Annotated in this window: 94 protein-coding genes and 7 pseudogenes (3 of these 101 running past the window's edge); 50 read left to right on the forward strand and 51 right to left on the reverse strand. The window is 66.9% G+C overall.

Annotated features, from left to right (window positions below; translation table 11 throughout):
- The 5 genes from KY49_RS32435 to murI all read left to right on the forward strand — a co-directional run.
- On the forward strand, positions 1-132 hold the 3' portion of the coding sequence (locus KY49_RS32435) for a type II toxin-antitoxin system RatA family toxin (RefSeq protein WP_042588355.1). Its footprint begins 321 nt before the window's first position; the window shows 132 of its 453 coding nt (coding positions 322-453); the start codon falls outside the window, past its left edge; the stop codon is at positions 130-132.
- A gap of 72 nt (positions 133-204) precedes the next feature.
- Positions 205-996 (forward strand): lysozyme inhibitor LprI family protein, encoded by a 792-nt coding sequence (locus KY49_RS34725; RefSeq protein ID WP_052495818.1) that lies wholly within the window; start codon positions 205-207, stop codon positions 994-996.
- Between the two features lie 243 nt (positions 997-1,239).
- Positions 1,240-1,992 carry an N-acetylmuramoyl-L-alanine amidase family protein gene (locus KY49_RS32445; RefSeq protein WP_042588356.1) on the forward strand — a complete coding sequence of 251 codons (753 nt, stop codon included), beginning with the start codon at positions 1,240-1,242 and terminating at the stop codon, positions 1,990-1,992.
- 50 nt (positions 1,993-2,042) lie between these two features.
- On the forward strand, positions 2,043-2,432 hold the full coding sequence (locus KY49_RS32450; RefSeq protein WP_042588357.1) for a lysozyme inhibitor LprI family protein: 390 nt from the start codon (positions 2,043-2,045) through the stop codon (positions 2,430-2,432).
- 6 nt (positions 2,433-2,438) lie between these two features.
- Positions 2,439-3,260 carry a glutamate racemase gene (gene murI, locus KY49_RS32455; RefSeq protein WP_042588358.1) on the forward strand — a complete coding sequence of 274 codons (822 nt, stop codon included), beginning with the start codon at positions 2,439-2,441 and terminating at the stop codon, positions 3,258-3,260.
- A gap of 18 nt (positions 3,261-3,278) precedes the next feature.
- On the opposite strand, the gene KY49_RS32460 is transcribed toward murI, so the two are convergent.
- From KY49_RS32460 to KY49_RS37940, 5 genes are all read right to left on the reverse strand, one after another.
- Positions 3,279-4,625 carry a glutamine synthetase family protein gene (locus KY49_RS32460; RefSeq protein ID WP_042588359.1) on the reverse strand — a complete coding sequence of 449 codons (1,347 nt, stop codon included), beginning with the start codon at positions 4,623-4,625 and terminating at the stop codon, positions 3,279-3,281.
- 138 nt (positions 4,626-4,763) lie between these two features.
- A complete protein-coding gene (locus tag KY49_RS32465; protein ID WP_042588360.1) occupies positions 4,764-5,321 on the reverse strand; it encodes a helix-turn-helix domain-containing protein in 558 nt (185 codons plus the stop codon).
- A gap of 18 nt (positions 5,322-5,339) precedes the next feature.
- Positions 5,340-6,629, reverse strand: a complete 1,290-nt coding sequence (locus KY49_RS32470; protein ID WP_042588913.1) for an NAD(P)/FAD-dependent oxidoreductase — start codon at positions 6,627-6,629, stop codon at positions 5,340-5,342.
- A 138-nt stretch (positions 6,630-6,767) separates the two neighbouring features.
- On the reverse strand, positions 6,768-8,003 hold the full coding sequence (locus KY49_RS32475) for a peptidoglycan DD-metalloendopeptidase family protein (RefSeq protein WP_042588361.1): 1,236 nt from the start codon (positions 8,001-8,003) through the stop codon (positions 6,768-6,770).
- A gap of 167 nt (positions 8,004-8,170) precedes the next feature.
- Positions 8,171-8,323: a hypothetical protein gene (locus KY49_RS37940; protein ID WP_156162660.1), complete on the reverse strand. Its 153-nt coding sequence runs from the start codon at positions 8,321-8,323 to the stop codon at positions 8,171-8,173.
- A 420-nt stretch (positions 8,324-8,743) separates the two neighbouring features.
- Here KY49_RS37940 and KY49_RS32480 point away from each other — a divergent pair, with 420 nt between their 5' ends.
- Positions 8,744-8,998, forward strand: coding sequence for a hypothetical protein (locus tag KY49_RS32480; protein WP_231636605.1), 255 nt, complete (start codon positions 8,744-8,746; stop codon positions 8,996-8,998).
- 73 nt (positions 8,999-9,071) lie between these two features.
- Positions 9,072-11,201 (forward strand): Agd3-related carbohydrate deacetylase, encoded by a 2,130-nt coding sequence (locus KY49_RS32485; RefSeq protein ID WP_231636607.1) that lies wholly within the window; start codon positions 9,072-9,074, stop codon positions 11,199-11,201.
- A 131-nt stretch (positions 11,202-11,332) separates the two neighbouring features.
- On the opposite strand, the gene KY49_RS32490 is transcribed toward KY49_RS32485, so the two are convergent.
- On the reverse strand, positions 11,333-11,632 hold the full coding sequence (locus tag KY49_RS32490) for a LysR substrate-binding domain-containing protein (protein WP_080415922.1): 300 nt from the start codon (positions 11,630-11,632) through the stop codon (positions 11,333-11,335).
- Between the two features lie 221 nt (positions 11,633-11,853).
- Here KY49_RS32490 and KY49_RS32495 point away from each other — a divergent pair, with 221 nt between their 5' ends.
- The 4 genes from KY49_RS32495 (at position 11,854) to KY49_RS32510 (ending at position 15,137) form a co-directional block, all read left to right on the forward strand.
- Entirely contained in the window at positions 11,854-13,392 is a 1,539-nt protein-coding gene (locus tag KY49_RS32495) for an FAD-dependent oxidoreductase (protein WP_042588363.1), read from the forward strand.
- Between the two features lie 31 nt (positions 13,393-13,423).
- Positions 13,424-13,651, forward strand: coding sequence for a DUF2945 domain-containing protein (locus KY49_RS32500; protein ID WP_042588364.1), 228 nt, complete (start codon positions 13,424-13,426; stop codon positions 13,649-13,651).
- A complete protein-coding gene (locus tag KY49_RS32505; protein WP_042588365.1) occupies positions 13,648-14,250 on the forward strand; it encodes a DUF488 domain-containing protein in 603 nt (200 codons plus the stop codon). The genes KY49_RS32500 and KY49_RS32505 overlap by 4 nt, the downstream gene beginning before the upstream one ends.
- Before the next feature lie 149 nt (positions 14,251-14,399).
- A complete protein-coding gene (locus KY49_RS32510) occupies positions 14,400-15,137 on the forward strand; it encodes a sulfite exporter TauE/SafE family protein (protein ID WP_010099321.1) in 738 nt (245 codons plus the stop codon).
- 72 nt (positions 15,138-15,209) lie between these two features.
- Here KY49_RS32510 and KY49_RS32515 read toward each other — a convergent pair whose 3' ends face one another.
- The 5 genes and pseudogenes from KY49_RS32515 to KY49_RS36600 form a co-directional block, all read right to left on the reverse strand.
- Entirely contained in the window at positions 15,210-15,788 is a 579-nt protein-coding gene (locus KY49_RS32515) for an NnrU family protein (RefSeq protein ID WP_042588366.1), read from the reverse strand.
- Positions 15,789-15,920: 132 nt separating this feature from the next.
- Complete coding sequence (locus KY49_RS32520; protein WP_042588915.1) at positions 15,921-16,304, reverse strand: TfoX/Sxy family protein; 384 nt, start codon at positions 16,302-16,304, stop codon at positions 15,921-15,923.
- Positions 16,301-16,573 (reverse strand): annotated as a pseudogene (locus KY49_RS32525) (malate/lactate/ureidoglycolate dehydrogenase); the annotation flags it as partial. The gene KY49_RS32520 and the pseudogene KY49_RS32525, both read right to left, overlap by 4 nt.
- Positions 16,574-16,596: 23 nt before the next feature.
- Entirely contained in the window at positions 16,597-18,051 is a 1,455-nt protein-coding gene (locus KY49_RS32530; RefSeq protein ID WP_042588368.1) for a M20 family metallopeptidase, read from the reverse strand.
- Positions 18,052-18,140: 89 nt separating this feature from the next.
- A pseudogene (locus KY49_RS36600) lies at positions 18,141-18,344 on the reverse strand (2-nitropropane dioxygenase); the annotation flags it as partial.
- Positions 18,345-18,466: 122 nt separating this feature from the next.
- On the opposite strand from KY49_RS36600, the gene KY49_RS32535 reads away from it, so the two are divergent.
- The gene (locus tag KY49_RS32535) at positions 18,467-19,321 is read left to right on the forward strand and encodes a DUF1460 domain-containing protein (protein ID WP_042588369.1); all 855 of its coding nucleotides are present in this window, start codon (positions 18,467-18,469) and stop codon (positions 19,319-19,321) included.
- A 9-nt stretch (positions 19,322-19,330) separates the two neighbouring features.
- Here the strand turns inward: KY49_RS32535 and ftrA are convergent, their stop codons facing one another.
- A complete protein-coding gene (gene ftrA, locus KY49_RS32540; RefSeq protein ID WP_010099328.1) occupies positions 19,331-20,299 on the reverse strand; it encodes a transcriptional regulator FtrA in 969 nt (322 codons plus the stop codon).
- Between the two features lie 93 nt (positions 20,300-20,392).
- Between ftrA and KY49_RS32545 the strand changes: the two genes are divergently transcribed.
- Together KY49_RS32545 and KY49_RS32550 are read left to right on the forward strand one after the other, a co-directional pair.
- On the forward strand, positions 20,393-20,812 hold the full coding sequence (locus KY49_RS32545) for a rhodanese-like domain-containing protein (RefSeq protein WP_042588370.1): 420 nt from the start codon (positions 20,393-20,395) through the stop codon (positions 20,810-20,812).
- A 90-nt stretch (positions 20,813-20,902) separates the two neighbouring features.
- Complete coding sequence (locus KY49_RS32550; protein WP_010099330.1) at positions 20,903-21,229, forward strand: superinfection immunity protein; 327 nt, start codon at positions 20,903-20,905, stop codon at positions 21,227-21,229.
- A gap of 21 nt (positions 21,230-21,250) precedes the next feature.
- Here the strand turns inward: KY49_RS32550 and KY49_RS32555 are convergent, their stop codons facing one another.
- Both KY49_RS32555 and KY49_RS32560 read right to left on the reverse strand, forming a co-directional pair.
- A complete protein-coding gene (locus KY49_RS32555; protein ID WP_042588371.1) occupies positions 21,251-22,429 on the reverse strand; it encodes a cytochrome P450 in 1,179 nt (392 codons plus the stop codon).
- 116 nt (positions 22,430-22,545) lie between these two features.
- Positions 22,546-22,812 carry a YodC family protein gene (locus KY49_RS32560; RefSeq protein WP_029226212.1) on the reverse strand — a complete coding sequence of 89 codons (267 nt, stop codon included), beginning with the start codon at positions 22,810-22,812 and terminating at the stop codon, positions 22,546-22,548.
- Here KY49_RS32560 and KY49_RS37945 point away from each other — a divergent pair.
- Positions 22,811-23,092: a hypothetical protein gene (locus KY49_RS37945; RefSeq protein WP_143134504.1), complete on the forward strand. Its 282-nt coding sequence runs from the start codon at positions 22,811-22,813 to the stop codon at positions 23,090-23,092. The genes KY49_RS32560 and KY49_RS37945 overlap by 2 nt on opposite strands.
- Before the next feature lie 52 nt (positions 23,093-23,144).
- Here KY49_RS37945 and KY49_RS32565 read toward each other — a convergent pair whose 3' ends face one another.
- The 3 genes from KY49_RS32565 to KY49_RS32575 all read right to left on the reverse strand — a co-directional run bounded on the left by KY49_RS32565 (position 23,145) and on the right by KY49_RS32575 (position 25,400).
- Complete coding sequence (locus KY49_RS32565; RefSeq protein ID WP_042588372.1) at positions 23,145-24,005, reverse strand: isocitrate lyase/PEP mutase family protein; 861 nt, start codon at positions 24,003-24,005, stop codon at positions 23,145-23,147.
- Positions 24,006-24,130: 125 nt separating this feature from the next.
- Positions 24,131-24,991, reverse strand: a complete 861-nt coding sequence (locus KY49_RS32570) for a MurR/RpiR family transcriptional regulator (RefSeq protein WP_010089806.1) — start codon at positions 24,989-24,991, stop codon at positions 24,131-24,133.
- A 55-nt stretch (positions 24,992-25,046) separates the two neighbouring features.
- Positions 25,047-25,400: a YgiW/YdeI family stress tolerance OB fold protein gene (locus tag KY49_RS32575; protein WP_042588373.1), complete on the reverse strand. Its 354-nt coding sequence runs from the start codon at positions 25,398-25,400 to the stop codon at positions 25,047-25,049.
- A 245-nt stretch (positions 25,401-25,645) separates the two neighbouring features.
- Between KY49_RS32575 and KY49_RS32580 the strand changes: the two genes are divergently transcribed.
- The 3 genes from KY49_RS32580 to KY49_RS32590 all read left to right on the forward strand — a co-directional run bounded on the left by KY49_RS32580 (position 25,646) and on the right by KY49_RS32590 (position 28,815).
- Positions 25,646-26,692, forward strand: coding sequence for a PDDEXK nuclease domain-containing protein (locus KY49_RS32580; protein WP_042588374.1), 1,047 nt, complete (start codon positions 25,646-25,648; stop codon positions 26,690-26,692).
- Between the two features lie 93 nt (positions 26,693-26,785).
- Positions 26,786-27,448, forward strand: coding sequence for a response regulator (locus tag KY49_RS32585; RefSeq protein ID WP_042588375.1), 663 nt, complete (start codon positions 26,786-26,788; stop codon positions 27,446-27,448).
- On the forward strand, positions 27,445-28,815 hold the full coding sequence (locus KY49_RS32590; RefSeq protein ID WP_042588376.1) for a sensor histidine kinase: 1,371 nt from the start codon (positions 27,445-27,447) through the stop codon (positions 28,813-28,815). The genes KY49_RS32585 and KY49_RS32590 overlap by 4 nt, the downstream gene beginning before the upstream one ends.
- A gap of 222 nt (positions 28,816-29,037) precedes the next feature.
- Here the strand turns inward: KY49_RS32590 and KY49_RS38920 are convergent, their stop codons facing one another.
- Positions 29,038-30,105 carry a DUF6708 domain-containing protein gene (locus KY49_RS38920; RefSeq protein ID WP_231636609.1) on the reverse strand — a complete coding sequence of 356 codons (1,068 nt, stop codon included), beginning with the start codon at positions 30,103-30,105 and terminating at the stop codon, positions 29,038-29,040.
- Complete coding sequence (locus tag KY49_RS32600; RefSeq protein ID WP_331456584.1) at positions 30,102-32,855, reverse strand: T6SS effector BTH_I2691 family protein; 2,754 nt, start codon at positions 32,853-32,855, stop codon at positions 30,102-30,104. The genes KY49_RS38920 and KY49_RS32600 overlap by 4 nt, the downstream gene beginning before the upstream one ends.
- Before the next feature lie 480 nt (positions 32,856-33,335).
- Between KY49_RS32600 and KY49_RS39390 the strand changes: the two are divergent.
- A pseudogene (locus tag KY49_RS39390) lies at positions 33,336-33,539 on the forward strand (hypothetical protein).
- A gap of 481 nt (positions 33,540-34,020) precedes the next feature.
- Here the strand turns inward: KY49_RS39390 and blaPEN-bcc are convergent.
- Positions 34,021-34,914, reverse strand: a complete 894-nt coding sequence (gene blaPEN-bcc / locus KY49_RS32610; protein ID WP_042588377.1) for a PEN family class A beta-lactamase, Bcc-type — start codon at positions 34,912-34,914, stop codon at positions 34,021-34,023.
- Positions 34,915-35,028: 114 nt separating this feature from the next.
- Between blaPEN-bcc and penR the strand changes: the two genes are divergently transcribed.
- Positions 35,029-35,919, forward strand: coding sequence for a beta-lactamase transcriptional regulator PenR (gene penR, locus KY49_RS32615; protein WP_042588378.1), 891 nt, complete (start codon positions 35,029-35,031; stop codon positions 35,917-35,919).
- Positions 35,920-36,426: 507 nt separating this feature from the next.
- On the opposite strand, the gene KY49_RS32620 is transcribed toward penR, so the two are convergent.
- From KY49_RS32620 to KY49_RS32635, 4 genes are all read right to left on the reverse strand, one after another.
- Positions 36,427-36,678 carry a hypothetical protein gene (locus KY49_RS32620; RefSeq protein WP_010089816.1) on the reverse strand — a complete coding sequence of 84 codons (252 nt, stop codon included), beginning with the start codon at positions 36,676-36,678 and terminating at the stop codon, positions 36,427-36,429.
- Positions 36,679-36,784: 106 nt separating this feature from the next.
- Positions 36,785-39,004 (reverse strand): amylo-alpha-1,6-glucosidase, encoded by a 2,220-nt coding sequence (locus tag KY49_RS32625; RefSeq protein ID WP_042588379.1) that lies wholly within the window; start codon positions 39,002-39,004, stop codon positions 36,785-36,787.
- A 169-nt stretch (positions 39,005-39,173) separates the two neighbouring features.
- Positions 39,174-43,946 carry an autotransporter domain-containing protein gene (locus KY49_RS32630; protein WP_042588380.1) on the reverse strand — a complete coding sequence of 1,591 codons (4,773 nt, stop codon included), beginning with the start codon at positions 43,944-43,946 and terminating at the stop codon, positions 39,174-39,176.
- Positions 43,947-44,702: 756 nt separating this feature from the next.
- Positions 44,703-45,737, reverse strand: coding sequence for a rod shape-determining protein (locus KY49_RS32635; protein ID WP_042588381.1), 1,035 nt, complete (start codon positions 45,735-45,737; stop codon positions 44,703-44,705).
- Between the two features lie 257 nt (positions 45,738-45,994).
- Between KY49_RS32635 and KY49_RS32640 the strand changes: the two genes are divergently transcribed.
- On the forward strand, positions 45,995-48,385 hold the full coding sequence (locus tag KY49_RS32640; RefSeq protein ID WP_042588382.1) for a patatin-like phospholipase family protein: 2,391 nt from the start codon (positions 45,995-45,997) through the stop codon (positions 48,383-48,385).
- A 25-nt stretch (positions 48,386-48,410) separates the two neighbouring features.
- Here KY49_RS32640 and KY49_RS32645 read toward each other — a convergent pair whose 3' ends face one another.
- Together KY49_RS32645 and KY49_RS32650 are read right to left on the reverse strand one after the other, a co-directional pair.
- Positions 48,411-49,541: an ATP-binding protein gene (locus KY49_RS32645; protein ID WP_042588383.1), complete on the reverse strand. Its 1,131-nt coding sequence runs from the start codon at positions 49,539-49,541 to the stop codon at positions 48,411-48,413.
- A 76-nt stretch (positions 49,542-49,617) separates the two neighbouring features.
- A complete protein-coding gene (locus KY49_RS32650; protein ID WP_042588384.1) occupies positions 49,618-50,328 on the reverse strand; it encodes a response regulator in 711 nt (236 codons plus the stop codon).
- A 223-nt stretch (positions 50,329-50,551) separates the two neighbouring features.
- On the opposite strand from KY49_RS32650, the gene KY49_RS32655 reads away from it, so the two are divergent.
- On the forward strand, positions 50,552-51,466 hold the full coding sequence (locus KY49_RS32655; protein ID WP_010089825.1) for a glutaminase: 915 nt from the start codon (positions 50,552-50,554) through the stop codon (positions 51,464-51,466).
- A gap of 74 nt (positions 51,467-51,540) precedes the next feature.
- Here KY49_RS32655 and KY49_RS32660 read toward each other — a convergent pair whose 3' ends face one another.
- Together KY49_RS32660 and KY49_RS36605 are read right to left on the reverse strand one after the other, a co-directional pair.
- Entirely contained in the window at positions 51,541-53,172 is a 1,632-nt protein-coding gene (locus tag KY49_RS32660; RefSeq protein ID WP_063840500.1) for a hypothetical protein, read from the reverse strand.
- Between the two features lie 422 nt (positions 53,173-53,594).
- A pseudogene (locus KY49_RS36605) lies at positions 53,595-53,753 on the reverse strand (IS5/IS1182 family transposase); the annotation flags it as partial.
- Here KY49_RS36605 and KY49_RS38355 point away from each other — a divergent pair.
- From KY49_RS38355 to KY49_RS32680, 5 genes are all read left to right on the forward strand, one after another.
- Positions 53,681-54,106 carry a hypothetical protein gene (locus tag KY49_RS38355; RefSeq protein WP_177313300.1) on the forward strand — a complete coding sequence of 142 codons (426 nt, stop codon included), beginning with the start codon at positions 53,681-53,683 and terminating at the stop codon, positions 54,104-54,106. The pseudogene KY49_RS36605 and the gene KY49_RS38355 overlap by 73 nt on opposite strands.
- A 105-nt stretch (positions 54,107-54,211) precedes the next feature.
- Entirely contained in the window at positions 54,212-54,670 is a 459-nt protein-coding gene (locus KY49_RS32665) for a hypothetical protein (RefSeq protein WP_042588385.1), read from the forward strand.
- Positions 54,671-54,791: 121 nt separating this feature from the next.
- Entirely contained in the window at positions 54,792-56,642 is a 1,851-nt protein-coding gene (locus KY49_RS32670; RefSeq protein ID WP_042588386.1) for a GMC family oxidoreductase, read from the forward strand.
- Positions 56,639-57,865: a ferritin-like domain-containing protein gene (locus tag KY49_RS32675; protein WP_052495820.1), complete on the forward strand. Its 1,227-nt coding sequence runs from the start codon at positions 56,639-56,641 to the stop codon at positions 57,863-57,865. Before KY49_RS32670 ends, KY49_RS32675 begins: the two co-directional genes overlap by 4 nt.
- Positions 57,866-57,965: 100 nt before the next feature.
- Positions 57,966-59,354, forward strand: coding sequence for a heme-binding protein (locus KY49_RS32680; protein WP_197083629.1), 1,389 nt, complete (start codon positions 57,966-57,968; stop codon positions 59,352-59,354).
- A gap of 159 nt (positions 59,355-59,513) precedes the next feature.
- Here KY49_RS32680 and KY49_RS32685 read toward each other — a convergent pair whose 3' ends face one another.
- Complete coding sequence (locus KY49_RS32685; RefSeq protein ID WP_042588387.1) at positions 59,514-60,182, reverse strand: helix-turn-helix transcriptional regulator; 669 nt, start codon at positions 60,180-60,182, stop codon at positions 59,514-59,516.
- 19 nt (positions 60,183-60,201) lie between these two features.
- The gene (locus KY49_RS32690) at positions 60,202-61,140 is read right to left on the reverse strand and encodes a S1C family serine protease (protein ID WP_042588388.1); all 939 of its coding nucleotides are present in this window, start codon (positions 61,138-61,140) and stop codon (positions 60,202-60,204) included.
- Positions 61,141-61,411: 271 nt separating this feature from the next.
- Here KY49_RS32690 and KY49_RS36610 point away from each other — a divergent pair.
- A pseudogene (locus KY49_RS36610) lies at positions 61,412-61,729 on the forward strand (zinc-binding dehydrogenase); the annotation flags it as partial.
- A 93-nt stretch (positions 61,730-61,822) separates the two neighbouring features.
- On the opposite strand, the gene KY49_RS36615 reads toward KY49_RS36610, so the two are convergent.
- The 5 genes from KY49_RS36615 to KY49_RS32705 all read right to left on the reverse strand — a co-directional run bounded on the left by KY49_RS36615 (position 61,823) and on the right by KY49_RS32705 (position 69,951).
- Positions 61,823-63,121: a cytochrome c gene (locus tag KY49_RS36615; RefSeq protein WP_231636610.1), complete on the reverse strand. Its 1,299-nt coding sequence runs from the start codon at positions 63,119-63,121 to the stop codon at positions 61,823-61,825.
- A complete protein-coding gene (locus KY49_RS32695) occupies positions 63,118-65,376 on the reverse strand; it encodes a xanthine dehydrogenase family protein molybdopterin-binding subunit (protein WP_042588389.1) in 2,259 nt (752 codons plus the stop codon). The genes KY49_RS36615 and KY49_RS32695 overlap by 4 nt, the downstream gene beginning before the upstream one ends.
- Entirely contained in the window at positions 65,373-65,867 is a 495-nt protein-coding gene (locus KY49_RS36620) for a (2Fe-2S)-binding protein (RefSeq protein ID WP_071738658.1), read from the reverse strand. Before KY49_RS36620 ends, KY49_RS32695 begins: the two co-directional genes overlap by 4 nt.
- Before the next feature lie 394 nt (positions 65,868-66,261).
- Complete coding sequence (locus tag KY49_RS32700; protein ID WP_042588390.1) at positions 66,262-67,257, reverse strand: alpha/beta hydrolase fold domain-containing protein; 996 nt, start codon at positions 67,255-67,257, stop codon at positions 66,262-66,264.
- Positions 67,258-67,407: 150 nt separating this feature from the next.
- A complete protein-coding gene (locus tag KY49_RS32705) occupies positions 67,408-69,951 on the reverse strand; it encodes an ATP-binding protein (protein ID WP_042588391.1) in 2,544 nt (847 codons plus the stop codon).
- 260 nt (positions 69,952-70,211) lie between these two features.
- Here KY49_RS32705 and KY49_RS32710 point away from each other — a divergent pair, with 260 nt between their 5' ends.
- The 3 genes and pseudogenes from KY49_RS32710 to KY49_RS38925 all read left to right on the forward strand — a co-directional run.
- Positions 70,212-71,183 (forward strand): LysR family transcriptional regulator, encoded by a 972-nt coding sequence (locus KY49_RS32710; protein ID WP_042588392.1) that lies wholly within the window; start codon positions 70,212-70,214, stop codon positions 71,181-71,183.
- A gap of 40 nt (positions 71,184-71,223) precedes the next feature.
- Positions 71,224-71,433: a hypothetical protein gene (locus KY49_RS32715; RefSeq protein WP_059886676.1), complete on the forward strand. Its 210-nt coding sequence runs from the start codon at positions 71,224-71,226 to the stop codon at positions 71,431-71,433.
- Positions 71,434-71,497: 64 nt separating this feature from the next.
- A pseudogene (locus tag KY49_RS38925) lies at positions 71,498-71,692 on the forward strand (alpha/beta fold hydrolase); the annotation flags it as partial.
- Between the two features lie 92 nt (positions 71,693-71,784).
- On the opposite strand, the gene KY49_RS32720 reads toward KY49_RS38925, so the two are convergent.
- Positions 71,785-73,365: an MFS transporter gene (locus KY49_RS32720; RefSeq protein WP_042588394.1), complete on the reverse strand. Its 1,581-nt coding sequence runs from the start codon at positions 73,363-73,365 to the stop codon at positions 71,785-71,787.
- A 44-nt stretch (positions 73,366-73,409) separates the two neighbouring features.
- Between KY49_RS32720 and KY49_RS32725 the strand changes: the two genes are divergently transcribed.
- A complete protein-coding gene (locus tag KY49_RS32725; protein ID WP_231636611.1) occupies positions 73,410-74,477 on the forward strand; it encodes an HlyD family secretion protein in 1,068 nt (355 codons plus the stop codon).
- On the forward strand, positions 74,474-75,859 hold the full coding sequence (locus KY49_RS32730; protein WP_042588395.1) for an efflux transporter outer membrane subunit: 1,386 nt from the start codon (positions 74,474-74,476) through the stop codon (positions 75,857-75,859). Before KY49_RS32725 ends, KY49_RS32730 begins: the two co-directional genes overlap by 4 nt.
- 343 nt (positions 75,860-76,202) lie before the next feature.
- On the opposite strand, the gene KY49_RS32735 is transcribed toward KY49_RS32730, so the two are convergent.
- From KY49_RS32735 to KY49_RS36630, 3 genes and pseudogenes are all read right to left on the reverse strand, one after another.
- Positions 76,203-77,024 carry an alpha/beta fold hydrolase gene (locus KY49_RS32735; RefSeq protein WP_042588396.1) on the reverse strand — a complete coding sequence of 274 codons (822 nt, stop codon included), beginning with the start codon at positions 77,022-77,024 and terminating at the stop codon, positions 76,203-76,205.
- Between the two features lie 258 nt (positions 77,025-77,282).
- Positions 77,283-78,269 (reverse strand): MBL fold metallo-hydrolase, encoded by a 987-nt coding sequence (locus tag KY49_RS32740; protein ID WP_042588397.1) that lies wholly within the window; start codon positions 78,267-78,269, stop codon positions 77,283-77,285.
- A 74-nt stretch (positions 78,270-78,343) separates the two neighbouring features.
- Positions 78,344-78,562: pseudogene (locus KY49_RS36630) on the reverse strand (fumarylacetoacetate hydrolase family protein); the annotation flags it as partial.
- 389 nt (positions 78,563-78,951) lie between these two features.
- Between KY49_RS36630 and KY49_RS32745 the strand changes: the two are divergent.
- The gene (locus tag KY49_RS32745; RefSeq protein ID WP_042588922.1) at positions 78,952-79,827 is read left to right on the forward strand and encodes an alpha/beta fold hydrolase; all 876 of its coding nucleotides are present in this window, start codon (positions 78,952-78,954) and stop codon (positions 79,825-79,827) included.
- A 319-nt stretch (positions 79,828-80,146) separates the two neighbouring features.
- On the opposite strand, the gene KY49_RS32750 is transcribed toward KY49_RS32745, so the two are convergent.
- Both KY49_RS32750 and KY49_RS32755 read right to left on the reverse strand, forming a co-directional pair.
- Positions 80,147-81,652, reverse strand: a complete 1,506-nt coding sequence (locus KY49_RS32750; protein ID WP_052495821.1) for a winged helix-turn-helix domain-containing protein — start codon at positions 81,650-81,652, stop codon at positions 80,147-80,149.
- A 190-nt stretch (positions 81,653-81,842) separates the two neighbouring features.
- Positions 81,843-87,029: a trifunctional serine/threonine-protein kinase/ATP-binding protein/sensor histidine kinase gene (locus KY49_RS32755; RefSeq protein ID WP_052495822.1), complete on the reverse strand. Its 5,187-nt coding sequence runs from the start codon at positions 87,027-87,029 to the stop codon at positions 81,843-81,845.
- A gap of 163 nt (positions 87,030-87,192) precedes the next feature.
- Here KY49_RS32755 and KY49_RS32760 point away from each other — a divergent pair, with 163 nt between their 5' ends.
- Positions 87,193-87,588: a response regulator transcription factor gene (locus KY49_RS32760; RefSeq protein WP_042588398.1), complete on the forward strand. Its 396-nt coding sequence runs from the start codon at positions 87,193-87,195 to the stop codon at positions 87,586-87,588.
- A 79-nt stretch (positions 87,589-87,667) separates the two neighbouring features.
- Positions 87,668-88,327: a response regulator transcription factor gene (locus KY49_RS32765; RefSeq protein ID WP_042588399.1), complete on the forward strand. Its 660-nt coding sequence runs from the start codon at positions 87,668-87,670 to the stop codon at positions 88,325-88,327.
- Between the two features lie 405 nt (positions 88,328-88,732).
- On the opposite strand, the gene KY49_RS32770 is transcribed toward KY49_RS32765, so the two are convergent.
- Entirely contained in the window at positions 88,733-89,464 is a 732-nt protein-coding gene (locus tag KY49_RS32770; protein WP_042588400.1) for a ribonuclease T2, read from the reverse strand.
- 531 nt (positions 89,465-89,995) lie between these two features.
- Between KY49_RS32770 and KY49_RS32775 the strand changes: the two genes are divergently transcribed.
- From KY49_RS32775 to KY49_RS32795, 5 genes are all read left to right on the forward strand, one after another.
- The gene (locus KY49_RS32775) at positions 89,996-90,553 is read left to right on the forward strand and encodes a helix-turn-helix domain-containing protein (RefSeq protein ID WP_042588401.1); all 558 of its coding nucleotides are present in this window, start codon (positions 89,996-89,998) and stop codon (positions 90,551-90,553) included.
- Positions 90,554-90,650: 97 nt separating this feature from the next.
- A complete protein-coding gene (locus tag KY49_RS32780) occupies positions 90,651-91,232 on the forward strand; it encodes an HD domain-containing protein (RefSeq protein WP_042588402.1) in 582 nt (193 codons plus the stop codon).
- A 154-nt stretch (positions 91,233-91,386) separates the two neighbouring features.
- Complete coding sequence (macA, locus tag KY49_RS32785; RefSeq protein WP_042588403.1) at positions 91,387-92,577, forward strand: macrolide transporter subunit MacA; 1,191 nt, start codon at positions 91,387-91,389, stop codon at positions 92,575-92,577.
- A 2-nt stretch (positions 92,578-92,579) separates the two neighbouring features.
- The gene (locus KY49_RS32790; RefSeq protein ID WP_042588404.1) at positions 92,580-94,619 is read left to right on the forward strand and encodes a MacB family efflux pump subunit; all 2,040 of its coding nucleotides are present in this window, start codon (positions 92,580-92,582) and stop codon (positions 94,617-94,619) included.
- An 11-nt stretch (positions 94,620-94,630) separates the two neighbouring features.
- Positions 94,631-96,019, forward strand: coding sequence for an efflux transporter outer membrane subunit (locus KY49_RS32795; protein WP_442854663.1), 1,389 nt, complete (start codon positions 94,631-94,633; stop codon positions 96,017-96,019).
- Positions 96,020-96,062: 43 nt separating this feature from the next.
- Here the strand turns inward: KY49_RS32795 and KY49_RS32800 are convergent, their stop codons facing one another.
- Positions 96,063-97,601, reverse strand: coding sequence for an MFS transporter (locus KY49_RS32800; RefSeq protein ID WP_042588406.1), 1,539 nt, complete (start codon positions 97,599-97,601; stop codon positions 96,063-96,065).
- Positions 97,602-97,722: 121 nt separating this feature from the next.
- Between KY49_RS32800 and KY49_RS32805 the strand changes: the two genes are divergently transcribed.
- Positions 97,723-98,628 (forward strand): LysR family transcriptional regulator, encoded by a 906-nt coding sequence (locus KY49_RS32805; protein WP_042588925.1) that lies wholly within the window; start codon positions 97,723-97,725, stop codon positions 98,626-98,628.
- 9 nt (positions 98,629-98,637) lie between these two features.
- On the opposite strand, the gene KY49_RS32810 is transcribed toward KY49_RS32805, so the two are convergent.
- From KY49_RS32810 to KY49_RS32835, 6 genes are all read right to left on the reverse strand, one after another.
- On the reverse strand, positions 98,638-99,777 hold the full coding sequence (locus KY49_RS32810) for an enoyl-CoA hydratase/isomerase family protein (protein ID WP_042588407.1): 1,140 nt from the start codon (positions 99,775-99,777) through the stop codon (positions 98,638-98,640).
- Positions 99,774-100,565 (reverse strand): enoyl-CoA hydratase, encoded by a 792-nt coding sequence (locus KY49_RS32815; RefSeq protein ID WP_042588408.1) that lies wholly within the window; start codon positions 100,563-100,565, stop codon positions 99,774-99,776. The genes KY49_RS32810 and KY49_RS32815 overlap by 4 nt, the downstream gene beginning before the upstream one ends.
- Entirely contained in the window at positions 100,562-101,464 is a 903-nt protein-coding gene (mmsB, locus tag KY49_RS32820; protein ID WP_010089837.1) for a 3-hydroxyisobutyrate dehydrogenase, read from the reverse strand. Before mmsB ends, KY49_RS32815 begins: the two co-directional genes overlap by 4 nt.
- 13 nt (positions 101,465-101,477) lie before the next feature.
- The gene (locus tag KY49_RS32825; protein ID WP_042588409.1) at positions 101,478-103,007 is read right to left on the reverse strand and encodes a CoA-acylating methylmalonate-semialdehyde dehydrogenase; all 1,530 of its coding nucleotides are present in this window, start codon (positions 103,005-103,007) and stop codon (positions 101,478-101,480) included.
- 99 nt (positions 103,008-103,106) lie between these two features.
- Positions 103,107-104,813 (reverse strand): AMP-binding protein, encoded by a 1,707-nt coding sequence (locus tag KY49_RS32830; RefSeq protein WP_042588410.1) that lies wholly within the window; start codon positions 104,811-104,813, stop codon positions 103,107-103,109.
- Positions 104,814-104,937: 124 nt separating this feature from the next.
- Entirely contained in the window at positions 104,938-106,071 is a 1,134-nt protein-coding gene (locus KY49_RS32835; protein WP_042588411.1) for an acyl-CoA dehydrogenase family protein, read from the reverse strand.
- 139 nt (positions 106,072-106,210) lie between these two features.
- Between KY49_RS32835 and KY49_RS32840 the strand changes: the two genes are divergently transcribed.
- From KY49_RS32840 to KY49_RS32850, 3 genes are all read left to right on the forward strand, one after another.
- A complete protein-coding gene (locus tag KY49_RS32840; RefSeq protein WP_042588412.1) occupies positions 106,211-107,245 on the forward strand; it encodes an AraC family transcriptional regulator in 1,035 nt (344 codons plus the stop codon).
- A 149-nt stretch (positions 107,246-107,394) separates the two neighbouring features.
- Complete coding sequence (locus KY49_RS32845) at positions 107,395-108,945, forward strand: NfeD family protein (RefSeq protein WP_042588413.1); 1,551 nt, start codon at positions 107,395-107,397, stop codon at positions 108,943-108,945.
- The gene (locus KY49_RS32850) at positions 108,942-109,715 is read left to right on the forward strand and encodes a slipin family protein (protein WP_042588414.1); all 774 of its coding nucleotides are present in this window, start codon (positions 108,942-108,944) and stop codon (positions 109,713-109,715) included. The genes KY49_RS32845 and KY49_RS32850 overlap by 4 nt, the downstream gene beginning before the upstream one ends.
- A 28-nt stretch (positions 109,716-109,743) precedes the next feature.
- Here KY49_RS32850 and KY49_RS32855 read toward each other — a convergent pair whose 3' ends face one another.
- Together KY49_RS32855 and KY49_RS32860 are read right to left on the reverse strand one after the other, a co-directional pair.
- Positions 109,744-111,021, reverse strand: coding sequence for an HAD family hydrolase (locus tag KY49_RS32855; protein WP_042588415.1), 1,278 nt, complete (start codon positions 111,019-111,021; stop codon positions 109,744-109,746).
- Positions 111,022-111,307: 286 nt separating this feature from the next.
- A complete protein-coding gene (locus KY49_RS32860; RefSeq protein WP_042588416.1) occupies positions 111,308-112,402 on the reverse strand; it encodes a DUF6765 family protein in 1,095 nt (364 codons plus the stop codon).
- A gap of 143 nt (positions 112,403-112,545) precedes the next feature.
- On the opposite strand from KY49_RS32860, the gene KY49_RS32865 reads away from it, so the two are divergent.
- On the forward strand, positions 112,546-113,565 hold the full coding sequence (locus KY49_RS32865; protein WP_082062489.1) for an esterase/lipase family protein: 1,020 nt from the start codon (positions 112,546-112,548) through the stop codon (positions 113,563-113,565).
- A gap of 26 nt (positions 113,566-113,591) precedes the next feature.
- Positions 113,592-114,476 (forward strand): acetoacetate decarboxylase family protein, encoded by an 885-nt coding sequence (locus tag KY49_RS32870; RefSeq protein ID WP_231636613.1) that lies wholly within the window; start codon positions 113,592-113,594, stop codon positions 114,474-114,476.
- Entirely contained in the window at positions 114,473-114,961 is a 489-nt protein-coding gene (locus KY49_RS32875; RefSeq protein WP_042588418.1) for an anthrone oxygenase family protein, read from the forward strand. Before KY49_RS32870 ends, KY49_RS32875 begins: the two co-directional genes overlap by 4 nt.
- A gap of 2 nt (positions 114,962-114,963) precedes the next feature.
- Positions 114,964-115,343: the 5' portion of a hypothetical protein gene (locus tag KY49_RS32880; protein ID WP_042588419.1), read on the forward strand. The gene runs 1 nt beyond the window's last position; only the first 380 of its 381 coding nucleotides appear in the window; its start codon is at positions 114,964-114,966; its stop codon straddles the right edge of the window (only 2 of its three bases are visible, at positions 115,342-115,343).
- On the forward strand, positions 115,341-115,343 hold the 5' portion of the coding sequence (locus KY49_RS32885; protein WP_042588420.1) for a patatin-like phospholipase family protein. The gene runs 1,575 nt beyond the window's last position; 3 of the gene's 1,578 nt are visible here — the first part of the coding sequence; it begins with the start codon at positions 115,341-115,343; the stop codon falls past the right edge of the window. The genes KY49_RS32880 and KY49_RS32885 overlap by 4 nt, the downstream gene beginning before the upstream one ends.

Raw genomic sequence — 115,343 nt, forward strand, 5'->3', positions numbered from 1 at the left:
CACTTCCGTGCGCGGCCGGCCTGGCTGCGCTGGCTCGTCGAGCCGCTGATCGGCGCGTTCTATCTCGTGCACACGCGCCGGCGGCTCGATGCGTTCAAGCGCTGGGCCGAAGCGGAGGCCGCGCCGCGTTGACAGGGGCGGAAACCGGCCGGACACTTCAACGCCAGCCGGTTCGCCGATTTCCCCCATGACGAGGACGAGTACGTGTTCAGCTTCCGTTACCTTTATCTCGCGGTTGCCGCGATGAGCATCACGCTTTCCGCGCATGCCGCCGGCATCGACTGTTCCGCCGCGAAGACGCGCACCGACCGCCTGATCTGCGGCGACAAGGCGCTCGTGTCGGCTGACGGCGCACTGGCGAGCGCCTACGATGCAACCGTCGACGCCGCCGCCGACCCTCGCGCTGTGATCGTGTCGCAGCGCGCGTGGCTCAAGCAGCGCGATGCGTGCGGCGATGCCGCGTGCGTCGCCGCCGCGTATCGCGACCGCGCGGCCGCGCTGAAGCAGGTGAAGCCGGCGGGCTGGAAGACCTATCGCGATCCGGCGCTCGGCATCTCGTTCGAATACCTCGCGAACCGGCAGGTGAAAAAACCGTGCCCGGTGCTCGGCGGCGACCGCTGCGTCGCGATCGTCGGCCGCAACATGACGAACAGCAACTATTTCATCGCATTCGAGATCGTCGACGGCGCGCTCGAACCGGTCGCGGAAAAGGAAGCCGGGTTCGAGCGGCAGGACGACGGCAAATGGATGTCGACGTTCGGCCGCGGCACGCCCCAGGAAGTCGAGCGCTTCACGGGCCCGGGCTGGCGCGGCATGCGCGCGACGATCACGTGCGGCATCAGCGATCCGGAAACCGGCTTCCATGCGGCGGGCGGCGAATGCTACTGGGCCGTGCTGAGCAACGGCAAGCGGGCAGCCGTCGCGAATACGCAGGGAATCGTCGGCACGGACGACGCGACGATGCACAGCGTCTCGACGTTCCGCTTCGACCGCTGACGCGAACGAAAGGGCGACGCGGCGCTCACGCGCGCCCGACGATATGCGCCGCGCAGCGCGTGCTCGCGCAACGAGCGCCGCCGCATGTTTTACAACCCGCTTTCGGCCGGGCTTGCACCCGCGGTTTTGTCATTGCGGGGCGGCCGGCAGCCGCTATAATCGCGCCACATTCCGACTGCATCATGCAGGCCGACGGCCGCGCGCCGCTTCGTCGAGCGCAGCCGCATTCACGCGACAACAACAATGAACCGAACCGTCCAACGCCTTCGCCCGTTCGCAGGCGCCGCCGCGCGCGCACTCGCCTGCGCGGCCCTGCTCGGCATGCCGCTCGCGCTGCGCGCCGCTGACGCCGCGCCGGCCGCCAGCGCACACGCTCCGTACATCGTGATCGACACAGGCCACACGCTCGCACGCCCCGGCTCGACCGGCGCGAGCGGCCGCGTCGAATACCTGTACAACCTCGACCTGTCGAGCGCCGTTGCCAAGCGGTTGAGCGACGACGGCGCCCGCGTGCTGCGCACGGCCGCGGACGGTCGCGAGATCAAGCTGGACCAGCGCTCGACGCAGGCACCCGATGCCAACCTGTTCGTGTCGATCCATCACGACTCGATGCAGCAGCAATTCATCGACGCCGGCCGGCAGCGCGAATTCCGCGGCTTCTCGGTGTTCGTGTCGGAGCGCAATCCGCATTACGAACAGAGCCTGCGCTGCGCGAAGGCGATCGCCGGGAAGCTCGTCGCGGCAGGCGAAACGCCGTCGCTCTATCACGCGCAGCCGATCCGCGGCGAGAACCGTCCGCTGATCGACCCGCACCTCGGCATCCACCGCTTCGACGATCTCGTCGTGCTGCGCACCGCGCCGATTCCGGCCGTGCTCGTCGAAGCCGGCGTGATCGTCAATCCCGACGAAGAGAAGCGGCTCGCGCAGCACGACACGATCCAGCGCCTGTCCGCCGCGATCGCGGGCGGCATCGAGGCGTGCACCGCGTCCGAATGACGACGCGGCGCACGCGCGTCACCGGTTTTTACCCAGCCAGGAGCATCCATATGAAAAAGAATCTGCTCGCCGCATCCTGCGCGCTGTTCGCGCTTGCCGTTCCGTTCGCCGCGCACGCGGCCGGCTGCGCGAAGCCGCGCGGCGCATTCGACCAGGTGTACTGCAGCAGCACGCAGTTCTCGCAGCTCGACCGCGAGCTGAACGACCAGTACGGCCGCCTGCGCAAGCAACTGAGCGGTGACCAGCAGGCGTCGCTGAAGACGGGCCAGCTCGCGTGGCTCAAGCAGCGCGACGACAAGTGCAGCACGACACGCGACGACGGGTATTACGTGAACCTCGAATGCGCGATCGACATGACACAGTCGCGCCTGTCGTTCCTGCGTGAGCGCGATCGCGAGTGTTCGAGCACCGGGTGCGTGGCGTCGAAGATCGGGCAGTAACGCTTCATGCACAACGGCGTCGCCCCCATCGGCGTATTCGATTCGGGCCTGGGCGGATTGTCGGTTGTCGAGGCGATCCGTCAGCGTCTTCCGGGCGAAGCCATCCTGTATATCGCGGACTCCAGGTACGCGCCCTATGGCGAAAAGTCCGATGCGTTCATCAGGGCGCGCAGCCAAGCACTCACGGATTGGCTGGTGCAGCACGGCGCAAAAATGCTGGTGATTGCATGCAATACGGCAACGACGCACGCAATCGCGCATCTCCGAAGTCAGTTCGCGATCCCGATCATCGGCGTGGAGCCCGGGATCAAGCCCGCCGTGCAGGCGTCGGTTTCAAAAGTCGTCGGCGTGCTCGCGACTGCCGCAACGCTGCGCAGCCAACGATTGCAGGCGCTGCTGGCGGAGAACGATCACGCGTGCCGCTTCGTGTGTCAGGCGGGGCATGGCCTCGTGGAAAGTATCGAACAAGGCGAAGCCACGGGATCGGCCGTCGAGTCGCTGCTCGACGCATACCTGACGCCGATGATCGAAGAAGGCGCGGATACGCTCGTGCTGGGCTCGACGCATTACGCGTTGCTCATGCCGAGCATTCGAAGGATCTTCGGTTCACGGTTCCGCCTGATCGAGACCGCGACCGCAATCGCACGGCGGGTCGAGCATCAGCTTGCCGAGTTCCGGTTGCACAACGATGCGAATCCCGCCAACGCTCCGCTGCAATTGTGCTCGACCGCGACATCGGCAGAGCAGCGGGCGCCTTTGGCCAAACTCGCTCAGGGACTTGCGCTGGCCGGACATCGGGTGGCCGCCATCGACATCGAGACGAGCTGACCGATCGTCCGGCCCGCGTCACAGAAACCACCGGTACTCCCGCGCCCCGATCTCGTTCATGAAATCGATCTGCTCCTGCCGCTTGTTCTCGCAGTAGACCATCACGAACTCCCCGCCGAGCCCTTCGCGCACGGCGGGATGCGCGTGCATCGCGGCGACCGCCGACAGCATGTCCTTCGGGAAATCGATGCCGCTGCCGCGATCGTCGTTGAGCGGCGCGATCGGCTCCTTGCCCGCGTCGAGCCCGTATTCCATCCCGGTCAGGATCGCCGCCAGCACGAGATACGGATTTGCGTCCGCGCTCGCGAGGCGATGCTCGATCCGCAGGTTGCCCGCATCCGACTCGGGAATCCGGATGCACGCGTCGCGATCCTCGAATCCCCAGCTCGCGCGGCTCGCCGCGTTCACCATCGACCCGTAGCGCCGGAACGCGTTGTGGTTCGGCGCGAACACCGGCATGCAGTGCGGCAGCAGCGCGAGGCAGCCCGCGACCGCATGGCGCAGCGGGCGCTGCCCGTGCGCCGCGAGCAGGTTGCGCCCCGCTTCGTCGTACAGGCTCACGTGCACGTGCATGCCGCTGCCCGGCGCATGCAGGTACGGCTTGCCCATGAAGCTCGCGCGATAGCCGTGCCGCAGCGCGACGCCGCGCGTGCTGCGGCAGAACAGCGCCGACCAGTCCGCCGCGCGCAGCCCGTCGTCGATGTGGCCGAAGTTGATCTCGAACTGGCCGGGCCCGAGCTCGGCGGTGATCACCGTCGCGTCGACGCCCTGCTCACGCGCAGCCTCGACCATCTCGTGCAGCACGTCGGAGAACCGCGACAGCCGCTCGATATGCATGTTCGGCTGATCGTCGCGGTCGTCGCTCAGGCGGTCGCGCGGATACTGCGGCAGGCCGTCCGCGAGCTGCGCGGCGAACAGGTAGAACTCGAGCTCGAACGCGACGACCGGGCGAATCCCCCGCTTCGCGAAGCGCCGCAGCACGCGCGCGAGCACTTCGCGCGGCTCGAACTCGATCGGTGCATCGGTGCCGTCGGAGCTGATCAGCATCTGCGCGAGCGGCTGGCTTTCCCAGCGCACCCGCTTCAGCGTGCCGGGAACCAGCCGGCGCGGCGCGTCCGGATCGCCGTCGTTGAAGCAGTAGTCGCCGATCCTGTACAGGCCGCCCTGCGTGCCGAGCAGCACGCAGTTCTGCGGCAGCTTCAGCAGCGAGCCCGATGCGACCTTCTCGAGCGCGTCGATCGGATAGCGCTTGCCGTAGAAATGGCCGGGCAGGTCCAGGCAGATCAGGTCGACATAGCGAATCTCGGGGTGCGCGTGGCGGAATGCACGGACTTCATCGACCAATGCGGAAACGACGTCAGCCATGATTCATCTTCCATTCGAGTGTGACGATGCCGCGTCGCGGCGAACTGGGGCCGAACGGCCTGTGCAGCGCCTCACGTCCCCATCGATCAGTACGTCAAACCATCTGCTTCGAACGCGGCATGCCGCCGCGACGACGACTCAGGTGAACACCCAGATGACCCGCGTGGGCTGGTCGGTCAGGTTCGCGTAGCGGAACCGCTTGTGGGCGGGCAACTGGAATGCATCGTTCGGGCCGAGCGTGACGGGCGTGTCGTCGCCGTCTAGCCAGATCGTCAGTTCGCCTTCGAGCACGAAGCCGCCCTGCTCGTCGCTGTCGTCGACGGGCCGGTCGCCGCTGCTCGCGCCCGGCGCGAGATGGCTCTCGAGAACCGAGAAGCGCGCGCGCATGCTGGGCGACACGAGGATGTCCGTGATGCCGGCCGCGTAGTACACGGTGCGGCGCTCGCCGGGCCGCGTGACCCACGGCACGGAGCGCGGCTTGTCGAGGCTGTAGAAGTACGTGGTCGGCACGCCGAGCGCCTCGCCGATCGCCGTCAGGTCCGCGACGGTCGGACGCGACAGCCCCCGCTCGACCTGCGACAGGAAGCCGACCGAGCGGCCGATCCGGTCGGCCAGCTCGTTCAGCGTGACCTTGCGGTGCTTGCGCAGATCGCGGATCAGGATCGCCAGGCTTTCGATTTCTTCCTGTTCGTTCATCGTGTGCTCCGGGGAAATTCAGACGGTGTCGCGCAGCCGGTACCAGGCCTTGCCGATCGCCTCCAGCGGCGCGGCGAACCGGCCGCCGCCGGGAAAGCGCGGGTTGCGGATGCGCTGGTACAGCGCGAGGAGCCGGCCGTCGCCGAGCACCGCGTCGGCGACGGCGCGCGCGCCCGCGAGCGTCGGCAGCACGCCGTGGCCGGAAAAACCCTGCAGCCAGTAGCGCTGCCCGCAACGGCCGAGGTCCGGCGTGCGCCGCATGCTGATGTCGATGTGGCCGCCCCATGCGTAGTCGAGCGGCACGCCGCGCAGTTGCGGAAACACGCGTTCGAGATGCGGCCGCGTCGCCGCCGCGATGTCCGCGGGAATGCCGCCGAGATACGTGCAGCCGCCGCCGAACAGCAGGCGCCCGTCGGGGCTCAGGCGGAAGTAGTCGGGCACGAACTGGTTGTCGATCACGCAGCTGTCGCGCGGCAGCAGCGAGCGCGCGAGCTCGGGCGCGAGCGGCGCGGTCGCGACCTGGTAGGTGCCGACCGGCAGCAGCCGGCGCGACAGTCCGGGATCGAGCCGGTCGACGTACGCGTTGCACGCGAGCACCAGCACGTCCGCGCGCGCTTCGCCGGCGGCGGTGCGCGCGACGTAGCCGCCGGCCGTCTCGCTCAGGTCGAACACGCGGCTCTGCTCGAAGATGCGGCCGCCCGCGCGCTCGATCGTCTGCGCGAGACCGAGCGCGAGTTTCAGCGGATTCAGGTGCCCGGCCTCGGGATCGTAGAGCGCCGCGAGATAGCGCGCGCTGCCGATCCATTCGGGCATCTCGGCGTGCGGAATCACGCGCAGCCGGTCGTAGCCCCAGCGCTCGGCCGCTTCGTCGCGCGCCTGCGCGAGCATCGCGACGCGGCGCGGCCGCACCGCCGCCCACAGGCTGCCCGGCCGGTAATCGATGTCGAAGCCGTGGCGCGCCGGCAGGTCGCGCACCTCGGCCGCGGCCCAGCGCATGCTGTCCCACAGCGCGCGTGCGCCGTCGCGGCCGAGCGCATCCTCGAGCGGCGGCATGTCGCACGACCAGCCGAGCAGCGCCTGCCCGCCATTGCGCCCCGACGCCGCCCACGCGACCCGGCTCGCTTCGAGCATCACGACGCGCTTGCCCCCGAGCGCAAGGCGCAGCGCCGTATGCAGCCCGCTGAAGCCCGCGCCGACGATCAGCACGTCGGCGTCGACACGCGACTCCAGCACCGGGCGAACCGGGATCGGCGCCGGGTGCGTGCCGGCGTAGTAGCTTGCGACGTGGCGGTCCGACTGCAGGAACATGCGCGCCCCCATGAAATTTCGGATGCGAAATTTCATGAAAAACTAGCACGGCAATTTCACGGGGGCAAGCGTGCGGTTGTCGTGCCCCCTTGCACAGTGGCGGCCGTGCACACCTTCATGCGTGACGGCGCACCCTCGCTAGCTCACGCATTCCGGCACCACCGGGTCGTTGCTGCCCGTGTAGACAAATCCGTCCGATATCCATTGATTCGAGTCGAGCCGATACCAAAGCCGTGTGACGCCCCAATTGCCCTCCACCGGGTCGCCGTACTTGTAGCAAGCGAGCTGCACGGTGCGGCCGTTCTCGACCGAACCGACAATCGCTGCCGACAAAGAAGGCGCGCTGCGCAGATTCGCCTGACTCGGCGCCTGTACGCGCGCACTGACGGGCGGTGACGGGTCGACCGGACCGCCGGAATCCTCGCCCCCGTAGTTGACGAGCCATGCCTGCGGGGAGACGCGTCGCTGATTGCGAACGGCGTACCCGGCGTACGGTTCGGCGCCCGCGAAAAATTGCCAGCCGCCGATCGTCATCCCGTTGATCGGAACGTCATTGCCGTCCTTGCTCAGCGAGAAGTGAACATGCGGCCCCGTCGTTTGTCCGCCGCACGGCAGCCCGTTTCCGACGCTGCCGAGATAATCGCCCTGACGGACCCGCGTGCCGCTATTGAGCGAGGTCAACTGGACCATGTGGTAATAGGTCGTCGCGTATCCGTTGTCGTGAACCAGCTTGACGATTGCACTGCCGTTTCGCTCGCAGCTCTTGTAAAGATAGCCGTCCCGAGCCGCCAGTACGCGACCATTGCCGCCCGAGAAATCGAGGGAGTTGTACGGCCTGCTTTGTCCGGACCAGCCGTGCGCTCCGCCCGTCCAATACCATCCGGCATTCAGTTGCCACGGCAACGCAAGGCCCGGCTGCGGCAATGCCGCCGACCGTGGTGCGAATGAGCGCCTTACCGCCAGATTTTTCCGTTCGTCGCCAGCGAGCAGCGTTGACGGCGCCGAGTTGAGTAATTCTCCAAACTGGCTGCTGCCCTCGACACCTGCGATCCATCGGCCATTGACGTTGCGCGCAAGGAACAGCTTCGTGACGGGATCGACGGATTCGTCTTCTCGCAGGATTTGGGTAGCAGCGCCAAATACCCACCCGGAAGCTTCATCCGTTTTCAATGCCTCGACCAGGTTGCCGCCCGTCTGGGCCGGCAGCGCCGACTTTCCGCTCGATCGGGATTCAAGCGCCTGCTCGATCGAGCGTTGCAACGACGCCTCGATGGGCGCCGCATGGGCGAAGTTGACGAGGCAGGCTGCGACGAGCTGAATTCCGATGAGGCATTTGATCGATTTCGATACATGACGACCGGCGAAATTACGCATATGCAAATTCCCCATATCGATGACCTTCAGATAATCAATAAATTGAAATAAATTTCAGATTCATTCGCTATTGGCGATTCTCTTTTTTTGCCACGCACGGCATCGCCAGCGCAACTCTAGCAAACATCCTACAAAAGATCATTTTGGAATTTTTTTGCAAAACACTCTCATTGCAATTCCATATTTACGGAATAGTTCACAAATTCTTTTTTCCATTCATCTTTCTTGAATTGGACCGCACCGGGGATCATGGAAACCGGCGGGTTCAAGACAACCGTCCGACGCAGGCCGGCTTGACGCTCGGAGCCGGAGCGGTTCACCGCCCTTCGCCGCCGAACGGCCGCTCCCTTGTTGCAAGGGCGAAACGTCTTTCCGGCGGATCGCCGCGCAATCGATCATGGATGAAACATTTTCAGCCGGTCAGCTTTCATTACGTAACGTTACTTCAACGAAATGAAGGGTTTCCGGCCGTTGGCACATAGTTCGCTTTGCAGATCAACCGGATGCGAACGCATGCCGGGCGGTCATCCCCGCCTGCATGCGCAATCGGTCCGCAGTCGCCCGTTCCCGTCCATGTTCGTCAGGCCCGATCGCTAGACTTGACCTGCACGGAAGCGCTCGGGTCCGAACGCCGCGGCGTTCGCGGCAACGGCCCGGCCCGACATGCCGGCCCGTCCGCGCCGCCCATCTGATCATTACTGAAACGCGCCGCATGACACCGGCAGCGTCGGGAGGACACCATGCAAACCCTTGGACCGAAACAGCCGTCGCGCTGGCCGGGCGTCGTGCTCTGCGGCGTTTTCTCGGGGCTGGTCGCGGCGGCCGCGCTCGCGCCGCCGAACGCCTGCGCGGACGGCAAGCCCCCGCCGCACGGTCACGGCCAGCTCCCGTCCGGCAAGGAAGGCTGGGGCAAGCCGGCCTATCCGCCATCGGGCCCGCATCCGGACGACACCGTCAGCAAGTCGACGCCGAAGAATCGGACTTCGAATCAATAAAGACAGACGCCACATCTTTCTCGATTGTCGGGGGACTCGTCCGAACCTTCGGACACGACGCGTGAGGTTTGACATGAGCGTTTTGCGAACCCTATCCAGCCGGTTCGGGATGCTGTCGCACTGTGCGGCCGCGGCAGGACTTCTTGCGGCGGCCGGCGTCTGCCATGCAGTGCCGAGCGATGCCCAGATCGACCTGAAGATCCTGATCGTCGCGAGCCAGCAGGCCGGCAGCTCGCCCGAACTGGCCGCCGCCCAGTCGATCCTCGATCGCGTGGGCATCCCGTACACGGTCTACTCGTACGACACCAGCAACCCGACCCTGCCGCCGCTGGAAAACGGCGACCACGCGCTGTACCAGGGCATCATCATGCCGATCAGCGACTACCGCTACATGAACCCGTTCGCCGGCGGCGCGCTCGCGCAGACGCTCGCGCGCTACCAGTTCAAGTACAACGTGCGGCTCGCGAGCTTCTACACGTGGCCGAGCGACAGCGGCTGCCTGCAGTACGTCAACTACCAGGACACGACCGCGACGCCGCTGCCGTCGACGCTGACGTCGACGGGGCAGAGCCTGTTCCCGTACATGAACGCGGGCACGTCCTCGGGCAACCCGCTGACGATCGCGAACGCGTGGACGTATTTCGCATCCCCGGCCAGCCCGCTGCCGACCGGCACGACCGTCACGCCGATCGTGCAGGCCACCGCCCCGGGCAGCACGACCTACCCGATCGGCGCGACCTGCCTGTTCGCGAACACGGCGCCGCTGGCCGGCGACAGCACGTCGCGCGAAACGATGTCGCTGATGTTCGACAACAGCCAGTACCTGACGCACTCGATCACGCTGTCCTACGGGATCGCGAACTGGCTCACGCGCGGCCTGTTCCTCGGCAGCCGTCACGTGTACGTCGATCCGCAGGTGGACGACAACGGCATTCCCGACGAAATCTTCCCGTACGCGCAATCCGCGTACACCGGCCTGTGGTACGACGTGAGGACCGGCGCCACGACCAGCACGAACCCGCCCGGCCAGTGCCCGCTCGGTTCGACGAACCCGTCGACCGGCCTCACCGCTTGCGAATACCGGACCACCGGCGCGGACTTCGCCAACGCCGTGACCTGGCAGTCGCTCCTGAACGTGACGACGGCGAACGCGTCCGCGGTCAAGCTCACGCTGGCGTTCAACGGCGAAGGCTACAGCACGGCGTATGGCGGCCAGGGCCCCTACCCGCCGGGCGGCATCGATTCGCTGTCGCTGCAGACGGCCTTGCAGCAGGGCAATTTCAAATGGGTCAGCCACACCTACGACCACGAACTGCTGGACCCGCCGTTTACGACGACCGCTGCGCAAGTCCAGACCGAGATGCAGAACAACGTGAAGGTGTCGAACAGGTTCAAGTTCACGAACTTCAGCAAGTGGACGCTCGTCACGCCGGAAATCTCCGGGCTGTACAACCCGACGACGCTCGGCGCGCTCGTCGCGTTCGGCACGCAGGTGCTCGTGTCCGACAGCTCGAAGCCGACGCCGCCCGTCGGCACGGCCGGCTGCCCGACCAACAACAACGGCGTGGCGTGGTCGCTGCCGGCATTCAACGCGGGCAAGTACAACTGCGTGAACCAGGGCATCTTCGAAGTGCCGCGCTATGCGACCGCGCTGTTCTACAACGTGTCGCAGCCGGCGGAATGGGTCGCCGAATACAACTACTTCTATGGCGCGAACGGGATCGACCCGACTCGCTGGGGCTATGACCTCACCTACGCACAGGTGCTCGACAAGGTGTCCGACCAGCTCGTCACCTATCTGCTCACGTTCGACAACCGGCCGATGATGTTCCACCAGTCGAACCTGCGCGCGTACAGCGGCACAAGCACGCTGCTGGGCGACCTGCTGAACGCGACGTTCAAGAAGTACAACACGTACTACAAGAACCTGCCGATCCAGAGCCCTTCGCTGCTGACGATCGGCACGCTCGCGAACCAGCGGATGGTGTACAACTCGTCGAACGTCGCGGCGACGCTCACGCCCGGCAAGTCGATCGTCGTCAGCGCTTCGCGCTCCGACGGGCGGGCGGTCGCCGTGCCGGTGACGGGCGTCACGTTCGGCTCGTCGACCGAAACCTATGGCGGGCAGAGGATTTCCAACCTCACGCTGCTGCCGGCAACCGCCTATACGACGCAGATCACGCCGGCGCCGGCGTGGCGGTAATCTGCCGCCCCTGCTGCGAGCACGCGACCCGAGAAAGCGCTTCACAGGGTGGACGCCCGCCGCAAGGCGGGCGTTTCGCTTGACTTGCTACTGGCCCGATCGCGCGACGTGTAGCGTGCCCGCCGCCTCCGTCAGATGATCGATGAACGCCCGCACCGTTGCCGGCAGGTGCCTGCGCTGCGATAGGCGGCATACATCTCCAGCGGCGCGGCCGGCTTGTCGAGCGCGATCGGCACCAGTTCGCCGCGCTCGACCAGGCCGCGGCACGCGGCCTCGACGACGATCGCAAAGCCGACGCCGCGCAGCGCGACCGCCACCGCAAGCGTGCCGCTGTCGACACGCAGCCGCTCCTGCGCACGCAGCGTGATCACGCGCCCGCCCGCGCCCAGGAAACGCCATGGCCTGCCATCCAGCGCGCCGGCGGCCGTGATGCCGGCCTATCTCCGGCTGCTGCGCACCGGGCGCGCGTGAACGAACACCGCAACGGTATGCGCCGTGATGCACTGCGGCATCACCGATGCGGAAAATCGGCTTCCCGCGCCTGGGTCTCGAACGGGTCTCGAACACCCCGCCCCGCTTCGTGACTGTGTCTTTCCCGCCGAGGGATCGAGGTTGATAATGTTGGAGTTCCCGACCCGAGAGGAGCGCAGCCATGACCGAACACGCTTCGTCACCCGGCGATCCCGATCTCGCTCAAGGCGTGCCGCTGGCCGATATTCCGGACGGCGGCATGGTGGCAGGCCACGTCGGCGATGAGCCGGTCCTGCTCGTGCGCCGCGCAGGCACGTGCTTTGCAGTCGGCGCGACCTGCACGCATTACGGCGCGCCGCTCGCCGACGGCCTGCTGGTCGGCGACACGCTCCGCTGCCCGTGGCATCACGCGTGCTTCAGCGTCCGCACCGGCGAGGTGCTCGGCGCGCCGGCGCTGACCGACCTGACATGCTGGCGCGTCGAGCAGCAAGGCGACAAGGTCTACGTGCGCGACGCGCAGCCGGCAGCGAAGGCGCCGATCTCGTCGGCAACGTCGGCGGCGGCGCACCCCGAATCGGTGGTGATCGTCGGCGGCGGCGCGGCCGGCAACGCGGCGGCCAGCACGTTGCGGCGGCAAGGGTATCAGGGCCCCATTACGCTGCTGAGCGCCGATCGCGCGATGCCGTACGACCGCCCGAACCTGTCGAAAGACTATCTCGCCGGCACCGCGCAGCCCGACTGGCTGCCGCTGCATCCTCCGACGTTCTACGCGGATCACGACATCTCGATGCACTGCGGCATGCGCGCGATCAGTCTCGAGCCCGGCCGGAAAACCCTCTCCTTGTCGGACGGCAGTCAGCTCGAGTACGGCGCGTTGCTGCTCGCCACCGGCGCCGAACCGGTGCACCTCACGGTTCCCGGCGCCACGCTGGCGCACGTCGCGGTGCTCCGCACGCTGGCCGACTGCAATGCGCTGATCGCGCAGCTTGGCGCTGCACGCCGATGCGTGGTGGTGGGCGCGAGCTTCATCGGGCTCGAAGTCGCGGCCGCATTGCGCACGCGCGGGCTCGACGTGCACGTGGTCGCCCCCGAAGCGCGCCCGATGGAGCGCGTGCTCGGCACGGCGCTCGGCGACATGGTCCGTGCGCTGCATGAAGCGCACGGCGTCGTGTTTCATCTGGGGGCGACGGTCGCCGCGATCGAAGTGGATCGCGTGACCTTGTCGACCGGCGTCGCGCTGCCCGCCGATCTGGTCGTGGCCGGCATCGGCGTGCGCCCCGACCTCGCGCTCGCCGAGGACGCCGGCCTCGCGACGGATCGCGGCGTGACGGTCGACGCGTTCCTGCAGACGAGCGCGCCGGACGTCTACGCGGCGGGCGACATCGCCCGCTGGCCGGACCCGCGCACCGGCGAGCGCATCCGCGTCGAACACTGGGTGGTCGCCGAGCGCCAGGGCGCGACGGCCGCGCGCAACATCCTCGGCGAGCGGCAGCGCTTCGTGGCGGTGCCGTTCTTCTGGAGCCAGCACTACGACGTCGCGATCAACTACGTCGGCCACGCGGCGCAATGGGATCGCGTCGACGTCGACGGCGATCCGGCCGCGCACGACTGCACGGTCACCTACTGGCGCGACGGCAAGCAGCTTGCGGTCGCCACCGTCGGGCGCGACCGGGCGAGTCTCGAAGCGGAAGCCGCGTTCGAGCAGGCGACGCCGGCATGATCGCGAACCGGACGACAGGAGGACGCTCACGATGGCGACGACGTTCAAGCTGGGGGACCGGGTCCGCTGGAATTCCGAGGCCGGTCACGTGACGGGCAGGATCGTCGCGATCCATACGCAGGATTTCGATTACAAGGGGCATCGGCATCATGCGTCGCCGGACGATCCGCAATACGAAATAAAAAGCGACCGGACCGATCATGTCGCCGCGCATCGGGGCCGCGCGCTCACGCGCATCGCCGGCGAGGACGATGCATGAAGCTCCCGTTCTTCACGGTCGGCCATTCCGACCGCTCGCTCGAAGCCTTCATCGGCCTGCTGAACGACGCCGACATCGCGCTGCTCGCGGACGTCAGGAAGATGCCGAGGTCGCGCACCAATCCGCAGTTCAACGAAGCGACGCTGCCGGTCGCGCTGGCGCCGTTCGACATCGCCTATGAGCACGTCGCCGCGCTCGGCGGCCTGCGCGGCCCGTCGCGGGCCGTGCCGGACGACGTCAACGGCTTCTGGACCAACGACAGCTTCCATCGCTACGCCGATTACGCGCTGTCCGCGGCATTTCGCGCGGGCCTCGATCACCTGGTCGAACAGGGTCGTCGGCGTCGCTGCGCCGTCATGTGCGCGGAAGCCGTGTGGTGGCGCTGTCATCGGCGCATCGTGGCCGACTACCTGATCGCGCGCGGCGAGACGGTCTTCCACATCATCGGGCCGAACCGCATCGAGCCTGCACGCCTCACGCCGGGCGCCGCCGTTCAACCGGACGGAACGATCGTCTATCCGCGCACCGATGCCAACGCCGATGCCGACGCCGACGCCGGCATCGAGGCGCCGGACGCGGGCTCGCGCCGAACCGAATGAACCGGCGCGCGTGCGGCCGCACGACGCGCGCGCCAACCCGCCGCAGCCGGGCCTTCCGGCGTCCGCGATCCTGCATTACCATCTCGCGTCCGCCTCGCCCGGCCGCGCATCGCGCGCCGACACCCAGGCCAACCTTCCGCTCCGCACCGATGCTCACGCTCGTCATCCTCGCCGGCCTCTGGGCCGGCCTGCAGAACTCCCTCGCGGGCGGCGGCTCGTTCGTCACGCTGCCCGCGCTGATCGTGTCGGGCCTGTCGCCGCTCTCCGCGAACATCACGTCGACGGTCGCGCTCTTTCCCGCGCAGGTGACGACCGGCTGGGCCAGCCGCCATCATGTGCGCGGCGCGGGCCAGTTGCCGTTTCGCGCGCTGTTCCTGATCAGCATCGTCGGCGGCGCGCTCGGCGGCCTGCTGCTGCTGAAGACGCCTTCGTCGATCTTCTCGCGGCTCGTGCCGTGGCTCGTGCTGTTCGCGACGGCCGTGTTCGCGTGGGGCAGCTTCCTGCGCAAGCCGAGCGAGGAGACGGTCCATCTCGGCCCCGTCACGACCGCCGTCGCGCAGTTCGCGATCGCGATCTACGGCGGCTACTTCGGCGGGGGCATCGGCTTCCTGATGATGGCGGCGCTGACGATGGCGGGCCTGTCGCCGCGTCACGCGGCTTCGACGAAGAACGCGCTCGCGGGCGTGATGAACGCATCGGCGGTCGTGCTGTTCCTGACCTCGCCGCACCTGCACTGGCCTGCCGCGCTCGCGCTCGGCGGCGGCGCCGTCGTCGGCGGGCTGTGCGGGTCGTGGGCGCTGCACCGCGTCAACGAGCGGGTGCTGCGGATCGGTATCGTGTGCATCGGCATCGCGCTGACCATCGGGCTGTTCGTCAGGCCGCTGTGACGGCCGCTGGCGCGGCATACGCAGCGGGCGCCGCGTATGCCGCGTATGCCGCGTATGCCGCGCCCCGCCCGTTCAGCCGAACGGCCGCACGCCGATCAGCCAGCCGTGCAGGAACAGCGCGAACACGGCCCACGCCACGAGCCCGACGGCAAGGGTGACCACGTTGCGGGACGTGTTGCCCGCCGGATAGCGCACGCCCGCGCGGCGATCGCGCGCACGCGATGCCAGGAAATCGACCAGCGACCACGCGAAGAACGCGCCGAACAGCACGACCGCGTGCAGCGTGCCGTTCGCGAGCAGGTGCGCGACGGCCCACACCATCACGCCGGCCAGCATCGGGTGCCCGACGAGCCCCTTGATGCGGTTGCCCGGCACATACGCCGCCGCGATCAGCACGAACGCGAGCGCGGTCAGCACGCCGGTCAGGTGCCGCACGCCGACCGGCGGCGCCCACAGGAAGCTGGCGTCGGCTCGGGCGAGCCCGTAGCCCCAGACGATCAGCACGAAGCCGACGATCGACGCGATCGCATAGCCTCCTTTCCAGCCTCTTTCGCCGATCCGCGCGATCGTCGCGGACCGCCAGCCGTCCGCGACGATGCGGATCGAATGCACACCAAGAAAGATCACTAAACCGAGAATCAGGACGAGCATCGGCTGTCTCCGTCTGGACGTGAGTGGGCAAGCGTGCGCCAGGACAAACGCGCCGATCATAAACGCCGGGCCGGCCGTTGTGAAGCGTGTGCGCTGCGGCAAGCCAACGCCCTAAGCGGGCGCGCGGAAAACTTAACGCGCGCGTGACGCCGCCCCGCGCTTCGTCTTGCGCTTCGGCGGCCCCGCCAGCAACGCGGCCCGATACGCGCCGCGGCACCAGTCGAACAGCGCGCCCGCATCCTCGAGCACGTCGGCCGGGGTTTCGTAATAGCCTTCGAGATTGACGGTGCGCGTGCGTCCCGAATAGGAAAACGGCCCCATCCCGGCTGCGACGAAGGCGGGCCGGCTCACGTCGTCGACGCGCAGGAACAGCGACCCGCGCGACATGAACCCGAACATCACGCCGTCGATCCGCAACGCCGCGCCGCTGAAGAACCGCGCGACCTCGACCGTGCCGAGCGCCCCGAGCTGCCAGGCGATCTCCTCGCCGTGCGCCTTTTCCGCCTGCCAGCTCACGCGCGCTCCGTGCAGCGCCGCGTCCACGCGTCGAGCTCCGCGTCGGCGAACCCGAGCGCCGCCGCGCTGTCGCGAATCTGCCGCCACGTCGCGCGATCGACCGGAATGCCGTCGGCGCCACGCACGGCATCGGCCGCGTCGAACGCGTTCGGATCGATCGGCACCGACAGCATGCCGTTGACGATCGCGCTCGTCTTCTGCAGCGTGCCGTCGTGCGTCGTATGCCCGCCGACGAGCGCGCCGCCGAAGATCTCGCACATCGCCGCGAGCGGTGCGTGCAAGCGGCCGGCGCTCAGCGCGCGGTGGCAATCACGTCGGCCACCGCCGCGGTCAGCTTCTTCGCGTACGGCACGTGCAGGAACTCGTTCGGGCCGTGCGCGTTCGACTTCGGCCCGAGCACGCCGCACACCATGAACTGCGCGGCCGGGAAGCCTTCCTGCAGCACGTTCATCAGCGGGATCGTGCCGCCGAGGCCCATGTACGCGCAGTCCGCGCCGAAGTGGCGGCGCGACGCGGCGTCGAGCGACGCCGCCAGCCACGGCGCGACGTCGGGCGCCGCCCAGCCGGTCGCCGCGCCCGCGTCGGGCTTGAACGTGACCTTCGCGTTGTACGGCGGGTCGACTTCGAGCAGCTCCTTCAGCTGCTGCACGGCCTGCGCGGCATCGACGAGCGGCGGCAGGCGCAGCGACAGCTTGAACGCGGTGCGCGGGCGCAGCACGTTGCCCGCGTCGGCGAGCGGCGGCATGCCCGCCGCGCCCGTCACCGACAGCGACGGCCGCCACGTCGAGTTGAGCAGCGCCTCGCGCGGATCGGTCGTGGTCGGCAGCACCGGCTTGCCGTCGGCGCCGCACGCCCACGGCAGCCCCTTCCACACCGTGTCGCCGAGAATCGCGGCGGTCGCCTCCGCTTCGCGCAGGCGGCTCGCGGGAATCTCGCAATGGAACGCGCCCGGCAGCAGGTTGCCGTTCTTCGCGTCCTCGAGCCGTTCGAACAGTTGGCGCATCACGCGGAAGCTCGACGGCGCGATGCCGCCGAACACGCCCGAATGCACGCCCTCCTCGAGCACCTCGACCTGCAGGTCGCCGGACACGAGCCCGCGCAGCGACGTCGTGAGCCACATCTGGTCGTAGTTGCCAGCGCCGGAATCGAGGCACACGACGAGCGACACCTGGCCGAGCCGGTCGCGCAGCGCGTCGACGTACGGCAGCAGGTCGTAGCTGCCCGACTCCTCGCAGGTCTCGATCAGGCCGACGCAACGCGGCCGCCCGACGCCCTGCTCGTCGAGCGCGCCGAGCGCCGCGAGGCTCGCGTAGATCGCATAGCCGTCGTCCGCGCCGCCGCGGCCGTACAGCTTGCCGTTCTCGAACTTCGGCGTCCACGGGCCGAGATCCGCGCGCCAGCCGTCGAATTCGGGCTGCTTGTCGAGGTGGCCGTACAGCAGGATCGTGTCGGTGCTGCCCGAGCGCGTCGCGGGCGTCTCGAAGAAGATCACCGGCGTGCGGCCGGGCAGGCGCACGATCTCGAGCTTCAGGCCCTTGACCGGCTGGCGCTCGGCCCATTGCGCGGCATCGGTGACGACGCGCTCGAGATACCCGCGCGCCGCCCAGTCGGGATCGAATGCGGGACTCTTCGCGGGAATCGCGATGTAGTCGGTCAGCGCATGGAGGATTTCATCGTTCCACTTGCGCTCGATGAAGGTGACGAGCTTGTCATGGTCGAGGACGGGGGCAGTGTCGACGGAGGTCATGGCGGGTGCCTGGATCGGGCTGACGAAAACCCAGATGATACGCCGATGACCTCCCGCCCGCGCCCCTTTCAGGCCCCTTTCCGCGCCGCTCAGTCGGCCAGCGGAAACGTTGCGCGAAGCCCCGCCGCGCAGGCGAGCGCATCGTCCCACAGGCGGCGCGTCAGCACGCCCGCGTCCTCGTCGCGCGCCGCGCGCACCGCCGCGCGATGCTGCGCCGAGCGGCCGGCCTGCGCCGTCAGCAGGTAGCCGGTGCCGATCTGCACCGCGCGCGCGTCGTGGCCGGGAGCGGCACTCGGGAAAATTCAGATTTCGTTGAGATTTCTTGCGGCTCGTTCGTCCATTCAATATCGTGCAGCGCCGGCCGCATCCGGCGACCGCTCCCGTTGAACCGCATTTTTTCGGAACGAACCCGCTCATGGCGATTGAAAAGACTCTCGGAAAACTGGCGCCGCTCGTGCTCGCCCTGGCCTTGGCCGGCTGCGGCGGCGACACGTCCGTTTCGTCCTTGCCGCAACCGGATGAAACGACGACGCAGCAACAAGCCGCGCTGGCGAGCCTGAACGAAGCGACCTCCGGCAAGCTGGACACGTTGCTGGCGATACGCGCGGCACATCGGGGCGACGATGCCGGCCGGCTCGTCGAAGCGCTTTCCCGCGAATTCATTGGCATACCTTATCGCGACGGCATGCTCGAGGGATCGGCAACCACGCCGGAACGCCTGGTGATCGACTTCAGCGGACTCGATTGCTTCACCTATCTCGACTATGTCGAAGCCGCGAGGACGGCGACGACGCGAACCGATTACGCGAGCCGGCTCGTGCGCACGCGCTACGTGAACGGCGACATCGGCTTCCAGCACCGCCGTCATTTCTTCACCGACTGGGCCGCCCGGCCGCAGGTGCTGGCCGACGACGTGACCGCGTCGATCAGCGCTCGCGCCGCCACGGTCACGAAGCAGCTCAACCGGAAAGCCGACGGCGGCGCGTATCTGCCGGGACTGCCGGTCGTCCAGCGCGACGTCGTGCATATCCCGGGCGAATTCGTCGACGACTACGTCGTCAGCCGGCTTCGGACCGGCGACTTCATCGGCATCTACGCGAAGGCGGACGGCCTCGACGTCACGCACGTCGGCTTCTTCGTCGAAACGCGCGACGGGCCGATGCTGCGCAATGCGTCGTCGAAAAAGGCCAACATGAAAGTCGTCGATTCGCCGTTTCTCGAATACGTGAGGAACACGCCGGGCATCGTGGTGCTGCGGCCGCGCGCGTGAGCGATGGCGTCAGCGCGCCGTCACGCCGCGATCCATGCTGCGCCGGTACGCGGCGGGACTCGTCGCCGCGATGCGCCGGAAATGCCGGCGCAGCGACTCCTCCGACCCGAAGCCCGCGCGCGCCGCGACCTGCGCGAGCGGCAGCGCCGGATTCGCTTCGAGCAGATCCTTCGCGACGTTCACGCGCTCGCGGACCAGCCACGCGACCGGCGACATTCCGGTCGCGTCGGCGAACTGCCGCTGCAGCGTGCGCGGGCTCATCGCGGCCTGCGCGGCGAGTGACGCGAGCGTATGCGGCTCGGCCGCGTGCGCTCGCATCCAGTCGATCAGCCTGGCGAGGCGGTCGCTGCCGCCCGGCGCCACCGGGCGCGGCACGAACTGCGCCTGCCCGCCGTCGCGATGCGGCGGCAGCACGAGACGCTGTGCGACGCGATTGGCGATCGCGCCGCCGTGATCGCGGCGCACGAGATGCAGCAGCATGTCGAGCCCCGCCGCCGACCCGGCCGACGTGATGACCTGCCCTTCGTCGACGTACAGCGCATCCGGATTCACGCGCAGCGCCGGATAGCGCGCCTGCAGGCGCTCCGCGTAGCGCCAGTGGGTGGTCGCGGTCAGGCCGTCGAGCACGCCCGCCGCGGCCAGCACGAACACGCCGGAACAGATCGAGCAGAGGCGCGCGCCGCGCCGGTGCGCGGCGCGCAGTTTCTTCAGCAGCGGTTCGGGCGGCAGTTCGTCCGGATCGCGCCAGCCGGGAATCACGATCGTGTCCGCGCGGTCGAGCATCGCGAGCCGGTACGGCGCGGCGACCGTGATGCCGCCGGCCGCGCGCACGGGGCCCGGCTCGCTCGCGCACACCGCGAAGCGATACCAGTCGACGCCCAGCTCCGGGCGTTCGAGCGCGAACAGTTCGACCACGCAGCCGAATTCGAATGTGCAGAGGCGATCGTAGGCGAGCGCGACGACGAGATGGTTTTGCATGGCGTGATGTTACCGGAACTTGTCGATCGCGCCACTGCCGCGCGGTGCGCCGAACCGCGATACTGGGCGCATCGCCACCTGGAGAAACCTCGCATGTCCTACGTCACCGACGTTCCCGCCGCCGCCAGCCCCGCCGCCCTCGCGCATTTCGAAGCGTCGCTGCGTTTCGAGACCGATTGCTGGGACGTTCACGACGCGCTCGCGTCCGGCGCGCCCGATTTCGTGCTGCTCGACGTCCGCGGCCCCGACCTGTTCGCCGCCGGCCACGTGCCCGGCGCCCGCAACCTGCCGCATCGCAAGATCGTCGCGGGCAAGCTCGCCGACTACCCGGCCGATACGCTGTTCGTCGTCTACTGCGCCGGGCCGCACTGCAACGGCGCCGCCCGCGCCGCGATCCGCCTCGCGCGGCTCGGCCGGCCGGTCAAGCTGATGATCGGCGGCGTCACCGGCTGGCGCGACGAAGGTTTCGCGTTGTGTAACGAAGCCGCGCCGGCGGACCGGCCGGCCGCCTGATCGAATCCAAAAACGCAACAATCAATTGTCTGCACGTCAACGGGAAAAGCGCGACAATCGGTCCCATTGCAGTCCGGATGGAGCAGCAACATGCAGACCGAAGTCCTGATTCAAGTCGCCGGCTCAGTCGCCGCGATCGCGCTCTATTTTCTCCCGGCGATCATCGCCGACCGGCGCCGCCGCCACGACAAGCTGACGGTCGCGCTGTTCAACGCGCTGTTCGCGTGGACCGGCATCGGCTGGCTGATGACCCTCTACTGGGCCTGCCAGCCGAATCCGCGAGCCGACGTCGCGCAGACGATCCTCGCCCAGCGTCGCGGCATCAGCATGCGCACCTTCTCGACCGGCCTCGTCGAACGCGTGCAGCGCCGCGTCGCCGCCCAGGAGGAATGGGCGCAGAAGCAGGGCTGCCGCTGAACCCTGTCCCCTTTCGTTTCCTCATCGCGCCGGCTCGAACTTCGGCATCCTGACGTTGGTCGAGTCCCGGTAGCGCCAGCCCGGCGCGTCGCCTGGCGGCAACCCGCCGCCGCGCAACAGCGCCCCGACCGCCCCCACCGTCACCGCCCGCGCGATCCGCTCGCCGGGACAGCCGTGCGGCCCCGCGCCGAAGCCGAACGCGGGCCCCGGCGGCCGGCCCGGCACGAAACGGTGCGGATCGCGCTGCGCGGCCGGATCGCGGTTCGCCGCCGCGAGCACGACCAGGATCGCGTCGCCCGCGTCGACGGTCACGCCGTCCAGCGTCGTGCGCGCCGCGACGAAGCGGCGCGTGTTCTGCACCGGCGCGTCGAAGCGCGCGACTTCCGCGACGAACGCATCGAGCGTCGCGTCGTCCATCGCGCAAGGCTCGCCGGCGGGACGCTTGGCCGGATCGAGCCACGCGACCACCGTATTGCCGAGCCACGCGGCCGTCGCCTCGCACGTCTGCGACAGCAGCCCGACCAGATTCGCGATCAGCGCGCCGCTCGCGTGCCAGCCGGCCTCGCCTGCGGCGCATTGCACCGCCGCGACCAGGCTGCCGTCGTCCGCGCGCGTCGCGGCGACGATTTCCGTCATCCGGTCGAGCAGCCGCCCGGCCGCGGCGCTTGCACCGGCCAGTTGCGCCGCCGTCGACAGCGGCGACAGCGCGGCGACGAAGTCGGCCACCCACGCGGCAACGTCGTCGAGCCGCGCGTCGTCAAAACCGAGCAGTTCGGCCACCGCGCAGACCGGCACCGTCATGCACCACGCATTCAGCGCATCGGGCGCCGCATGCGCCGGCAAGCGTTGCGCGGCGAGCGTGGCCGTGCGGCGGCGCAACGCGAGCGCGTCGACCGACGCGAGCGCCGCCTGCATCGCCCGTTTCGGCGCGTCGTGCCGCAGCGCGCCGTCGTTCATGCGGATCAGCTGGCCGAACAGCTCGCCCGCCGTCGTGCCGCGCAACGCGGGCGGCACCGGCGCGGCGAGCGGCCGGACCCGGCACGCGGGGTGGGCGAGCACGGCGCTCACGGTCGCGGCGCGGCTCGCCACCCACAGGCCGAGCGTGGCGTCGAACGCGAGCGGCGGCCCGTCGACGAGCGCCGCATAGTACGGGTAAGGATCGCGGTGCGTGACCGCGGCAATCGGATCGGTCGGGTTCATGCACGCAGTATCGGCCCGGCCGCGCTCCGCATGTTTCCGGCCGGCGTGAAATGTCGATGCAGCCGGCGACGCCCCCTCGCCGGCCCACCGACTGTGCGAACCGCCTTCGGTGCGCGTTACGCGGCGGACCGGTAGCGCTGCGCCTGCATCCGCACGCGCACCCGGCCGGCCGAAATCGCGCGCGGCTCCGGCACGACCGTCTCGTGATGGAACATCTCCTGCCGGAAGTGCCCGCTGTCGTCGAACCACTGGCAAATCAGCCAGTCGGCGTCGTCAAACACGACCGGGCCGGCATAGATCACCGTCATGCGCGGCCCGCCGGTTTTCAACGTCACGACATCGCCGACGCGAAACCGGGTACGGTGCATATCTCGGATCGTCATGGCTCTCTCAGAAAATTTATATATTCATTATCCGGCACACTTCCGCCGGTATTTTTACGTCGCCATGAAGACTATCAATCACAATAAAAACCGGCAACTGCCGCGTGCGAAAAAAACACAAAATGCACCCCGCAAACGCCCGCCGGACGGTCGATTTCCCGGAATGATCGGCGGGAATTTACAGCATCTTCTTATAAATAGTGATCAAAAAGACAGGGGGCCGGAATTTCGGCGCCCCCGGTTCGCGAGCGGTTATTTAATCGAAAGCCGCAGCGATTGATTAGCGTCAATCGGAATTTCGGCTGGAAACGATCCCATGCTTTATTTCGGCGTCAGCTTTCGAACGAAAGCGGCAGATTATTCTCCGCGGCGAACCAGCGATCGAGCTGGCGCGACGGAATCGCCGCATTCGCGAACGAAAACGTGCCGTCCCGCATCATTTCCGTCGCGCCGCGCAGGAAGGCGCCGAGCGCGGCCCGCGCCAGCGCGCTGCCCACGCTCACGCGCTTCACGCCGAGCGCCGCGAGCGCATCGACGCTGAGCGACACGCCCTGCAGCCCCATCACGACGTTGACCGGCGCATCGACCGCGCGCGTGAGCTCGGCGATCTCGTCGGGATCGGTCAGGCCCGGCGCGTACAGCACGTCGGCGCCCGCGTCGCGATAGGCGACGAGGCGCGCGATCGTGTCGGCCAGGTCGCGCCGGCCGTGCAGGTAGTTTTCGCAACGCGCGGTCAGCGTGAACGGGAACGGCAGCGCGCGCGCCGCGGCAACCGCCGCCGCGATGCGCTCGACCGCCGCGTCGTGCGGATAGATCGGCGCGTCGGGACGGCCCGTCGCGTCCTCGATCGAGCCGCCGACCGCGCCTGCCCCGGCCGCGAGCCGGATCGTCTCGGCGACCGTCTCCGGCGCGTCGCCGAAGCCGTTCTCGAGGTCGGCGCTCACCGGCAAGCCGCCTGCCGCGACGATCTCGGCGATGTGCGCCAGCATCGCGTCGCGGCCGACCGCGTTGTCCGGCAGGCCGCGCGCATAGGCATAGCCGGCGCTCGTCGTCGCCAGCGCGTGGAAGCCGGCCATCGCGAGCAGGCGCGCGGTGCCGGCGTCCCACGGATTCGGCAGGATGAACGCGCCGGGCTGCGCATGCAGCGCACGGAATGCGTGCGCGTGGCGGGACTGAAGGTCAGGATGGGTCATCGAGGGCTCCGTCGGAATGGGGAAGCCCCAGCATACGCGCGTGGCGTGCGGCGACGATACGGCGTGCGTTGAAATGTGGGTGCGCGAAGCGGACGGGGGCGGCCGCGCCTCGCGATCCATCGGAATCAGACCACGTAGGCGCCCTTCGCGTGCAGTTCGGCTTCCGCCCGCTCGAGCGCGGCGATCGCGTCGCTGCCTTCGAGCGCCAGCAGCTGCGCGACGAGCGCTTCGGCGAGCGCATGCGCGGCGACGAGCGACGGGAAGAACGACGGGCTGTCGTGCGTGAAGATCAGCTGCGCATCGGCATGCAGCGCGATCGGCGACACCGCGCTGTCGGTGATCGCGACGATCCGGCTGCCCTGCGCCCTCGCGGCTTGCGCGACGCGCGTGGCTTCCGCCGAGTACGGCGCGAAGCTGACGATCACGGTCGCGCTGTGCTTCGCGATCGAGCGCAGTTCCATTTCGAGCGAGCCGGCGACGCCGGCGAGCAGCGACACCGTCGGCCGGAACAGCCGGTAGCCGTATACGAGCCCGAACGCGACCGGATAGCACGAGCGGAATCCCGCGACGTGCACGTGCGACGCCTTGCGGATCAGCTTCGCGGCTTCGGCGAGCGCTTGCGCGTTCTGCGCGGCGGTCGCGGCGAGGTTGTGCTGCTGCGCGGCGAGCAGGTCATGCGCGAGCGACGCCTTCGCGTCGGGCCGCACGAGCGAGCGCGCGCGCTGCGTCAGCGGCTCGGGGCGCGTGCGCACGCGCGCGACGCACAGGTCGCGCAACTCGTTCCAGCCGGGAAAACCGAATTGCTGCGCGAGCCGCACGAGCGACGCGGGCTGCACCTGCGCGCGCTGCGCGACCTTGCGCATCGACGACACGGCGACTTCGTCAGGATGATCGAGCAGAAATGCCGCGCCCGCCTGGAATTGCGGGCTCAGCTCGGAAAATTGCGCCCGGATCCGGGACGCGAGTTCGTCGAAATTGGCGGCCATCTTGGTGAGAACGGGAACCGGTCGCTCATGGTATCACCGGCCCCGCACGCGCCCGTCAGCGCACCACGTCGATCCGGTCGGCGTCGACCTTCACGCGGCCCGACCACTTGCGCTCGAATTCGCCGGTCAGCTTCACTTCGCTCTTGTCGCTGACGGGCTGGCCGCCGGCCCACAGCTTGTCGTCGATCTCGACGCGGATCGTGCCGGTCGCATCGGCGAACTCGTAGTCCTCGCCGCCGACGTGCTTGACGATGCGGCCCTGCAGCTGCACGTGCTGATCGTCCTTGCCGTTCGCGAGCAGCTCCTTCACGGTGGTGGTCGTCAATGCGGACGGCCCCGTGTATTGCGCGTACACGGCGGCCGGCAGCGCGGCGAGCGCGATCGTCAGGATTCTGGCCAGTTGCTTCATGATGTCGTTCCTTTTCTTGTCATGGCGCCGCGCTCCCGATGAACGCGACGCCCGCAGATTACGAAACGTAAGATTAAGCAAAGCTGAAGGTCACGGCGATGCGACGTGGAGACGCATTGGACTGGTACGAATCTCTGCGGCCGCGCATCGGCATGGAGACCAATCGCTGACGGCACGTTGCCCGAAGATGATCGCCCCGGGATAATGTCCCGATCTGATTGAAGCGCGCCGCCGCTTTGCGTGACATGACCGACACCCTATCCGCCGGCCCTTGGGGCGACGATTATCGAAGCTGGCTGACCGACCTCAAGCAACGCGTGGAGCACGCACGGCAACGCGCCGCCGCAAGCGCGAACCGCGAGCTTGTCACGCTGTACTGGCAGATCGGTCGCGACATCCTGGAACGGCAGCAGCAGCGGGGATGGGGCGCGAAAGTGATCGACCAGCTCGCGCGCGACTTGAAGGACGCCTTTCCCGACATGCGCGGATTTTCGCCGCGCAACCTCAAATACATGCGGGCGCTCGCACAGGCGTGGCCGGCGCCGGAATTTGTGCAGCAACCTGCTGCACAATTGCCGTGGTTTCATCTCTGCACACTGCTCGACAAGGTCAAGGACCCGGCTGACCGCGACTGGTACGCCGGCAAATCCCTCGAACACGGCTGGTCGCGCAACGTGCTGGCGATGCAGATCGACACGCAGGCGCATACCCGTGCCGGCAGCGCGGTGACCAATTTCGACGCACGCCTGCCGCCGCCGCAATCCGATCTGGCGCGCGAAGCCCTGAAAGACCCGTACGTCTTCGACTTTCTCGGCCTGACCGAGGACGCGCAGGAACGCGACATCGAACAGGCGCTCACCCGGCATATCACGCGGTTCCTGCTCGAGCTCGGCGCCGGGTTTGCGTTCGTCGGCCGCCAGTACCGGCTCGAGGTCGGCGGCGACGAATTCTTCATCGACTTGTTGTTCTATCATCTGAAGCTGCGCTGCTACGTCGTGGTCGAACTCAAGGCGACGCCCTTTCGGCCCGACTACGCCGGCCAGCTCAACTTCTATCTGTCCGCGGTCGATGCCCAGTTGAGAGCGCCGGAAGATCAACCGACGATCGGCCTGCTGCTTTGCCGGGAAAGGAACCGCCTCGTCGCCGAATATGCGCTGCGCGGCATGGCCAATCCGATGGGCGTCGCCGAATATCAACTCCTCCGACAAATCCCGAAATCGCTCGAATCGGGGTTGCCGTCGATCGACCGAATCGAAGCCGAATTGCGTCCGGATCTGCCGGAAGTCGAATGACGGCGCGCCCCGCTTAAGCTCCCCCTAAGCCGCACACGCTTATCATGGGCGCATCGGGCGCGGCCTTGCGCCCTCACGGAGAGACACGAACCCATGCGCGTACTGCTCGTCGAAGACGATCCGCTGATCGGCAGCGGGCTCGAACACGGTCTGAAGCAGGAAGGCTTCGCGGTCGACTGGGTGAAGGACGGCGACGCCGCGTCGCTCGCGCTGCGCACCACCGGCTACGGCCTGCTGCTGCTCGACCTCGGCCTGCCCAACCGCGACGGCCTGTCGGTGCTCGCCGCGCTGCGCCGCCGCGACGAGAACCTGCCGGCGATCGTCATCACCGCGCGCGACGGCCTGTCCGAGCGCATCGCCGGGCTCGACAGCGGCGCGGACGATTACCTCGTGAAGCCGTTCGCGCTCGAGGAGCTGCTCGCGCGCATCCGCGCGGTCAACCGGCGTCACGCCGGGCGCGCGCAGACCACGCTCGCGGTCGGCCCGCTGCGGCTCGATCCCGTCAAGCACCTCGTCTGGCTCGACGACGCCGAAGTGACGCTGTCGCCGAAGGAATTCGTGCTGCTGCACGAGCTGATGCGCGAGCCGGGCGCGGTGATTTCCCGCGAGCAGTTCGAGGAGCGCCTGTACAGCTGGGGCGAGGAAATCGAAAGCAACGCGGTGCAGGTGCACATCCACAACCTGCGCAAGAAGCTCGGTCACGACATGATCCGCACGGTGCGCGGCGTCGGCTACCGGATCGGTGACGCGGCATGACGGGCCTGCGGCGCGCGCTCATGCGCTGGAGCGGCGCATCGCTGCGGCGGCGCCTGCTGTTCTGGCTGCTGCCCGCCGCCTGCGTGATCGGCCTGCTCGCGAGCGCGGGCACCTACTGGGGCGCGCTGCGCGAACTCGACGACCTGCTCGACGACCAGATGCGCAGCATGACGAAACAAATCGTCGTCGGCCCGAACGGCGAGCTGTCGTTCAGCGGCGACGCCCGCGGCAAGCACCGCTTCAAGGCCGACGATCCCGACGCGGTGCTGCTGCAGGTGTGGCGCAACGGCACGCTCGTCTATTCGACCGACCGCGATCTGACGCTGCCGCCGCCGGCGCAGGCCGGCATCGCGAGCGTCGACGTCGGCGGCCAGTCGTGGCGCACCTATGTGACCGAACGCGGCGGCACGACGATTCGCGTCGCGCAGGCCCGCCACGCGCGCTGGGAAGCGATCGCCGGCATCGCCGTGCATCTGCTGTGGCCGGTGCTGTCGATGCTGCCCGTGCTGGCGATCGGGCTGTGGTTCGGCATCGGTGCGGGGCTGCGGCCGCTGCGCCTGATCGCCGCCGGCCTCAAGCGCCGCAATGCCAACAATCTCGAACCGGTGGACGTCGCGTCGATGCCGAACGAGGTGCGGCCGCTCGCCGAAGCGATCAACGACCTGCTCGCCCGCCTGGACCGCTCGTTCACGCTGCAGCGGCATTTCATCGCCGACGCCGCGCACGAGCTGCGCACGCCGATCATGGGCCTGTCGATCCAGTCGCAGTTGCTGCGGCGCGCGGCGACGCCCGACGAACGCGAGCGCATCCTCGCGCAGATCCACGCCGGGACGACGCGGCTCGGCCATCTCGCCGAACAGTTGCTGACGCTCGCCCGCATCGAGCCGGACGCGCAGACGGCCGCGTTCGCGCCGGTCGATCTCGCCGCGCTGTGCCGCGCGGTGGTCGCGGATCGCGCGCGCGTCGCCGACGCGCATCGCGTCGACCTCGGCGCGATCGGCGCGTCGCCCGTCACGGTCGCCGGCAACGCCGATACCTTGCGCGTGCTGCTGAACAATCTCGTCGACAACGCGATCCGCTATGCGGGCGACGGCGCCTGCATCGACGTGAGCGCGCGCGTCGACGGCGCGACGCCCGTGCTCGAAGTGTCGGACGACGGCCCCGGCATTCCGGAAGCGGAGCGCGCGGACGTGTGGGAGCGGTTCTATCGCGGCGCCGGCGCGCAGGCGGCGACGTCGTCGGGCAGCGGGCTCGGCCTGTCGATCGTCAAGCGGATCGCCGAGCAGCATCGCGCGACGGTCACGCTCGGCACGAGCGCGTGCGGACGCGGGCTCACCGTGACGGTGCGTTTCAATGCACCAGCCTGAAGCCGTCGCGATGCCCGGCTTGTCCACAGATTTTGTTGGCAAGCTTGTGGATATCCTGCGCATCACCGCGCTAAGCCCTTGATCCGGCGGGCTTTGGCATGCGTGATGCAGGGCGGGCGCGCGGCAGCGGCGCACCACGTGCGATTGTTTCGCGACGTGAACCACGGCGCGTCGGCGATGTACCAGTGGATGCCGCGTCGGGTAATTTGCCTTGACCTCGTATCAGTGATATCCGGGTTGGCTCAACCAGCTGACGAACCAGTAGATCAGCGTTGCATCGAGTGCGAGCACGCTCGCGGTTACGATGAAGGCGAGATCCAGCGATACGTTCAATGACTGGGCCGGCTTGAACGCATATTTGTCGTCCGGCGAGATCGGGCAGGCATCCACAACGTGCTGCGGCCAGCGCGGCAAGCGGCGCGTCACGTGCATGATGAACCAGCGCAACAGGCTGCCGGGAACCGTCAGCGGTGCGAGGAAAATTGCCGGACCAAGCATCGGGCCGGCCCAGAACCAGCACAGCTGCGCCCCCATACGGAACGATTCCCGCTTGCGCTCGATCGGCAGCAGGATTTCCGGTTCCGGCAGCGTATCCGGGCCTTCTTCCATATAGCGGCGGTAGTACTCCCACTGTCCACGCATGCCCTCGTCGGTTGGCCATATCACACCCAAACGGAAGTAGTCGTAGCTGCCATCGGGACATCGCACATAGCCGTGCATCGCACCCGCAGCGAAACTGCGTTGCAAGGCACCTCCACCTCTCATGCCGAAGGTGATATCGCGCCAGCGATAGCTGCTTACCCCTCCTGCACCGTTACGGCGAAACACATGAACCATCTTGTTCTTGCGATCCAGACGAACAGGGTAATGAGTGAAACCGGTAAAGACATTAAATGCCACACACCCAAACCAAATTACATGCAGCATACCCAACACAATTACGAAGATCGTGGCAAGAAGCCCCCCAACGTACACATCATCTGGCCATGGATCCGAAAAAAATATCCATGCAATTCTAGCCACACCATATGGAAAGGCTAACAATAAAAAAGTCAAAATCACCTCAAAAGGCCCGACTTTTTGATACGACCAGTCAACAACATCCATATAGGTTTCGTTGAACTCGATGACGCCACCGAGGGTGCAAGGCTCGTTAGATGAGCATTGCCTCTGATCAAGCCGAGTTTTCTTGAACTGCTCGCTTGGCGTCCACGCCGGCTCGCGCATATAACGCCCTGACATCACCAAGTCGGAATTGCGCGTCAGCAACCATGTCATCCACGAGTTCATCCAATCAATGCCTTATCAAAGTTATCGAGTTCCTCAGCCTCGCTTTTATAATTATTCTCCTTACCCCACAGACATTGCCTCACCCAATCCATTGCCGGCGGATCTTTTTCCACTTCGATGATAATGCTTGCAACAAAAATGACCGCAGTAAGCCAAAAGATGACAGGACTGAATCCCGTAACAACCCGCCAAATAATGAGACGAACACCGATAGCAGCGGTGTAGCCACCTACAGCAAATTCTGAACCGGAATTAATCGCATAAAGAACCAACATGCCCGGTTGTTTCCGCTTTTCAGATTCAATTGCATTTTGCAAATCGATCAGCCCGAGAATGATCGTTCCCACGCCCACCGCCACCCCTCCCAACCCCTCCCAAATCATGAATCCCCGCTCACCCAACCTCGCACTCAGCCACGGGCTCAACAATGGAATCCGTGTCTCCTTGGCCTCCTTGACCACCTTGGCCCCCACTCGCACCAATTCGAGCAAACTCCCCGCCCCTGCGCTATACAACGCGGCGATCTTCATGACGGCACGAGTCTGAAGATGTTTCATCGATGCGTCGGCGCTGCCAGCCTGCTGCAGCCCCAAACAGGACAACAACAAACCGACTCCGGCGAGACTTCCCGGACGGGTCGCAAACTCAACGGTCCTGGCCAGCGTGCTTTTCCTGAACTCCTCGACCGTGACGACCTTCAACGCCTTCCCCAGCGCATCGCCGCGCTGCGCAGGCGGCACGCGTTGGTTTGCCAGATCACGCTGCGCCTGTTCATCGAACACGACAGTCCAGAACTGGATCTTCTCGTCCAGCGCAACCCCTTCAATCCCGAACATCCGCAATTGATCCTTGAGCGAATACTGAAGATTCCCCAGCGAAATGCCGCGTTTCTTTTGCGATGCCTGGATCACCTCCATCACGCTCATGAAGAAATCACGCCGCGTACCGACCACCTGCACCCAGCGCACCGGATGACCCGCACGCATGCCGAGCGTGGCCAGCAAGGCCGTGCCCGCTTTGCCGCCTTTCGTCAGGCGCGTCATCGGAAGCACACCCAGCTCCTGGAGCAGCGCGGGCAACACATCGACGCTCTCGATTGCATTCGCCCTCGTGCCGGGTGCGCTCAGCGCCGCGCCCCGCGCCTTGATCTTCTCGACGGCGGTGCTGTAGACGACGGAGAGATTGATCCAGTTGTCGACGTTCGTGAAAGGCGAGTCGGCGCTACCGGACACGCTGTCCACAGCCTGCAACAACGGCTGATGATTCAGAAGCTTGGCACGCCAGATCGGACTCCTGTCGATCGGCTGTTCGTACCAGTCGCTATAAACCTGCATGCAGGCGCCAAGCCCGCCGGTTCCCCTCATGCAGGACAGCGCCACGCCCGAAAACGCGACACCGCTGTTGATGTCATGCATGTCAAAATGATGATCGAACACCGCATGCAGCTTCGCGTTGCGCAGCCACGCTGCATGCGCGTTGGCGAGCGGCGCGGTGTACTCGGCGTCGTACAATGCCGAAGCGGCTTCATAGCGCTTTTCGAAGGCTTCCCGCTGCGCGGGATCGAACAGCTTCGCATAAGCGCCCCATCGCTTCTTGCGCGCCATGTCGAGATCGGCCTGACTGACCTTTTCATCGAGAATCGGCTGCGCGAGCTTGCGATAGTCGGGCGAGCTCAAAGCCACGTTATAGACGCGCCGCCCATCGCCGCCGTCGAGCCATTCGATGTTCTCGTGCGCCGCCCTGGCATCGCCATAGACGCTGGCTTCCGCTTCGCGTTCGACACGCTGCTTGAGCACGTCCAAGGCCGAACTCAACGCGGATTTGCGACGCCACGTCTCGCCGGGATGCAAAGGGTCCTTCGCATCGTTCTGCGACATGAAGCTGTACCAGCGTTTGTCGATATAAGCCGAAATTTCCTGCAGGATCGCAACAGGATCGTCCAGCACCACGACGAGCCCCTTGTCTTTCAGGAGCCGCTGCGATTCGGCTTTCAGGGCATGCGCCCGGGGTATCTGAAGCCCGTCATGACGCAAGCCCGGAAAAGGACTCCAGAAGAACAGGCGCCGGCAATCGTCGCCGGACATCGCGTAGTCGGCGACGACAGCATCGACGTTCGTCATGGCACTGGCATGGGCCGGCACCTTGGCCGGCTGATTGTCGTTGTACCAGCCCCCTACATCGATGCAGCGCATGTGATGCCGGCGAACGCTTTCCGACTCGTTGTCCGTGCGCACGGCAGCCGTCCACCATGCGTCGGAAAAGCCGAACCACACCTTCCCGGCCGTCTTAGGATCAAGAATGGTGAGCAACGACGCATTGGCCACCTTCTGCATGTTTCTCGCGCAGGCCGCATGAAATGGCCACGCCTGCGGCGGCATGTAGCCGTCCAGCGAAACCGACGTCAGACGCCCTTCGTTATCGACCGCGTAGGCTTCCCACGATTTGCTCACCTCGTAATAGACGTACACGTACCCACCCCGCAGACTGCGCACGGTGTAATGAGCTTCGGTGGTCTTGCCCAGCGGAATCGCTGGCGTCGGATCGCCAACGGTCGCAGCAGCCTTCGGAGCGGCCTTTCCAGCCGGCGGCTTGCCCGGCCTCGCCATGAAGGTCTTTTCCGGCGCAATGCCGTACCGCGTCAGCAGTATCGGCAAACCTTGCTTCTCACAATACGGGCACGGAGGAAGGGTCATGGATGTGAACGTGGTCGATTCAGGTTGGGAGTGAGGACATGTCCGCGGCGGCGACATCCGCCAGGGCGGCTTGATTTGCAATCGTCATGAGCACGGCCTTGCCCGTAGACGATGCAGTGATCGCAGGTTCGGGGGAGAAGATAGCCGCAGAAAAGCAGACTTGAGAAGTGACCGCCGCAGCGATTGAAGTGAATTGTTGCTTTCAGGCGAAAACGTAACAATCGTTCACGATCGTTCTTTTTTTGAGATGTTCAGCGTGCTACATGAGGCGATCTGCTGATTCCCAGGTTACCCACAGCTTTTGTTGGCAGCTTTGTGGATATCCTGCGCAAATGTGCGCTAAGCCATTGATCGCACGGCGAATTGCGACGCATGCCAACGATGCGGCACGAGCACGCGCCGACGCGGCTTGACGCCCATGTACACGGCGCGTAGACATCACGCATGCCATGCACACCCTGCCAATCTGCCGGTGGCGCACTGCACATGCAACGGTCCGCGATACAACGACGATTGACTCATCCGAGGAGGAAAGCCATGCATCATTTCAGCGCGCTGAAGTTGCTCGTCGCACTCGTCGTCTTCGTCGTCTGTATCTATCCGTATGTCCGCATCGTCCGGCGCACCGGCCACTCGGGCTGGTGAGTGCTGACGATGATCGTGCCGATCCCGAACTTCGTCATGCTTTGGGTGTTCGCGTTCGCGCGCTGGCCGGCCGTCGACGATCAGCGGAGCAGCTGACCGTCGACGTATCGCGAAGCGGCCGGTCGCTTCACACGATCGCGTGCGGCCCGACTTTTCCCCAGATTTTGTTGGCAACGATGTGGATAGCCTGCGCAATCCGCGATCAAGCGCTTGATCCGAAAGGCTTTCGTTGCATCGCTACGAAAGAGGCACGCGACGCGATGCGCAGGCGCGTGTATTTATCCACAGATTGTGTTGGCAAGCATGTGGATAGCCTGCGCATACTCCGATCAAGCATTTGATCCGAAAGACTTTCCTCGCGCGGTCGCGAATGAGGCACGTGGCGCATCGACGCGATGCGCTCGCCGCCCGTTCACGCGACATGCCACGCATGCGGGCCTGAGCCGGCCGCTTGTCCACAGTTTTTGTTGGCAAGCGTGTGGATATCCTGAGCATGCGTGACGCAAGTGGTTGATCTCACAACACTTCGGCACGCGCGCCACGCATGCGGCACGGCCTCGCCCCCGTCGCGCTTCACTCAACCGAGCGCCGCGATCGCGATGCGCGTCGCCGCCGCGATCACGTCGTCCTTCCTCTTCGCATCGGCGCGCGCCTGCGTGTAGTACACGGTCAGCACGATCGGCCCGCGTGCGGGCGGCCAGAGCACGCCGATGTCGTTGGTCGTCCCGTAGTCGCCCGTGCCGGTCTTGTCGCCGACCTGCCATCCCGTCGGCACGCCCGCGCGAATCCGCTTGTCGCCCGTCTTGTTGCCGCGCAGCCATTGCGCGAACTGCGCACGCTGCGGCGCCGGCAACGCATCGCCGAGCGCCAGTGCGCGCAGGCTCGCCGCCATCGCGGCGGGCGTCGTCGTATCGCGCGCGTCGCCCGGCAGCGCGGTATTCAGTTCGGGTTCCCAACGGTCGAGCCGGAACGTATCGTCGCTGATCGAGCGTGCGAACGCGGTCACCGCCGCCGGCCCGCCGAGCAGCTTCATCAGCAGGTTCGCGGCTGCATTGTCGCTGTACTGGGCCGTCGCCTCGCACAGCTCGCCGACCGTCATGCCCGTGTCCACGTGCTTCTCCGTCACCGGCGACCACTCCAGGAGATCGGCCTGCCGGTACGTCACGCGCTGCGTGAACAGCGCCGGACGCGCGACGGACTCCGCGAGCACCACCGCAATCAGGATGGCCTTGAACGTGCTGCAGAACGGAAACCGCTCGTCGGCGCGATGCTGCACACGCCGGCCGGTCGCGGTATCGAGCGCGTGCACGCCGAGGCGGCCGCCCGCGGCGCGTTCGAGTTCCGCGAGCGAGCTCGCCGCCCCCACGGAAGAAGCATTCGCGAGCGGCGACGCGCACGCGCTCAGGGTCAGCGCGAGCGGCGCCGTCGCGGCGGCCAGCAGCAGGGTTCGACGTTGCGATGAGTAGGTCATGTCGTTTGTCTCGTGGTGGATGGGATCAGGATGCCGGCCCGGCGACACGCAATATCCCGGCTTTACGTTTGTCTGACAAGCAACGATAATTGAGCGCTGACAAAAGAATTTCTTATGACAACGCTCCGTCCTCACCTTCCACTGAATGCGTTGCGCGCATTCGAATCGTCGGCGCGCCACCTGAACTTCACGCGCGCCGGCCTCGAGCTGAGCGTGACCCAGGCCGCGGTCAGCCAGCAAGTTCGCGCGCTCGAGGAGCGGCTCGGCTGCATGCTGTTCACGCGCCTGCCGCGCGGGCTCGGGCTCACCGACGAGGGGCGCGCGCTGCTGCCCGTGCTGAGCGACGCGTTCAGCCGCATCGAGACGGTGCTCAAGCAGTTCGACGGCGGGCGCTTCCACGAGGTGCTGTCGATCGGGGTCGTCGGCACGTTTGCCCTAGGCTGGCTAATGCCGCGACTGAAGCGATTCGGCGACGTCCACCCGTTCGTCGAGCTGCGGCTGCGGACCAACAACAACGTCGTCGACCTGGCGGCCGAGGGGCTCGATTTCGCGATCCGCTTCGGCGTCGGCAACTGGCCGGCGACGCGCAATGAACGGCTGCTCGATGCGCCGCTCACCGCGTTGTGCGCGCCGGAGATCGCCGCGCGCGTCGCGCAGCCCGGCGATCTCGCGAACGAAACGCAGCTGCGCTCGTACCGCACCGACGAATGGCTCGGCTGGTTCGCGGCCGCGCAGCTCGAGCCGTGGCCGGTCAACGGCCCCGTGTTCGACTCGTCGCGGCTGATGGTCGAGGCGGCAATGCAGGGCGCGGGCGTCGCGCTCGCGCCGGCCTGCATGTTCACGCGCGAGCTGCAGCTCGGCCTGCTCGCGCGGCCGTTCGACATCGACGTGCAGGCGGGCGGCTACTGGCTCACGTCGCTGAAATCGAAGCCGCTCACGCCGGCGATGACGCTGTTTCGCGACTGGATCGCGAGCGAAGCGGCCGGCGCGGCGCCGGTCGAGTGATCGCGCGATGGCGCCCGCTTTGTCCACAGTTTGTGTTGGCAAGGATGTGGATATCCTGGGCACCCGACCCCTAACTCATTGATCCCGCACGATTTCCGGTTGCGATGCACGGATCGGGCAGCTCGCCCGCGCGGCGCCGCGACGAGTGCGCGGCGGCCCCGCATTGCCAACCTCGGCGATGCAATTGCCCGCAACTTGTCCACAGATTTTGTTGGCAAGCCTGTGGATATCCTGCTGACGCGGCGCGTAAGTATTTGACGCAACAGGGAATTCGATCCGACACCGCCCGGGCGGCAAGCATGAGGCACGCGTGACTGGATCGCCGCGCGCCGCGCCGGCGGCGCGTGCGTTCTCCACAGATTTTGTTGGCAAGCTTGTGGATATCCTGCGCATGCGCCCCCTAACTCATTGAGCGCACGGCATTTTGTGTCGCGCGTGCACGATTGTGCAGCGCGGCGGGCAACCGCGTGGAAGTGCGGCGGCGCGAGCGCGCCGCCGCGGATGGGCTCAGTGCTTGTCGAGCGAGCCGCGCAGGTCGCGCGCCTTGTTGCGCAGCGCCTCGTAGCCGGAGCGCGCATGCTCGGGCAGATCCGGGTCGCCGATCAGCGCGCCCAGGGTTTCGATCAGGCTGAAGAGAATGCCTTTCGCCGCGCCGACGGCAATGCGCTGCGATTCGATCGACTCGTGCAGGTGGTTGACCGCCGCTTCGAGATGCTCGAGCTTCTGCTCGCCGTCGTCGGGCCGCTTGTCGGTCGTCATCGTGTGCCTCCGGGAATGTTCGAGGGTCATGTCGCGATTCTATGCCGCTGCGCGCGAGCGTGGCGCGACATTGCGCAACGTTCGCGCGCAGCGGCTGGCCTTTCCCTTACAGCACCGCGACGACCTTCACGCGCCCCGGCTCCGCCGCCGCGACCACCTGGCCGTCGACACGCCGGAACGTCAGCGACACGCTGTCGTCGCCGACCCGCAGATCGTCGATCCGCAGCCAGTCGACGCCTTCCGGCAGCGCCGGCCGCTCGACCCGCACTTCGTGACGCGCGGCGTCGACGCTCACGCCGAGGCACGCCTGCAGCATCATGAACGGCGCGCCGGCGGCCCACGCCTGCGGCAGGCACGCGACCGGATACGCGGTCGGCGGCTCGCCGCGCCGGCGCGGGAACCCGCAGAACAGTTCCGGCAGCCGCATCTCGAAGCTGACCGCCGCCTCGAACAGCGAACGCAGCAGGTTCAGCACGGCGGCCTTGTCGCCGTAGCGCGCGAGCCCGCGCGCGGCGAGCGCATTGTCGTGCGGCCACACCGAGCCGTTGTGATACGCCATCGGATTGAAGCGCGGCTGGCCGGCCGCCAGCGTGCGCACGCCCCAGCCGGTCTGGAACAGCGTCGAGCCGAGCGCATCCGCGACCGCCGCGCCGCGCGCCGGGTCCGGCAGGCCGAACGCGAGCAGATGCCCGGCGTTCGACGCGAGCACGCGGCACAGCTCGCCGCGACCGTCGAGCGCGATCCCGTAGAAATTCGCGTCGGGCATCCAGAACAGCGCCTCCACCTGCTCACGCAGCGTCCTCGCGCGCAGCGCATAGCGCGTCGCGTCGGCCGCATGGCCGCGCCGCTGCGAGCACGCCGACATCGCGTCGAACGCCGCGCACGCATACGCCTGCACTTCGACGAGCGCGATCGGCCCGTCGGGAAAGCGACCGTCCGCATGGAACACCGAATCGTGGCTGTCCTTCCAGCCCTGGTTCGCGAGCCCGCGTTCCGACGTGCGCTGGTAATCGAGGAGTCCGTAAGGATTGCGGTCGCACTTGTCGCTCACCCACTGGATCGCGCGTTCGAGCGCGGGCCACAGTTCGTCGATCAGCGCGTCGTCGCCGGTGTGCTCGACATACGCGCCCGCCAGCACGACGAACAGCGGCGTCGTGTCGACGCCGCCGTAGTACAGCGCGAACGGCACCTCGCCCGTCGCCGCCATCTCGCTCTTGCGGAACTCGTGCATGATCTTGCCCGGCTCGGCGTCGCGGAATGCCGACGTCTCGCGCGCCTGATGCGCGGCCAGAAAACGCAGCACGCCGCGCGCGAGCGACGGCTGCAGCCACAGCATCTGCAGCGACGTGATCACCGCGTCGCGGCCGAACGGCGTCGAGAACCACGGAATGCCGGCATACGGATACGGCCCGGTGTCGAGCTGCGTCGTCAGCAGCCCGAGATCCGCGAGCGAACGGTCGAGCCACGCGTTGAACAGCGGGTTGCCGGTGCGCACGCGGGCCATCGTCGCGCGCCGCGCGCGCATCGCGCGGTGCACCGCGACGAGTGCGGTGCGCAATGCGGCGCGGCCGCACCCGGGCGTCTCTCCATGCGCCGCGCCGACGGTCGCCTCGACGGTCAGGTAGATCGACACGCACGCCTGCGCGGCGATCGTCAGCCGGTAATCGGCGCGGTCGACCGACAGCGCGTCGGGCGCCGGCGAGAAGTTGAGCGTCACCGCGCGCTCGACGCGATCGAGCCCGTCGTAGCGCAACCGCACCGCGCCCGCGTCGATGCGCGGCTGAGCGATCGTGCCGCGGCGCGCGCGGTGCGTGCCGCGCACCTCGAACATGTCCTTGAAATCGGCGGCGAACGACACCGACAGCGGCACCTCGGCCTCGCTCGCGCCGTAGTTCGTCAACGTCAGCGCTTCGTACAGCACGTTGTTCGCGAGCACGCGCATCCGCTCGATGTGGATCACCCCTTCGGGCGTCTCGTGGCCGCCGAGCGGCGGCAGCGGCCGGTTCGTCAGGTGCGCGGTGAACGACGCGTTGTCGGCGCTGGTCGCGCCCGACAGCAGCGACGGCGCGCGGCCGCCGAAGGTCAGCCGCCATTTCGACAGCACGCGCATGTCGTCGACGAACAGGCCGTCGTCGTGCCCGCTGACGTCGCCGAGCGCGTCGCTGACCACGAACGCGTCGCCGGCCTTCAGCACGTACTGGTTGTTGCGCGCGTCCGCCTGCGGGTCGGCCTCGGGCGCGATGAATGCGGGCCCCGACGCCTGGGTCGGGGGCACGGGCGCGACTTGCGGCGCGCGCGTCGTCGTCTCGTCGGCGTGATTCGGCATCGATGCTCCTGTGTTGGGCAGCACGCACAGCGCGCGTCGCTCGTTCCGCACAGGATAGGCCAGATTGCGCCGCGTTCGCAGCGACGCACGAACCGCGGCCCCGCACGGCGTCGATGCCGTGCGGGGCCGCGCTCCCGCGACGCCGCGCCAGGCGCGGGTCAGCGCAGGGTCAGAACTTCCACAGGATATTGCCGAGCACCGCGTTGTCGCGCACGCCGCTGCCGAACTGGCCGCTGTACGACACGCCGAGCGTCAGGTTCTTCGTGACGCTCGCATCGAGCCCGAGCTCGAGCACCGCGCTGTCGCGCGCGATCGGCACGCCCGCGACCTGGAACGACGTGCTGCCGGCCGCGAACGCGAACGTCGACGTCGGCCGCACGTTGCCGAACGCATGCCGCCAGCCGGCCGTCGTGTGCGCGGTCAACGTGCCCTTCGCGAGCACGCCGAGCTCCGTCGCCGCGCGCACGCCGAGCGTCGAGAAGCCGACGTGGCTCGTGTCCGCGTCGGTGCGCAGCGCGGCCGCGCCGCCGCTTTCCGTATAGGCGTTGGTATGCAGGCGCACGTAAGCGAGCCCCGCGAACGGCTCGAGCGCGAAGCGCCCGACCGGAATCGCGTAGCCGACCTCGCCGAACACCTGCGCGGTGTTCGCGTCGTACCTGGCCGAGTTGCTGTCGCTGAAGCCCGCGTACGACGGATGGCGGTCGGCGTTGATCCGGTGCCACGTATAGGCCGCGCCGCCGCGCACGCCGAGCGCGTCGAACTGCGCGCCGCCGTACAGCACGACCGAGTAGCTGTTCAGCGACGCCGACGACGCCTGGTCGTTGTCGAGCGAGCCGTGCGTGACGCTGGCCGCGAGGCCGACGCGCGTGCGGTCGTCGAGCGCCATGTCCGCGCCGGCGATGAAGCCCGTCATGCTGCGGTTGATCGTCGCCGCGTTGCCGTCGCCGGCGAGCCGGCTGCGGCCGCCGAAGCCCTGCCCCCACACGACCGGCCGATACGGCACGTTGCTGACGCAGCCGGCGTGCGAGCCGAGCCGCCGCTCGGGCGGCAGCGCGTTGTCGCGCGCCGCGGCGGTGCCCGTGTCGTCGCACAGCGCCGAGCCGCCCGACGACAGCGCCGCGAGCGGTCCCGACCCCGCCGCGAGCCCCTGGCGCACGCGGTCCGACACCGCATCGCGCACGTAACGGCTGTCGGTCATCAGCATGCTCTTCGTGCTCGCGTAGAACTCGCCGTCGAGTTGCCGGAACGCGGTGCGCGCGGTGGGCGCGTCCGCGACGAGCACCGAGTCGTACACCGCATTGCCTGCCTTCAGCGAGCTGATCGCCTGGGCGACCGCCACCTCGTTCGGCGTGGTCGCGACCGACATGAACGACGTGCCGTTCGACGACAGCTGCAGGTACACGTGATTCGGGTCATAGCTGAGCGTCGGCGTCACGAACGCATAGGTCGAGCTCACGCCCGCGAACTGCCCCTGGACGCCGCCGCCCGCGCTCATGATCGTGTACTGCGTGCCTGCCTGGTACGACGCCTGGCTCGCGATCACCTGCACGTTGCCGCCGTTCAGCGTCGCGCTGCCCGTCGCCGCGAGGCTGCCGCTTTGCTGCGGCGTCATGGCGACCTGCATCGTCGAGCCCGGCTGGAACGTCACGTTGCCTGCGACGTTCAGCGCCTGCCCCGGCTGCGACAGCGACGCGGTGCCGCCGCTCGCGACGACGAGGCCGCCGATCGTGCCGGTGCCCGTCACCGTCCCGCCGCCCTGCACGGTCACGGTCGATGCGGCCAGCGAGCCGTTGACGGCCAGCGTGCCGGCCCCGACCGTCGTGGGCCCGGACAGCGTGCTCGTGCCGGTGAGCGTCAGTTGGCCGCTGCCCGCCTGCGTGAGCGAGCCGGTGCCGGAAAGGATGCTGGCGACCGTCACGTTGCCGGACTGGTTGAAGACGAGCGCGCCGTTGTTGGTGATGTCGCCCGCGACGCTGCCCGACGTGCCGCCGTTGCCGAGCTGCAGCGTGCCGCCGGCCGCGATCGTGGTGCCGCCCGTGTACGTGTTGCTGCCGGTCAGCACCTGCGTGCCGCTCGCCACCGTGACGCCGCCCGTGCCGGCAATCGTGCCGCCGAACGCGGCGCCGTTGCCGTTCAGCGCCAGCGCGTTGGCGCCCAGGTTCACGTTGGTGCCGGCCACGCCGGACAGCGCGCCGATCGTCTGCGCGCCCGTCGCGCCGCTCACGTCGAAGGTGGCGCCGGTGCCGGCGAGGTTCACCGCGCCCGTCGATGCCAGGCTGCCGCCCTCGCCGAGCGCGAGCGTGCCGGCATTGATCGTCGTGCCGCCGGTGTAGTTGTTCGCGCCCGTCAGCGTCGTCGTCGCCGCACCGTTCTTGACGAGACCGCCTCCGCCGGAAATCGTGCCGCTCAGCGCGAGCGCGTTGCTGCCGCCGAGCGCCAGCGACGCGCCCGTCCCGAGGTTGACCGCGTTGCCGAGCGTCATGCTCGTGGTCGTATCGAGCGTCGCCGCGCCGCCGACGTTCATCGCGCCGTTGCCGAGCGCCCCGTTGTTGCCGAGCACCACGGTGCCGCCGTTCAGGTTCGTGCCGCCCGTGTACACGTTCACGCCGGTCAGCGTCTGCGTGCCGGTGCCGGCCAGCGTCAGGCTGCCGGCGCCGCTGATCGTGCCGCCGAAGGTGCCGCTGGCGGTCCCGCCCAGCGTCAGCGCGTTGCCGCCCAGATTGACGGTCGTCCCCGCGACGCCCGACAGCGCGCCGAGCGACTGCGCGCCCGTCGTGCCGCTCAGGTCGAGCGCCGCGCCCGCGGCGGCAAGGTTCACCGCGCTGGTCGACGCGAAACTGCCGCCGTCGCCGAGCGCCAGCGTGCCGGCGTTGATCGTCGTGGTGCCCGTGTAGGTGTTCGCACCGGTCAGCGTCGTCGTCGCCGTGCCGTTCTTCACGAGACCGCCCGCGCCGGAAATCGGGCCGCTCAGCCCGAGGGCATTGCTGCCGCCGAGCGTCAGCGCCGCGCCGGTGCCGAGGTTGACCGCGTTGTTGAGCGACAGGCTCGTGTTCGTGTCGAGCGTCGCGGCGCCGCCGACGTTCAGCGCGCCGGAGCCGAGCGCCGCGTTGTTGCCGAGTATCAGGGTGCCGCCGTTCAGGTTCGTGCCGCCCGTGTAGTTGCTCGCGCCGTTCAGCGTCTGCGTGCCGGTGCCGGTCAGCGTCAGGCCGCCGGTGCCGCCGATCGCGCCGTTGTACGTCGCGCTGCCGCTGCCGCCCAGCGTCAGCGTGCTGCCGCCGAGGTTGACGTTCGTGCCGGCCGCGCCCGTCAACGCGCCGATCGTCTGCGCGCCGCCTGCGGCGATGTCGAACACGGCGCCCGCGTTCGCCAGGTTCACCGTGCCGGTCGCCGACAGGCTGCCGCCCGCGCCGATCGCCAGCGTGCCGGCATTGATCGTCGTGTCGCCCGTGTAGCTGTTCGTGCCCGTCAGCGTCACCGTCGCCGCGCCGTTCTTCACGAGACCGCCCCCGCCGGTGATGCCCCCGCTCAGCCCGAGGGCGTTGCTGCCGCCGAGCGTCAGCGTCGAGCTGTTGGCGAGATTGATCGTGTTGGCGAGCGTCACGTTCGCGCTCGAGTCGAGTGACGCCGGCGCATTGACGTTCACCGCGCCGGTGCCGAGCGCCGTGTTGTTGCCGACCACCAGGCCGCCGCCGTTCAGGTTCGTGCCGCCCGTGAAGTTGTTCGCGCCCGTCAGCGTCAGCGTGCCGCCGTCGTTTTTCGTCAACGCGCCGTCGCCCGACACCGTGCCCGACAGCGTGAGTCCGGTCGAGCCCTGCACCGTCAGCCCGCCGACGCCGAGCGTCACGTCGTTGGCGACGTTGAGCCCGGCCGTGCCGGCCTGCAGCGCACCGCCGGTAGCCGTGATGGTGCCCGTGCCGAGCGACGCATTGTTGTTGATGATCGCGACGCCGCCCCCCAGCGTCGCGTCCTGCGCGGTGGACGCGCCATTGATCGTCCAGTTGCCGGACTGGACGTCCAAGTGATTGAAGTTGATGTAGTTGTTGACCGCGATCGTGCCGTTCGCCGACGTCCCCTGCTGCAGGTTGAGCGTGTTGTCGCCGCCCGCGCCGCCGTCGACGATGCCCGTCGCCGCGACGTTGAGCGTGTTCGGGCCGACCGTGATGTTGAACGCGCCCCCGGTGCCGCCCGCCGCGTTGACCGACGAGCCGGTGACCGCGGTGAACGTGTTGTTGCTGTTCGCGCCCATCGACACGCCGCCGTTGATCGTGCCCGAGTTGGTAAACGTATTGCCCTGCCCCGGCGTGCCGTTCGAGCCGAACGACACGCGGCCGTTGATCGTGCCGCTGTTCGTCATGACGACCCTGCCGCCGCCGTACGCGGCGACCACGGGCGCATCCGCGCCGCTCAGCGTCGCGCCGACCAACGGGTTCGAGCCGATCGTGCCGGTGTTCGTGATGGTCGACGTGCCGCCCGTGCCGTTCTGGACCGACAGCGCCATGCCCGTCACGCCGCTGATCGCCACGCCGGTCGAGCCGTTCATCGTGCCGTTGTTGGTGACGGTGGTGCTGCTCGCCGACGCGTTGCCGACCACCGCGCCGCTCGACAGCACGCCGAGCCCCGAACCGAGCGCCGACGGGTCGATCGTGCCGTTGTTGGTCAGGTGATTGTTGTTGCCCGTCAGCGACATCGCCGTGCCGCCGACGCCGAGCAGCACGCCGACGCTCGCGCCGGGGTTGACGGTCACGTTGAGGTTGTTCGCGCTGTTCGCATAGCTCGGCGCGAGCGGGTTGGCGACGCCCGAGCAGGTCACGGTGGTGCCTGCCGTGGAACAGGTCGCATGCGCCGGAATGATGCCCGCGCCCATGAGCGCGAGGCCAACGCCCGTCGGCAGCAGGAATCGCGGAAACGGCTCTCTGGTTTTTCTCGAACGCACGCTGCTCATGCTTTTCTCTCCCTCAGTCGGAAACGGACGGCACGAAACGAATCGACGGCGCGAAACGAAAATTGCGGGCTACCGCGGCAAGCGAAAACGCAGGACGAACGAGGCCCCTCCGATGCTCCGGAGTGGAGTCGGATTCATTCAGGTTGCAATGCGGAAAATCAGCCCGTAAGCGCGAGAAGCGGTGTTAGCCGAATGACATGATGGTGGCCCTCTGGCAGCGACGTTCTGGTTGATTTGATGACTGCCTGCTAATTGTCAGACAAGGTATATCAAAGAGGCCCGATTTGCCAAACGATATGTCGTTATCGGCGTGAAAATTAGAATACGTCGGTATTTTCCCGCACATGATTTCCCCGTACCTACAGGCCTTGCTCGGCGCTGCGCTCCGGCTTCAACAGGAAAATGGAAGAATTTCAAAACTCGATTGATTGAACTATTTTCTGAATTCTTGCAGCGCAAGAAATCAATGCCCATCGAATTATTAAATACCTCCAGAATAAGCATCGCGATGCACCGCATCAAAATCGACTACATCCATTCAATTTGACCTGGATCATTTCCGCTTTCGATTCGCTTGAATCGGATGGCATGGAATCTGCTGTCGCCGCGGCCGACACGGATTCAGGAAGCGGCGGGAAGCCGGTGGACGAGAAATGGAGATCGCCGGCCGACGCCGGCGGCGCGAGCACCGGAAGCCGGGTCGCGCGGAAAGAACGGAAGGAAGAAAGAAAGGAAGGAAGCGGAACGCGCCGCGCGTCAGGCCGCGGCGCGCATCGGCACGCGGCCCATCGCCGCCGCCGCGCCGCGGACCGCGCAGGTCAGCGGATCATCGGCGACCCGCGCCGCGAGCCCGGTCTCGTCGCGCAGCCGCTTGCCGAGGTTCGCGAGCAGCGAGCCGCCGCCCGTCAGCACGATGCCGCCGTCCGCGATGTCGGTGACGAGCTCGGGCGGCGCGTTCTCGAGCGTGCGCTTGACCGCGCTCACCACCGCGTTCAGCGGCGCGGCGAGCGCATCGGCGACGTCGTGATTGCTGAGCTCGATCGTGCGCGGCAGGCCGTCGACGGCGCTGCGCCCCACCACCCGCATCGTTTCGCGCGGCACGCCGGCGCTCGCCGTGCCGATCGTCTTCTTCACGTGCTCGGCGGTCTGCTCGCCGAGCTGCACGCCGTACAGCGCGCGGACATGGCTGATGATCGCCGCGTCGAACTGCTCGCCCCCGATGCGAATCGCCTCGCGATAGACGACGCCGCCCAGCGCCACCACCGCGACCTCCGTCGTGCCGCCGCCGATATCGACGACGAGCGAGCCGATCGCGTCGGTCACCGGCAGGCCCGCGCCGAACGCGGCGGCGAGCGCCTCGTCGACCAGCGTGACGCTCGCCGCGCCCGCCGCGAGCGCCGCCTCGGACAACGCATGCCGCTCGACGGCCGTCGCGCTCGACGGCACGCACAGCGCGACCTCGACGCGCCGGCCGAACCGCGAGCGCGTGCGCGACATGTCGATGAAGTGGCGGATCATCTGCTCGGCTGCTTGCGCGTCGGCGATCACGCCGTGCTGCAGCGGCCGCACCGCCTCGAGATGGATGGGCTCGCGACCGAGCAGCGCCTTCGCGCGTTCGCCGACCGCCTCGAGCGTCTGCCGCGCAACCGCGCCGCCCGGCTTGCGGTAACAGATGACCGACGGCTGGTTCAGCACGACGCCCCGGTCGTGCGTGTAGATCCGCGTGGTCGCGGTACCCGGATCGATCGCGACGGGATGCGCGAACAGCTTTCCGAACAGCGGTGTCGACATGAGCAAACCTTTACGAGCGGGGAAAAAAACGTTTCCGGCGACGCACGGCGCGTGCCGGCCCATCCCCGACTTAGCGGCAAATTATGCCGGCACTTTAGACAATTCTCGTGATTTTTTCGCGACGATATCGTTTGCGGCGCGCCGACGGCGTCCGGTAACGGGTTCAGGCCCTCGCTCCGACCCCGCAAAACACGTTAATCTCTCGGTTTTGCCTGCTTCCGGCAGGCTTCCGACGCCCATCACGCCTGCTTATCACGATGACAGCGCCCGATTCTTACCGCTGGCGGGAGGTGCGCCGCCTCGGCCCGATGCTCGCCGCCCTGTGGTGCTGCGCCGCCATCGCGCAACCCGCGCCGGCCGCCGGCGCGTCCGCTGCGCCCGACGCCGCCGCGCTCCCGAATACTTCGCACGCCTGCCGTCCCGACGGCGGCCCCGATGGCCGGCCGGCGGTCGGCCTCGTGCTGTCCGGCGGCGGCGCGCGCGGCTACGCGCATCTCGGCGTGCTGAAGGTGCTCGAGGACAACCGCATCCCCATCGACTGCATCGCGGCCACCAGCATGGGCGCCGTGGTCGGCGGCCTGTATGCGAGCGGGATGGCCGCCGCCGAGATGCAGAAGCGCCTGTCGGAAACGAATCTCGCCGACATCGCGTTCGACGCGACCGAGCGCGCGGACCTGCCGCAGAGCCGCCGCGAGGACGAGCGGCTGTACGCGAACGGCGCGACGCTCGGCTTCAGCGGCAAGGGCGTGAAGGCGCCGGCGGGGATCGTGCAGGGCAACCGGCTGCAGGCGCTGCTCGCCGACTGGACCGCCGCCGTGCCGATCAACCAGCCGTTCGACAAGCTGCCGATTCCGTATCGCGCGATCGCGACCGACCTGCAGACCGGGCAGATGGTGGTGCTCGATCACGGCTCGCTGCCGCTCGCGATCCGCGCGAGCATGGCGATGCCGGGCCTGTTCGCGCCCGCCGAGATCAACGACCGGGCGCTGGTGGACGGCGGCCTCGTCAGGAACCTGCCCGTCGATAGCGCGCGGCAGATGGGCGCGGACGTCGTGATCGCGGTCGACATCGGCTCGCAGCTGCGCCCGCTCGACGCGCTCGCGTCGCCCGCCGACGTGGCGCAGCAGATGGTCGGCATCCTGATCCGCCAGAACGTGGCGGCGCAACGCAAGCAGCTCGCGCCGCAGGACGTGCTGCTCACGCCCGAGCTCGGCACGCTCACGTTCACCGACTTCCAGAAGGCGAACGAGGCGATCGCCGCCGGCGCGGCCGCCGCGACCGCGGCGCTGCCGCGCCTGAAGCGCTACGCGCTCACGCCGCAGCAGTATGCCGCCTACCGTGCGGCGCACACGCAGCCGCAGCCGCCGGCGATCCGGATCACCGACATCGAGATCCGGACCAACGGCGGCGTGCCGCAGCGGGTCGTCAGGGACGCGCTGCACGTGAAGCCCGGCGACACCTACGACCCGAAGGCGGTCAGCCGGGACCTGCTGACGCTCACGACGGGCGGCAATTTCGAGAGCGTCACGCAGCAGGTCGTCAGTAACGGCGACGAGAACCGGCTCGTGATCGATGCGCGCGAAAAATATTGGGGTCCGAATTTCCTGCTGTTCGGCCTCGGCATGTCGAGCAGCTCGACCGACCAGGGCGGGTTCCGGCTGCACGTCGGCTACCGGCGCCCGTGGCTCACCGAGTCCGGTCTCGAGTTCCGCACGGACGCGACGGTCGGCAGCGACCTGAACGCGGTGCACGTCGAGCTGCGCCAGCCGCTGTCGGTGAAGTACGGCGCTTACATCGCGCCCTACGCCGAATACCAGCGCCGCTACGCGAACCTGTACGACGATACCGGCGACGTGAAGGTCACGCAGTACATGATCCAGACGGCGCGCGCCGGCATCGACTTCGGCGTGCCGATCGGGCGGCTCGGCGATTTCCGGATCGGCCTCGCGTATACGCACAGCCACGGTTCGCCCACCTACAACCTGCCGCTGCAGCTGCTCGACTCCGACGTGACCGGTCAGACGGCGCTGCTGTTCCCCAGCTACTCCGCGGACGCGCTGTCGGCCCGTGCGCGGCTCGTGATCGACCAGCTCGACGATCCGATGTTCCCGCGCAAGGGCTACTTCGCCGAATTCCGCGTCGAACGCTCGCTGATGTCGCGCAACGGCGCGTCGTCGGATACGGTCGATTCCAGGATCACCGACGCGCCCTACACCGAGCTGTACGGCAAGCTGATGGTCGCGCAGCAGTTCGGCCGGCACAGCGTCAGCGCGGGCGTCGAGGGCGGCAAGAGCATCGGCGGCACGAACCTGATCAACGCGTTCAACTTCACGCTCGGCGGGTTCCAGCACCTGGCGGCCTATGCGGCCGACCAGCTGAACGGCGATTCGCTCGTCTACGGGCAGATCACCTACATGAACCAGCTGGCGACGTTCAGTTCGTCGCCCGTCAAGGCGCTCTTCGTCGGTGCGAGCGCGGAGGTCGGCAACGTGTGGGCGGGCGGCGCGAGAATCGGCGGCGGCGCGCTGAAGCAGAGCTACACGTTCTTCACCAGCCTGACGACCGCGTTCGGCCCGCTGTACATGGGTGTCGCGCTCGCGCCGGGCGGCCGGCGCAACATCTACCTGCAGCTCGGCCGCACGTATTGATGCGCCGCGCGGCCGGCCGCGCCGGTCACGCGGGCCAGCTGATTTCGAAGCGCGCGCCGCCGAGTTCGGCCGGATCGACCACCGCGATCCGGCCGTTGTGCGCCTGCAGCACCTGCCGCGTGATTGCGAGGCCGAGGCCGTAGCCGCCGGTGCGCCGGTCGAGCCGCACGAACGCTTCGAAGATCCGCTCGCGCTCGGATTCCGGCACGCCGGGGCCGTCGTCCTCGACGTAGATGCCGATGTTGCCGTGGTCGATCGCGATGCCGACCACGATGCGCGAACGCGCGTACTTGCTCGCGTTGCGCAGCAGGTTGCGCATCGCGTACGACATCAGCCGCCGGTCCATCTCCACGCGCACGTCGGTCGCGATCGCGATGCGCGTCTCGATCGTCTTCTCCGGATACAGCAGCGCGGCGTCGTTGACCTGATGCTCGAGCCATGCTGCCAGCGCCGTCGGCTCGAGGTTCGACTGCAGCGAACTGTATTCGAGCCGCGCGTAGGTCAGGCTCATGTCGATCAGCTCGTCGAGCTCGGTGACGTCCTGCGCGATGCCGTCGAGCGCGCTCTCGTATTCGGCCGCCGAGCCGGGCTCGCGCAGGATCTCGAGCGCGAAGCGCACGCGCGCGAGCGGCGTGCGCAGCTCGTGCGAAATCCCGTTCGTGAGGTCGCGCTGTGCGGCGATCAGGCGCTCCATCCGCATCGCGAGCGCGTTCAGCGTGCGCGCGAGCGGGCCGATGATCACGCTGTGCGATTCGCGCGCGCGCGTGTTGAAGCGCCCGCCCGTGAAGTCGATCGCGCGCTCGCGCACCATCACGAGGTCCGACCACACCGGCCGCATCCAGCGGTACGCGGCAAGCGCGGGCGCGGCGAACACGAACGCGAGCACGAGCCACACGTCGCCCGGCAGCGCGTCGAACGCATGCCACACGAGGTGCGGCGACAGCACCACGCACAGCGCGAGCGCCGGCACGAGCGCCGTCAGCAGCACGAGGCCGAGCAGATGCAGGTAGGTGCGCACGTACAGGCGCGACCAGCTCGGGATGCGGTCGGCGCGCGTGTCGGTCCACGCGCGGCGGAAATGCATCCAGCGCCATCTGACGTAGCGCAGCGGCGACAGGCGGGGCGCATCGGGATGCGCGGCGGGTCGTTTGATCATCGCGGATCTCGGCTATCGGGTGGGGCGGACGCGGCCGGCCCGCGCCGGATGGGCAGCCGCGCATGCCCGCGCGGCGTCAGTCCCACGCATGCTTGCTGAACTGGTAGCCCTTGCTGCGGATCGTCTTGATCCGCTGCGGGTTGCTCGCGTCGTCGCGCAGCTTGCGGCGCAGCTTCGAGATGCGCCCGTCGATCGTACGATCGAGGCCGTCGAATTCGACGCCGCGCAGCTGCAGCATCAGGTCGTCGCGGCTGACGACCTCGCCCGCGTGGCAGACGAGCGCCCACAGCAGGTCGAACTCGGCCGACGTCAGGTCCGGCGCGCTGCCGTCCGGCAGCATGACGGTGCGGCCGGTGCGGTCGATCGAGAACTTGCCGAACGTATAGCGCTCCGGCTGCGGGGCCGAGCTGTCGGCCGCGCGCGCCGGCGTGCGGCGCAGCTGCGCCTTGATCCGCGCGAGCAGGATGCGCGGTTCCACCGGCTTGTGCACGTAGTCGTCCGCGCCGATTTCGAGGCCGAGCAGCTCGTCGAACGGCTCGTCGCGCGCGGTCACCATGATGATGACGCCGTCGTACTGCTTGCGCGCCTCGCGGCAGATCTCGAAGCCGTCCTTGCCCGGCAGGTTCACGTCGAGGATGACGAGATCCGGGCGGATGGACAGGATCGCCGGCACCGCGGCATCACCGTGCAGCACGGTGTCGACTTCATAGTCGTTCTTGCGCAGATAGCCGGCGATCAGCGTGGAGAGGCGAGTGTCGTCTTCGACGAGCAGGATCCGGAAAGACATGGGCACACAATCGGTTCAACAGGGAAGCGGCGCAGGAACGGACAAGGTTCGGCAGCCGAAACGTACCGCATGATACTGCGCCTGCCGGATGCGCATCTTCTTATCTCGAAAAATGAGGGCGCAAAGGCCGGCCGGCGGCGCATGGCGCTTGACGAATTCGCGCCGAAACGGTTCCATACGGGCTCGCCGCAATCCGGGCGCCGCGCCGCCCTCGCCTCACGCCATGAATTACCAACCGATTCTCGAACGCATCCATACCGAACTCGCCCCCTGGATCGGCCAGGGCCGCGTCGCCGACTACATCCCCGAACTCGCGAAGGTGCCCGCCGACAAGTTCGGGATGGCGGTCGTGACGCTCGACGGAAACGTTTACACGGTCGGCGACGCGCGCGAGCGCTTCTCGATCCAGAGCATCTCGAAGCTGTTCGCGTGCACGCTCGCGTTCCAGTTGCTCGGCGACGCGCTGTGGGACCGGGTCGGGCGCGAACCGTCGGGCAACGCGTTCAACTCGCTCGTCCAGCTCGAGACCGAGCGCGGCAAGCCGCGCAATCCGTTCATCAACGCGGGCGCGCTCGTCGTCACCGACGTGCTGTGCCGCCGCTTCGTGAAGGCCGAGACCGCGCTCGTCGAATTCGTGCGGCGGCTGATCGGCGCGGCCGACATCGACTACGATTCGCGCGTCGCGCTGTCGGAACTGCAGCACGCCGAGCGCAACCGCGCGATGGCGCACTTCATGGCGAGCTTCGGCAACATGCAGATGCCGCCCGAGACGGTCGTCGACGCGTACTGCCGCCAGTGCGCGATCGAGATGAACTGCGTCGAGCTCGCGCGCGCGGCGCTGTTCCTCGCGAACGGCGGCGTCGCGCCGGTCACGGGCGAACGGATCGTCGATTCGAGTTCCGCGAAGCGGCTGTCCGCGCTGATGCTGACCTGCGGCACCTACGACGCGGCTGGCGACTTCGTGTACCGGGTCGGCCTGCCCGCGAAGAGCGGCGTCGGCGGCGGCATCGTCGCGGTGCTGCCCGGCGAGATGGCCGTGTGCGTGTGGGCGCCGGGGCTGGACGCGAACGGGAACTCGCTCGCGGGGACCAGGGCTTTGGAATGGTTGACGACTTATTCGGGGCGGTCGATTTTTTGAAGTGCGGAAGTCAAGCGCAACGGAGAATTCGCCCTTCGGCAGCTTCCAATGTGCATCGGTCAGCACCGATCACCTCAATGCTGATCAAGATACAGCTTCGCCTGACGCACCTCCGGCCGAGCGGTGTCCGCGTCTCGCGTGAGCACAACGAGCTTTCCGTAGTAAAGCTTCGCCTTCTGTCTATCCTGCGCCAGATCCGCCGCCGTCGCCGCACCATACAGGCCGCGCAAGCGGTTGGGAGTCGCCTGCATCGATGCTTCATATTCCTTCAATGCATCGGCAGGCCGCTTCAGATCGAGCAACATCTCGCCCAGTTGTTCGCGCATCGGGTAAAGCCGGTTCTCCATCGCAACATTCTTCTCACTCCCGTCCTCCAAGTCGGCCGCGGCGCGCATCTGCTTCAGCGCGTCTTCATCCTTGCCCTGGGCATGAGCCAGCCACGCGGAAGCGGCCAGGATCTGAACCTGGACCTGCTCGGCCCAGTAAGGCTGGCCCGACTGTTCGAGTTTCGCGCGCAACTGCGTGAGCATGTCGATGTTCGTCTGCGCCATGTCCGCCTTGCCGCCGCGAGCACAGCCCAGCGCGCGGGCAAAGTACGTGATTGCCTCGGCCTGCGGCCAGCGGCTGCCGCGCGGCTCCAGCGCAGCCGCTTCTTGCCAGGCGCCGCGCTCGAGCGCATAGCGTGCCGGGACGGCTTCCAGCCCGGTATAGGTCACCAGTCGGTCGAACGGAAATTTCGTGGCGGCATCGGCGTCGTCGCGGACCTGCCTTGCGCGCGCGTCCTGGCCCAGCTGCAGATACGCATACTCCATGAAGTCCCATGAATGGGGCGCCGACGGGTGGGTGGCGCCCGGCCAGCTCCTGGCGGCTTCTTCGCGCATCACCTTCAGCGCCGCTTCGTTCGATTTGACGGACGCGGCCCACATGCCGAGCATCGAGTAGATGTGCGAAGGCATATGCACGGCGTGCGGCGCGGCCGGCGCGATCTGCGCGTATTTGTCGGCGAACGGCAATCCACGCTGCGCGAGCGGTGAATAGTCGTAGCTGTGGATCAGGTAATGCGCAATACCGGGATGGTCGGGCTGCTCACGGTAGATCTTCTCCAGGATCGCCGCCGCCTTGAGTTGATTGGCGTACGTTTTGTCGCTGGGCGGCGCGGCCTCGTCGAGTGCGAGCGCGTAGAAGATCGCGGCCTCCGAATCGCCGGGATATTTCTGCGTCAAGCGCGCCATGGCGTGCTCGTATGCCGACGTGCGCTGACTTTGGGGGACCTTGTCGTAATCTTTGTAAAACGCCTCGGCCGCGAGCAGCCAGTCACGCTCCCGTTCGGTCTTGGGGCCCAGCGCGAGGCCTTTCTCCACCGCATCCGATCCGCGCTTGAGCGCCGCCTCGTCGAAAGGCGGAACCAGCGGATTGGGAGGCTGGGCCATCGCAAGGCCCCAATACGCGATCGCACATTGCGAATCGGTCTTGATCGCGGCCTCGAACGCCTTGAGCGTCGCAGGGTAAAAGAACGAATGCAGCATCGCCAATGCCTGCTCGAACTGGACTTGTGCCGCCGCGCTGCATGAAGTCGGGAACTTCACCGTGCCGAACTTCCCGCCCTGCGGCTGCCCAGCGACGTGGTCTTCGTGCTGGGCGAGCACGGGAGCGGCTGCGAGGATCGCGAGCACGCATGCGCTGATTCGCTGCTTGTGATTCATCATGACCTCCTCCGCAGGGCGAAGGGTGTGACGAGACTCTTTTGTTTCTAGTCAACGCCGGTAACCGCCAACACGCTCGGAAACCCTAGGGTCTGTTTACATACGGAACGCGCATGCGAATGCCCGAAATCGCTCGGAGGGCAAGGAGTACGGAGCGCCGTTTGGCCGAGCCAAACAAGCGACGCGCGACGCCGCCATACGGGCGATTTCGGGCATTCCCCTGGAATGGTTTTTCAATTTGGGGTTGCCACGAGAACGGCCGCTCGCCGCGTTGCGCTCCTTGGCGATACGTCCAGTATTCGCGGCGTCGCGCGCCTCGCGAGCGGCCGTTCTCGTGGCAACGCATGCGCGTTCCGTATGTAAACAGACCCTAAGGCGCTATTGCGAAACCAATCAGATGATGACTTGAGTTGGCTCCGGCAAATCAAGGAGCACGCGAACGGGATGCCTTGCGCGTCAACAATGAGGTGGTGCTTGCTGCCAAGCTTGCGCCGGCCCGTCGGATCTTCCCATGCAACCAGCCGCCACCGGCAAGCCGTACCTGAGCCGCAACCCATCTCTTGCGCAATCAGATTCCAGGCGATTTTATAGTGCCAGAACTTATTTCTCCCACTATTTGGCACGGTTTTTATTGTTTGAATTATTACACTTACAATTTCAATTTCATATTTTCAGATACCGGCACAAGCGACTTGATCCACCGGCCCAGCTTCTCATGTTGCTTGACAAAAGCCTGTGCGCCGACAAAAATGAAATGCAAAATTCCCCTATTTTATCGGTATCCCTTATCGATCCGCGAGGGCGGAAGATGATTGATCCGGGCCAACGACCACGCGGCGGTTGGCGATACCTATCCGTCTTGATAGGTGCGAATTTACTTCGCATCTCAATTGCATTGAGAGTCGGGCCAGCGACAAACAGAATGTTTTTTGAATAAATGGTCGCAGCCGGCGCAAAGAGCTGATTCAACCTTGCTGAAAAAGCCGATGAAATTGCGCCGGTGTTCATTTCCATTCCATGTCACTTCGGGGGCAGGCAAAACATGAGTTCCGACCATATCGACTCGCCCGATAGCCATGCACGGCGCCTTTCGGTTTTCCTGAAAGGCAGTTCCAGAATCCTCGAGTTCTCGTCGATCACGCTGCTGGGTACCGGCATCGGCCCGGAGCTCTGCGACTTCTTCATGAAACAGCTTGGCCAACGACGCTTCGATGCGTGGAGCGAGCGCCTTGCTGCACTGCCACCGGACGGCCCGGGCAAGGCGCAAAAAGTCGCAGCGCTGCTCGCCGATCCCGAGGATGGCCCGCTCACCCGCAAACTGATGTACGCGTGGTACACCGGCACGTGGAGCGCGCCGCCCGGCGACACGGACCGCGTGATTTCATCGCGCGCGTACCAAGAGGCGCTGGTTTGGCCGCTGATCGGCGCCCATCCGGGCGCCGCAAAGCAACAGGGCTGGGATTCCTGGTCCCGGCCGCCGTTCCCGTCGCCGTTACGCTGACACCGCGTCGCCGCTGTGCACGCCAGCACGTGCGCAGCAACACACCTTACGGTGCACGTCGCCGCAAATACCGCCGCGTGTCTGTCACCAGGTACAGCGTGCCTCCAAACCGGGGATTCAGATGAAGATCGAAGCTGCTCAAACTGCACTGGCGCGCCGCTACGACGCCGTGATCGTCGGCGCGGGCGTTTCCGGGGCGATTCTTGCAAAGCGTCTGGCCGAGCACGGCCGCCGCGTACTGTTGCTCGAGGCGGGTACCGGCTCGGGCCTGAACTTCACGCACTACACCCAGTTTCTGGAGACCTTCTACCAGGCATCGATCAAGATTCCCCAAGCGCCTTATCCGAACAACCCGAACGCGCCGCAGCCGACTGAGCTGCAGACCACAATTACAGGCCCCGGCGACCCGGCCGCCGACGGCTATTTCGTGCAGCGCGGCCCGCACCCCTACCGTAGCTCTTACACGCGCTATACCGGCGGTACCACGCTGCACTGGCTGGGTACGTCGCTGCGCATGCTGCCTGACGACTTCCGTATGCGTTCGCTCTATAACGTCGCGCAGGACTGGCCGCTGCAATACGAGACTTTTTCGCGCTACTACGAAGAGGCGGAACGCGAGATTGGAGTGGCGGCGAATGTCGAAGAGCAGGCCTATCATGGCCAGTTCTTCCCGCACGGCTACGTGTACCCGATGCATGGGCTGCCGCAGAGCGTCGTCGACCAGGCGATGGCCGCTTCGCTGCGAGGCCACACCTATGAGGTCAACGGCGACCTGCATCCACTCGACGTGACGTCAACGCCGGCCGCGCGCAACGGTGTGCCGAATCAGGCCTATGACGGCGGTAAGGGCTACCAGCCCGTTGGCTCCGTCAGCTCGCGGGCGGTCGGCCATCGATGTATGGGCAATAGCAGCTGCGTGCCGATCTGCCCGATTCAGGCCAAGTACAACGCAATGAAGACGCTGGTGGCGAGCCCGGGCGACTTGGTGACACTCGTCACGCAATGCGTCGCCAGCGAGCTGCTGATCGACCCGGATACCAGCCGCATCACCGGCGTGCGCGTGCAGAGCTATGCGAAGCCCGACGATCCGCAGCATCAGACCTACGTTGCACGGGGCGACGTGGTGGCGCTGTGCGCGGCGCCGGTCGAGAATGCGAAACTGCTGCTCGCCTCGGGCGCCGCGCGCAGTAGCGGCCTCGTCGGCGTTGGCTTGATGGACCATCCGGTCTTCCTGAGCTGGGGGCTGTTGCCGAACCAGGTCTGGCCGTTCCGCGGGCCGCTTGCGACCTCCGGCATCGAAGGGCTGCGCTGGGGCAGCTTCCGCAACCGCAACGCTTCGTTTCGCATCGAGATCGGCAACGACGGATGGGCATGGCCGACCGGCGCGCCGGGCGCCGATGTGCAGGAATTCATCGACAAGGACGCGCTGTGGGGACGCGATCTGCAGCGTGCGCTGATCGATCGCATCACCCGCCAGGTTCACCTGTCGTTCCTCGTCGAGCAATTGCCGGAACCGAGCAACACCGTGACGATCGACAACCGCTATCGCGACGTGCTCGGCAACCACCGTCCGGTGATTCACTACGACATCAGCGAGTACACGCGCGGCGGCTTCGCGCTGGCCAGCCAGGTGCTCGAACGCGTATTCGGCTTGTGCGGCATCGAAGACCATACGAAGTTCTTCGACGATCATCCCCGCTTCGACTACGGCCACACGCATTTCAACTACCAGGGCGCCGGCCATTACATGGGCGGCCACCGGATGGGTAGTCATCCGAAGGACTCGGTCGTCAACGCGGATCTGTGCAGTTGGGATCACAGCAATCTGTACCTGGTGGGCTGCGGCAGCATGACCACCAGCGGCACGTCCAATCCGACGCTGACCGCCGCCGCGTTGAGCTGCCTCGCCGCGGACCGGATCGACACGGCACTCGGCCGGTACCCGCAGGCCATCACCGGAGTGACCGCATGAAACTGCTCGAACAAGTCCGCATGCTGGACGACTATAGGAGCGCGAAGGTGCGTAGCGCTTACGACGCCGAGCATGCCGATCTGCCGGCCGCGTTACCGCGGCCCGGTCTCGATACCAACATTCCGACGCTCGATCGGAGCTTCCGCGAACTGGCCGAGGCGATCGGTTCGACCACCTTCGCCGCCGACCGCGCCGATCTGCTGAACGATTTGCAGCAGGCGCTCAAGCTCGAGCATGCGACCATTCCGCCCTATCTGACCGCGCTGTATACGCTGGCGCCCAAGAGCAGCTGGCAGGCGCTCGAGGTGCTGCGCTCGGTGGTGGTGGAAGAAATGCTGCACCTGACGCTGGTCGCCAACGTGATCAACGCGTTGGGCGGCACACCGCGCACCGACGAAGCGTCGTTCATGCCGGACTATCCGTCGCCTTTGCCGCTCGACATCGACGGCATCGTCGTCAGCCTGTTCGGCTTTTCGCGCGAGGCGGTCGAGCAAGGCTGCGCCATCGAGCGGCCGGCGGCGATCCGCCCCGAGGTGCTGTTCGCGGCGCGGCCCGCCAGCGGCGCGATGACGATCGGCGAGTTCTATCTACGCGTCGAAGCGAAACTGCGCGCGCTGGTCGACCGCTATGGTGAAGCACTGGTGTTTAGCGGGCGTCCGTCCCGGCAAGTCACCGCGGACTATTACTACGACGGCGCCGGCGCAGCGTTCGCGGTAACCGATATCGTCTCTGCGCTGCTGGCGCTGCAGACGATCCGTGAGCAGGGCGAAGGCGTCAGCGACACGATCTGGACCGGCAATCGCGAACAGTTCAAGGGCTTTCCGGAGGTCGCGCATTACTTCCGCTTCAGCGAGCTGCTGGCGGGCCGCGAGTATCAGTGGAACGATACGGTCGAGACGGGCCCGCGTGGCGCGCACTTCGAGGTGGACTGGGGGGCCGCGATTCCGGTCAAGCCGAACAGCAAGCTTGCCGATTACCTGCACGCGCCTGAGATTTACGCAACCGCCGAGGCGTTCAACGTCGCCTACTGGGATTTTCTGCGCATCATCCAGCGCGCGTTCAACGGCGAACCGGCGCTGCTGCAGCAAGGCATCGGCAACATGTTCAGGCTGAAAGACCTGTTCCAGCGGCTCGTGAACACGCCGCTGCCCGACGACCCGCAAGGGCGGCATGCGGCGCCGACCTTCGAGTATGCTCCGCCGTCTTCTTCGGCGACGCGATAGCTGGCTTGCTTCGAACAGGAGATCGGCACGCCTGCGAACCTGCCTTCCATGACCGGGAATCCCCGATTCAACGCCGTTAACTTTCCTTTCTGGTGAAAAAATGCAAGAGAGCATTTCAGCGACAGCATTCACGGTGCAAGCGAATCAATCCTGGCAGTCGACCGGGATCACGCTCGACGGCAGCGTCGGTGTGACCATCGCCTATCAAAAAGGATTGTGGACGGCAGATCCCCAGACCAATCATGGCGAGTACTACGACGCCAACGGGTGTCCAGGCTATCCGATCAACGGCGACGAATTTGCGAGCTATCCGCTCCACGACGGCCAGCTCGAGGGTGCGCTGGTCGGGCGCGTCGGCGAATCGGGTACGCCGTTCCTGATAAGCGACGGTCCCACGCCAGTCCCGCAAGGCCAAAAGGGCACACTGCAGCTCGTCATCAATGACGATCTGACGGGCGCGCACGGCAATGGCCTGACTGACAATGAAGGCAGCGTTACCGTATACATCTATCCCACCAACACCGCTCCCGACCTGTCCGCGCCGCTGGTCATCGATCCGCCGCAGACGGTGCCGGGCATCCCGGCCACTAACCTGTTGGGGCCGCTGCAGTATTTGCTCGGCACCTGGACCAACCAGCAGCTCGGAAACTCCGGCAAGGGCGGCCCCGAAGCGCCGTTCTCGTACAATGTGATGCCGTTGCCGCAGGTCGATCCCACCTCGCCCCAGCACTATATTCTCAAGAACTCCAGTTATTACGAAGAACTGACCTTTACCGCGATCCACGGCCCGGTTCTCAATCGCGGCGGCATCGGGGCACAGGTCGCCTATACCGTGTTTTACTCGCAGCGCGTCTATTTCGCAGAAGGCCCGAATAAGGATGCGCTGGTCCATGCCGAGAACGGCTCGCTGCTGCTGTTGGGCGACCTGCCGCAGCAACTCGGGCCGTACGGCAACGGCAACCTGCCGGGCCTGGGCAATCAAGTCGTCGCGAACAGCGTTCCGCCCACGCAGGCGTTCAACCTCGTCAAGCAGGTGGCGGTCCCGCACGGCAATTCGGTCCTTGCCCTCGGGTCTTATACCTATGGGAGCGGCGCCCCCGATATTCCGGCGGCGACCGTGCTGCCGACGGGTGTTGACACCGCGCCTTACTACGCGCAGAGCCAGGTGTCGAACCCGAATCCGGCATACACGTTGAACCCGAACCAGGCGCTGGTGGACGCGCTTGAGATTCGAGAGCCGGACGCTTACATCAAATTGAACGTCAGCTCGGCCAACGGAAACGGAGCCGTTACCAATATCGGCTTCGAACAGCAGCACGCGAACGTCGCCGGCTACGACTTCACCTATTGGCTGGAAAGCCTGGATCAGGGAAACAGCTATACCCAACTGCAATACAGCCAGACCATCACCCTGAAAATTCCGATGGCTGGCAATACCGTGTCGTTCCCTCATGTGACGGTGAACACGTTGACCAAGAAGTCTTCGTGACCTCCTGACGAGGATACGACACGCATGTCCGGTCTCCGTCCCGCAAGCGGAGACCGGCTGCCGTGCAAGTAACCGTTCCATCGTCCATCAAGTCAGGAAGTCAACACCCTCTCGAAGACGTCAACAGACCTCATTCGCGATTTCTCAACAGCTTCCAGGCTAGACCATGATGAGACCGTGCCGCATCCCCTGCATGACGGCCTCGGTGCGGCTGCTCGCGCCGAGCTTGCCGAAAATGGACGACAGGTGAAACTTCACCGTGTTGTCCGAGATGTCGAGTTGGCGCGCGATCTCCTTGTTGCCGAGCCCTTCGGCAAGCATCGTCAGCACTTCGATCTCGCGTGGGGTGAGCATTTCGACCAGCGTCGCGGATGCCGTCTGGCGAGGCGCCTTGGGCTGCGCCAGCAGCCGGGCGAGGGTCTCCGGGGACAGCACGCAAAGGCCCGCGGCCACGGCCTCGATCGCGGCGGTGATTTCGCCGGGCGTCGCCCCGCGCGGCAGCAGCGCGGTGGCGCCGCCCGCCAGCGCGTCATGGATCCAGTCGCCGTCCGCGTCGTCCGTGAGCAGGACGAGCGCCGGCATCGCGGGATGACGGTCCGCTCCCGACATCGGCCAGTCGCCGGCCTGCGGCTCCAGCTCGACCAGGACCACATCCGGCCATTCGCCGGCAAAGCGGTCGGCTATCGCCGCGGCGTCGGCCGCGCTTCCCGCGAAATCCAGCGTCGGCGTGGCATCGACGAGCGCCTGCAGGCTTGCGCGCGCCTGCGACGAGGCGGCGACGACGGCGACCCTGAGCGGACTCATCGGTGTCATCCCGGCATTCGGCATGCGACGCCTTGCATGATTCTCAGCAGCATGAATTCCGTTGCGGGCGTTCGCCCACCGTGACCGTGCACTCGCTGCGCTCGCCGCCGCGGATCAGCCCGATCTTCAACGACTGTCCGATGCGCTCGCCGCCAAGTGCGGCATGCACGTCGTCCATGTCGCGGCACGGCTGGCCGTCCAGTTCGATCAGCACGTCTCCGATCAGCACCCCGGCCTGCTCCGCAGGCCCGCCCGCCGCAAGCGACACCACCAGCAGCCCGCGCCCGGAAGCCAGATTCAGTTTCGTCACCCATGCCTGCGGCAGGTTCACCGTCTGGGTGCCCACGCCAAGGTAGCCGCGCGAGACACGCCCCTTTCTCGACAACTCGTCGCACACGCGCGCCACGGTCGAGGCCGGAATCAGCATGCCCGTGCCAGGCGCGAGCGCCGACGTGCACAGCCCCATCACGCGACCCTGCATATCCGCCAAAGCTGCACCGGAGAAACCGGGGCGCAGTCCGCCATCCAGTCGCACGAAAGCATCGAACTGGCCGCCTCGCCAGGTCCGCCATGGACCGCCTGCCGTGCCCACGACGCCGAAATCCGCGCTGGCGCCGAACCGGTCCACGCGCGCCACCGCGAGCACCAGATGGCCGGCCTTGAGCGAACGCGCGTCGCCGGTCTCGACCGGGCTCGACGCCACGTCGCCCATCCTCAGCACGGCCAGGTCGGTGCCGGGATCCCGTCCGGCGAGAACGGCCGCCACGGTGCGGCCATCGGCCAGGCTGACTTCAATGCCTTCTTCGTACCTGAGCGTATGCGCGGCCGTGACCACCACGCCCGGTTGCCAGATTACTCCACTGGACGGAAAGCGGTGCCGCCCGTGCACCGCGACGACACTCTGGCCAACGCGCTCGGCGATGGCCGCCAGGTTGGCGGAAAGATCCTGCAACGGATTTCCGCTGGGGGTTGGGGTTTCCATGTGACGACTCCTGCCATGTGCTGCGTGAATCGATGTCTCGCTCGGCCGCTCCGCCCGAGACGACGCGCAGGCAAGCGCAGACGCGTGGATTCACGATGACAGGCGCGCGACGCACGCGCACCACCCTGATGGGTAGCCTGCGCGTCTGGCCGCTTGTTCATGGCCTTCGCGCCATGCGAGCGACCGTAACGCCCCGGATGCGGCGCGGCTTCCCGTCCCGCCTCGCCGGTTGAATATAATTCATGAGACTTCAATATTTGATGCATGACCTGCGAACGGAGGCCGACTCGTGAAGGTTGGGATTCTCGGTGGGGGCGGAGAAGTCGGCGTCGAACTAGAGACAATTCTGTATCGGCATCTCCAAATCATCGGTACTGTGATGAAATCGCGTCCCCAAGCGGAAAAGCATGCAATGGTGCGGCGATTCCGGGAGCACTGGCTTGACGACTTCTCGAACGGTGTGGAGCTGGAACCCGTCGTGGACAGTACTTTTCCGCTTGAGCGAGCTGCAGATGCGCACCGGCGCATGGAATTGGCGGAGAACGTCGGCAAGATCATCCTGACCACGGATGCCGAAAGCCGCGAATAAACGGGTAAAGAGTCGAGCGCACTGCGCGGGAGCGTTGCGGTGCACTCGACTACAGAGCCGTTATCGATTGGCGGCCGCGGAGCTATTTCTGCCTCAGTTGCGGGATGCGGCCACCTTTTCTGGCGTAACCTGGCCCGTTTTTCCGCTGAACTGCGCGATCGCATAATTGGCCACCGCTGCAATCTCGACGTCGTTGTATGCGGCGCCAAACGCAGGCATTGCCGCTGCCGGATCATCACCACGGCTGCGTGAGCCATCAAGTAGCAAACGTACGAGATTGTCACCCGCCGGGTCGCTGAGCGCATGCGCGCCAACGAGACCTGCGCGCTTCGATTGCTGTCCAGTCCCGTCGTAGCCGTGACAGCTCGCGCATGCTGCTTCGAACACGCGCTTTCCGATAACATCACCGCCAGCCCCGGGAGTCCAGCGCGTCGACTGAACTATTGACGGTGACGCAACGGAGACGGTCGCTGCCGCATCGGTGCGTCGTGGCGGTACCGTGCGCAGGTAGGTCACCATATCTTCGATGTCACGCCGCGGCAACTGGCTAAAACTCAGTTCGACCGCCTCTCGCATACTACCTGATGCGGCACCGTGCCCAGTCGCATGTCCTGTCGACAGGTAATCGGCAAGATCAGAATCGCTCCATCTACCGATTCCCGTGTCCGGGTCTGGCGTAATATTCCAGGCTTTCCAGCCATCCACGATGCCACCCGACAATGTCTCCGACGTCTTCGACGCGAATAGAAAATTTCTCGGCGTATGACATTCGCCGCAATGTGCGAGGCCATTCACGAGATAGTTGCCGCGATTCCACGACGCGCTGCGTGCCGGATCAGCAGTGAATGTCTTCCTGTCAAAGAACAGCAGCTTCCAGCCGCGCATCAAACGACGCTGGTCAAATGGAAATGCAAGGTTATTCGATGGCGACGATGTATGAACCGGTTCGATCGTTGCGAGAAATGCCCGGATCGCCAATGCATCATCGTTCGAAAGCTTCGCATACGACGTGTATGGAAAGGCAGGATAGAGATCCTCGCCATGCCGCCCCACACCTTCTCGTAGCGCCCGAACGAATTCAGCATTGCTCCACGCACCGATACCATAATCACGATCGGGCGTTATATTGGGGGCAAATATCGTGCCGAATGGAAGCTTGAAGCTGGCACCTCCCGCGAATGGTCGACCACCGGGGACCGTATGGCACGCGGCACAATCCGAGGCCGTAACCAGGTAACGCCCACGCGCAATCAATGACTCGCCTTGCGGCAATGCTTTGCTTGGCGAGACTTGCTCCAGTCGGTGCGGCCAGAAGAATATTGATACCGCCCCAATCAACACAACGGTACTTGCGGCGATTGCAGCTGCCCATTTCTTTTGACGGAGCATCATGCGCCCCTCCCCCCGAACGCCGAAATGGTCGGTGCACGTCGGCTTTCCCCCTTGACCACAAGCGCCTGTCGTTCAATCGGCAGATCGCGCAAGCGCACTCCGGTTGCAGCAAAAACGGCATTGGCAAGTGCCGGCGCTGCGGAGACCGTGCCAACTTCGCCGAGGCCGCCCGGCGACGCCTCGCTGGGCACGACAATTACCTCGAACGGTGGCACTTCGTTCATGCGAATCTGTCGGTAATCGTGGAAGTTGGTCTGCTGAACGACGCCTTTGTCGATGGTGATCTCGTTGTAGAGCGCGGCCGAGAGGCCGAACAAGACACCGCCCTGAATCTGTGCTGCGACGCTGTCGGGATTAACGGCAATACCGCAATCGATGGCCGCTGTCGCTCGGCGCAGTCGGATTTCGCCTTGCGGATCCACCTGGATTTCGACGATAAGTGCGGTGTGCGAGCCGAAGCTGTCGTGCAGCGAGACGCCGCGACCGCAGCCCGGCGGCAGCGGTTTGCCCCAACCGGCTGCCTGTGCCGCCTTATCGAGCACTGCAAGCGAGCGTGGGTTTTGACGCAAGAGCGCGCGGCGGTATTCGACCGGATCGCGTTTTGCGGCGTGCGCAAGTTCGTCAATAAAAGATTCGACGACAAATACGTTATGGGTCTCGCCCACCCCGCGCCACCAGTTCAACGCTATAGGTCCATCCTGCCGGACCCAATCCGAACGCATCGCTGGAATTTCATAAGGCAGCTCCGCGGCGCCCGCGACTGCGTCATGATCAAGTTGCCCCTCCGGCCACGGTTTGCGATCGTAGTATGTGCGGACGGTCGAGCATCTCGTACGGTGTATCCACGCGAACGGCAAGCCGTCAGCGCCCAGCGCCGCTGCAATAGTGTCGTGATACGCCGGACGAAAGCGATCGTGTTGGATATCCTGTTCGCGTGTCCAGATCATCTTTAGCGGATACCTTACCTGCCGCGCAAACCGCACTGCTTGCTCAATCGTATCAACCGCCAGCCGGCGTCCGAAACCTCCACCGATCAGGTGATTGCGCACGACGACCTGTTCGGGAGAAAGTCCCGTAATCTCGGCCGCAACGGTGCGGGCGATTTGCGGCACTTGCGTACCGACCCAGATATCGCATCCATCAGGTCGTACATGAACCGTCGTGTTGATGGGCTCAAGCGCGGCATGTGCCAGGTACGGCAACGTATAGACTGCTTCGATCCGGCGGTCGCCCGCTTCGTCCAGCTTGCGCTCCGGTTCACCTGTTTGCTTGCCGAGAATGGGTAAGCCACGCGCATCGCGGAGCCGGCGCGCCAGTTCGCTCGATGTTAGCGTAGCGTTGGGACCTGCATCCCACTCGATCTTCAACTGGTTCAACGCACGGCGCGCGGTCCAGTAATTTTCGCCAACTACTGCGACGGCATCGTCGATTCGCAGTACATCGACCACGCCAGGCATCGAGCGCACTGCATGATCGTCGATATGACGAACCTTGCCGCCAATAGTCGGGCACATCGTGAGAGCTGCTACACGCATACCCTCGACGTGCACATCAATGCCGAATGTAGCAGTTCCATTGACCTTGGCTGGCGTGTCTACACGCTTGACTGGCTTTCCGATCAGCGTGAAGCGTGAGGGCGGCTTCAGAGATACATGTGTCGGCATTGGCTGCCGGCGTGCGGCCGACGCGACAGCGCCGAAAGATAGCGTACGGCCCGTCGGAACGTGCGTAATGATCGCGCGTGCCACTGAGCATTCGGTCGCAGGAACGCGCCACCGCTGCGCCGCGGCACTGACCAGCATCATGCGTGCCGCAGCACCTGCATTCCGCAACGGAGTGAAATAGGCCCGGACAGATGTCGAGCCGCCAGTGGCCTGCGCCTTCAAAATCGACTGAGTATAGGCATGGGCATCAGCCGGCGCCATCGCAACCTCTACCTGGTCGAGTCCGACTTCCAGTTCCTCAGCTAGCATCATCGCTTCGCCGGTAGCAATGCCCTGCCCCATCTCGACGCTCGGCACCACGAGCACGATGCGGCCGTCCGCGCCAATGCGAATAAAGCCACTTGGGACGAAGCCGTTGAAGCCTGTACCAGCTGCGTCTAGGGCACCGATGGCCGCGAGGTCAGGCTCGATTGTGAACGCGCGCGCCGGTTTAGCAATGGCAAAGCCGACCAGCAATGCGCCTGCAGTCAGGAATCGACGGCGCGCAACATCGGGCAGCGTCGTCTCGTCGACAGGTCCGTACGTTTTCATGTGGCTGCCTTAATTGCTGCGCGAATGCGCGGGTAGGTGCAGCACCGGCATAGATTCCCGGACATGGCTGCATCGATGGCTGCGTCGTCGGGATGTGGATTGCGCGTCAGGAGCGCTGTAGCCGACATGATTTGCCCGGATTGGCAGTAGCCGCACTGAACGACCTCAAGCTTGAGCCAAGCAGCCTGGACTCGCTTGCCGATATCGGTTTCGCCGATTGCTTCAATCGTGGTGATGGGTCCGTTGACGGCAGATACTGGCAGAAGGCACGACCGCACCGGATTGCCATTCAGATGGACGGTACATGCGCCACACTGACCGATACCGCAGCCAAACTTCGTGCCACACAGTCCGACAACCTCCCGTAGTGCCCATAGGAGCGGCATATCCGGAGGAACGCGAAGTTCGGTGTGCTGCCCGTTGATCACGAGCGAAGTAACCGGCCATGACGAAATTGCTTTCTTGTCCGGTGATGACGCTTGCTTTCCCATCGAGAATTTTCCTTGTTCAGCGGATCCGCTCCATCACGCATCAGTTCGAACTATGGTCGTGAGCCGCGACTTGTTTGGGTCAAGGTGGACGTGGACAGACTACGGAAGTCGATGGAAAAACTCCTGAACCAGTCTGAAATATTCCTGAATTAATCAACCGATCCGTAGTTCCGGGAATGGTTAAACCATAATCTGCGAGGCCGCTCAAATAACGCGCAATCGTGTGCAATGCGTCACATCGTGCGCACCAGAATGGGCAATGCTCAATGCTCGAGCAACACCCGGTGAGCCGTACTGACCGCACGACACGTTTCTGAACTCGCCCGGGTTGACGCCGGACGCGGTGAACGCGATTCGGCAACACGCGAAAGCATCGGATTGACGCGGAATCCATTCAGTATCCGCGCCGCGTCGCGCTCACGGCGCCGCATACCAGCCGCAGCGCAGCGTCGGTCGGCGGCGTTTCCGCGAGACCGTCCAGCACCGTGAAATCGTGAATCGTCCCGAGGCAGCGCACGGCGCTGACGCGCACGCCCGCGAGCATCAGCTTGCGCGCATACGCTTCGCCGCCGTCGCGCGCGACGTCGCTTTCGGCGGTGACGATCAGCGCAGGCGGCAGATCTTCCAGATCGGTGTAGTTCGCATCGAGCGGCATCGCGAGCTCGTCGTCGACGCCTTCGGCCGAGACGTGTGTGTCCATGAGCCGCCGCAGCACCTCCGCGGTCAGGCCGGGGCCGTCCGCGTATGTCGTTGCCGAGGCGGTCGTCGCGTCCGCGGACAGGATCGGGCACAGCAGGATCTGCAGCGCGATGCGCGGGCCGCGTCGCACCTTCGCGAGCAACGCGACCGATGCCGCGAGATTGCCGCCCGTGCCGTCGCCGGCGACGACGAGCGCGTGCTCGTCGACATTCCATGCACGCGCGTGATCGTGCAGATACGCGAGCGCGGCGAGCGCTTGCGCGTTCTGCGTCGAAAAGCGCACAGCCGGCGCGGGCGTGTAATCGACGATCACGACGGTTGCGCGCGCATCGGTTGCGATCCGGTGCGCGACGCGCTGGCAGCGCTGCGCGCCCGAGCCGCCGCTCGCGCGAGCACCCGGCAGATACAAAACGGCGGGCGACGGAACGGACAGCGCCTGACGCGGGCGCACGACGCGTATCGTGAATGCCGGGCCCGCCGCGTTGGCCTGCAGCACCGCTTCCTCGATCGGCGTCGCGTGCGTACCGTCGCCTTCGACCGGGTCCGGCAACCATTCGGCCGGAAACGCCGCTTCGGCCGCATGATCGAGAAACGACTGCGTTTCGGCATCGAGCACGGGATACGAATCGGCCGATCTGATCAATGGCAATGCGGGCTGCCCGGACGGACGGGCGGACGCGAAATCGTTCATGAGACGGATATCCGATGACGGTGGGTTGCGTGTCGATCGCGACCGCGAAGGGCCGTCGACACACGAAATTGTCATCGCGATACGCGCGAGAGCGTCAGTTAACCTTTGCTAAGAGGCGTTAACACCGCGTCCGGCCGCCTTGCCGGACCATCACGGCTGAACGCCGCGCATTTCCGCCGCTTCCCGCAAATGCGGCTGAAACCACGACGGCACGTCGAGCCGCCCGGCTTCGATCAGTGCCGCGATACTTCCGGCGTCGCCGGCGCGCGCAAACACTTCGAGCTGCATCGCGGTCGCGCCTGCGGTGGACACCGGTCTGCCTTCATGAACGGCCTCGAACCCGTCGCCCCATTTGTCCCAGTGCGCGAGACCGCGCCGGCGCGTGCGCTCGCGCAGCCGCGCAGTCCATTCGCGCGCGGGCGCCAGGTCGCCCTCCCACGTCGCGACGGCGATCGAGCCGATTGCGAGGCCATAACAGACGGTCAGATCGTGATCGATCGCGAGCGCCTGCGCCGCGCAGTCGCGCGCCAGCGCCATCGCAGCGCCGGTCTCGCCCTGCAGCCACAGAATGCGCATCAGCACCGACATCGCGGCGATATGCGCGTCGACCTGCGCGTGGTTCGCATGCGTCGCGCGCACCGTGTCTTTGTCGCGCGCCATCACCGCTTCGATCAACGCACGCGCGGTGTCGTGGTCGCCGAGAAAGTGATGCGACAGCGCGCACATCCGCTCGCCGGTTTGCGTCGTCGGCACATCGCCGGTCCGGACGGCGGTCGCGCGAAATGCATGCGCATGTTCGAGACTTTCCGCATACGCGCCGGCGAGCGTCCGGTGCGCCCACACGCCCCACAGCGTGCGCATCGCCAGCCGATCGTCGCCGAGGCGCTGCGCGGCGACCCGCGCGGCGTCGAACGCGTTCGCCATGTCGGCCGTCGGCCCGCGCGTATGCCACAGCGCGTGACCGTACGCGGCCAGCAGCTCGATATGCTGTTCCTTGCCGGCCAGATCGGAGTGCTCCGCCGCGGCGATCGCGCGTTCGGCCATCCCGAGAAACTCGTAAGGCAGCGAAAGATGAAACCACAGCGGGGCAGTCGCGATCAGCAGCTCGATCGCGAGCTTCGGATCGCCGCCCCGGCCGGCCGCCCAGTCGAACGCGGCACGCACGTCGTCGATCTGCCGGCTGTGGACGGCGAGCCACTGGCGCGGCGCTTTCCCCTCCCATGCGGCGGCCGGATCGGCAAAGATCGTGCAGCAGTACAACGCATGGCGGCGGCATGCGTCGTCGAGTTCGCCGGCCTCCTCGACGCGCATGCGCGCGTAGTGGCGCGTAGTGTCGAGCAGCCGATACGCGTGGTCGGGACTGTCGGGCGCGCAAGCGATCAGCGATTTTTCGATCAGACCCGTGACAGCGTCGAAGACGGCCAGATCGTCGAGGTCGTCGCCGCCCGCGACGGCGGCGGCCGCGTCCATCCCGAACGCCGCGCGTATCACCGACAGGCGGCGCAGCACGCGGCGCTCCTGCGGCTGCAGCAATTCGTAGCTCCAGTCGAGCGTCGCGCGCAGCGTCTGCTGGCGCGGCAGCGCGGTACGGCGGCCCTGCGTCAGCAGCGCGAAGCGGTCGTCGAGCCGCGCGGCGATCGATTGCACGTCCATCAGCCCGACCCGCGCCGCGGCGAACTCGATCGCGAGCGGGATGCCGTCGAGCCGCCGGCAAATGTCGATCACGGCGCCCAGGTTCGCTTCGCTCAACACGAAGCGGTCATCTGCCGCACGCGCACGGTCGTGGAACAGCGCGACGGCCGGGAATTGCGCAGCCTCGTCGAGCGTCATGCGCGCACCCGTTTCCGGCGCCGGCAGCGCGGCGAGGCGATGCACCGACTCGCCTTGCGCACGCAGCGGTTCGCGGCTCGTGACGAGCAGATGCGCGCCGGGCGCGCCCTGCAGCAGTTGCTCGGCGAGCGCGGCCGCAGCGTCGATCAGATGCTCGCAGTTGTCCAGCACCAGCAGCACGGACGCGTTGCCGAGCGCCTGAACGAGGTCGGGCATCGGGTCGCCGCTGGAGACGGCGACGCCGAGCGCCGATGCAATCGTGCTGGCCGCGCTGGCCGCCGCGGACACCGGCGCGAAATTGACGAACACCGCGCGCATGCCGGTTTGCCGCGCGAAACGATGCGCGACCGCGACGGCCACCGTGGTCTTCCCCATTCCGCCCGGGCCGGCGATCGTCAGCAGGCGCCGCTCGGGCAGGTGCGCGGCGAGTCCGGCGATCACTTCGTCGCGGCCGATCACGCGCGCAAGCGTGACCGGCAGCCCGCTCGATACGGCGCACGACGCGTCGACGGGCTCGGTCCGCAAACGCGAACCCGCCGCCTCCATCCGCGTGACCGGCGCCGCGAAACGGTAGCCGCGGCCGGTCTCGTTGACGATGTAGCGGACGCCGTCCGCCCCGTCGCCGAGCACCTTGCGCAACGCCGACAGATGCACGCGCAGCGCGCCCTCCTCGACGACGCTGTCCGGCCACACGCTGTCGCACAGGCTGCGGGTCGACACGCGTTCGCCCGCGTGCTCGAGCAGCACGACGAGCACGTCGAGCGCGCGGCTACCGATTTTCAGCGGTACGCCGTCCTTCGACAGTGCGCGTTGCGGGAACTGAAGCGTGAATGGGCCGAACGCGAGGCCGTACGGGGCTGTCATCGGGGTAGAGTCGCGCGGGGTTGGGTGTCGGCGGTACGCGGCCGGCGCACGCGCGGCGACACGGAAAATCCCGATCATCGCGCAAAACCGACGCGCGCGCGCTTAAAAGATCTTAAAAGCGCCGTGCACCGGGCAGCCCGCGACGATCGCCGCCCGTCTACCGCGCCGCCTTGCAAGTCTTAACAAGTCGTAACTGGCCGCCGGCGCATCGGCCCGCCAACATGAGCGTCATGCAAGTCAAACGTTGAGCGGAGATCGACATGGAACGTCTGAAAGCGCTGGAAGTATTCAAGGCAGTCGTGGATCACGGCAGTTTCACGCGGGCAGCCGACGCAACCCATATGGGCGTACCGTCGGTGAGCCGCGCGGTGCAGGACCTCGAAACGATGCTGGGTGTGCAGCTGTTCAACCGGACCACGCGCAAGGTCGCGCTGACCACCGCCGGTCATGCGGTGCTCGAGCGCGTCGCCGGCGTGCTGGCCAGCTATGAAGACTTTGCGCGCGCCGGCAGCGACGAAGCGGGCGATTGCGCGGGCAACATCCGGATCGAGGTCTCGACGATGTTCGACACCGGCCGGCTCGCATCGGTGCTGGTGCGTTTCATGCGTGCATGGCCGAAAGTGCGCGTCGACGTGCGGCGCGTCGATCACCAGACCGACGCGCTCGGCGACCTCGCGGACCTCGCAATCGTCGTCGGCCGCGCCGCGCCGCCGTCGTGCATCGCACGTGCGCTCGCCGACGTGCCGCTCGGCCTCTATGCAAGCCCCGCGTGGGTCGAACGCGTCGGCGCTGTCGCGCACCCGCGCGACGTTCAGCCGGAATCCTGCCTCGCGACGGGCGCGCAGCAGTCGATGTGGACGCTCGTCGATGAACGCTCCGGCGAGCACGCGACGCTCGCCGCGCGCGCGGCGCTGCGCACGAACTGCCCGCATGCGCTCGTTGCAGCGGCTGTCGACGGCGAAGGCGTCGCGATCCTGCCCGAGCATCTCGCGCACGCGCCGGTCGTTCGCGGCGAACTCGTGCGCGTGCTCGATGCGTGGCAGGTCGAGCCGCTCGACGCGTGCGTCGTCTACCGGTCCAGGCGCAACCTGCCGGCCCGCATCCGCAAGCTGACCGACTGCCTGCTCGACGCGTTCGGCGAGCCGCGCGACGACCCCGGCGCGACCGCCTATGCCCGGCAAGGTGGCCGAATCACGGCGACGCACGCGCAGCCGACGTCGTGCGCTGCTTGACGGCTGCCGGTCTCGAACGAAACGTATGGAGAAAACGACCATGATCGATCTCGCTCAATGTCTGCTGGATGTATCCGCGCGCTATCTCGGACTGACGATCGAGCGCTGGATGGTGACGGCCGGCGCCGATGCCGACCCCGCAAGGTCCGCGCGCGTCGGCGACCCGGCAGACGGCGATTTTTCGTTGCACGCGCCGCCGTCGCGCGCAGGTACGATCGGACACGCCGTTCGCCAGCCTGAGTTCATGTGAATTGTTGTGAATTCCGTTGAGGAAGTACGTTTACCGACGCTACCATGACGTCCCGCCCACTTATCTGAAGAAGATCGGCGTGCCGTCGCTGATCCTGCACGGCGACGACGACCAGATCGTGCCGATCGGCGATTCGGCGCGCCTGTCCGCGAAGATCGTCAGGCATGCGCAGTTGAAGATCGTCGAGGGCGGCTCGCACGGGCTGTGCGTCGTCAACGCGGATCGGATCAACGCGGAACTGCTCGCATTCCTGCAGGCACAAGCGCGCTGCGCGTCGCGGCGGCAGCGATGCCGTAGCGACGCGGCGTTCAGTTTTTTCAGGAAAATTAAGGCGGCCGCGACGCGCGACGGTTACGGCGCGCGCACGGGCCGCAGTAACATCCCGATCAGCGCGCCGGCGACCGCCAGCGCCATCGCGACACGGAAGTTGTCGGCCAGCGCGAGCGTCGTCGCCTGCACGCGCACCGTGCGATCGACGAGCGCATACGCGGCCCGATTGCTTGCCGCGAACGTCACGCCATGCGCAACCAGCGACGCCGCATCGGCCTGAAGCCGTTCCAGCGTCGCCGGGTTCGACAGCGAAACATGCAGACCGACGAGATTCGAATGGGTAGCCTCCATGATCCGCTGAATCACCGCGATCGACGTCGTGCCGAGCTGCCCGCTCAGCAGACGCGTGGTCTGCACGACCGCGCCGAACGTCAGCGCATGCTCGGCCGTCACGTGCTTGCCGAAGAAGAACACGACGGACGTGAGCGCCATCGTCTGCCCGAGCGCCTGCAGCAGCTGCGACGGGATGAAGTCGGGCTCTGCCCACACCGGCGTCAGATTCGACCCGAGCGCGAACGCGATCGCGACCATCGCGAACCCCGCGACGATCAGCCGGCGCGCATCGACGCGTTGCAGCAGCAGCGCGACGCACGGCGCGAACAGCAGCTGCGGTATCGCGATCCAGCGCAGCGTATCGCCGATCTGCAGCGGACGCAGCCCGTAGGTGCTCGCGAGAAACAGCGACGGGATGAAGCTCGTATTGAGCACCGTGAAGCGCACGAGCCCGACGAGCACGATCAGCAGAACGACGTTGGGGCGCACGAGATAGCCGAGATCGAGCCCCGCGCGCGGCGACGCGAGCTCGTGGATCAGGAACGCGGCCACCATCAGGATGCCGATGCCGAGCAGCCCGACGATCAGCGGCGACTGGAACCAGAACAGCCGCTCGCCCTGATCGAGCGCAATGCACAGGCACGTGAAGCCGCCGGCGCCGAGCAGCATCCCGCGCGCGTCGATGCCGGTCGCGAAGCGCTTGATCGGCTCGTTGGACAGCGACAGCATCAGACAGACGATGAACGGCACGGTCAGCAGCGCGTTCTGCCAGAAGAGCCACCGCCAGCTCAGGTGTTCGCTGTACCAGCCCTCGAGCGTCGCCGACAGGTTGAGCGACATTTCGAGATTCATCGCATAGGCGGCGATGCCGAACGGAATGAGCCGCGGCGGCAGCGTGCGGACGACGAACCCGACGGTCAGCGGCACGAACACGCCGGATGCGAGCCCGGCGACCGCCTGGAGCACGATGAACGTGCCGAACGTGCCGGACAGCGGCAATACGCTTTCGGCAACGAGAAACACGAACGCGCCCGCGAGCAGCACGCGGCGCGTGCCGAATACGTAGGCCGCCGCGATCGCGAGCGGCCCGACGAACATCTGCGACGCGGTGAACGCGGTGTTGATCCACGCGCCTTCGTCGAAGCCTACGCCGAGCGCGCCACGCACATCGGCGAGCCCGAGCGACGTGATCCGCGACGTCAGCGTCGCGATGATCGCGCCGAGCAGCACGGCCGCGATCGCGGCGATCGAACGGAATGTCGGTATGTCGGAAGCCGGGCCCGCGGCCGGCACCGGCATCGCACTACCGGTAGCGAACGTCGTGTTCATGGTCGAGCGGCTCTCCTGTATCAAGCTCGCGCAAGCATAGCGCGATGCAACGAACCTTGTCCGTACGATGGAGTGTGCCGACCTTGAATACAATCTCCCCCGACACCCCGCGCGCGCCGCTCGCACGCTCGCGCAGGCGGACCATCGCGTTGATCGCCGTGCTCGCGCTGCTGCTCGTCGCGCTGCTCGTCTACGAGTTCGATGCGCGCGATCGCGGCACCGACGACGCGTACGTGACGAGCCATCTGCACGTGATCTCGCCGCGCGTAGCCGGCACCGTCGAGCGTGTGCTCGTCGACGACAACCAGTTCGTGCGCGCAGGCGCGCCGCTCGTGCAGATCGACCGGCGCGACTTCGACGTACGCGTCGCATTGCAGCGCGCGCGGGTCGCGCAGGCACACGCCGACGCGACCCGCGCGCACGCGGCGGTCGAACAGGCCGATGCGACGCTCGTGTCCGCGCGCGCCGATGCCGAGAAGGCCGACCTCGATTACGCGCGCGCACGGGAGCTGACGCGCGAGACGCCGCGCGGATTGTCGAAGCAGGAGTTCGACGCGGCCGACGCCGCGCGCAAGTCCGCGCACGCGCGGATCGCGGCCGCGGACGCGCAGCGCCGCAGCGCGCTCGCCGCGCTGCAGGCCGCCGATGCGGTATCGAGCCAGAACGATGCGGCGTTGCGCGATGCGCTGCTGCAGCTGCAGTACACGACGGTCGTCGCGCCGTCCGACGGCTACGTCGGCAAGAAGACCGTCGAGACCGGCGAGCACGTCGCGCCCGGCCAGGCGCTGCTGACGCTCGTCGCGCCGCATCCGTGGATCGTCGCGAATTTCCGCGAGACGCAGCTTCGGCACGTGCGTACCGGCGACGCCGTGCGATTGCGCTTCGATGCGCTGCCCGATCGCACGTTCACGGGTCGCATCGACAGCCTGTCGCCGGCCACGGGCGCGCAGTTTGCGCTGCTGCCGCCCGACAACGCGACCGGCAACTTCACGAAGGTCACGCAGCGCGTGCCCGTCAAGATCCTGCTCGACGGGCCGGCCGCGACCGAGCCGCGGATCCGTCCCGGGCTGTCGGTCGTCGTCACGCTGCAACGCGGTCGCGAATCCCGATGAAGCGCACGCTCGCCCTGCTCGCCGCCAGCCTGCTGGCCGCATGCACGATCGCACCGCAGCCGCTTGCGCCCATCGCGGTCGAGCGCGACAGCTTCCACCATGCGGACACGTCGACCGCATCCGGATCGTCGCTGGCCGGATGGCCCGCATCGTTCGGCGATCCGCAGCTTGCGACGCTCGTCGATGCCGCGCTCGCGCACAATGCGGACCTACACGCGGCCGCCGCACGCGTCGATCAGGCGCAGGCGCTGCTCGGCGTGCGCGAAGCCGCGCTCGCGCCGACCGTCGGCGTGAGTCCTTCGTTCAGCCGCTCGCGCGTGTCCGGCACCGTCGACAACGCGCTGCCGAAGCGCACGATGCACAATTGGTCGGTGCCGGTCAGCGCAAGCTACGAAGTCGATCTGTGGGGCCGGCTGCGCGGCGACGCGGACATCGGCGCGCAGAACCTGCTGCAGGCCGCTGCCGATCGCGATGCGATGCGCGTGCGCGTCGCGACCGAAGTCGCAAGCGACTATCTGACGCTTCACTATGTCGACGAGGATCTGGCGGCGCTCGACCGCGCGATCGGGCTGCGGCGCACCGCACTCGACGTAATCGCCGCGCGCGTGCGGGCCGGCGCGGCGAGCGACCTCGATGCGCTGCGTGCGGCGGCCGATCTCGACACCGCGCGCGCCGAACTCGCCGACAGCCGCCGGCTGCGCGAGAATCTGGTCGATGCGCTCGCGGTGCTGACCGGCGTGTCGCCGACCGCATTCGATGTCGGCCCGACCGCCGCCGCGTTGCGCGTGCCGAACGTGCCGCCCGGCCTGCCGTCCGCGCTGCTCGCGCGACGCCCCGACGTGTTCGCCGCCGCGCGGCGCGCCGACGCCGCGTCGCTGGAGCTGGGCGTCGCGCGCACCGCATGGCTGCCGACGCTGACGCTCACCGCACAAGGCGGCTTCGCGAGCCGCGATCTCGGCTCGTTTCTCGATCGCAACAGTTCGCTGTGGGGGCTCAGCGCGAGCGTCGCGCAGACGCTGCTCGACGGCGGCAAGCGCCGCGCCGCGGTGGACGCCGCGCGCGCCGGCACCGACATCGCCGCGGCGAACTATCGCGCAACCGCGCTCGATGCGCTGCGCGAGGTACAGGACGCGCTGAACGACATCGCCGCGCAGAAGGAGCGCATCGCACGCTACGACAGCGCGGCGCGCGCGACCGACGCCGCCGCGCGCCTGTCGCTGAGCCGCTATGGTCACGGCTACGTCAGCTATCTGGAAGTGATCGATGCGGATCGCGATGCGTTGAATGCGCGACGGCAACTGATTCACAGTCGTCAGGCGCTCGCGACCGCGACGGTCGGCCTCGTGCGTGCATTGGGCGGCGGCTGGACGCCGCCGGATTGATCGCACGAATCCTCGATGCGCGGCGCGACTTGCGCGTCAGCCGCGCGCGCCGACCGGCTCGACGCCGAGCGCTTCGGCCTTGCGCACGAGGTCCGGCAGCGCGCGCGCGCCTCTTCTTCATCACCTGCGTGCGATGCACCTTGATTCTGAAGCGACCCGTAGACTGCAAAGGGTACAAGAAGGGGGCGGATATCCGCGCCTGACAACGAAGCTCATCGAAACAACGCGCGCCGGACTAGCGGAAAGAGCCGCTGGCGGGCGCGTTTCGACGCAAAGCCCTCAGATCCCGCAGAAAGAACGTCGTCGCGACAATCGGGAGCATGCAACCATCGCGACCGCGTGCTCACGCGCGCACGAACGCGAGCAGCTCTTCGTTCAACCGGTCAGCGTGCGTCAGATACAGCGCATGCGGGCCACCCTCGTAGACGCTCAGCTGCGCATGCGGCACGCACTTCGCGGTGGCCGCGCCCGTCAGCGCGAGCGGCACGGTCTGGTCGTCGTCGCCGTGAATCACGAGCGTCGGCACGTCGAACTTGCCGAGGTCGGCGCGAAAGTCCGTCTCGGAGAATGCACGCACGCAGTCGATCGTTCCCTTTAGCCCGGCCTGCAGCGCCATGAACGTCGTCCAGTCGAGCGCCGCGCGCGAGATTGTCGAGCCCGCGCGGTTCGAGCCGGTGAACAGCGGCCAGAAACTCTCGAAGAATGCCGCACGATCGGCCAGGATGCCTGCGCGGATGCCGTCGAATACCGCGACGTCGACCCCTTCGGGATAATCGTCGCGCCGCGCAATCAGCGGCGTCACGGCGCCCATCAGGACCACCTTCGCAAGGCGCCGCGTGCCGTGCCGGCCGATGTAGCGCGCGACTTCGCCGCCGCCCATCGAGAAGCCGACCAGCGTCACGTCGTGGAGGTCGAGCGTATCGATCAGCGCGGCCAGGTCGTCGGCGAGCGTGTCGTAGTCGTAGCCGGTCCACGGCTGGCCGGAACGGCCAAAGCCACGCCGGTCATACGCGATGCAGCGAAAGCCGCGGGCCGCCAGATGATGCATCTGGACGTCCCACATGTCGGCGTTCAAGGGCCACCCGTGAATGAAAACGACCGGTCGTCCGGCGCCCCAGTCCTTGTAGCGGATCGAAACTCCATCGGATGTCGTGAGCATGTTCATGTACGTGTTCCTTAAGGGTTGAGGCGTCCGCGGCCCGGCATAGCGGCCTGCATTGCGGATCGCATGTGGTCGAGGCTGACGACGAGCCGGTCCGCAAGGCGTCGTTGCCCCGCAGAGTCGATCGGCGCCGCAACCTGGAATGGGCGACATGGGAGCCACAATAGCAAGCCGCTGCTGAAGAGTCCTTCAGCGGGCCTGAAATGATCTGATTCCGTGCGTCAAGAAATTCGACGCCGTGGCAATGCATGCACCAGACCGTCATGGCAGCGGTGTCGCGTCGTAGTTGACCGGCACCCAATCGTAGTGCGCGCCGTTTGGGCGCAGATGCCCGAGCCCCGGAAACGCGATGTGTGCCGCGCCGACCCAATAGCGCTTGTCCGCCACGAGTTTCAGCGCTTCGCGCCGCGACCGCTGCGCGGCGGCGGAATCGCTGTCGTACTGGACCGTCGCGTCGATATCCTGCAACTGGATTGCCGCGACATGCACAATGTCGCCCCACGCGAGCATCCCCTCGGACCCGCTCTCGATCAGGTAGGCGGTGTGGCCCGGCGTATGGCCAGGCATCGGCACGGCCCGCATACCCGGCGCCAGCGTCGCATCGCCGCTGAACGTCTTGAAGCGTCCGGCCGCGATATACGGCGCGACGGACGCGGCTGCCGCATCGAAAAACGAGCTCAGGAATGCGGGCGCGCGCGCCTTGTTGATCGGATCGAGCCAATAGTTGGCCTCGACCTCGCTCACCCTCACAGTCGCGTTCGGAAACGTCATCTGACCGTTCGAAACGATGCCGCCGACGTGATCCTTGTGCAGATGCGTGAGCCATACTTCATCGATCTGCTCCGGCCTATAACCGGCCGCACGCAGATTGTCGATCAGCTTGCCGCAGCAAGCGCCGTACAGCACACCCGCGCCCGAATCGATCAAGATCCGCTTCGAACCGGTGTCGACCAGGAACGCATTGATCGACCCCTGTACTGGCGGCTCGAGAAATTCCCGATCGAGGTCCCGTTTGATCTCGTCCTTCGATACCCCACGGAACACCGTATCGATCGGAAAGGGATGCGTGCCGTCGGACAGCACAACCACTTCAAAGGCGCCGACCTGCTGTCGGTAATAGCCGGGAGGCTGGCCGCCACCGACATGCGCTTGCGCGAACGCGGCCGACGCCTGGATCCCGATGCACCAGGCGACGAGAAGTGCGCGGACCGCGCGAGCCGCGGTCGTTCGCCAATTCCGATTGTTCATCTTGTACTCCCGTAGCGGACCGCGAGCCGCTGACTACCATTTCGTCACGATGTGACGAATCCCCCCGGATCGCGTCAGCCCACGTCCGCCGGTTTTGCGACCGGATTGCGCAGCACGCCGAGTCCTTCGATCTCGACCTCGCAGACGTCACCCGCCTTCATCCAGACCTGGGGTTCGCGCGCCATGCCGATGCCCGCCGGCGTGCCGGTGACGATCATGTCGCCGGGCGGCAGCGTCATCACTTCGCTCAGGAGCGCATTCAGGCGCGTCTCGATCCGCAGCCCCTCGCAGCCATTCGTCGCCGACGATCGCGCGCAGATCGCGTGCGATCTCGGCGCGGCGCTTCACGACGGACGAATCGACATCTGGCATCTTCACTCTTTGACTCCTTTGCCGGTCGGACATGATGTGGCGGGCGCGTGACTCCCCGCACCGCCACACACGGTGCGCATCGAGAGCTATCGCGAAGATAGACGAGGGCGTTGTAGACGTCCTGAATTTCGCCTGAAAGTTCCTGACGGTATGCGGCGGCGCAATGTCGCTTGCGTTGCCTGATGGCGGCGCGATGCTTCAAGACGATTCAGAACAATTCATGCGGTCGCGCGCGGCTGTTGACCTATGCTCGAACAGCATTCGCGCCGTCGCACCGGCGGCGCGCCCGAACCTGACAGGGAACCGCCACATGACTAGCGCCGCGCCTTCGAATGCCCATCACACCGTCACCGCCAACGGCATCCGCCAGCACTACATCGATGCGGGCAGCGGCCCCGTCGTCGTCCTGCTGCACGGCTTTCCGGAAACGAGCTTTGCGTGGCGCTTCCAGATCCCCGCGCTGGCGCAGCGGTATCGCGTGATCGCACCCGACTTGCGCGGCTACGGCGAAACCGACAAGCCCGCCGCCGGCTACGACAAGCGCAACATGGCGCGCGACCTCGCCGCGCTGCTCGACACACTCGGCATCGGCCGCGTCGCACTGGTCGGGCATGACCGCGGCGCGCGTGTCGCGACGCGCTTTGCGAAGGACTTCCCCGATCGTCTCGACCGGCTCGTCGTGATGGACAACGTGCCGACCCGCATCGTCGCGCAGAACATGACAGCGCAAACGGCTCGCGCCTACTGGTTCTTCCTGTTCCATCAGGTGCCGGACCTGCCGGAAGCGCTGATCGCCGGCAAGGAAGCCGAATGGCTGAGCCACTTCTTTTCCGACTGGTGCTACAACCCGCACGCGATATCCGGCGACGCGTTCGATACCTATGTGCGCGCGTATCGCCGGCCCGGCGCCGTGCGCGGCGCGCTTGCGGATTACCGCGCGAACGCGGAAGACGTCCGGCAGGATCTCGCTGACGCGGAGGTCCGGATCGCGTGCCCGACGATGGCGATCTGGGGAGAGGATTTCTATGCGGTCGGCAAGATGTTCGACATGAAATCGGTGTGGGAAAGCATGGCGACGAACCTGCGCGCCGAACCCATTGCGCAATGCGGTCATCTCCCGCAGGAAGAGCAGCCGGAGCGCGTGAATGCGCTGCTGCTCGACTTTCTGAAGGGCTGGGAAGGTTAAGCGCGGCGGCGCTATTCCATGACAGGCCGGACTCGGCGTGACCAACGACAAGGTAAAGTACGTATGCGCAACGTTCTCGGCGACATTCGATTTCCGTTGCAGGCATCTCTGACGTGTACCGAACGTCATCGGCGGGCGCTTTTTTCAATTGCTGAAATAGCAGGAGCCGTTCTTCATCGATCAGGCCTACCGAAGCGAAATCGAAATCCAACGCGCAACCCAACCACGTTTGGTAACCGCACTCAGCGAGAGCGTGTCTACCGTCCAGGTCGCGGGAAACGATAGATGCGTGCGCAGTCGCTCAACTCATTTTCTTACCCTACGCTGACGGCGCAAGGTTTGTCATCGGCATGCCGCCAACAATGGATCCCACCATGGGAACCCACGACCCACGCCGCTTCTGCAGCGATTGACGATAGTTCTCGACGCTGGCGAGAATGTCCCCCACGTAGTCGGACTCGTATAGCTTTCTCAGCGCGTAGTCCCGCGTCGTCTCAAGCAGAAAATATCTCCTGCTCGTGCCGTCCATCGCCGTCATGACGAGGCACTTCCATGCGAGTCTGATGATCGCATCCGTCACTTCGATCGCGAATCCGATGGCCGATGCGGCAACGGCGCATGCCTCGTCCAATGCAAATTGACCGGGGAATGCGCTCAGAACTTGCAGCACGACTTTCTCGTCGTCAGTGAGCAGCGCGTAACTCCAATCCAGCGTTGCCTTCAATGTCTGTTGCCGCGGTAAAGCGGTACGACGACCATTCGTGAGCGCATGAAAGCGATTATCCAGATCGGCGAGGAGCCTGCGGACCCCGAATACATTCGCGTGCGCCGCCGCCAGTTCCAGCGCAAACGGCACCCCGTCCAGCCGACGACACACCGTCGAGATCATTTCGAGGACGCCGGGGTCGATCTCAAGGCTGGCGTCGAGCGCGCGCAGTTCCCGAAGGAACAGGCTGGTCGAATCGCAAGCAACGATTTCCTGAAGGGTCGCGCTGGCCGATGGCGTATCCAGCGGCCTGACCCAACATACTTTCTCGCCTCGCGTCCTAAGGGGCTCACGACTCGTCGCTAGAACACGCACATCAGGATTGTTCTCGACGAGCAACTCGGCGACGATGGCAGCTGACTCGATCACATGTTCGCAATTGTCCAGTAAAACCAGCAAATTGCGCCCTTGCGTGGCGGCAGCCAAGGTACGGGCCGATAGGTTGCCGCCCACCTCGGCAATGCCGAGCGCATCGGCAACCGTCTTCACGATGCAATGCGCGGTATGGACCGACGCCAGCGATACGCAGCGCACTTCCGTGCCCGTTTGGTGCGCGATCGACCTGCCTACTGTCAGTGCCACCTGTGTCTTCCCGACCCCGCCAACGCCAACCAGGGTGACAATGGACGAATCCTGCAGCGCCAGAATGACATCTCCACACAAGCGATCTCGACCGATCAGCGGCCGGTCGAGGCCCGGCAGGCCTTTCCCTCCTTCGCAACGTACGCTATCGGGAGGAACGCTGCCCCGGTTTCGATTGCTGTCGGCATCAACGGGCATCACGAAACGATAACCGCGTCCAGGAATCGTTTGGATCGCGCCCCTGTGAATGCCGAGGATTTTTCTTAGCAGCGATATCTGCACATGAATATTGTTTTCCTCGACGATTGAATTCGGCCATACGCGATCAAAGATTTCGCCTTTGGTGAGCGTCTTCCCCTCAGAGAGTATGAGGCATTCGAGGAGGTCGAAAGCACGCGAACCGATGATCACCTTCCGGTCTTCGACGTATACCTCGCGCATAGCGAGGGAAACACTGACGTGGCCGATCTTTATCATGCTATTTCACCATGGTTTTCTCGCAGGAACGGATGCAGTTGGCGCAATCGCCATCGTTATCCGTCATTGACGCCAGTTTGGTGACGTGAGAAGCATGTTAAAGAGATAGATCGTGCCGAACCATTATCTGTTGGGATATGTTCCTATGTCGTTTTCGCCGGACCTGACTCTGCATGCGACCCGGCAGCCATCAAGGCTGCGTTGCCGGCAACCTGAATACCAGCACGGTGCCGTCGCACGATTCAGAGGACGCCTCCAGGGTACCGCCATGGGCTTCCATGATTGACCGGCAGATCGCGAGACCCATCCCCATGCCGCTATCCTTCGTCGTGAAGAAAGGTTCGAACACGCGATCACGGATTGCTTCAGGAATGCCCGGGCCAGTGTCTTTCACCCTGACGGCGACCCAGCCGTCGTGGACTGAGGAGCTGATCGCGAGCTCACGTTTGCCCGTCTCGCGCGTCATCGCGTCCAGGGCATTCGTAATCAGGTTGAGCACGACCTGCTTGATCTGGGTAGGATCGGCCAGCACGTGAACGTCGCCTGCTTCCGATCTGTGGATCAGGCGCACGTGCTTCGCCTCGATTTCCACAGCAGTCAGCGCCAGAACCTCGCTTACAAGGTCGTCGACCCTGACCGGCGCCAACGCGGCGGGCGCCTGCTTTGCCAGCGCCTTGATCGAACGCACCACGTCGGCGGCGCGCACCCCCGCGCTGCGGATGTCTTCCAGCGTGGCGCGCACTTCATCCAGATCCGGCGGATTGAGCTGAAGCCAACGATGACACGCTCCGACGTTCGAAACGATGCTAGTCAAAGGCTGATTCACTTCATGTGCGATCGAGGCCGCCAACTCCGCCAGCACAGTCAGGTGCGCCGTGCGCGCCAGTTCCCCCCGAGCCTGCCGAAGCGCCATCTCTGTCTCCCGCCGACGTGTGTTCTCGTCGAGCAGTCTCGCATAGAGACGGGTCGTCTCCAGCGCGTTGGCTGCCTGAGGCGCGAGGATTTCCAGCATGGCGATCTTCTGTGGAGCGAAAACCGACGTCGCGAGATTGTTCTCCAGATACAGGACCCCGACGAGTGCGCCTTGCTTCATCAATGGCAAGCAGAGGATGGATCTGGCGTGATGCGCGGCAAGACTGATCTCGTGCTGAGGTCGCGCTTGGCTATCCGCATCGTCAAACACAACCGTCTGGCGAGTTCGCATGACCGTGTAGAGAATCGACAGGGGCACCTTGGCATCCGTGGGTGCCTCAGAGCGAAGCTCGACATTCACAACACCTTCGACGACGCGCGCCGCTGCCTCGATAAAAGGCTCGCCGTCGCGCATGAGCACCAGCAGCCCATAGCGTGCGCCGGCGTGCACGATCATGGACTTCATCAGCGTGTCAATCAGCGCCGGGAAGTCGATCTCTTCGGATAGTGCCTGTGCCGTTTTCATGGCCAGATCGAAGTCGAGCTGCTTTTGGCCACGAAACGTGGGTATGTGCTCGCCGCTGGGCACCCCCGCAGCAAGGAACGGATGCTTTGCTTCCAGCTGCAGGACTTTCGCATGCGCACCCCAACGGCGATAGCTCGCAAGCGCCAGGCGCAGATAGTGCCGGGCGACACTGCCAAGCCCGACCGCGTCCGCGTGGCGCGCCGCCAGTTCGTAGGCGAGCGCCTGCTCGTGCACGAAGTCTGCCGACGCTGCCAGATTTGCCGCCTCATCGTACAACCTCATCGCACCGACGTGGTCGCCTGCAAGACGCGCCAGCTCCGCATCGATCAAAACCAGCTTGTTGCGGAACGTGCCCGGATTGCGCTGCGCCCATACGGCGAAGCGCTGGCGGTGATCCGCAACGGAGTCCGGGAGTGACCGGCCGTCGGCAAAGGCCGCTGATGCCTGCGTAGCCGTCAGGGCCGCATAGAATCGATAGTCCGATAGATGAATATGTGCAGGTGATGCCCACGTCAAGTCTCGGGTGGCATCGAACGAGCGTGCCGCCAGTTCGAGGTCGCCGAGCAAGAACGCCGCCTGCCCTCTCAATACATAGGTCCAGCACTGCAATGCGGCCATCGGCGTGCGGGTGGACTGGCCGGCCGACACCGCCAACGCGTGCGCTTGCTCCCACGTGCCGACCACCTGGCTTTGTTCATGCCGGAGGGACGCTACGAACTCCGCCTGAGTCGAGACGAGTTCAACGATATCGTCATATCCCGCTCCGCGCGCAATGGTCACCAGGGCGTCCGTCTCGGCCCGAACCTTCTCCAGATCCGCGCCCATGACGAGCAGGTCCGAGATGATGTGATTGCAGCTGTAGCATAACCATCGCAACTCGGCGCTCTGATTGCCCGCTGCCTTAGCCTCTCGGGCTTTTCCAAGCGCGTAGTCGAGGGGGCGAGTCCACACGGCCAACTGGTCCAGCGCAACAAGCGTTGCCGTCCGATAGCGCTCGTACCCGTGCCGCTCTACCAGGGCAAGAGCGGCTTCTGCAAAGTCGAGACCCTTTTCCGGCTCGTCGTATAGGTCCGCAATATAGACGCCAAACCAGGCTAGGCCCTGCACCGACGCGGCGGTCACGCCGTGTTCGAGCGTGAGCCGGACCATCGTCGCGAAATGCAGCAACGTCAGGCCGTTGCTCTGATAGAAAATCGACGCTTCGAGTGCGGTGAGCAGCGCCATTGCCGCCTCGACGTGCGGATCCGTCATCTTCGGCAGATGGATGAGCTCGCTGACCGGCCGGCCGGCAAGGCGGTCCATCACTGCCTGATATGAATCCCTGACCTGCGCCGGCGAAGGCTTTGCGGGCAGGCTCACGCCAAGAGAATCGAGACCGGACAAAGCAATCGTCACGGCCCCGCGGTAATCCGAGCTTACCGTAAGCAACGCCGCTTTCAATCGATAGGCGTCAGCCATGTCGATGCCTGGTTTGAGCGCGGCAAACAGCGCGTCTATCTCGAGCGCGGCGCCGTCGAGATCAGCGATCCCCAGCAGACACTCGCAACGCAGCAGCCCGATGCGTCGAGCTTCGGCATAGTGCGTCGACCACCGGTCAGCACCGAGCAACCTGTTGGCCGCCTCCAGATACTGGAGCGCACGCGGACGAGCGGCAGCCGAGACAGCACGCTCGGCGGCGCAAATCAATGCCGCCGTAAACGTGACGTTCTGGCCGTCGCAGATCTGCGCGCCATCGGACAATTCAATTTGGCTCGCAATCGCAAAGGCGACGTCGTTCAGGCGGTCCCGCCATAGGTCGATCATCGCCAAGGCGATGCGCGCATGCTCGCGCGGCCGGTTCGCGGGTTCCGTCAGCGCATAGGACGCCTCCTGAATCCGGTCGTGTGCGAAGCTCCAGCCGTCTTCCGTTGCCACGATAAGCCCTGCCCGCTGTGCAGGCTCGAGTTGCTCGAGCAGCCTTCCGGTCGGAACGCCTGAAACGCGGCTCAGGAGTGCCTCGTCGGTACGTACGCCGATGCAGGCCGACAGGCGCAGAAGGTCCCGCACGGGCGTCGACAGGTGGCCGAGCCGCACAATCAGCAACTCGACGATGGAATCGGTCTCCCGATGCTGAACCACCGATTCCCAATTCCACGTCCATTGTTCGGCCGCGTGATCGAAGCGAATGACGCTTTCGTCGACCAACGTACGCAGCAGCTGATTTGCGTGAAACGGGTTGCCGCGCGTCTTTGCATGGACCAGTCGTGCCAGCCGGTCGAGCCGCGTGTCGGTTTCCCCGAGAGCGGCGCCCAGGAGGCGTCGCGTATCATCGACACGCAACGGGGTGAGAGCGATCCGGAAAGCAGCCGTTACATCGAGTTGCACGTTTCGCAGAAATTCGGCGAACCGGGAACTATGCGTTGACTCGTCGTCGCGGAACGCGCCGACAACAAGCACGTCCGACGGCCGCTCGCGGACCAGCATTTCGACGAACGCAAGACTTGCCTCGTCGGCCCATTGCAAGTCATCCAGAAAGAGAACAGCCGGCGAGCCATGGCGCCCGAAGGCGACGAACGCGCCGATTAGAGCGCGCTGGACGAACCCGGGCACCTGTCCTGTCAACGAATGTGGACGGCCAGGCAGCTCGCCGACGATCAGTTCGAGTTCGGGCACGAGATCCACGACCATCGCGATTTGGCCGGTCGGATAATCCAGCATGCGCGCGCGGAGCGCGTCGACTGCGGATCGTGTCCAACCCAGCGCATTGACGACAAGCGCGCGAAGGGCTTGAACGACCGGTGCGTATGGGGTCGCCGGTTGATACTGATCCGGCTTGCCGGTTGCGAACACGGCGGCTTTCTCGCGCAACCTGCTCTCGAATTCACTGGCAAGCGCGGTCTTGCCCGCGCCCGGTGGGCCGGACAGCAACACAAGCTGTGCGTCGCCCGCTCGCGCGACACGGGAGTGCGCGTCTGCCAAGCGCCGCAATTCATCGTCCCGTCCAAACAGCGTGGCTCGCCTGGACAGCCGGCGAGCGCTCGCGATGCTGGCGGGCTGGAAGTCGGGAATAGCGTGGCCTTGCGTCCACGCGTCGAGGCAACGGCTGAGATCGGCTTCGAGCGCGGCCGCACTCTGATAGCGATCGGCAGGGTCCTTCGCGATCAGCGTCAGAATGATCGTATTCAGCGGTTCGGGCGTGTCCCGGCGCACGGCGCCGGCTTCCTGGGGTATCACTGCGACGTGCGCGTGCAGCCACTCCGCGTGGGAGGTCGCGCTAAACGGCAACGCCCCGGTGAGCAACTCGAACAGCGTGATACCGAAGGAATAGAGATCGCTGCGCTCGTCGACGTAGGCGTTTTGCGGACTCAACTGCTCCGGCGAAGCGTACGCGAAGCCGATTGAGCGCGGCGGGGGCAAGAGGCGACAACTGTCGTCGCGTTCGCGAGCCAGCATGAACGACCGGAGCCGCACGTGATCCCGCCCATCCCATACCAGCCGAGAAGGTCGCAGATCACAGTGGAGCAATCTGCTTTCATGGAGTCTCGCCAGCGCGCCCGCAGCGCGCACCGCGATCAGAAGAAGCCGCCCTATTTCCAATGTGCCGTTCGCCAGACTCGCGAGCGATATGTCGCTGGAGTCGGGGTAGACAAGTGCGGGCCCCTCGTCCGTCCGCTGCAATCGGGATGGGACAAGCGCCCATTCCGGCTGCAGCCTGTGCCTGAGATCGAATTCATGCTCGATACGCTTGCAGGAGTCGTCGTGGATCCACGCCGTTCTTAGCTCCAGGTGCGCCTCGCCGCTGCTTGGATCCGACGTCCTGAACCACGCGAGATCGCACTCCGTCTCCAGAAGCACGGACTCGGGTTGCCGGCGCACGCCCGCGTCCGCTATGGCAAGAGGTGAATCGGCGCCCTGGTTGGATTCCGAGGCAGTGCGGCTGTCGATTCGAGTCTGGCTCATGCCGTCTCCACGTGATTCAGCAAATATTGGTTCAGGAGTCGGTCTTGACACGAAAACGTGATCGTACCCTCCTGCAAAATGCTGGCAACTATACCAATAGCTAATCGCAGTCACCGCAGAAAGCGATTAAACTTCGCGGCTGATTTCACCGAGATTCTTTCCCATGGCCTTCGTATGTATTGTCGACGATGACGCATCGGTCAGGAAGAGCCTTGGAAACTTGCTGAGATCCGCTGGTCACGAGACTGCATCCTTCGATTGCGGAGAAGCGCTGCTTCAGTCGCCTTCCGTCCAGGATGCAACCTGCATCCTTCTCGACCTCAAAATGAAGGGGATGTCCGGACTCGAAGTCCAGCGGAGCCTGAGAACGAGGGGGCAACTGGTGCCAATTGTCTTCATGTCAGCTCATGGAGACGAGGAATCGATGCGCCGCGCGTTCGAGGATGGCGCAGTCGAGTTTCTCAAAAAGCCTTTCTCCGTTGAGCTTCTCCTTGGGCTGATCGAAACCATCGCTTCGGAAGGGCGTAGCCCGACGCCCGACGGCACATCGCTCTCGTAATAAACTATTGGGCGCTGCAAATATATTGCTTTGCCGGCGCCAGCCACCCATCCCTGCAACACATGGAGACGACGAGAAGATGCCTCCGACGACGAAATGCGGCCATGAATCGACGGAGCGCGGCGTCGTCTATGTCGTGGATGACGATGAACTCGTGCGACGCGCGATCAGCAATTTGCTGCGCTCCGTCGGCTTGCACGTCGAAACCTTCGCGGCATCAGGCGAATTCATCGACGCGCCAAAGCATGACGCTCCCAGTTGCCTCATCCTCGACGTCCGGCTGCGCGGCGAAAACGGTCTGGCGTTGCAGGACAAGTTCGCGCGCAGTGACGTTCAGATGCCCATTCTGTTCCTGACCGGGCACGGGGATATCGGCATGTCCGTCAAGGCGATGAAAGCCGGAGCATTTGATTTCCTGACCAAGCCGTTCCGCGATCAGGAGATGTTGGATGCGGTCGCTGCCGCGTTGCTGCGTGACCACGAGAGGCTGGCTCGGCAGCGGTCGCTCGCCGGTCTGCGCGCCGCCTACAACTCGTTGACGGCTCGGGAGCGTGAAGTCATGGCATTCGTCGTATCCGGTTTGCTGAACAAGCAGATCGCTTCGGAAATGAACGTCAAGGAAATCACGGTAAAGGTGCATCGTGGCCAGGCCATGAAAAAAATGGGCGCTCGCTCGGTGCCCGACCTCGTGCGCAAAGCGGAGGCTCTCGGCGTCCAACCGCTGTCGCCCAAGTCGTAGAAGCGGTTGCGAAACCCGTTAAACGGCGAACCCGCATGCGATCCTCGTTCGCCAGCCCGAAATACCGCATCGACACGTCCAGCCCACGTTCCGCAAAAGCGTCCGTCATTTTTCGCGTTCCCCTTACGTTCGTTCGAGCGCAACCATCAAGCCACGCACAGCGTCAGCCGCGCCTGCGTCGCTGCAATCCGAGCAATCTCTGGCACAAACGGCGTCGCGCCAGCTTCGTCGCGCTGATCGCCGAACGCCTCGAGCAGAGGCTCGGCCAATCTACGCGCGCGCGCCGGCACGCGCATGAACTCGCCGCGCGCCCCGCTTTCACGAGCGTGTCAGGCGCGAATGCGACATCGCGACCGTCGCCTCATGGCCGCCCCCGGCCGCCGGCCCCGCACCGCCCCACCTCGCCTACTTCGCGATATACACGCCCGTCGTCGGGCACGTGCCCTGCGCGCTGCCGTCGGTCACGAGCGACGCGGCGCTCGGGAACTGCGCGGTCGCATCCGTCTTCACCGCGATCCACGCCTCGGTGAAATAGCTGACGCCGTTCGCCTTCGTGCATTTCAGCGACACCGCGCTGCGCGTGTTGCTGCCGAATGCGCCTTCGAACGCGGACAGCAGCTGGTTGCGGGTCACGGTCCGGCCCGCGTTCGCCTGCAGGAACGCATTGAACGACGTGTTGCCGAGGCGGCTGATCATGCCGGCCGCCTGGTTCCAGTACGCATCGGGCGACGCCGCGTTCGCGCAGGTGCCGTGCTTGAACCACTCGTGCTTGTCGAGGCACGACGCGACGCCCGGCATGTAGGTCGACAGCGTATTGCGGGTCGCGGCGCTGATCGGGTACGCGTCCATGCTGCACCACTGGTGGCTGTTGTCGAGATCGATGTCGCTCTGCGGCACGCCGCAGTAGAACGGCTGGTTGCCGTCGTAGCTGTTCGGCCACAACCCGTGCAGCGACAGGCTGGTCGCCGCATACGAGCCGGCGAGGTTCGAGCACTCCGGCGTGGAATGCGTCGCGCAGAAGCCCGGCTCCCACGAGGAGGCAAGCAGCAGGTAGTCGTAGCTGGTCTGCGCGCCGGCGTGCATCGAGGCGGCAGTAACAGCGAGCGCGGTCGCGGCGCGGATGAGCGTCTTGAGCATGGAGATTCCCTCGGAAAAGACTCGCGGTCGCGGGATGCGCCGCGAGATTGTCGTACGTCTGCCTGCGATTGTTGCCGCAGCAACATGGCACGAATATGAATGCCGCGCCGCAGTTCGACAAGGCCCGGCACTTGCGCCAGAATCGTCGGCTCCGAGGGCGAAAGCCGCTGAAAGCCACTAGGGTCTGTTTACATACGGAACGCGCATGCGTTGCCACGAGAACGGCCGCTCGCGAGGCGTGCGACGCCGCGAATACTGGACGTATTCGCAAGGAGCACAACGCGGCGAGCGGCCGTTCTCGTCGCAACCCCAAATTAAAAAAATCATTCCAGGGGAATGCCCGAAATCGCCCGCATGGCGGCGTCGCGCGTCGCTTGTTTGGCTCGGCCAAACGGCGCTCCTTGCTCCTTGCCCTACGAGCGATTTCGGGCATTCGCATGCGCGTTCCGTATGTAAACAGACCCTATTGACCGCGCAACGCGGACTCCCCCTCCCCTGACCGTTCGCGACGGCCGCAACCGGAGCCCCCACATGACCGACTCGCCGCTTCAATCGCCGCCGCTCGGCCCGCTGCTGAAGCGCTGGCGGCTCCTGCGCCGCGTGAAGCAGAGCCACGCGGCCGAGCTGTTCGGCGTCGCGCAGTCGACGATTTCCCGCTGGGAAGCCGGCGTCCAGCAGATGTCGCCCGACGAGCGCGCGATCGCCGAGCGCCTGCTCGCGGCGCGGCTCGATTCCGCCGGCGACCGCGCGCTCGCGCGGCTCGTCGGCGACCATCCCGGCTGCGTGCACCTCGTGTGCGACCTCACGCATCGGCTGCTGGCGTGCTCGTCGCTGCGCGCCGCCGAGTTCGCGAAACCGCTGCCGACGATGCTCGGCGCGTCGCTGTGGCGCTATGCGACGCCGGAAATCGCCGCGCTGGAAGCGTCGCTCGACACGCTCGGCTGGCGCGACAGCGCCGGGCCGCCGAGCGTCGAGTTCGACAGCGGCGCGAACGCATCGCGCATCGTGCCGATCCGTCGCAGCACCTGCCGCTGGACGCGGATGATCCTGTCGGACGGCTCGGCCGCGCGGCTCGTCGAAACGCTGTAGCGCGCCGCGCATATTTCATGCGTGGACGGCGCGCCGGCGTCCGGCCTAAGCTTGACGGCTCCAAACCCGGACCTTGCGAACCTTGCGGACCTCACCGATGACTCCCGACACTATCCACGCGCGGCTCGCGTTCCTGCGCGAAGCGGAACGCCTGAAGGACGTGCTGCGCAGCGGCCACACGTCGGCCGGCCGCGCGGAAAGCACGGCCGAGCATAGCTGGCGGCTGTGCCTGATGGCGCTGGTGTTCGCCGACGCGCTCGACGGCGTCGACCCGCTGAAGCTGCTGAAGCTGTGCGTCGTCCACGACTTGGGCGAGGCGTTGCACGGCGACATCCCGGCGGTCGAGCAGGCCGCGCATCCGGACAAGAGCGCGCACGAGCGGCGCGACCTGCTGACGCTGACCGCCGGCCTCGACGCCGCGCTGCGCGACGAGATCGTCGCGCTGTGGGACGAATACGAGCAGGCCGCGTCGCCGGAAGCGAAGGCCGTCAAGGCGCTCGACAAGCTGGAAACGATCCTGCAGCACAACCAGGGCGACAATCCGCCGGACTTCGACTACGCGTTCAATCTCGGCTACGGCCGGCGCCATACGGACTCGAGCCCACTGTTCCGCGCGATCCGGGCGATCGTGGACGCCGACACGCAAAGCCGGATCGACGCCGGCACGCGGCACGCGTGATCGGGCAGCGGCGGGCGCAGGCCGCCGCTGCGCGGTAACGAATGCCCACAATCGCGCACAGTTCGGCACGATTTCCTCAGATGAATTCGCTTATCATGGGCGCCCGATCGGCCGCACGCGCCGCCGACGCCCGATTCATCTTCGCCGTGCCCACATGAAACAGAACCGTCGCCGCTGGCGCATCGCGCTGGCCAGTGTTGTCGTCGTCGCGATCGCCGGCGGCCTGTCGCTCCACTACCTCTCGCCCGACCGGCATCCGCGCTACCTGAGCGCGCCGGTCGCGCGCGGCGATCTAGAGAACGCGGTGCTGGCCACGGGCGCGCTGCAGGCGTTCCGGCAGGTCGACGTCGGCGCCCAGGTGTCAGGACAGCTTAAGACGCTGAAGGTCCGCCTCGGCGACAAGGTCGAGAAGGGGCAATGGCTCGCGGAAATCGATCCGGTCATCTCGCAGAACGCGCTGCGGCAGGCGCGCACCAGCGAGGAAAACCTGCTCGCGCAGCAGCGCGCGACCGCCGCGCAGCTCAAGCAGACCGACCTCGCGTTCCGCCGCCAGCAGACGATGCTGCCCGACGACGCGACCTCCCGCGAGGCGTTCGAATCCGCGCGCGCGGCGCTCGACGTGCAGCGCGCGAACCTCGCGTCGCTCGACGCGCAGATCCGCGCGGCCCGCATCCAGATCGACACCGCGCAGGCCAATCTCGGCTATACGCGCATCGTCGCGCCGATGGACGGCGAAGTCGTCGCGATCGTCACGCAGGAAGGCCAGACCGTGATCGCGCAGCAGCAAGCGCCCGTGATCCTCAAGCTCGCCGATCTCGACACGATGACGGTGAAGGCGCAGGTGTCCGAAGCCGACGTGATCCGCATCCAGCCCGGCCAGACCGCGTATTTCACGATCCTCGGCGAACCGGACCGGCGCTATTACGGCAAGCTGCGCGCGATCGAGCCGGCACCGCAGAATTTCCTCGAATCGCAGGCCGGGCTCGGCGGCGCCGGCGGCGGCGCCACGAAGACGAACGCCGCCGTGTTCTACAACGCGCTGTTCGAGGTGCCCAACCCCGGCCATCGGCTGCGCATCTCGATGACCGCGCAGGTCAACATCGTCCTCGGCGGCGCGCGCAACGCGCTCAGCATTCCGGCCGCCGCGCTCGGCGCGAAGGACAAGAACGGCGCGTACGCGGTGCGCGTGCTGCGCGCCGACGGCAAGACCGAAACGCGCACGATCCGCACCGGCATCAACAACAACGTGAAGGTCGAGGTGCTGGCGGGCCTGAAGGAAGGCGAGCAGGTCGTGATCGGCGACGCCGACGCCGACTCGCAAGCCGCGTCGGCGACGGGAGCGTGACGATGACGCGGCCGCTGCTGCAGCTGACCGGCGTCACGCGGCGCTTCCCGGCCGGCGACCGGGACGTCGTGGTGCTGAGGAACGTCAGCCTGTCGATCGACGCCGGCGAGATCGTCGCGATCGTCGGCGCGTCGGGCTCCGGCAAATCGACGCTGATGAACATCCTCGGCTGCCTCGACCATCCGAGCGCCGGCAGCTACACGGTCGGCGGACGCGAGACCCGCACGCTCGACGGCGACGAACTCGCGCAGCTGCGCCGCGAGCGCTTCGGCTTCATCTTCCAGCGCTATCACCTGCTGCCGCACCTGAGCGCGGTCGCGAACCTGGAGATGCCGGCGATCTACGCAGGCAGCGCGCCGGCCGAACGCCGCGCACGCGCGCAGCGCCTGCTCGCGCGCCTCGGGCTCGCGGACCGCGAGGACCATCGGCCGAGCCAGCTGTCGGGCGGCCAGCAGCAACGCGTGAGCATCGCGCGGGCGCTGATGAACGGCGGCGAAGTGATCCTGGCCGACGAGCCGACCGGCGCGCTCGACTCGAAAAGCGGCGACGAAGTCATCCGCATCCTGCGCGAGCTGAACGCGCTCGGCCACACGGTGATCATCGTCACGCACGACGAGCACGTCGCCCGGCGCGCGCGCCGCATCGTCGAGATCCACGACGGCGAGATCGTCGCGGACCGCTCGAACCCGCACTACGCCGCGGCCGCCGAAACGGCGGCGGAGCCGGATACCGCGTGGCACGCGACGCCCGTGCTGCTCGCGCACGCCGGCGCCGATCCGGCGCTCGCCGTCGACGCCGGACAACCTGCACGACCCGCGCGGCCCGCGCGCCGCCTGTCGGCCGGCGCCGGCCGTTTCGCGGAAGCGTTCCGGATGGCGTGGCGCGCGCTCGTGTCGCACCGGCTGCGCACGGCGCTGACGATGCTCGGCATCATCATCGGCATCACGTCGGTCGTGTCGATCGTCGCGATCGGCGAAGGCGCGAAGCGCTACATGCTCGACGAGATCGGCAGCATCGGCACGAACACCATCAACCTCTATCCGGGCCTCGACTGGGGCGACAGCCGCGCGGACGCGATCCAGACGCTCGTGCCCGCCGACGTCGCCGCGCTGGCCGAACAGCCGTACATCGACAGCGCGACGCCCGAAACGTCCCGCACACAATTGCTGCGCTATCGCAACGTCGACGTCAACGCGCTCGTCAGCGGCGTCGGCGAGCGGTTCTTCCAGGTGCGCGGGATGAAGCTGGCGCTGGGCGTCGCGTTCGGCGCGGACGAGGTGCGCCGCCAGGCGCAGGTCGTGGTGATCGACCAGAACACGCGGCGCAAGCTGTTCGGCGCGCGCCCGAATCCGCTCGGCGAAGTGATCCTGATCGGCAACCTGCCGTGCGTCGTGATCGGCGTGGTGGCCGACAAGAAAAGCGCGTTCGGCGACGTGAAGAGCCTGAACGCGTGGGTGCCGTACACGACCGCGAGCGGGCGCCTGTTCGGCCAGCAGCATCTCGACAGCATCACCGTGCGCGTGCGCGCCGGCCAGCCGAGCCAGGCCGCCGAGCAGAGCCTGACGAAGCTGATCACCCAGCGGCACGGGCGCAAGGACTTCTTCACGTACAACATGGACAGCGTCGTGAAGACGGTCGAGAGCACCGGCCGGTCGCTGACGCTGCTGCTGTCGCTGATCGCGGTCATTTCGCTGGTGGTCGGCGGGATCGGCGTGATGAACATCATGCTCGTGTCGGTCACCGAGCGCACCCGCGAGATCGGCATCCGGATGGCGGTCGGCGCGCGCCAGACCGACATCCTGCAGCAGTTCCTCGTCGAGGCCGTGCTGGTCTGCCTGCTGGGCGGCGCGGTCGGGATCGCGCTGTCGTTCGGCGTCGGCGTCCTGTTCTCGATGTTCGTCGACCAATGGCAGATGGTGTTCTCCGCCGGCGCGATCGTCACCGCGTTCCTGTGCTCGACGCTCACGGGCGTCGTGTTCGGCTTCATGCCGGCGCGCAACGCGTCGCGGCTCGATCCGATCGATGCGCTCGCGCGGGACTGACAAAAATGACCATGACCCTGCCCTACCCGATCCGCCGCGTGGGCGCGCTCGCCTGCGCCGCCGCGCTCATCGCCGGCTGCGCGGCCACGCGCGACCGGCCGCCGCCCCCCGTCACGATGCCGGCCCACTGGGAATCGCCCGTGCCGCCTGACGCACCCAACGCACCCAACGCGCCCGCCACGCCGGCGGACTGGTGGCGCAGCTTCGGCGACCCGGTGCTCGACCGCCTGATCGACGACGCGCTGCGCACCAACAACGACCTCGCGATCGCGGCGATCCGCGTGTACCGCGCGCGGCTGCAGGCCGGGCTCGCCGACACGAACCTGACGCCCGCCGTCACGCTCGGCGCGAACGGCAGCGTGTCGCGCACGCTCGATACGCACCAGATGGGCCGCGCGAGCGGCATCACCGGCGCGCTGAGCTACGAGCTCGACCTGTGGGGCCGGCTCGCCGCGCTGCGCGACGCCGCGCGCTGGGAAGCCGATGCGACCGAGGCCGACCGCGAAGCCGCGCGGCTGTCGCTGATCGGCACGACGGCCGCGCTGTACTGGCAGATCGGCTACCTGAACCGGCAGATCGCGCTCGGCGACGCGAACATCGCGTATGCGGCGCGCACGGTCGCGCTGGTGCGCTCGCGCCACGCGGCCGGTGCAACCTCCGGGCTCGACCTCGCGCAGGCCGAGCAGAGCCTCGCCGCGCAGCGTGCCGCGCAGACGCAACTGCTCCAGCAGCGCACCGAAAACCGCCACGCGCTCGCGATCCTGTTCGACCGGCCGCCGCAGCAGAGCGCCGCCGAACCGCCGACGCTGCCCGACGGGCCGCTGCCCGCGGTCGCGGCCGGCCTGCCCGCGAACCTGCTCGGCCGGCGGCCGGACCTGCGCGCGGCGGAATTCCGGCTGCGCGAATCGCTGGCGAACGTCGACGCGACCCGCACGAGCTTCTATCCGACCTTCACGCTGACGGGCAACGTCGGCACGTCGAGCACGAGCCTCGAGCGCGTGCTGTCGAATCCGGTCGCGACGCTCGGGCTCGGGCTCGCGCTGCCGTTCCTCCAGTGGAACACGATGCAGCTGCAGATCAAGGTGTCGCAGACGCAGTACCAGGAGGCGGTCGTCGGGTTCCGCCAGCGGCTTTACTCGGCGCTGGCCGAGGTCGAGAACGCGCTGTCGGCGCGCGTGCAGCTCGAACGCGAGGCGGAGCAGCGCGCGCTGTCGCTCGCCCAGGCGCAGCGCGCGGAAACGCTGGCCGCCGCGCGGTTCGCCGCCGGCGCGACGGACGTGCAGCCGTGGCTCGACCAGCAGCAGCGGCTGCGCGACGCGCAGAGCGCCGAATCGCAGAACCGGCTGAACCGGCTCAACAACCAGATGACGCTGTATCGGGCGCTCGGCGGCGGCGCGTAGCAAGTCGTCGGTCGCGGTGCGACGGCCGCGCCGCCCGCGCCCGTCACTCCGCCACCGCTGCCCGCCGCCGCGCGGGCGCGAACGCGACGACGCTCGCGGTCGCCAGCACCGCGACACCCGCCGCGCCATACACCATCACCCACCCGAACCCTTGCACGAGCGCCGCGTGCAGCGCCGCGCCCGTCGGGTCGGCTTGGGCCAGCGCCGGCGCCAGCGCGTGCCATCCGTCCGCGCGGCCGGCCGCGATCTCCTGCGCGAGCGCGCGCAGCGGCGCGTCGCCGACCGCGCCGCCGACGCTCGCCTTCAGGCCCGACACGATCCCAGCGACCAGCACGAAGCCCATCGTCGCGATGTTCAGCGCGACCGAGATCATCCGCGCGCTCATGTCGATGCCCGACGCCATCCCGGCGCGCGCGCTCGGCACTGCGCCCGTCGTCGTGTTGGTGACCGGCGTGTTCGTGAGGCCGAGCCCGATGCCTGCGAGCAGGCAGCCGGGCAGCATCGTCAGCCAGTCGGCGTGCGCGGCCGCGCTGCCGACCCGCATCAGCGCGAAGCCCGCCGCGATCGTGAAGAGCCCGCCCGGAATCACGACGCCCGCCCCGTAGCGCAGCGCGAGACGCTCGCCGAACGGCGGCGCGACCAGCGTCGGCAGCGTGTACGCGAGCAGCGCGAGGCCGGCCGTCACGCTGTCGTAGCCGAGCGCGACCTGGAAGTAGATCGGCAGATAGATCATGAACGGCCAGAAGCTGAAGTTCATCCCCATCGAGCCGAAGATCGCGCCGGTGAACGCGCGAATCCGGAATACCGAGAAATCGAACATCGGGCGCGCGCTGCGGCGCTCGGCGACGACGAAGCCGGCCAGCGCGAGCGCGGTCGCGCCGAGCACCGCGAGCCCGGTCGCGCTGGTCAGGCCGATCGCGGCGCTCTGCGTGATGTAGAACGACAGGCCGAGCAGCGCGAGCGACAGCGTGACGATGCCCGCGACGTCGAGCGTGCCCGCGTGCGGATCGCGCGACTCCCGCACCCCGCCGCCGATCAGCGCGAGCGCGACGGCCGCGAGCGGCACGTGGACGAGGAACACCCAAGGCCAGCTCGCGATCGCGACGATCGCGCCGCCGACGATCGGCCCGAAGCCGAGCCCGATCCCGAGCACGATCCCCCAGACGCTGAACGCGCGGCTGCGCTCGCGGCCCTCGCGAAACTGGTGCGACAGCACCGCGATCTGGCAGGTCAGCATCGCGCCGCCGCTCGCGCCCTGCAGCAGCCGGCCCGCGACGAGCACCGGCACGTTCGGCGCGAACCCGCACAACAGCGACGTCACGCCGAACAGCAGCGTGCCCGCGACATACATGCGCTTGCGGCCGAAGCGGTCCGCGAGCGTGCCCGCCGCCATCAGCACCGTCGCGCAGGCGATCGTGTACGCGTTCATGATCCACTGCATGCCGTTGAAGTCGCCGTGCAGCACGTCCTCGAGCGTCGGCAGGATCACCGGCACGCTCGAGATCTCGAGGCCGAACATCAGTGAAGTGAGGCAGACGGCCGCGAGCGCGGCCGCATTGCGGCGGGTGTCGGATTGCGTCATGGGGAGTCGTGGCCTCGCGTAATGAACGGGAGTCGGTACTATATTGGGAACTTCACTCCCCATTGACTCATGCAATTCGCATGACCCGGGAATGCAAGGCACCAATCAAATGAGCGATCCGATGGATGACAGACTGGAAGGGGTAGAGGTGTTCGTGCAGGTGGTCGAGGCCGGCAGCTTCGCGCTCGCCGCGCAACGGCTCGACATGACGCGCTCGGCGGTCGGCAAGGCGGTCGCGCGCCTCGAAAAGCGGCTCGGCGCGCGGCTGCTGAACCGCACGACCCGCAGCCAAAGCCTGACCGACGACGGCCAGGGCTACTACGACCGCTGCGTGCGCGCGCTCGCCGAGCTCGACGCCGCGCAGGCCGATCTCGACAGCGGCCGCCACGAGCCGCGCGGCCGCCTGCGCGTCAGCGTGCCGCTCGCGTTCGGCCATCACTGCGTCGCGCCGATCCTGACGGAGCTCGCCCATACCTATCCGCATCTGCAGATCGACCTGTCGCTGACCGACCGGGCCGTCGACCTCGTCGAGGAAGGCATCGACCTCGCGGTGCGGATCGGCCGGCTGCCCGACAGCACGAGCCTCGTCGCGCGCCGGATCGGCACGCAGTATGGCAGCCTCGGCGCGTCGCCGGCTTACCTCGCGCGCTACGGCGCGCCGGCGACGCTCGACGCGCTCGCGCAGCACCGGACGATCGCCTATTCGCGCGCCGGCGTGCCGCGGCCGTGGGAAGTGCGCGATGCGGACGGACGCGCGGTGCGCGTCGACGTCCGGCATCAGCTCAGCTTCGACGACGTGCAGGCGATCGCCGCGGCGGCCGTGTCGGGGTTTGGGATCGCGTGGCTGCCGTGCTGGCTGCTCGCGCAATACGTGCGCCGCGGCGAACTCGTCGTCTTGCGGGAACGCTGTTTCGTCGACCAGGGCGAGATCAACGTCGTCTGGCCCCGGACCCGCTACCTGCCGCGCAAGACGCGCTGCGCGATCGACGCGCTCGTCGACGCGCTCGTGCCGCTGTTCACCGACTAGGGCCGGTGTTTACGCGTTGCCCAGCTCGACGAGCGGATGCGCGGGCAGCTTCCACGGCGACGTGAGGAAATGCCGCACGCGTTCGGCGCGCAGCTCGACGAGCGACGCCGGCGCCCAGCGCGGCTTGCGGTCCTTGTCGACGAGATGCGCGCGCACGCCTTCGCGGAAATCGCCCTCCTCGATCGCCCGCGCGACGATGCCGAGCTCCATCCGGAACGATTCGGCCAGCGTCATCTGGCGGCCGCGCAGCAGCGCCTCGCGCGTCACGGCGAGCATCGTCGGCGAATGGCCGAGCAGCGCGTCGAGCGTCGCCTGCAGCCACTGGCGATGCTCACGCGACAGCTCGTCGCGCGCGAGCTCCTGCGTGAGCGTCGCGACGGTCCGCTCGACCGTCGAGCGCTTGTCGAAGTGGCGCACGATCCACGGCAGCTGGCCGTCGAGCGCCGCGTGCGGCACGACGTTGCACGGCGGCTCGAACACCCGGCGCAGCGCGGCGAGCACGTCGCCGTCCCATTTGAGGTTCTCGATGCGCGTCTCGAACGTGTCGAGCCACGACGACGGCACGCACAGGTCCGCGAGCTTCGCGACGAGCGCATCCGCGCCGGACAGCGTCGCGCCCGTGAGCCCCACGTACAGCGCCAGCTCGACCGGCATGCGCGCAAGGAAGTGCGTCGCGCCGACGTCCGGCACGAAGCCGATGCGCGTCTCCGGCATCGCGATCTTGCTGCGCTCGGTCGCGACCCGCAGCGCCGCGCCCTGCGCGAGCCCCATGCCGCCGCCCATCGTGATGCCGTCCATCAGCGCGACGACCGGCTTCGGGAACGTGTGGATTGCGTAGTCGAGCCGGTATTCGTCGACGAAGAACGGCAGCCACGCGTCGCGCCGCGCGGCGTCCCGGTACAGCGCGCGCACGTCGCCGCCCGCGCAGAAGCCCTTCTCGCCCGCGCCGCGCAGCACGACGGCGACGATCTGGTCGTCGGCGCGGCAACGCGCGAGCAGCACCGCCAGCTCGCGCACCATCCCGTGCGACAGCGCGTTGAGCGCGGCCGGCCGGTTCAGCGTGATCAGCGCCACGCGGTTCAGCACGCGGCACAGAACCTCGGGCGCGGCGTCGGCAAACGCGTCATGCGTCGTGATCGGCGTGCTCATCGGTCCTGCTCCCCGTCGGTGTGCCACTGCGGCGCGCGCTTGCCGAGAAACGCGGCCACGCCTTCGCGCGGATCGTTCGTATCGAACAGGTCGACGAAGCGCTCGCGCTCGACCGCGAGCGCCGCGCTGCGCGGCACGCCGCGGCGCGCGAGGCCGATCAGCTCCTTGCTGTACGCGACCGCGTGCGGGCTCTGCCGCGCGACGTTGCGCGCGAGCGCGAGCGCCGCGTCGCGCGCGGCGCCCGTGTCGACCACGTCCTCGACGAGGCCGATCCGCAGCGCAGTCGCCGCGTCGACGCGCACGCCGGCCAGGATGATCTTCTTCGCCCAGCCTTCGCCGACCAGCCAGGGCAGCGTCTGCGTGCCGAGCCCGCACGGCAGCAGCCCGACCGACGGCTCGGGCAGCGCCATCTGCGCATGCGTCTCCGCGATGCGCAGGTCGCACGCGAGCGCGCATTCGAGCCCGCCGCCCATCGCATAGCCGTTGATCGCCGCGATCGTCACGAAGCGCGCGTCGGAGAGCGCCTCGAACGCCGAGCCGAAACGCGTGGCCATCGCGCGCGCGACCGCCGGGTCGCCGTCGGCGAACGTGTTGAGGTCCGCGCCCGCGCTGAAGAATTTCGGGCCGTCGCCGGTGATCACGAGCGCGCGCACGCGCGGGTTCGCGTTGAGTTCGCCGACGGTCTCCTGCAATTGCCGCAGGCCGTCGGCGGTAAAGGCGTTCGCGGGCGGCCGCTTGAGCGTCGCGCACGCGATCGCGCCGTCGTCGACGAAGTCCAGTTCGATCATTGCGCGTCCTTCTTCGTTGCCGGTTGGTAGAGGCGGATCACCGCCGAGAAATCGAGCTGGCCGTCGCCGCGGCTGCTCATCGTCTGGTAGAGCTGCTGCGCGAGCGCGCCGAGATAGACGGGCTGGCGCACCTGCTTCGCCGCGTCGTTCGCGAGGCAGAGATCCTTCAGCATCAGGTCGGTGCCGAAGCCGCCCGTGTAGCCGCGCGACGACGGCGCGGTGCCGATCACGCCCGGATACGGGTTGTACGTGTCCGAGCTCCAGCAGCGGCCCGTCGACGTGTTGACGATGCCCGCGAGCACCTTCGGATCGATGCCGAGCGCGACGCCGAGCGACATCGCCTCCGACACGGCCGCCATCGAGATGCCGAGCACGAGGTTGTTGCAGACCTTCGCGACCTGCCCCATCCCGGTCGCGCCGCAATGGACGATGTTCTTGCCCATCCCGGCGAGCACGGGCTGCACGCGTTCGAAATCCGCGTCGCTGCCGCCGACCATGAAGGTCAGCGTGCCCGCCGCCGCGCCGCCCGTGCCGCCCGACACCGGCGCATCGACGAACGCGCCGCCGTGCTCGCGCACGAGCGCGCCGAACGCCTGCGCGCTGGCCGGGTCGATCGTGCTCGAATCGATCACGGTCGCGCCCGCGCCGAGCCCGGCCAGCACGCCATGCTCGCCGGTCAGCACCGAGCGCACGTGCGGCGCGGCCGGCAGCATCGTGATCACGAACTCCGCGCCGGCCGCCGCGTCGCGCGGCGAGCCGGCCGCCTGCGCGCCCGCGTCCTGCAACGCGCGCAGCGCATCGGCGCTGAGGTCGAACGCATGCACTTCATGGCCGGCCTTCAGCAGGTTCAGCGCCATCGGCGCGCCCATGTGGCCGAGGCCGATAAAACCGATCTTCATGTTCAGCCCCTTGTCAGTGCAAACGGATCGTCGTATTCACCGGGCCGGCCGTCGTGTCGTCGTCGAACCAGCGCGCGGTGACCGTCTTGGTCTGCGTGTAGAACTGCACGACCTGCTTGCCGTACGGGCCGAGGTCGCCGAGCTTCGAGCCGCGCGAACCGGTGAAGCTGAAGAACGGCACCGGCACCGGGATCGGAATGTTGATGCCGACCTGGCCGACGTCGATCTCGCTCTGGAACTTGCGCGCCGCCGCGCCGCTCTGCGTGAACAACCCGACGCCGTTGCCGAACGGGTTCGCGTTGACGAGCGCGATCGCGTCGTCGAGCGAGTCGGCTTCGAGCACGACCAGCACCGGGCCGAAGATCTCGTGCGTGTAGATCGACATGTCGGTCTTCACGTTCGAGAAGATCGTCGGACCGACGAAATTGCCCTGCTCGTAGCCGGCCACCGTCACGCCGCGGCCGTCGAGCTCGAGCTTCGCGCCTTCCTTCACGCCCGCTTCGATCAGCGACAGGATGCGTTCCTTCGCGGCCTTCGACACGACCGGGCCGACGTCGGTGCCGGCCTCGTGCCCCGCGTTCACCTTCAACTGCTTCGCCTTCTCGACGAGCTCCGGCAGCCAGTCGCGCGCCTCACCGACCAGCACCGCGACCGACGTCGCCATGCAGCGCTGCCCCGCCGCGCCGAACCCGGCGCCGACGAGCGCATTGAGCGTCTGCTCGCGGTTCGCGTCGGGCAGCACGACCGCGTGGTTCTTCGCGCCCATCATCGCCTGCACGCGCTTGCCGTGCTCGCTGCCGAGCTGGTACACGTGCGTGCCGACCGCGGTCGAGCCGACGAACGAGATCGCCTTCACGAGCGGATGCGTGCAGATCGCGTCGACGACTTCCTTGCCGCCGTGCACGACGTTCAGCACGCCCTTCGGAATGCCCGCCTCGAGCGCGAGCTCGACGAGCTGCATCGTCGACAGCGGGTCCTGCTCCGACGGCTTCAGCACGAACGTGTTGCCGCACACGATCGCCATCGGGAACATCCACAGCGGAATCATCGCGGGGAAGTTGAACGGCGTGATGCCCGCGCACACGCCGAGCGGCTGGCGCAGCGTGTAGGTGTCGACGCCGCCCGCGACGTTCTCCGCGAACTCGCCGAGCTGCAGCGTGCCGATCGAGCATGCGTGCTCGACCACTTCGAGGCCGCGGAAGATGTCGCCTTCCGCGTCGGGCAGCGTCTTGCCCTGCTCGGCGGTCAGCGTCTTCGCGATCCGCTGCTGGTTGGCGCGCACGAGATCCTGAAACTTCAGCATGATGCGCATGCGCGCGGCGATCGGCGTGTTCTTCCACGACGCAAACGCCGCCTGCGCGGCCTGCACGGCCGCGTCGACTTCAGCCACGGTCGCGAACGGCACGCGCGCGAGCACCTCCTGCGTGGCCGGATTGATGATGGGACGCCACTCGTGCGTCTTCGATTCGACGAATTCGCCGTCGATCAGCAGCTTGACCGTCGGCACGTCTTGCCCCGCGTGGGGCGTCGGATTCGCGTTCATCGCTTGATTCTCCTTGGGAGTGCCGCCGCGCGACACAGCGCGCGGGCGGCCGGTTCGATGCATCGGCGGGCCGCGCGACGCGCGCGGCCCGCGCTCGGGTCATTTCAGTTCTGCAGAAAAATCCTCTTCCCAGTATTCGCCGGGCATCCGTGCGCTCGTGTCGTCGCCGCGCTCGATCTCGCGGCGGCGCAGCTCGACGCGGCGGATCTTGCCGGAGATCGTCTTCGGCAATTCCGCGAACTGCAGCCGGCGGATGCGCTTGTACGGCGCGAGCTTCTCCCGCGAGAAGCGGAAGATCTCGAGCGCCAGCGCCGGGCTGGCCTCGTAGCCCTGGCGCAGCGTGATGAAGGTTTTCGGCACCGCGAGCCGCAGCGGGTCCGGGCTCGGCACGACCGCCGCCTCGGCGATCGCCGGATGCTCGATCAGCACGCTTTCGAGTTCGAACGGGCTCAGCCGGTAGTCGGACGACTTGAACACGTCGTCCGCGCGGCCGATGTAGACGAAGTAGCCGTCGTCGCGGCGCATCGCAATGTCGGATGTGCGGTAGTGGCCGTCGCGCATCGCATGCGCGGTCGCGTCGGGGTTGTTCGCGTAGCCCGTCATCAGGCCGACCGGGCGCTCGACGCCCGCGCCGACCGGCAGCGCGACCTCGCCTTCGCTGACCGGCGCGCCGTCCGGGTCGAGCAGCTCGATCCGGTAGCCGGGCATCGGGCGGCCCATCGAGCCGGAGACGACCGGCTGGCCCGGCGAGTTGCCGATCAGGCAGGTGGTCTCGGTCTGGCCGTAGCCGTCGCGGATCGTGATGCCCCACGCCTTCTTCACGCGCTCGATGATTTCCGGGTTCAGCGGCTCGCCCGCGCCGACGATCTCGCGCAGCTTCACGTCGAACGACGCGAGCGGCTGCTGCACGAGCATCCGCCAGACGGTCGGCGGCGCGCACAGCGTCGTCACCTGGTACTGGACCAGCGCGTCGAGCACGACCTTCGGCTCGAAGCGCGCGTAGTTGAACGCGAACACGCACGCCTGCGCGTTCCACGGCGCGTAGAAGCAGCTCCACGCGTGCTTCGCCCAGCCGGGCGAGCTGATGTTCCAGTGGATGTCGCCCGGCTGCAGGCCGACCCAGTACATCGTCGACAGGCTGCCGACCGGGTAGGTGCGGTGCGTGTGCTCGACGAGCTTCGGCTTCGACGTCGTGCCCGACGTGAAATACAGCAGCATCGGGTCGCTCGAATGCGTGACGCCGTCCGGCTCGAACGCGGCCGGCGCCGCGTAGCCGTCGTTCATCGCGAGCCAGCCGGCGCGCGGCGCGCCGGCGACGATCCGCTGCGCGAGGCCGAGCTCGGGCTGCTCGAACTTCGCGGTTTCGTTCTCGTCGACGATCGCGTATTTCGCGCCGCCGATCTGCACGCGGTCGCGCACGTCGTCGGCGGACAGTTGCGTGGTCGCGGGCAGCACCACCGCGCCGAGCTTCATCGCGGCGAGCATCGCGTCCCACAGCTCGACGCGGTTCGGCAGCATCAGCAGGATCCGGTCGCCGCGCGCGACGCCGATGCCGCGCAGCCAGTTCGCGATCCGCGACGAGCGTTCGGACATCTGCGCGAACGAATACGGGTCGCCCGTGCCGGTCGCCGCGTCGACGATCCACAGCGCGGGCTTGTCGTTGCCGCGCGCCATCACGTCGAAATAATCGAGCGCCCAGTTGAACGGGTCGGGCGCCGGCCACTGGAAATCGCGGTACGCGGTTTCGTAGTCGGTGCGATGGCGCAGCAGAAAATCGCGTGCGTCCAGGAAAGCCTGTGCGGTCATCGAGTCGTCTCCTGTCTCCATGTTGCGCGGCGCGACGGACTCACAAGCCCCCGCGCTTCGCGATGCCCCGGCCATTTTTCGGTCTCTGGGGCTGGCTGCTGTCACCGGGCAACCGGCGCGACGCTCAAAGCTGCCGCGCGATCACCATCCGTTGCACTTCGCTGGTTCCCTCGTAAATCTGCGTGATGCGCGCGTCGCGGTAATGACGCTCGACTTCGTAATCGGCGAGGTAGCCGTAGCCGCCGTGGATCTGGATCGCGTCCGAGCACACGCGCTCGGCCATCTCCGACGCGAACAGCTTCGCCTGCGACGCCTCCGACAGGCACGGCAGCCCGGCCGTGCGCAGCTTCGCCGCGTGATGCACGAGCAGGCGCGCGGCGTTGATCTGCGTCGCCATGTCCGCGAGCTTCTGCTGGATCGCCTGATGCTCGGCGAGCGGCTTGCCGAACTGCACGCGCTCGCCCGCATAGCGGCGCGCCTTGTCGAACGCGGCGCGCGCGATGCCGAGCGCCTGCGCGGCGATGCCGATGCGGCCGCCTTCGAGGTTCGACAGCGCGATCTTCAGCCCTTCGCCGCGCGCGCCGAGCAGGTTCTCCTCGGGAATCGCGCAGTTCTCGAACGTGATCGGGCAGGTATCCGACGCGCGGATGCCCATCTTCTTCTCCGGCTTGCCGACGACGAAGCCCGGCGTGTCGGTCGGCACCAGGAACGCGGAGATGCCGCGCTTGCCGGCGTCCGGATCGGTCACGGCAAACACGATCGCGATGCCCGCGCGCTGGCCGTTGGTCACGAACTGCTTCGCGCCGTTCAGCACCCACTTGCCGTCGCGCAGCTCCGCGCGGGTGCGCAGGTTGTGCGCCTCGGAGCCGGCCTGCGGCTCCGTCAGGCAGAATGCGCCGATCGTGCGGCCGGCCGCCATGTCGGCGAGCCAGCGTTCCTTCTGCGCGGGGGTGCCGAAGCCGAGGATCGGCCCGCAGCCGACCGAGTTGTGCACGCTCATCATCGTCGCGCACGCGGCGTCGCCCGCGGCGATTTCCTCCATCGCGAGCGCATACGCGACGTAGTCCGTATACGCGCCGCCCAGCTCCTGCGGCACGATCATCCCGAGCAGGCCCAGCTCGCCGAGCTGCGCGACGACCGCATCCGGCAGGTGCGCGTCGCGGTCCCACTGCGCGGCGTTCGGCGCCAGCACCTCGGTGGCAAAAGCGCGCGCCGCATCGCGGATCATCCGCTGGTCTTCGGTGTAAAGCTCGTCCATGGCGCTGCCGTCTCCCGGCGGCCGGCGTGGCGCGGCCGCAATGTGTTTTCGATGAATCAAGTGTAGGCAACCGTGCACGACTGTTCGATGCTCGCACCGCTCATTTACACTGAGCGTTTTTGCCATAGCGGCGCCGTCGATGAAGCAGGAAGAAAAGGGAACCATCGCGATCAGTCTCGTCGCGTACAGCGTCGCGCTCGCGACGCGGCGCGGCGTCGCGGCCGAGCCGCTGCTCGCGCAGGCGGGCATCCCGCCCGCGCTGCTCGAGCAGCCGCGCGCGCGGGTGTCCGCGCAGCAATACGGCGCGTTGTGGAACGCGATCGCGCGCACGCTCGACGACGAGTTCTTCGGCCAGGACAGCCACCCGATGCGAAGCGGCAGCTTCATCGCGATGAGCCAGGCGGCGCTCACGGCGCGCGACGGCCTGCATGCGATGGCGCGCGCGGTGAACTTCATGCACTGCGTGCTCGACGACCTGCACGCGGAGCTCGACGCGAACCCGCAGCGCGTGCGGCTGCGCTTCGTGCACCGCAACAACGGCGCGACGCCCGCGATGTTCACGTACGCGACCTATTTCATCATCGTCTACGGGCTCACCTGCTGGCTGATCGGCCGGCGCATCCCGCTGCTCGCCGCGTGCTTCCGCTGCGACACGCCGCCCGCCGAGCACGAATACCCGTCGATGTTCTGCGACGACATGCGCTTCAACCAGCCCGATTCGTATGTCGATTTCGATCCCGAATTCGCGGCGCTGCCGGTCGTGCAGACCGCGAAGACGCTGAAGACCTTCCTGCGCAACGCGCCGGCCAGCTTCATCGTCAAGTACCGCAACCCGAACGCGCTCGCGCAGCGCGTGCGCGCGGTGCTGCGCGGGATGCCGCCCGCCGCGTGGCCCGGCGCGGCGGGGATGGCCGCGCGGCTGCACGTGGCCGAGGCGACGCTGCGCCGCAAGCTGCACCAGGAAGGCCACGCGTACCAGTCGATCAAGGACGCGCTGCGGCGCGATCTCGCGTTCGAGGCGCTCGCCGATCCGGCGCGCACGATCGCCGACGTCGCCGCGGCGGCCGGCTTCGCCGAGCCGAGCGCGTTCTACCGCGCGTTCCGCAAGTGGAGCGGGCGCAGCCCGGCCGAGTTTCGCGACGAGGCGCTGGCGCGCGGGGCCGACGCGCGCTGATTTCGTGGCGCACGGCCAGTGGCGTGCGGCGAGCGCCACTCCGGCCCCGCCATCGCGCTTTCCGCAGAAACCGCCTACTCTTTAAACATCGGGCCAGCGCCCTTCCTGCGGGCCGGACGGCGCGCAGCCGCGCGCCGCCCGGACGGTCGATGCGCTTCCAACGCCATTGGCATCTGCCGACGCCCGACGCGTCGGGCCGACATTCCCACCACCCGCTGTCGGCGCGGGTCGCGCGCGCCGTGCTGTTCGCGGCGCTGCTCGTCGTCTGCGCGGTCGCCGCGGCGCCGCGCGCCGCGAGCGTGCCCGCGGCCCATCCCCCCATCATCGTGATCCCGGTCAGCGGCGCGATCGGGCCGGCCAGTGCCGATTTCATCGTCCGCTCGCTCGGCCGCGCGGCGAAAGAGCGCGCGCCGCTCGCGATCCTGCAGCTCGACACGCCGGGCGGCCTCGATTCGTCGATGCGGGTGATCATCAAGGCGATCCTCGGCTCGCCGGTGCCGGTCGCCGCATTCGTCGGGCCGAGCGGCGCGCGCGCGGCGAGCGCGGGCACCTACATCGTGTACGCGAGCCACGTCGCGGCGATGGCGCCGGGCACCAACCTCGGCGCGGCGTCGCCGGTCCAGTTCGGCATCGGCGGCGCGCCCGGGGGCACCCCGCCGTCGCCGACCGGCGGAGCAGGAACGTCGCCCGCGTCGGGCGCGTCAGGCGCATCGGGCACGCTGCCCAGCGACACGCAATCGACCGAGGCTCGCAAGGTGATGCACGATTCGGCCGCCTACATCCGCGGCCTCGCGCAGTTGCGCGGACGTAACGCCGATTGGGCGGAGCGCGCGGTGCGCGAAGCGGTCAGCCTGTCGGCGAGCGAGGCGCACACGCAGCACGTCGTCGACGTGGTCGCGCTGGACCCGGCCGACCTTGCGCGCCAGCTCGACGGCCGCACCGTGACGACGTCCGCGGGCGCGCGGCATCTCGCGACCGCGCACGCGCCGCTCGTCGTCGTCGAGCCCGACTGGCGCAGCCGCTTCCTGTCGATCATCACCGATCCGAACGTCGCGCTGATCCTGCTGACGTTCGGCATCTACGGGCTGTTCTTCGAATTCGCGAACCCGGGGTTCGTGCTGCCGGGCCTCGTGGGCACGATCTGCCTGCTGATCGGCCTGTTCGCGATGCAATTGCTGCCGGTCAACTACGCGGGCCTCGGGCTCGTGCTGCTGGGCCTCGCGTGCCTCGTCGCCGAGGCGTTCCTGCCGACCTTCGGCGTGCTCGGCTTCGGCGGCATCGCGTCGTTCACGATCGGCGCGCTGATGCTGATCGACACCGACGTGCCCGGCTACGGGATTCCGTGGCCGCTAATCGCGAGCCTCGGGCTCACCGGCGGGCTGCTGGTGGCCGGCGTGTCGAGCCTCGCGCTGCGCGCGCGGCGCCGCCCGGTCGTCACCGGCGGCGAGGCGATGGTCGGCAGCATCGGCGAAGTGCTCGACGACGGCCTCGTGCCCGACCAGCCGCAAACGGCCGGCGGCCCCGAGCCGTCCGCCGCCGGCTGGGCGCTGGTGCGCGGCGAGCGCTGGCGGGTCGCATGCAGCGCGCCGCTCGCCGCGGGCTGCCGGGTGCGCGTCACGGGCCGCCAGGGGCTGATGCTGACGGTCGCCCCGCTCTATGACACGCCGCCGACTTCGGTCGTAAAGGGAGAACAACAATGATTGGCTATACGTTCGGCTTCAGCAGCCTGCTGATCGTTTTCGCCGTGCTGCTCGTCGCGTCGTCGATCCGCATCTTCCGCGAATACGAGCGCGGCGTCGTGTTCATGCTCGGCCGCTTCTGGAAAGTGAAGGGGCCGGGGCTCGTGCTGATCATCCCGATCGTCCAGCAGGTGGTGCGCATCGACCTGCGCACCGTCGTGTTCGACGTGCCCGCGCAGGACGTGATCACGCGCGACAACGTGTCGGTGAAGGTGAACGCGGTCGTGTATTTCCGCGTCGTCGATCCGGAGAAGGCCGTGATCCAGGTCGCGCGCTTCTTCGACGCGACGAGCCAGCTCGCGCAGACGACGCTGCGTTCGGTGCTCGGCAAGCACGAGCTGGACGCGCTGCTCGCCGAGCGCGAGCAGTTGAACGCCGACATCCAGAAGACGCTCGACTCGCAGACCGACGCATGGGGCATCAAGGTGTCGACGGTCGAGATCAAGCACGTCGACCTCAACGAGACGATGGTGCGCGCGATCGCGCGGCAGGCCGAGGCCGAGCGCGAACGGCGCGCGAAGGTGATCCACGCGGAAGGCGAGCTGCAGGCGTCCGAAAAGCTGCTGCAGGCCGCGCAGCGGCTCGCGCAGCAGCCGCAGGCGATGCAGCTGCGCTACCTGCAGACGCTGACGACGATCGCGGCCGACAAGAACTCGACGATCGTGTTCCCGCTGCCGGTCGAGCTGCTGAGTTCCTTGCTCGAGCGCTTCGGGCCGCCGCGCGAGCGCTGAGCGCAAGGCGCTCCGCGCCCGCCGCGCTTCAAGCCAGCAGCCTGCGCTCCGTCTTGCCGTACTTGATCGACTTCTCGTCCGGGATCATCAGGCCCGTGTGCTCGTCGCGGCCCTGCAGCAGGAAGCGCGCGTCCGGATTGCCGATCTGCGCGGCCGCGAGCTTGCTGTCCGCGCCGATCTCGCCCTTCTTCATCCGGTTCACGATCACGCCGACCGCGGTGTCCTTGAAGTCGCGCAGCATCCACGCGTCGCCGTCGCTGTCGCCGAACACCAGCAGCGGACCGTAGCCCTTCTTCGATTCGAGCACGTTGCGGATGCCGACGGTCTTGCCCGGGCCATAGTTGAAGTGCCAGCCGTCCGGGTAGTGGCTGACGTACTTGCCGTCGCGCATGTCCAGACGCAGGCCGATCACGTTCTCCGGCGGCACGCCGTAGCCGTAGTTCGGGTGGCCGGCGAACACGCGCACGACGTCGTCGATCGATGCGGTGCTCACGTACACGTCGATGCCGTTCGCGCGCAGCGTATGCATCACCGCGCGAATCTCCTCGTGAATGCGGATGCCGTGGAAATGCGTGGCGGCGACGACGCCCGCCTTGCCCGGCAGCGTCTTCGGGCTTTCATACTTCACCTTGCGCAGCGCGTCGCCGATGCCGTAGTCGTTCGACGCCTGCGCCATCGCCTGCAGCTCGGCGGTCGTCATGTTCCGGTAGAAGTAGATGATCCACTTGTAGCCGATCTCGAGCGGATGCGTATCGCAGATCGCGTCGTACATGAAGTACAGCTTCGTGCGGAAATCCTTGAACTGATCGGTCTCGCGAATCTCGTCGAGGCTCTTGCCGCCGCCGAAGCCCTGGTAGTTCGCGTAGAGCCAGCGATAATCGGCCTCGACGTCGGCGGCGAGGTCTTCCATCGTCACCGGCTTGCCGTCCACCGTCGTGTAGTCCTTCGCGAACGCGCCCTTCGGCACGTCCTTCCACATCACGTCGACGAATTCGTCCGGCGTCAGCTTGTACTGCAGATGGTTGATCTGGTACATCAGCAACGCTTCTTCGCAGTCGTTCATGATGCACGTGTTGTCCCAGTCGAACACCGCGTACGGGCGCCGCTTCGCGTCGTAGCGCTTGCTCCCGACGCCATGCTGGTCGAGCACCGCCTGCAGGCGCGCGGCATTGAACGGCGACCAGCGGCCCGGGTCCAGCGCGTCCGGCGCAGCGGCGTTCTTCGCGTCGGCCGTGCCGGCCTTGAGCATGAGCGACGTCGCGGCGGTGGCCGCGGCAAGGGTGTTGATGAACGTGCGGCGTTGCATGGTCTCTCTCCGTGGAAGTGACGATTCGGATCCGGTCGCTACCCTGCGCGACGCGCGGCGCGCATCGCGGCGCACCGGCGGCTCATCGGCCCGGCGAAGCCGGGGCGGCTCCGAAATGGGGGCGAATGATCTGCCGAAAATATTGCGGCAATATGACAGCGTCGCGCCACGACGCGACGTCGAGTTGATCCGAAACGACACGTGTGCGCCACGATCCGGCGGTGCACCTGAGTCAACGCTCCGGCGCATTGAACACGGAAGCCGAAATTTCGAAAGCCGGCGTCACTCAGGAAGCGCACAAGCCGAAGCGCGGCAGCAGGTCGTGCAACACGAACAGCCGCTGGTATTGCACCGCGTCGTGGAAGCGTTTCCAGTCGGAAGTGAGGAAGCCCGGCGTGAATGCGAAAGTCTCGTCTTCTTCCGCTTCGGGGTCCTGCGGGTCCTTGCCGAGGGCGAGCATCTTCCACGAGGTCGGGCCCTGGCTGGCGTAGGTGATCTGCGCCGCGCCGAACGAGAACGTGCCTTTCGCGATCGCGGCAATCCAGGTTTGGTGCCGCGCTTCGCCATCGATCTCCTGAGTGCCGCGCAGCAAACTGTCGATCGCGGCGGCGTCCGCGGGTGGCAGCGCCACGTCCGCCAACTTCTCGTCGCCGGCGACGTAGCGCCGCACCATATTGAAGGCGCCGCCCGCGGCGGCAAGGAAGTCGGTCGGGTTGTCGCGCCGCACCGTTTCGCCGTTCTTGCGCGTGAAGTGCCATCGAATGAACGGGATGTCGGGAAACGTGGTGGCCGCCGCGTGCCCCACGGGCAGGAAGTCGGCGAGGTAATTCGCCAGCTTCTGCCTGAAGCCCGTCATCGCGGCATAGGCGGGGGAAGCGTTGTAGGCGGAATCGTCGTTCACGCCCACCTCCGCGAGGTCGTTGAGATCACACACGCCACCGACGAACTGCTGGTGCGCCCAGGTATCGACGTAGGTATGCAGCGCGACGCCGAACCGGTGCAGCGCAAACGGCAGGTCGCGGCGACGGATGCAGTCCGCGACCATCGCGCGCGCAACTTCGCTGTCCGGCTTGCATATCAGCCGGTACTGAAAAGCCTCTTCGGGCGTGCAGCCCGGCGGCGGCGCGGCATTGCCGGGCAGAAAGTGGAAGGGAAGCCAGACCAGCCGGTTGTCCGCCTTTTCGGCGTTCGTGAGGTTCAGCATCTTGTGCGAGGACGTGACCCGCACGTAGCGCTCGCCGCTGTCGAACTGCAATGGGCCGTCGCAGGTTGCGTCGTCGACGTATTGGGCGGCCTGGGCCACCGTGCTCGCCTCATCGTGCGGCATTCCGCCGAGCCGGGCGGCCACGTAGGTGACGGCGTGATGGAAGTCGATTTGCATGCGGTCCTCCGGGAAGGAGACGACAAGCACGAGTGAACACGCCGGCACGGTCGCGTGCGTGAATCGAGGCACCACACGGCGCGTTTGACATTGTCAAATATATGGACAATGCTGTCCAGATAAGAAGTAAGAAGGGGGCTCCCATGCCGAAGGAAGAAGTGGTTGCGTTTCGCGCGGATGACGGCCATGGGTGCAACCTCGTTCACGTCCTCGGCGCCGGCCGGCCGACGAAGCCCCCTGTCCTCCTGGTTCACGGCGCCGGCGTTCGCGCCAATATCTTTCGCCCACCTAACAACACGACTTTCGTCGATGCGTTGATCGACGAGGGCTACGACGTCTGGCTGGAAAACTGGCGGGCCAGCATCGATCTTCCGCCGTGCGAGTGGACGCTGGACGACGCGGCCCTGTACGACCACCCGGCCGCGGTGCGCAAGGTCGTCGAGCTGACGGGCGCGCCCTCGATCAAGGCGGTGGTGCACTGCCAGGGCTCGACCAGTTTCATGTTGTCCGCGGTGGGCGGCCTCGTTCCGCAAGTCGACACCATCGTGTCCAACGCCGTGTCGCTGCATCCGCAGGTCTCGACGATCTCGCATCTCAAGGGGCGCTACGCGCTGCCCGTCGTCGGCGCGATGACCGACTACCTCGATCCTCGATGGGGCGAACATGCCACCGGCGTCGTGCCGAACCTGCTCAAGGGCCTCGTGCTGCTCACGCACCACGAATGCGCAAACGGCGTCTGCCGCTTTTCCAGCTTCACCTACGGCACCGGCTTCCCCGTGCTGTGGCGCCACGAAAACCTCAGCGACGCGGTGCACGACTGGATCCGGCAGGAATTCGCGCAGGTCCCGATCTCGTTCTTCCGGCAGATGACCCGGTGCCTGGACGCCGGCCGCCTGGTGTCGAAGCTGCCCGGGCTGCAGGCCGACCCGACGGCCCAGCCGCCGAAGACGCAGGCGCGCTTCGCGTTCATCGCCGGCGAGCTCAACGATTGCTTCAAGTGGCAGAGCCAGCAGGCCACGTTCGACTGGTTCGAGCGGCACCGGCCGAACTATCACGAGCTTCACGTGCTGGGCGGCTACGGCCACCTCGACGTCTTCATTGGAAAGCACGCCGCGCGAGACGTATTTCCCGTCATGCTGGCGGCGCTGGCTGCGCGTCACTGACTCACGGCAAACCAAGGAGGCCGGCGATGGCTATCCCGATGCGACAGACGCGGCTCGCGGGCCGCCATGCGCTGGTCGACGACATCCCGTTCCGGATGCCGGTCGCCTCCGACACGTCGCCGGCGCTGATGGCGGTGTTCTCGATCGATCTCGACGCGGCGCGCCGCGTGATTCCGGGCAACGAGGTGCATCCGTTTCAGCTCTGGCGCCGCGGCTTGCTCGTCGTGACGGTGATCGACTATGTCGTCACCAACATCGGCCGCTACGTCGAGTACTCGATCGCCATCGCGTGCACGCACGGCCGGCGTCCTCCGCCGCGCCTGTTGCCGGGCCTGCTGATGAAGACCTTCGGCACCGGGCAATACGTCGTGGACCTGCCCGTGTCGACCGATATTTCGGTGAAGGGCGGCCGCGGCATCTGGGGCATGCCCAAGCACCAGGCCAATCTCGACTTCGTGATCGGCGAGCGCTGGGTGAGCAGCCAGTACGACCTCGACGGCCAGATGATGATGCGCATCGACGTGACGAAGCCGAAATCGGCATGGCTGCCGGTCAGCACGGGCGCAGTCAATTACTGCTGCTTTCGCGGCATGCTCATGAAGTCCTATATCTATTTCAAGGGCAAGCTCGGCTTCTCGCTGTTCGCACCCGGCTCGGCACGCCTGTTCATCGGCGACCACCCGCGGATGGCGTGGCTGAAGACGCTGGATATCGATCCGACGCCGATCGCCACCGGGTTTTTCCCGTCCACGGCGGGTGTGCTCGACGATTATTTCGAATGCTGGTTCGTGACCGAGGCCGAGCCGCCCGCGCGGCCGATGCCGGGCCTCGAGACCACCTACCCGCTCGCCCCGTCGCAGCAATGGCTCGCGCCGCCGGCCCGCCCGGCCGACTGGGAATCCGCGCCATGACCGGCCGCCTGCTGATCGCCAACCACGCGTTCCTGCTGCTGTGCGCGTCGATTTACCTGGGCACGGGCGCGTCGCTCGTGCTGTTCTCGTTTCCCGTCGCACCGCAGCTCACGACCGACAACTACTACCTGCAGTTCGTTCCCCAGGTCACGGCGGCCACCGCGTTCTTCACGGTCATGACGAAGCTGATGCTCGCGAGCGGCAGCGTGATGCTGGTGGCCGAATGGCGCCAGCCCACGCGCTGGGTGCCCATCGTGGTGCTGCTCGGCGTGCTCGTCGCCACGTTCGTCACGCTCGGGTGGATCTTCCCGCTCAACGCCGAGCTGGCCGGCCACATCAAGGATGCGGCGAGACTGCGGCAGGTGCTGGACGACTGGATGCGGCTCAATCGGCTGCGCGTCGCGCTATGGTGCATTCAGTGGTCCGCGCTGGCCTGGTATTTCGCCCGCTGGGCCAATCGCGCCCGCTATTCCGCGCTGAGGTGACGATGGACGTCCTGAGCGTCGAGCGCCGAATGACGACCGCGATCGCCGCCATCACCGTGCTGACCGGCGCGGCTCAGGTGCTCGTACCCGGCGTGCTGGCGGCGCTCATCTCGGCCGCGCCGCCCGATGGGCTCGGGGCCCAGCTATTCGCGACGGTGGGCATGTTCATGGTGCTGTTCGGGGCCAGCCTGCTGCATGCGCAGCGCGCCACGGGAGCGCTTTCCGTGGTGCTGCTGTGGGGCGCATGCCAGAAGCTGCTTGCGGCGGCGTTCGTGGCCTGGGGTGTGATGCACGGCGTATTCGTTTACGCGGCGCTGCTGGTGGCGGCATTCGACGTCGCCAGCGGCCTGCTCTATCTCGACTTGCGACGCAGAGGGGGATG

Origin of the sequence: Burkholderia sp. MSHR3999 (assembly GCF_000833595.1) — a bacterium.
In the GTDB taxonomy this organism is placed as follows: Bacteria; Pseudomonadota; Gammaproteobacteria; order Burkholderiales; family Burkholderiaceae; genus Burkholderia; species Burkholderia ubonensis.

Coding starts and splice junctions, on each gene's coding strand:
- KY49_RS32825 (WP_042588409.1), bottom strand. CDS start 103,007: ATGAACGCGAATCCGACGCCCCACGCGGGGCAAGACGTGCCGACGGTC.
- KY49_RS32730 (WP_042588395.1), top strand. CDS start 74,474: ATGAAGCGCACGCTCGCCCTGCTCGCCGCCAGCCTGCTGGCCGCATGC.
- KY49_RS32565 (WP_042588372.1), bottom strand. CDS start 24,005: ATGACCCATCCTGACCTTCAGTCCCGCCACGCGCACGCATTCCGTGCG.
- KY49_RS32705 (WP_042588391.1), bottom strand. CDS start 69,951: ATGACAGCCCCGTACGGCCTCGCGTTCGGCCCATTCACGCTTCAGTTC.
- KY49_RS32585 (WP_042588375.1), top strand. CDS start 26,786: ATGCGCGTACTGCTCGTCGAAGACGATCCGCTGATCGGCAGCGGGCTC.
- KY49_RS32740 (WP_042588397.1), bottom strand. CDS start 78,269: ATGAACAATCGGAATTGGCGAACGACCGCGGCTCGCGCGGTCCGCGCA.
- KY49_RS32560 (WP_029226212.1), bottom strand. CDS start 22,812: ATGACGATCCGAGATATGCACCGTACCCGGTTTCGCGTCGGCGATGTC.
- KY49_RS32865 (WP_082062489.1), top strand. CDS start 112,546: ATGCCGAAGGAAGAAGTGGTTGCGTTTCGCGCGGATGACGGCCATGGG.
- KY49_RS32635 (WP_042588381.1), bottom strand. CDS start 45,737: ATGTCGACACCGCTGTTCGGAAAGCTGTTCGCGCATCCCGTCGCGATC.
- KY49_RS32855 (WP_042588415.1), bottom strand. CDS start 111,021: ATGCAACGCCGCACGTTCATCAACACCCTTGCCGCGGCCACCGCCGCG.
- KY49_RS32685 (WP_042588387.1), bottom strand. CDS start 60,182: ATGCCGAATGCCGGGATGACACCGATGAGTCCGCTCAGGGTCGCCGTC.
- KY49_RS32650 (WP_042588384.1), bottom strand. CDS start 50,328: ATGTCTTTCCGGATCCTGCTCGTCGAAGACGACACTCGCCTCTCCACG.
- KY49_RS32510 (WP_010099321.1), top strand. CDS start 14,400: ATGCTCACGCTCGTCATCCTCGCCGGCCTCTGGGCCGGCCTGCAGAAC.
- KY49_RS32625 (WP_042588379.1), bottom strand. CDS start 39,004: ATGCCGAATCACGCCGACGAGACGACGACGCGCGCGCCGCAAGTCGCG.
- KY49_RS32720 (WP_042588394.1), bottom strand. CDS start 73,365: ATGAACACGACGTTCGCTACCGGTAGTGCGATGCCGGTGCCGGCCGCG.
- KY49_RS32715 (WP_059886676.1), top strand. CDS start 71,224: ATGATCGATCTCGCTCAATGTCTGCTGGATGTATCCGCGCGCTATCTC.
- KY49_RS32860 (WP_042588416.1), bottom strand. CDS start 112,402: ATGCAAATCGACTTCCATCACGCCGTCACCTACGTGGCCGCCCGGCTC.
- KY49_RS32770 (WP_042588400.1), bottom strand. CDS start 89,464: ATGCTCAAGACGCTCATCCGCGCCGCGACCGCGCTCGCTGTTACTGCC.
- KY49_RS32660 (WP_063840500.1), bottom strand. CDS start 53,172: ATGATGAATCACAAGCAGCGAATCAGCGCATGCGTGCTCGCGATCCTC.
- KY49_RS32765 (WP_042588399.1), top strand. CDS start 87,668: ATGCCTCCGACGACGAAATGCGGCCATGAATCGACGGAGCGCGGCGTC.
- KY49_RS32655 (WP_010089825.1), top strand. CDS start 50,552: ATGAATTACCAACCGATTCTCGAACGCATCCATACCGAACTCGCCCCC.
- KY49_RS32505 (WP_042588365.1), top strand. CDS start 13,648: ATGAAGCTCCCGTTCTTCACGGTCGGCCATTCCGACCGCTCGCTCGAA.
- KY49_RS32755 (WP_052495822.1), bottom strand. CDS start 87,029: ATGAGCCAGACTCGAATCGACAGCCGCACTGCCTCGGAATCCAACCAG.
- KY49_RS32545 (WP_042588370.1), top strand. CDS start 20,393: ATGTCCTACGTCACCGACGTTCCCGCCGCCGCCAGCCCCGCCGCCCTC.
- KY49_RS32645 (WP_042588383.1), bottom strand. CDS start 49,541: ATGATCAAACGACCCGCCGCGCATCCCGATGCGCCCCGCCTGTCGCCG.
- KY49_RS32830 (WP_042588410.1), bottom strand. CDS start 104,813: ATGACCGCACAGGCTTTCCTGGACGCACGCGATTTTCTGCTGCGCCAT.
- KY49_RS32775 (WP_042588401.1), top strand. CDS start 89,996: ATGACCGACTCGCCGCTTCAATCGCCGCCGCTCGGCCCGCTGCTGAAG.
- macA (WP_042588403.1), top strand. CDS start 91,387: ATGAAACAGAACCGTCGCCGCTGGCGCATCGCGCTGGCCAGTGTTGTC.
- KY49_RS32725 (WP_231636611.1), top strand. CDS start 73,410: ATGCAACGAACCTTGTCCGTACGATGGAGTGTGCCGACCTTGAATACA.
- ftrA (WP_010099328.1), bottom strand. CDS start 20,299: ATGCAAAACCATCTCGTCGTCGCGCTCGCCTACGATCGCCTCTGCACA.
- KY49_RS32450 (WP_042588357.1), top strand. CDS start 2,043: ATGAAAAAGAATCTGCTCGCCGCATCCTGCGCGCTGTTCGCGCTTGCC.
- KY49_RS32800 (WP_042588406.1), bottom strand. CDS start 97,601: ATGACGCAATCCGACACCCGCCGCAATGCGGCCGCGCTCGCGGCCGTC.
- KY49_RS32555 (WP_042588371.1), bottom strand. CDS start 22,429: ATGAACCCGACCGATCCGATTGCCGCGGTCACGCACCGCGATCCTTAC.
- KY49_RS32875 (WP_042588418.1), top strand. CDS start 114,473: ATGACCGGCCGCCTGCTGATCGCCAACCACGCGTTCCTGCTGCTGTGC.
- KY49_RS32760 (WP_042588398.1), top strand. CDS start 87,193: ATGGCCTTCGTATGTATTGTCGACGATGACGCATCGGTCAGGAAGAGC.
- KY49_RS32710 (WP_042588392.1), top strand. CDS start 70,212: ATGGAACGTCTGAAAGCGCTGGAAGTATTCAAGGCAGTCGTGGATCAC.
- KY49_RS32630 (WP_042588380.1), bottom strand. CDS start 43,946: ATGAGCAGCGTGCGTTCGAGAAAAACCAGAGAGCCGTTTCCGCGATTC.
- KY49_RS36620 (WP_071738658.1), bottom strand. CDS start 65,867: ATGGGAAAGCAAGCGTCATCACCGGACAAGAAAGCAATTTCGTCATGG.
- KY49_RS32750 (WP_052495821.1), bottom strand. CDS start 81,652: ATGATAAAGATCGGCCACGTCAGTGTTTCCCTCGCTATGCGCGAGGTA.
- KY49_RS32845 (WP_042588413.1), top strand. CDS start 107,395: ATGCGCTTCCAACGCCATTGGCATCTGCCGACGCCCGACGCGTCGGGC.
- KY49_RS32485 (WP_231636607.1), top strand. CDS start 9,072: ATGAGCGTTTTGCGAACCCTATCCAGCCGGTTCGGGATGCTGTCGCAC.
- mmsB (WP_010089837.1), bottom strand. CDS start 101,464: ATGAAGATCGGTTTTATCGGCCTCGGCCACATGGGCGCGCCGATGGCG.
- KY49_RS32815 (WP_042588408.1), bottom strand. CDS start 100,565: ATGATCGAACTGGACTTCGTCGACGACGGCGCGATCGCGTGCGCGACG.
- KY49_RS32675 (WP_052495820.1), top strand. CDS start 56,639: ATGAAACTGCTCGAACAAGTCCGCATGCTGGACGACTATAGGAGCGCG.
- KY49_RS32695 (WP_042588389.1), bottom strand. CDS start 65,376: ATGAAAACGTACGGACCTGTCGACGAGACGACGCTGCCCGATGTTGCG.
- KY49_RS32780 (WP_042588402.1), top strand. CDS start 90,651: ATGACTCCCGACACTATCCACGCGCGGCTCGCGTTCCTGCGCGAAGCG.
- KY49_RS32735 (WP_042588396.1), bottom strand. CDS start 77,024: ATGAACATGCTCACGACATCCGATGGAGTTTCGATCCGCTACAAGGAC.
- KY49_RS32475 (WP_042588361.1), bottom strand. CDS start 8,003: ATGCGTAATTTCGCCGGTCGTCATGTATCGAAATCGATCAAATGCCTC.
- KY49_RS32835 (WP_042588411.1), bottom strand. CDS start 106,071: ATGGACGAGCTTTACACCGAAGACCAGCGGATGATCCGCGATGCGGCG.
- murI (WP_042588358.1), top strand. CDS start 2,439: ATGCACAACGGCGTCGCCCCCATCGGCGTATTCGATTCGGGCCTGGGC.
- KY49_RS32810 (WP_042588407.1), bottom strand. CDS start 99,777: ATGAGCACGCCGATCACGACGCATGACGCGTTTGCCGACGCCGCGCCC.
- KY49_RS32465 (WP_042588360.1), bottom strand. CDS start 5,321: ATGAACGAACAGGAAGAAATCGAAAGCCTGGCGATCCTGATCCGCGAT.
- KY49_RS38355 (WP_177313300.1), top strand. CDS start 53,681: ATGCAACCAGCCGCCACCGGCAAGCCGTACCTGAGCCGCAACCCATCT.
- KY49_RS32640 (WP_042588382.1), top strand. CDS start 45,995: ATGACAGCGCCCGATTCTTACCGCTGGCGGGAGGTGCGCCGCCTCGGC.
- KY49_RS32850 (WP_042588414.1), top strand. CDS start 108,942: ATGATTGGCTATACGTTCGGCTTCAGCAGCCTGCTGATCGTTTTCGCC.
- KY49_RS32495 (WP_042588363.1), top strand. CDS start 11,854: ATGACCGAACACGCTTCGTCACCCGGCGATCCCGATCTCGCTCAAGGC.
- KY49_RS32620 (WP_010089816.1), bottom strand. CDS start 36,678: ATGACGACCGACAAGCGGCCCGACGACGGCGAGCAGAAGCTCGAGCAT.
- KY49_RS32665 (WP_042588385.1), top strand. CDS start 54,212: ATGAGTTCCGACCATATCGACTCGCCCGATAGCCATGCACGGCGCCTT.
- KY49_RS32515 (WP_042588366.1), bottom strand. CDS start 15,788: ATGCTCGTCCTGATTCTCGGTTTAGTGATCTTTCTTGGTGTGCATTCG.
- KY49_RS32805 (WP_042588925.1), top strand. CDS start 97,723: ATGGATGACAGACTGGAAGGGGTAGAGGTGTTCGTGCAGGTGGTCGAG.
- KY49_RS32670 (WP_042588386.1), top strand. CDS start 54,792: ATGAAGATCGAAGCTGCTCAAACTGCACTGGCGCGCCGCTACGACGCC.
- KY49_RS32580 (WP_042588374.1), top strand. CDS start 25,646: ATGACCGACACCCTATCCGCCGGCCCTTGGGGCGACGATTATCGAAGC.
- KY49_RS32790 (WP_042588404.1), top strand. CDS start 92,580: ATGACGCGGCCGCTGCTGCAGCTGACCGGCGTCACGCGGCGCTTCCCG.
- KY49_RS32445 (WP_042588356.1), top strand. CDS start 1,240: ATGAACCGAACCGTCCAACGCCTTCGCCCGTTCGCAGGCGCCGCCGCG.
- KY49_RS32460 (WP_042588359.1), bottom strand. CDS start 4,625: ATGGCTGACGTCGTTTCCGCATTGGTCGATGAAGTCCGTGCATTCCGC.
- KY49_RS32600 (WP_331456584.1), bottom strand. CDS start 32,855: ATGTCGCCGCCGCGGACATGTCCTCACTCCCAACCTGAATCGACCACG.
- KY49_RS32570 (WP_010089806.1), bottom strand. CDS start 24,991: ATGGCCGCCAATTTCGACGAACTCGCGTCCCGGATCCGGGCGCAATTT.
- KY49_RS32550 (WP_010099330.1), top strand. CDS start 20,903: ATGCAGACCGAAGTCCTGATTCAAGTCGCCGGCTCAGTCGCCGCGATC.
- KY49_RS38920 (WP_231636609.1), bottom strand. CDS start 30,105: ATGAACTCGTGGATGACATGGTTGCTGACGCGCAATTCCGACTTGGTG.
- KY49_RS32840 (WP_042588412.1), top strand. CDS start 106,211: ATGAAGCAGGAAGAAAAGGGAACCATCGCGATCAGTCTCGTCGCGTAC.
- KY49_RS32470 (WP_042588913.1), bottom strand. CDS start 6,629: ATGTTCCTGCAGTCGGACCGCCACGTCGCAAGCTACTACGCCGGCACG.
- KY49_RS32795 (WP_442854663.1), top strand. CDS start 94,631: ATGACCCTGCCCTACCCGATCCGCCGCGTGGGCGCGCTCGCCTGCGCC.
- KY49_RS32590 (WP_042588376.1), top strand. CDS start 27,445: ATGACGGGCCTGCGGCGCGCGCTCATGCGCTGGAGCGGCGCATCGCTG.
- KY49_RS32530 (WP_042588368.1), bottom strand. CDS start 18,051: ATGACCTCCGTCGACACTGCCCCCGTCCTCGACCATGACAAGCTCGTC.
- KY49_RS32535 (WP_042588369.1), top strand. CDS start 18,467: ATGGCGATTGAAAAGACTCTCGGAAAACTGGCGCCGCTCGTGCTCGCC.
- KY49_RS32500 (WP_042588364.1), top strand. CDS start 13,424: ATGGCGACGACGTTCAAGCTGGGGGACCGGGTCCGCTGGAATTCCGAG.
- KY49_RS32575 (WP_042588373.1), bottom strand. CDS start 25,400: ATGAAGCAACTGGCCAGAATCCTGACGATCGCGCTCGCCGCGCTGCCG.
- KY49_RS32870 (WP_231636613.1), top strand. CDS start 113,592: ATGGCTATCCCGATGCGACAGACGCGGCTCGCGGGCCGCCATGCGCTG.
- KY49_RS32745 (WP_042588922.1), top strand. CDS start 78,952: ATGACTAGCGCCGCGCCTTCGAATGCCCATCACACCGTCACCGCCAAC.
- KY49_RS37945 (WP_143134504.1), top strand. CDS start 22,811: ATGGCTCTCTCAGAAAATTTATATATTCATTATCCGGCACACTTCCGC.
- KY49_RS32480 (WP_231636605.1), top strand. CDS start 8,744: ATGCAAACCCTTGGACCGAAACAGCCGTCGCGCTGGCCGGGCGTCGTG.
- blaPEN-bcc (WP_042588377.1), bottom strand. CDS start 34,914: ATGACCTACTCATCGCAACGTCGAACCCTGCTGCTGGCCGCCGCGACG.
- KY49_RS36615 (WP_231636610.1), bottom strand. CDS start 63,121: ATGATGCTCCGTCAAAAGAAATGGGCAGCTGCAATCGCCGCAAGTACC.
- KY49_RS32680 (WP_197083629.1), top strand. CDS start 57,966: ATGCAAGAGAGCATTTCAGCGACAGCATTCACGGTGCAAGCGAATCAA.
- KY49_RS32690 (WP_042588388.1), bottom strand. CDS start 61,140: ATGGAAACCCCAACCCCCAGCGGAAATCCGTTGCAGGATCTTTCCGCC.
- KY49_RS32700 (WP_042588390.1), bottom strand. CDS start 67,257: ATGAACGATTTCGCGTCCGCCCGTCCGTCCGGGCAGCCCGCATTGCCA.
- penR (WP_042588378.1), top strand. CDS start 35,029: ATGACAACGCTCCGTCCTCACCTTCCACTGAATGCGTTGCGCGCATTC.